This window comes from Methylobacterium mesophilicum (genome assembly GCF_022179445.1).
GTDB classification, from domain to species: domain Bacteria; phylum Pseudomonadota; class Alphaproteobacteria; order Rhizobiales; family Beijerinckiaceae; genus Methylobacterium; species Methylobacterium mesophilicum.
Map to the genome: position 1 here is coordinate 1 of NZ_BPQU01000024.1, position 88,397 is coordinate 88,397.

Below are 88,397 nucleotides of genomic sequence, written 5' to 3' on the forward strand. Positions count from 1 at the left end.
CCAGGAGCTCAAGGGCGAAGCGCAGAAGACCGTCGGCGACGCCAAGGACGGCGCCGAGACCCTCGCCGACAAGATCACCGGCAAGCACTGAGCCCGGGCGGCGGGGCCGGCCAGCCCGGTCCCGCCCCGATCAACCGCGAAACCAGGAGAGCAGCATGAACCGCGACCAGATCCGTGGCGCCTCCCGCCACGTCAAGGGCCGGGCCCAGTCCACCCTCGGCGGCATCACCGGCGATCCGGCCCGCCAGGTGCGCGGCGCCGTGAACCAGGTGGCCGGCGGGGCGCAATACGCCTACGGCCGCGCCCGCGACCGGGCCGAGGATCTCGCCGAGGACGGCCGCGACCTGGCGCATGCCGCCTACGAGCGGGCCGACGGCCTGATCGACGACGGCCGCCACCTCGCCCGCGAAGCCCGCCGCCGCGGGGAAGTCTACGGCCGCCAGGCGGTCCGCTACGCCGACGGCAACCGCACCAGCACGCTGCTCGGCCTCGCAGCCCTGGCCTTCGCGGCCGGCTGGCTCACCCGCCGCGGCCGCTGACGGCGCGCCCGATCCGGACACGTGGGACGCGTCCTTCCGCACCCGTTGGGCGTTCGGAGAGACTCGGCCCCTGACATCGCCCGGCCTCCCCGAGGGGCCGGGCGCCGTCCTGTTGAGGCCCCGGGAGGGCGCGGCCGATGAGGCGGTTCGGAAAGCTTCTCCTGCGCCCGGAGGTCGTCTTCCTGGCGCTCGCCATCGGGCTCGGGCTCGCCGCCGCGGTGGCCTACTGGGCCTCGCGCGCCACGGTGCTGACGGTCGCGGTCGCCCCGAGCGACGGCACCGAGCCGGCGGTGATCCAGGCCTATGCCGACGCCCTTGCGAAGCGGCACAAGGAGATCCGCCTCAAGATCCTGCCCTTCGACGACGTGCGCGACAGCGCCGAGGCGCTCCGCGACGGCCGCGCCGACCTGGCGGTGGTCCGCCCCGACGTCGCGCTGCCGGATAACGGCCTGACCCTCGCCATCCTGCGCGATCAGGCGATGATCATCGCCTCGCCCGAGGCGTCCGGCATCACCAAGTTCCCCGATCTCGACCGCAAGCGCCTCGCGATCCTCGCCCACCGGGATGCCGACGAGACGCTGATCCGGTCGATGCTGGCCCATTACGGCCTGACGCTGGCCGGCCGGGACATCACGGGACCGCCGCCGCCTCGGCAGGTCGCCCTCGTGGAAGTCGGCGAGGCCGACCTCACCAATGCCCTGACCGGCAAGCAGGTCGACGCCGTCGTCTCGGTGATCGCCCCCACGGCCCCGACGGCGCAGCGCATCGTGGAGCGCGTCCAGGCGGCGAGCCGCAGCCGCAAGGTCGCGTTCGTGGACGTGGAGAATGCCGACGCCATCGTGGCCCGGATGCCGCGCCTCCAGATGGTCAGCATGCCGGCCGAGACCTTCGGGGGCAGCCCCAAGGTGCCCGAGGCGGACGTCCACACGGTCGGGGCGTCCTACCGGCTGATGGCGCGCTCCAGCCTGCCCCGCTCCGTGGCGGCGGACGTGACCCAGCATCTGTTCGAGTTGCGCAGCGGCATGGCGAACGTCGCGCCCGCCGCCGACTACGTCCAGGCTCCCGCCTACGAGAGCACGGCCGGGGCCACCAGCGCGCGGCTGCCGATCCATCCGGGCGCGGTCGACTATTTCGAGCGCGAGCAGCAGAGTTTCATCGAGCGCTACGAGACCTGGATCTACCTCGTCGCCTTCCTGGGCGGCGGCATCGGATCGGCCTTCGCGTGGGTCGGGCAGCGCCTGTCCCGCCTGCGGCGCGAGCGGATCGAGGAGGCGACCGACCGGCTCCTGGCGATCCGGCAGGAGGTCCAGGACACGGAGGGGAGCGGCCGTACCGAGCCCGAGCGCCTCGCCGCTCTGGCCCGCGAGATCGACGACCTCGCCGGCGACATCGCCAAGCACGCCCTGGAGCGGCCGACCGAGGCCAGGACCCTGTCGGCGGCCGCCATCGCGATCGACGCGGCCCGCTCCACGGTCAAGCGCGCCCTCGCGGCCGGCCGCCAATCGGACGACGCCTCCGACCTCGCAGGCCAAACCCTCATTTGCCAGACCTTGGCCTCGGGCCCCGGGACGTCCTGATCCCCCGGGGGATTGCGGGCTTCAGGGCGCGGTCCGGCGGGCCCGCGCGGCGGCCCATTCCCGGTCGCGCTCGGCCTGCTCGGCGCGCTGAAGGTCGGCGTAGGCCTCCTGCTCGGCCCGTTCCCGTTTCCGCTTGAGTTCGGCCGAGGCGGCCGCCCGCTTCTTCCATGCTTCCGTCTCGGCCTTCTGGCGCCGCAACTCCTCGACCGTGATCGGCTTGACCGGCTCCTTCGGCTGCGCCCACGCGAAGGGCCGCCGCGGAGAGGGCGGCGGCCGGTGCGGCGCCTCCCGGGGCGCCGAGGGCTGGGACCCGCGCAGGGCCGCGGCCGCCTCGGCCAGCGTCAGGCCGGCGCCGGCCGCGATCCGCTCGGCGGCGGCCCGCGCCGCCTCCCGCTCGCCCGCGGTCGCGCCGCGGCCCGCCAGGGCGAGGCACTTCTCGAAGCGGTCGCGCTCGGCCGGCGTCATGATGGGTCCCGGATCGACAGATTCGTCGGTGTCTTAGAACCTGCCGGCGGCTCTGTCCCGTGCGCTCCCGTCACCGGTTGTTCAGGAGCGCGCGGGCCAGGAGGTGCAGGGTCGCCCCGAGGCCGAGCGCGCAGGTCGAGACCACGAGCACCTGAAGCCCGCTGATGCCGGGACGCGGGCCGAAGCTGTAGGCCAGCAGCGAGCCGCAGGAGCCGGCCGAGACGACGCCGGACGCGATGGTGTTGAGCCACGTCGCCGACAGGCGGCGCCGTTCATCGTTGATGTCGCCCATGGCCGGCTCCCGTACGGGCGAATCCGTGTTTATATTCATAACAAAGGAAATATTACCAGAAATTGCATTCGGCCGCAAGGCGTCGATGCCGTTGCGGCTTGGTCAGCCGTCTCCTCCGGGCCCGACCACCGCGCGCTCAGGCGGCCCCCGTCCGGCAGCGGGCATAGCCCCGGGAGATCAGCCGGCTCTGGAGAACCGCCCGTCGCTCGGCCTCGCCGAGATCGGTCAGGGCGTCCGTGATCGCGGCGACCAGGGCGGTCCAGGCGTCACCCCGCGCGGCACGATGATAGGCCAGCGCGATCGCCTCGGCCTCGCTGAGCCGAATCTCCACGGGCGGTTCGTGCGGGTTCGTGTGCATCGCCAATCCGTCCTGTTGAGAACATATAGCGAACAAAGCGTGGAAACCGCCGCGGTTCAACTCTTTCGCGGGCCCGGGCTGCGATTGCGGTGGAGGGCTGTTGATCGATGCCGGAAAGTCCAGCCGCGGCGCGGCCTTACGGCGTCCGCCCCGGGCGGCTCAGCCGGCCGCGACCGGCAGCAGCAGGGTGACGGTGGTGCCGCGCCCGGGCTCGGACTGGAGCTGAAGGTCGCCCGACCAGCCGAGCACCATGCTGCGGACGATCGCGAGCCCGAGGCCGGTGCCCTGGCCGCTCGCCTTGGTGGTGAAATACGGGTCCAGCGCGCGTGCCGCGACGTCGGCCGACATCCCGTGGCCGTCGTCTGTCACCCGGAGCCGCATCCGCGCTCCGGCGCCGGCCCAGTCGCCGCCGACCCGGTCGACCTCGATCCGCATGTCCTTCGCCCCGGCCTGCACGGCGTTCTGGAGCAGGTTCAGCAGGATCTGGGTCAGCTCGCCCTGGAGGGCCAGGACCTTGGTGTCTTGATCCCGGATCACCACCGCGAACGGCTCGCGCAGCATCGGCCGGATGAAGGTGCAGGACGTCGCCACGGCGGCCCCGAAGGCGAGGCTCTGGGGTGCGATCGTCTCCCGCCGGACATAGCCCAGGATGCCCTGGATGACGCCGACCGCCTGGATCGCGCAGGCCTCGACGGTCTCGAGGTCGGCGCGCTCGGGCGGCCGCCCCTCGGTCAGGTCGGCCAGCATGATCTCGGTCATCCCGCGCACGGGCTGGAGCAGGTTGTTGAGTTCGTGCGCCACCGAGCCGACGAACTGGCCGAGCGTCTCCAGCCGCTGCCGGTCCCGCTCGGTCCGGTCGCGCTCCTGCTGCCGATGCTGCTCGAGCAGGTCGATCTTGGTCCGGTAGGCCACCGCCGCCGAGACCATCAGGGCGCTCAGGCAGGCCGACATGCGCCGGATGATCTCCGGCCGGTTGATCGGCACGCCCCGGTCGGACAGCGCCAGCGCCGCGCCCTCATGCAGGCCGGCGATCTCGTCGAGGGAGATGTCGTCGGTGATCGCCAGGCGGCCGAGTTCCTCGATGTCGAGGAGTGGGGCCTCGTCGGCCGTGGCGACGTAGCGGGCCACGCCCTCGGTGTAGCGCGGCAGCAGGCTTTCCATGTGGCCTCACCCGCGGAAGGCGACGCACAGGACGGCGCAATCGTCGCTCGCGCGTCCGTGGCTGGCCATCAGGTCGGCGGCGAGCCGCTCGGGATCGCCGCGCAGGGACGGCGGATCGGCCTCCAGGTCCACCGGCCGGAGGCCGTCGGTCCACAGGACCAGGATGTCGGCGGGGACGAACGGCACGACGAGGGGCTTGAGCGGGCGCAGGCCAGCCCCGACGATCCCCGGCATGCCGTCGAACCGGAGCGTCCGCTCGGCGAACAGCGCGCCCTGGATGTTGCCGACCGCCGCCGTCGTGATGGTCCCGGCGGCGGGGTCGATCCGCACCAAGGCCGCCGCGGCGCCGCGGGTGTGGCGCATGGCCCGGTCGGCGGTGGCGAGCCGCTGCGTCGGCTCGACGCCCACCTGTCCCTCGACCAGGGCGAGCAGGCTCCGGGCGGCATGGTGGGCGTCCGGCCCGTGGCCGAGGCCGTCGACGATGCAGGCCAGCGTGGCGTCCCCCTCCTGCCACCAGGCGACCATGTCGCCGCACGCGGTCTCGCCGGGATAGGTCCGGGTCACCGCGGCGATCACGGGGGTCGGGAGCTGCGGACGCGCGCTCATGGCCGCCGCACCAGGCAGACGATCCGGGTCCCTTCCCCGACCTGCGACGTGATCGCGAAGGCGTCGACCAGGCGGCGCGTCCCCGGCAGGCCGCAGCCCAGGCCGCCGCGGGTCGAGTAGCCGTCCTCCATGGCCAGCGCCAGGTCGCGGATCCCCGGGCCGTCATCCTCGGCGACCAGCTCGATCACGGCCGCCCCGGTCGCATCCTGCGCGGTGAGGCGGATCAGGCCGCCGCGGTCCGTGTGGAGGACCAGGTTCATGGCGAGTTCGGAGACCGCCGTCGCCAGGCCGTGCGCCCGCACGGTGGTGAAGCCGTGCCGCAGCGCGAGCCGGCGGGCCTCCTGCCGGGCTTCGGCGGCGTCGATCTCGCTGGTCACCCTGACGGTCACCACGTCCGGCTCCGGACTCATCGGCGCCTCGTCATCCAGGTCCGGACCAGGGTGTGGCCCGGCCGGGTCTCGATCGTCATGTCGTCCATCAGCTTGTGCACGGCGGCGAGGCCGAGCCCGAGGCCGCCCCCGGTGGAATATCCGCGCGTCATCGCGCCGGTGACGTCGGCGATCCCGGGGCCCTGGTCCTCGACCTCGATCACGATGCTCCGCTCCTGGGCGGTGAGGCCGGTCAGGACGCGGCACGCGCCGCCGCCGGCATAGATCAGGGCGTTGCGGGTGAGTTCGGAGACGACCGTGGCCAGGCGGGTCTGGTCGACGGTGCCGAACCCGATCGCCGCCGCTGCGGCGCGGCTCGCCTGGCGGGCCCGCAGGATGTCGTCCTGGACCCGGATGTCGACGACCGCGCGCGTCGCGGTGCCGGACACCTCCGGCTCCTGTCAGTCGCGATCAGGCGGCCGGGACTTCGTAATGGCGACCTCCGCGGGACGCCATCAACCGACCGACCTTGGCCACGCCGCCCTCGAGATCGAAGGCGGTCTCCATGTCGATCATGCCCCGGCCCATCTCCACCAGGGTCAGGGCCACGGCGGGCTGCATCCCGGCCAGGACCGCGACCCCGCCCATGATCTTCACCATCTTGGCCGTCTCCGACAGGATCCGGGCCATGTAGGAATCCACGACGTCCGCGGCCGTGATGTCGATGACGAGACCGTCGGCCTTCCCGGCCTGGATCAGCGCGAGGGCGTCGATCTGGAGGTCCATCACCTGCTGGTCCGTCAGGTCGGCCGGCAGGGAGGTCAGGAGGACGCGGCCGAGCCGGAGGATGGGGACGCGCATCAGAGCATCGTCCCGGCCGGGCCCCTGGCGTTCTCGCCGAGGAGCCAGAAGGCTTCGGCCAGGCCGGCCCGCAGGGTCCCCCGGGTGATCATGCTCGACAGGTCCACGTCGAGCTTCACGAGGGTCTGCGCCGCGTCCGGACTGATGCCGGTGACGATCACCCGGGAGCCGAGCAGGCGCGCGGCCTCGACGGTCTTGGTCAGGTGCAGGGCGACGCGGCTGTCGATCAGCGGCACGCCGGTCACGTCGAGGATCGCGATATGCGCCTCCTCGCGGGCGAGCGCCTCCAGCAGCCACTCCATCACCTGCCGGGCCCGCTGCGTGTCGATGATGCCGACGAGCGGCATCAGGATGATGTGGCGCCAGATCGGCAGGGCCGGGGTCGCCAGGTCGAGGAGGGCCCGGCCCTGGCGCTTGATGATCTCCTCGCGGGTCTCGACGAAGGTCGCGAAGGTGATGAGCGCCAGCTTGTCCACCGCCGCGTCCAGGGCGGCGCGCGCCTGGTCCGGCTCGGTGATCCCGTTGCCGGCCTCGCGGTTGAGCAGCCCCCCCGCGATCGCCTTCAGCGCCAGGATCAGCGTGGCGGTCTCCATCGGCGTCAGGCCGTCCCGGGCGCAGGCCGCGCTGATCGTGGCGGCCTGTTCCTCGAGGGTTCTGAAGGCCGCTCCGGCGCCCTCGCCGTCGCTGGCGAGGAAGTAGGCCGTGAGCTTCTCGACCAGCGTGCCCAGTTCGAGCTTGAGCAGCTGCAGCGAGGCCGGCCGGGCCGCCGGGGCGGCGTCGCGCAGGTGCGCGAGCCAGGCGTCCAGCACGCCCGCCCGGTTCTGGAGAAGGATTTGTCCGACGCCGTGCATGAGTTCGGTCATTCCTTGGCGGCCGATGGGGCGAGGGCGGAGACGGCGGCCAGGAGCTCCTGCATGCCGACCGGCTTCATGAGCACGCGGTCGGCGCCGACGCGCGCGGCCTCCTCCATCGAGAAGAGCTGCGGCGCCCGCGGGGCGCCGCCGGTGATCGCGATGATCGGCAGGCCGGGCCTGTTCGCCTTGACCCAGCCGATCAGCGTCAGGCCGTCCCGGCCGGGCATCCACAGGTCGGTGACGAGGAGGTCGAACGGCCGGCCGCTCAGCAGCGTCTCCGCCTCGGCGGCGGAGCCGCATTCCTCGACCCGGTGCTGACCGCGCTCGAGAAACCGCCGGACCGTCATCCTGACGACCGGCACGTCATCCGTCAGGAGGATCGATGCCATCGATCAATCCTCCCGACGTGTCTGCTGGAGTTGCGCATCGGAAGACCTGATTAAAGGACGCATGCGCGTTAGTAATATTCGTATGTCACCAATTCCTAAAACAATTCGATATCGTTCGTGACATGCGCGTTGCTTTTCGGAGGTGAAGGACCTTCCGAGAGCGCGATATCTGCGAAAGACTTAACGTCGGGCCAAGATTTCGTCAAGGGATTCGATAGATCCAGCGCGTGGAGATGCGTGCGCGCCGCCGCGAAAATACCTTCGAGATGCTGAAGACGCTGCCGCGTGACGTCCTGAAACTGGATCGAGCCGATCAGCCGGACGATCGGCTGCGCGATGCGGGCGCTCTCGTCCTGGACCTTCACCAGCGTGTCGCGCTGATGGGCGACCAGGCGCTCCATGTTCTCGGTCAGGCTGGCGATCGCCGCGGCGATCTTCATCAATTCCCCGCGCTCATCTTCGACCCGGTTCGTCACCAGGGTGGAGAAGTTCTCCCGGATGGATTCGCGTAAGGCGGCGAGGTCCCGGGCGATCCGGGTCGCGGTGTCGGCCGAGGCGTTGGAGAGTTCCTTGACCTCCTTGGCGACCACGGCGAAGCCCGCGCCGGCCTTCTCGGCCCGGGCCGCCTCGATCGTGGCGTTCAGGGCGAGCAGGTTGGTCTGGCGGGCGATGGTCTGCACGCCGTCGGTGGCCCGGGTCAGCTGCGCGGTGGCGACGTCGAGCTCGTCGAGCCGCTGCCGGCACTCCACCACGTCCTGGTCGCGCCGGACCAGGAAGTCGCCGATCAGCTGGCGGTTCGCGGTGAGCTGCTGGTCGGTCTGGTCGACGATCTCGATCACCCGGGCGTTGGAGCCGGACAGGTCGAGGAAGGACAGCAGCTCGGTCATCGCGCCGTCGACCTCGCGCAGGCTGGTCATGATGTCGTAGGCGGCGGCCTCGGTCTCGACGGTGACCGAGGCGGTGTCGGTGGCGGCGCGTTCGAACAGCCGGTCGTAGACCGCGAGATGCTCGGCCAGGGCGGCCTGGATCTCCGCGGGTTCCGCCCCGGCCGGCCCGGCGGGCCCATCCCGCCGACCCTCCGGGGATGGCACCGCCTCCGCCGGCATGGTCTCCGGGGATCCGGGCGCCTCCGGGCCGGCCGGCGGGCGTGCCGCCGCTGCGGCGGCCCGACCGGCGGCCCAGCTGGTTCCCCAGGTCGCCGCGAAGCCGACCGCCGCGATGGCGGCGACGCCCGGCACGGGGCCGAACGCGGCCGTGCCGACGGCGGCGAGCGCCACGGCGGCCAGCACGGCGCAGAGCGGGCCGAGCCATCGGATCGCGTGCGGCGGCATCGCCCAGGCCATGGTCAGGCTCCGGGAACGAGTTGGCGGATCACCTTGAGCAGGGCTTCGGGATCCACCGGCTTGACGATCCAGCCCGTGGCGCCCGCCGACTTGGCCTCGTTGCGCTTGTCCTGCTGGGACTCGGTGGTCAGCATCAGGATCGGGATGAACTGCAGGCCCGGGAGCTTGCGGACCCGGCGGATGAGGTCGATGCCGTTCATCGCCCCCATGTTCAGGTCGGTGATCAGCAGGTTCGGCTTGGTGCCCGCCTGCAGGGTCGCCAGGGCCTGCTCGCCGCTGGCGGCCTTCACGACGCCGAGGCCGGCCTTGCTCAGGATGCCCTCGATGCTCATCAGCATCGTGGGTGAGTCGTCAACAATCATGATCGTCGTGGCCAACATGGTCTCCTAGGGTGCTGCGTGGGATGCGGGCGCCGCGCCGGGCCGCCAGAAGGCGGCCAGCTCGTCGGCCAGCAGGCCGTAATCGGCCGCGCCGCGGCTGGACGGGGCGTAGGCCTGGATCGGTTTGCGGACGGCGAACGCCTCCGCCAGTCGGATGTCGGTCCGGATCCCGGTGAGCACGCGCTCGATCCCGAATTCCCGGGCGATCTCCTGCATCGTCTCGCGGTGGTGGGTGGTGTGCACGTTCAGCATCACCGGCAGCAGGCCGACCACCGTCAGGTCGCTGTTCACCGTGGTGGCGATGCGGAAGAACAGCCGCGCCAGCTGCCGCACCCCCTCGGCCGACAGGGCGTGCGGGATCATCGGGACGAGCACGCCGTCGGCCGCCGCCAGGGCGTTGACCAGGATCATGTCCAGCGAGGGCGGCGTGTCGACGATCACGAGGTCGAAGCGCGCCGCGATCTCCGGCGCGCGCAGGCAGCGCTGCAGGGCCGAGACGCTGCGGTCCACGGCCGTGGTGCCGTCGAACAGCTGGTCGGCGGGGGCGACCGACACGCCCGCGAAGGCGGTGGGCCGGATGGCATCCTGCAGGTCGAAAGCCGGATCCGTGAAGATGTGGTGGGCGGTCGGCGCGTCGCGCTCCGGCACGATGCCGAAGCCCAGCCCGGCATGGCCCTGCGTATCGAGGTCGATCAGCAGCGTGCGCCGGCCGCGGGCGCCGCATTCCGCGGCCAGGTTGACCGAGGTCGTCGACTTGCCGCTGCCGCCCTTCCGGTTCGAGATGGCCAGGATCGTGGTCAAGCGGCCGCCCCGTGCGCCGGCGGGGCGGCCTCCGCGGCTCCTTGCAGGAACGGCATCACGAGCGCGGCCAGCGCCGGGTCGGCGGGCGGCGTGAGGGCGGCCGGCCGCGCGGCGGCCAGGACCTGCAAGATCGCGGCGTGGAGCCCGAGGCACTTGGTCAGCACGACCTTGTGGGGGCCCGGCTTGCGCAGGGCCTCCAGCAGCGGCAGCGCCTCCTCGACGGTGCAGTGCCCTTCGAGGTGGACGGTCTTGCGGGCGATCCGGATGGCCATCACAGCAGCTCCCTGAGATCGAGGACCAGGAGGACCCGGCCGTCCCCCAGCAGCGTGGTGCCGGCATAGCCGCCGATGCCGGCCAGGACGCCCTCCAGGGGCTTCAGGATCACGTCCATTCCCTCCCGGAAGTTGTCGATGATCAGCCCGACCCGCCGGCCGTTGACGTGGCAGACCAGGACGGCGGCGTCGGCCTCGTCCTGGGTCTGCTGCTGCTGTTGCTCGGGCAGGTGCAGCAGGCGCGACAGGCGCAGCAGCGGGATGATCGTCTCGCGCAGCACGAAGGTCTCGGCCTTCTTGATCCTGCGGATGTGTGCGCGCGGCACCCGCACGGTCTCGACGATCATGTCCATCGGCACGCCGTAGAGGCTGCCGGCGGCCTCCACGATCATGATCCGGGTGACCGCCATGCTGAGCGGCAGGGCCAGACGCGTCGTCGTCCCCTCGCCGAGGCGGGAGCTCACCGAGACCTGGCCGCCGAGCTTCTCCACGGTGGTCAGCACCACGTCCATGCCGACCCCGCGGCCGGACAGGTCCGAGATCTCCGCCGCCGTCGAGAAGCCCGGGCGGTAGATCAGGTTGATCGCCTCCTGGTCGGACAGGCGGTCCGCCTCCTCCTGGCCGATCACGCCCTTGGCGATGGCGGCGGCGCGGATCCGGGCCGGGTCGATGCCGCGGCCGTTGTCCTGGACCTCGATGACGACGCTGTCGGCCTCCTGGCGGGCCTTGAGCAGGATCCGGGCCGTCGCCGACTTGCCCGCCGCCCGGCGCTCGTCCGGCGATTCGATGCCGTGATCGAGGGAGTTGCGGACGATGTGCAGCAGGGGGTCGCCCAGCGCCTCGATGATGGTCTTGTCGGCCGCCGTGTCCTCGCCTTCGAGGGCGAGGTCGATCCGCTTGCCGAGCTTGCGCGCGAGGTCGCGCACCAGCCGGGGGAACCGGTCGAAGATCTCGGCCACCGGCAGCATGCGGACCTGCATGATCGCGCCCTGCATCTCCTGGGCGAGCCGGTCGATGACCGCGTATTGCTCCTTGATCTCGCGGGACATCTCCCGCGAGGCGTAGGTCTCCTCCGCCCGCTTGGCGAGGAACGGCAGGGCGTTCTTCGAGACGACGAGTTCGCCGATCAGGTTCATCAGCAGGTCGATCTTGGCCTGGTCGACCTTCAGGGATTTTGGGGCGATGCGGCCCTCGGGCTCCTTGCCGGCGGCAGCTGCGACCGGCGCGGCCTCCTCGGCGAAGGTCTGCGGCAGCGTCCCGGCAGGGTCCGGCGCGGCCTCGGTGCGCTGGAGCGGGGCGCCGGCCAGCACGGCCGTGAGGGCGTCCAGCACGGGCGCCACCGAGCGGGCCTCCCGGGCCGCCTCCAGGGCCGCCTGGATCGCGGCGCGGTCGGCGTCGCGGCCGAGGCTGAGGAGCACGTTCCCCACCACGGTGCCGACCGAGGCGAGGCGATCCGCGTCGTAGCCGGTGCGCTCCAGGGCCCGGTGCTGGCTCATCAGGACCGAGCGGGCGAGGTCTCGCCGGGGATCTGCGGCTTGCGCGGCCGGCGTCGGCTCGGGCGCCGGCGCGGCCGGCGAGGGAACGGCCGGAGCCGGATCGAGCCGGCCCGAGCCGGCGGCCGCCACCAGCGCCGCCACGAGATCCGCATCGGGCTCTCCCGCCGACAGGGCGACGTCGAGCCAGTCCAGCGCCTGCCGGCGCCACAGCGTCGGCCCGGCGACGCTGCGCAGCGCCCCCACGGCCTTGCGCAGGTCGTCGTGGCGCCCGGCGGCGAGGAACGCCGACGCCGCCTCGCGGAAATCGTCCCAGATCGGACCGTCGCTGGCCGCGCCGTCGATCCGCACCAGGTCCCGGGGCCGCACGGCCGCGATGGTGACCTGGTCCAGCTCGTAGCGCATCGCCTGCTCGATCTCGGGCCGGGGGGCCGTACTCAGCAGGGCGAAGTGCAGGTTGCACTGGTAGGGGTCGAGATCCTCCAGCGGACCCCAGGGCTCGGCCGCCGCGATGTCGAGGGCGAGCGCGTCGGGCACCTGCTGGATCGTCAGCAGGGGATCGGTGCCGTTGAAGAAGCAGCCCGGCTCCGGCGCGTAGCGGACCAGATGCACGGCCCGGCCGCCGCAGGCGCGGCGGAACGCCTCCAGGCAGGCGGCGGCCGGCAGGCGGGCGAGAAAAGCCGGCGGCACCGTCGCGACCTGCGCCGCGGGCGCCGGATCGGCCTCCTGCCACGCGTCCGCGACCGGCGCCCCCGCGTCGTCCTGTGATCCCAGGCGCTGGCGCAGCTGCGCGGCCATCCGGTGCGCGACCCCGTCGGCATCCGCCGGCAAGGCCGCGCGCCGCTCGAGCTCGTCGATCCACTGGCCGACCTGGTCCAGGCTGTCGAGCAGCATGTCCACCAGCGCGGAGTCGATCTGCAGCGCGTCGGACCGAACCTCCCCGAGGAGGTCCTCGGCGGCGTGGACCAGCCGGGTCAGGGCCATCGCGTCGAACAGGCCGGACGAGCCCTTGATCGTGTGGACCGCCCGGAACACCTCGTTGATCGCGGTCTCGTCCGTCGGGTTCCGCTCCAGCTTCAGCAGGCCGCTGGCCGAGACCTGCAGCAGCTCGCGCGCCTCCGGGATGAACCGGGCCAGCAGGGGGTTGGTCATGCCTGCGCGCCCGTCAGCAGGCGCGCGGTCTCGACCAGCAGCACGGGATCGGCCGGCTTGACGATGTAGAAGTTGGCGCCGACCGCGTAGGCCCGGTTCGCATCCGAGTCCGCGGCCTCGGTGCTGATCGTGACCACCGGGATCGCCTGGAGCGCGGGCTCGCGCCGGATCCGGGACATCAGCTCGTAGCCGTCCATCTTGGGCATGTTGATGTCGACGATCATCAGGTCGTAGCCGCCGAGCAGGGCCTTCTCCAGGCCCTCGACCCCGTTGGCGGCCTCCTCGACCACGAACCCGGCCCGGCCGAGCACGTCCTGGTAGAACATCCGCATGGTGATGCCGTCTTCGACGACAAGAATTCGTTTCCCGGACATGCCCGTCTCAATCCTGTTCGATCGGTCTTTGGTAGACGATCGTGTCGCCGAACTTGCGCGGCAGGAACATCGACGACATGCGGCTCATGCTCTCCGAATGACCCAGGCAGATGAACCCGCCCGGGATCAGGCATTCGTAGAGCGCCTCGACCGCGGCGCGTCGGGACGTGTCATCGAAGTAGATCAGCAGGTTCCGACAGAAGATCACGTCCATCGCGCGGTAGCGGTGCATGTGGATCGGGTCGGACAGGTTGGCGATCGAGAACTCGATGGAGCTGCGCAGCTCCTCGTGGATCTCGAACTGGTCGTCGCCGAGCCGGCGGAAATACTTCTTGCGCAGCTCCGGCGACAGCCGCTGCAGGGAGCGGTTGCCGTAGATCCCCTTGCGGGCATCGGCCAGCACACGGGAATCGATGTCCGACCCGGTGATCTCGATGGCGAAGTCGTCCGCCCGCGACCAGTTTTCGAGGATCTGGATCGCGATCGAGTAGGGCTCCTCCCCGGTCGAGCAGGGCATCGACCAGATCCGCAGCGTCGCGCCGGGCCGGCGCGTCCGGGTGATCTCGGGCAGGATGCCCCGAACCAGGGCATCGAACTGGTAGTCCTCGCGGAAGAAGTAGGTCTCGTTGACCGTCATCAGGTTGACGAGATGCTGCAGCTCCTCCCCCGACGCCTGGAAGCGCAGCAGGGTGAAGTAGGCCTTGAAGCTGTCGCTCCCGGTCTTGGCGATCCGCTCCAGGAGACGCTTCTCGACGAAATACTCCTTCTTGCCGCTGAACGAGATGCCCGTGCGGCGATAGAAATACTCGTAGAACTTCTCGTACTCGTCCTCGCTGATCTGGATCGCCGAGGCGGTCTGCCCGAGGGAACGGGAGGGCTGCTGCATCATGCGCCTCCGATCCGGCGGATCGCCGCGGCGGCCGCGAAGCGGATGAACGGCACCTCCGGGAAGCGCGCGGCCAGGGCCTGGAGCGGCGCGACGGCGCGCTCGTTGCCGATCTCCGCGAGGCCGTCCACCGCCGCCGCGCAGACGTTGATGTGGGGATCGTGCGCCACGACCTCGGCCAGCCAGTCCGGCGCCTTCGGGTGCGGCAGCAGGCTCAGCATGTTGACCGTCAGGATGCGGACGTCGCTGTCGGGATCGGCCAGCAGGTCGGCGACATGCGGCTCGACCTCGTCCGGCATCTCCTGAAGCGCCTCGATCGCGGCGTTGCGCAGCCCGCTATCCTCGCTGCGGAGCAGGGGCAGCAGGCCCTCGACCACCGCGGGGGACTTGAGGCGGATCAGCGTCGTCAGGATCACGGCGCGGACGCTGGCGGCGGGCTCGCGGCCGAGATGCGCGCACAGGAGCGGCCCGGCCTCCGGGAAGGCGCCGAGTTCGCGGGCGGCCCGGCGCCGCTCGCCGCCTTCGGGCGAGGCGAGGGCGGCCGTGAGCGCGGCGAGATCCGCGTGCGGCGGCGCCCCGGCGTCGGCCGTCGGGGGCAGGGTCGGTTTCTTAAGGGCCACGGCGGCGTTCCCCGGCTCGAGCGCCGGCTTCCGGGGCACGGAGCCACCCGACGAGCTGCTCTGCGATCGCGTCGCACGGCAGGACCAGGCTGGCCCCGCCGCGCTTGATGAGTTCGTGCGGCATGCCGAAGACGATGCTGGTGTCCTCGTCCTGCGCGATGGTCATGCCGCCGCCGGCCCGCACCCGGGCCATCGCCTCGGCGCCGTCGTCGCCCATCCCGGTAAGCTGCACGGCGATCAGCCGGTTGGCCGGGAGATGCGCCAGGGCGCTCTCGACCATGCGGGTGACGCTGGGATGCCAGATATGCTCGTTGCTCTGCGGCAGCGGCGTCGCGGAGTAGCCCGTGCCCCGGCGGGTGACGACGAGGTCGGCATCCCCCTTGGCGATGTAGACCGTGCCGGGCTCGATCGGCATCTGCCGGGCGACCTCCACCACCGAGACGGCGCAGAGGTCGTTCAGCCGGCGGGCGAAGACGCCGGTGAAGCTGCTCGGCATGTGCTGCGCGACCAGGACCGGCCAGGGGAAGTCCTTCGGCAGGCGGGGCAGGATCTCCTCCAGCACGCCGGGCCCCCCCGTGGACACGCCCACCAGCACCAGCCCGGGCGGCCCCCCGCGCGCGAAGAAGACCCGGGGCGGCGGCTCCGGCGTGGCGCGTTGGCGCTGGGCGGCCAGGCGCCCGCGCAGGCCGGTGCTGCGGCGGACCCGGGTGGTCGCGGCGCTGCGGATCTTCATCAGGAGTTCGCGGTGGATCCGGTCGATCGACAGGGAGATCGTGCCGCCGGGCTTCTGCACGAAGTCCACCGCCCCGAGGCTCAGCGCCTGCAGGGTCGTCTCGGCACCTTGCTCGGTCAGCGACGAGACCATCACCACCGGCCGCGGATCCTCGCTCATGATCCGCGACAGGCAGGTGATCCCGTCCATCTCGGGCATGTTGACGTCGAGGGTGATCACGTGCGGATCGAAGGTCCGCAGCGCCTCCAGGACCTCGACGCCGTTGCGGGCCGTCTGGACCGTGAAGCCGCCCGCCGACTCGAGGAGCTGCGTGAGGTGCCTGCGCATCAACGCGGAATCATCGGCCACGAGGGCTCGGATCATGCGGGGTCTCGCCAGGGTGACGGAATGAGGGGGCGTCGGGCCGGGCCGGGGCCCGGACCCGCGCTCAATGGGTGCTGAGCCGGACGGCGGCGGCTTCCTGGGTGTCCAGGAGCTGCATCGTGTCGAGCAGCAGCACCATGCGCTTCTGGCTCTCCAGGTTGGCGACCCGGCGGATCAGGCGCGTCTGCGCGTCCGACAGGTTGGGCGCCTCGCCGATCGCCTTGGCCGAGATCCGCATCACCTCCGAGACCGAATCGACGATGAAGCCGGTCTGGACGCCGCGGACGGTGAAGACCATGATCCGCTGGCGGTCGTTGCGCTCCGCCTCGGCGAGGTTGAAGCGGCGGCGCTGGTCCACCACCGGCAGCACGATGCCGCGCAGGTTGATCACCCCCTCCACGAAGGACGGCGCCTTCGGGATCCGGGTCAGCTCGTCCGGCACCCGGACGATCTCCTGCACGGCCTCGATCGGCACGCCGTATTCCTCGCCCATCAGGCGGAACACCACGAACTGCTCCTCGTCGGCGGCGTCCTGGCGCTCGTCCCCGTCCTGTCGTCCGTCGGCGCTCATGCCCTCGTTCTCCGTGGCGGCGAGCTTGCGCAGCTCGGTGGTGTCGAACATCTTCTCGACCGACAGGACGGAGACCAGCCGCCGTCCCTCCTGCAGCCGGCAGATCGCCTGGATCTCGTCCATGCCGCCGTCCTGGGACAGCAGGGCCGGCATCGCCTCGACGAGGTTGCGGCTGACCCGCAGCACCTCCTGGACGCTGTCCATCACGACGCCGACCGACAGGGTGCCGCCCTCGCCCAGCGACACCACCACGACCTTGTTGGTCTCGCTGAATTCCTTGGCCTGCAGGCCGAACATCTCGCGTAACGACACGAGCGGCAGCAGGCGGTTGCGCAGGGTGATCACCCCGAGCACGTGGGCGGGCGCGTTCGGGACGTGGGTGAGGCGCTCGGGCAGCTGCACGATCTCCTGCACCCGCTCGATCGGGAAGGCGTATTCCTGCCCCGCCACCTCGAAGCTCACGAGCTGGTCCTCGTCGGCCTCGACCTCGGCCCGGGCGGACGAAGCCGCGTCGGCGGCCTGCACCTGGCCGGCGGCCCGGCGGACCTTTGTGGCGATCTGGCTGAACTCGCGGCTCACCAGCTGGGCCGCGTCCAGGATCATCACCATGGACCGGCCGTCCTCGCCCTTGATCATCCCGGTCAGGAGGCTGGTGTCGACGCTGCCCTCGATCGCCGAGGTCGGCTCGATCCGGTCGGGATCGACGGTCACGACGTTGGCCATCCGGTCGACCACGAGGCCGATCGGATTGCCCTGGTCGAGCACCACCACCCGGGTGGCGTCGTCGTTCAGCACCGGCGGGAAGGCGAACACGTCCCGGAGGTTGAGGACCGGCAGGACCGTGCCGCGCAGGTTGGCCAGCCCCAGCAGCGAGGGGGGGCTGAATGGCACCCGCACCACCTCGGGGATCCGGATGATCTCCTGCACGTCGGCCAGCGCGACGGCGAACATCTCCGTCTCGACGTGGAAGATCACGAACTGACGGGCCTCGCTGCGGCCCTCCGCCAGTTCGGGCCGCGCGGCGGCGTCGGCCAGATCGGGCGTGAACCCAGAATCCAGCGCCTGCACCGCCTGAGCTGCTGCGTTTGCCATGGTCGGTCTCTCGCTCCCCGGGCGGTTCGGCTCAGGCGGCCTGAAGCTCGTCGGCGAGCGAGGCGATCTCCTCGATCGCGGCGGCGAGCTGCTCGGCGCCCTTGCCCTGCTCGCTGGCGGCGATCCCGGCCTCCGCGGAGGTCCGCGCCGCCTGCTGGGCCGCGGCGGCGACCTGCTCGATCGCGGTCTGGACCTCACGGACCATGCGGGTGATGCCGTCGGCGCCGGTCAGGATCTCCCGGTTGCCGCCCAGCACCTCGGCCATGTCCTTGATCACGGTGTCGAAGTTGCGGGAGATGGCGCCGCTCTTCTCGACCTCGCTGGCGGCTCCGTCGGCGATCTCCTGGATATCGCCGCGCACGAACACGATCGTGTCCTGGATGGCCTTGACCGTGTCCTTGATCCGCTCGGCGTTCTCGGCGGAATCCCGGGCGAGGTTGCGGATGTCCGTCGAGACGACGGCGAACCCCTTGCCGAACTCGCCGGCGCGGGCCGCCTCGACCGAGCCGTTGACCGCCAGCATGTTGGTCTGGATCGAGACCGTGGTGATCGCGTCCACGATCTTGTCGATGCGCCGGCTGACCTGCTCCAGGGCGGCGACCTGATCGCGGCTGACGCGGCCCGCCTCGACGGATTGCTGCAGGCCCTCCATCATCGCGTCGACCAGGGTCTTGTTCTCGGCCAGCGACTCCGAGATCACCTGCGCCTTCTCCACGGCGGCGGCCGCCAGGGTCTGGGTCACCTGGGCGCGCCGCTCGATCTGCGCGATCGCCGCCGAGGATTGCTGGGTCGCGGCCGATTGCTGCTGCGCCCCCTTGGTGATCTCGTCGAGGGCGATCGTGACCTGTCCGGCGGCGCGGTTGATCTCCTCGACGGCGCTGGACAGCTCTTCCGCCGCGGAGGCGACCTCCTCGGCGCTCTTGCCGATGTTGGTGCTGTTCTTCAGCTCCTCGGCCAGGCCGGACAGCTCCTGGGCGGCGTCCTCGCTCTGCGACAGGGCCGTGGTCTGCTGCTCGACCATCTTGCTGGCCTCCTGACAGGCCGCGCTCTGCTCCTCGGCCGCGGCCGCGATGATCTCCGCGCCCTTCTGCGCCTCCGTGGCCGCGGTGGCCGATTCCTCGGCGGCGCTGGCCAGCTCGTTGCAGCTCTCGATGATCTCGGCCATGTCGGTGCGGACCCGCGCGAGCTGGCCGCTGACCGCCCGGCCGGTCTCGACCTGGGAGCGGGCCGAGGTCGCCGACTGGCTGATCCCGTCGGCCGCGACCTTCACGTCGGCCTGGATCTGCGCCACGAGCGCCTGGATGTCGCGGGCGGATTTTTCGCTGGTCTCGGCCAGGGTGCGCACCTCGTCGGCGACCACCGCGAAGCCCTTGCCGTGCTGGCCGGCCCGGGCCGCCTCGATGGCGGCGTTCAGCGCCAGCAGGTTGGTCTGGTCGGCGATCCGGGCGACCGCCTTCACGATCTCGCCGATGGCGCTGGCCTGCCGGTCGAGCTCCTCGACCAGCTTCACCGAGGCCTCCTGGCGCTCGGAGGCCTTGACGATGGCCGCGACCGACGCGCCGATCTGCGCGGCGGTCTCGACCACGAGACCGGACAGGGCCTCGGTCTTGCGCAGCGAGTTGGTGGCGTTCTCCTTGGCGGCCTGGATCAGGACCCCGCCCTGGTTCACCGCCTTCATGGTCTCCTGGGCGGCGCCCGCGGCCTCCTCGGCGCCGACGCCGATCTGCTCGGAGGCCTTGCGCAGCTCCTCGGCCGCGGCCGCCGCCTCGGCGATCCCGCTGGACAGCTCGGCGGTGGCCGAGGCGATCCGCTCGGCGGCCTTCTGCTGGCGCGCGAAGGTCCGGGCCTTGCGCTTCTCCGCCTCGGCGACGAGGTGCGATCGACCCGGGGAGGCCGACACGCTCTCCCGGGGGGCGGTCGCGGCCGGGATGGAGTGGATGGCGGATTTCTTCGCGAGAGCCATGTGTCGACGCCTTGGTATCGGGGTCAAAGGGTTTCCCGGTCCTCGGGAGGAGCCGGTGTGTTGGTATTCAGATCGGCATGTGACGGGTGTGCTGGTTTTCGGGTCGAACCGAGATGTTGTTTGCTGGTATAAACTACAATTTGATTTAGTGCCTGATCATGTGAATAGAATGTGACATACATAAACTAATGAGATCATAATTCTTATCCAAAATGCGTCGAGCCACAAGGTTTTTTCTGAATGAAATCTGCTCAGCGAATTACTTAAATTTTCCTCGACGCACTGGTCTTGATCAGAATCGGTTCATTTAGCCAACGGGTCCCTGGGCCGCTCCGGATCACTCGCGGAGACTGCGATGGCCTGGACGCGATCAAGAACTTTAAGTAGACGGCCCGTCGGCCGCTGGCGCCCGAGCCGACCGCCCGGACCTCACGGGATGGGGCGCCCGGGGTCATGCCGGCACCGCAGCGAAGCAATGCTCAGCTTGAGCTAGCGGAGAAGGTCGCGGCTGCGTTACAAGATCCGGGAATGGAATACTGTTCGGCGGGCATCGCCGCGCACTAAATATAGATCTTTATAGGGCCTGATCTGATCGTTAGATGCTAATTTTGAGTCATTTTAGATGAAGCATGATCCTGTTTCGGCGTTCGATAATGATAATCTTGCAGAGGAAATTCCGCTCTCGTCTTACCAGATGCTGAAGCTGGTCGAGGAGCGCGGCGGGGTCGGCTTCTGGTCGATCGAGATCGCGACCCGCCGGCTTTGGGGCTCCCAGGGATTCCACCGGGTGACCGGGCTTCCGCCCGCGGACGACCTGCGCAGCCTGTGCCGCCGGCTGATCCATCCCGACGACCAGGCCGCCCAGGCTGACCTTTGGGACCTGATCCAGCTCGGCCATGCGGTCGAACGGGAATTCCGGATCATCCGGCCCGACCAGACGGTCCGGTGGGTCGCCCTGAAGACGGACGTGGTGCTCGGGCCCGATGCGCGGCCCGCGCGCACGGACGGCGTCCTGCTCGACACGACGGCGACGCACGAGGCCCGGCAGATCGCGGCCTGGATGCAGGGTCGCCAGACCGGCGTCCTGCGCGCGATCACCGCCGCGACCTGGTCGGCCCATCCCGCCGGGGAGATCGAGATGGCGGCCGGCTGGGACCGCCTGACCGGGCAGACGGCCACCGAGATGGCCGGGCTCGGCTGGCTCGACGCGCTGCACCCCGACGACCGCCGGGCCGCCCAGGCCGCCTGGGAGGCCGCCCGGACCACCGGCGCGCCCTACCGCGCGGAGTACCGCATCCGCGGTGCGGACGGGGCGTACCGCCGGTTCAGCAGCCGGGGCGCGGCGCAGGCCGAGCCCGACGGGGCGGTGCGCGAATGGTTCGGCCTCGTGCTCGCCGTGCCGGACGACGCGCGGGACGCGGTGCCGGATGCCGCGATCGGGCCGCTGATCCGGGGGGCCCGGGCGGTCATCGGCTGGTCGATCCAGGACCTCGCCGCGGCCTCGGGGGTCTCGGGCTCCAGCGTCCGGCGGATGGAGGAGTTCGGCGAGGGCCCGCGTCCCAAGATCCGCCAGGCCGTCCGCCAGGCCTTCGAGAGCGCCGGGATCCGGTTCTCCACGATCGGCGCCGACCGGGTCGCCATCGAGGTCGATCTCGCGCGCTTCCCGCCAGCTTAGAGCGCTCGCCGCCGCAGTGGATGCCGGCTCTCGCGGCATCCGGCCGCAAAGCCGCCCGCCGGGCCGACGCGCGATGCGGGGCCTCTCGGACCGGGCCGTCGCCCCGCCCCCGGGAGCCGGTGTAGGCCATTCGTTAACGCCGGGTCTGCATCCATATCGGCACCGAAACCGTTGCGCGTGTCCGATTCGGCCGCCGGGGCAGCTGTCATGACCATCCTGAGCGTCATCTGCCTGGTGACCGGTGCGACCCTCGCGGGCATCGCCCCGAAGCGCTCCGTCCAGCAGGCGGCCCTGGAGAGCGCGGGCGGCAGCCTGATCGTGCTCGGGCTCGTGATCATCGGCGCGGGCCTGCCCCTGTTCGGCTGAAGCGGCGCCGCCGCACGTCCCGGCAGCGTCCCGATACCTGCGACCGCGACGGCTCTGTCGAGCCGGCTCGCGCAGCGCCATGATGGTCCGCGAGCATCGGAAAAACCGCGGCGGTCCTCGACGTCGGCATCGCCGTATCGACCGACCACGGGACGCGCTTCACGGCGCGTGTTCCAGTCTTGCGCCGTTCCCGCCCGGACGTGCCGCGATGATCGCGGCGAAAACCGGACAGATGAGACTGATGTCCGCGCAAGCTTATCCTGGACCGGAGGGCTCTGGTATTTGCCGCTGATCGCCCCTATGGTTCGATCTCTTCCATGTGTCTTTGTATTTTGAAGTGTTACAAAGAACGAAGCTGAGGCTTTCCAAAGATGTCCGGTCTGGACGGGGATGACGATCCGGGCGCGCGGGTCGCGGGCCGCGGGGATCCGCGGACCGGGGTTCGGGCGTTGCCCACGGGTGCGTTGGCCAAGGGAGGGTTGGCCAACGGAGGGTTGGCCTTGGGAGCGTCGGGCTTGGGAGCGTCGGGCTTGGACCGGGACGGCGAGATCGTCTCGGCGAGCCTCCTGCAGGGGCGCCGCGAGATCGTCATCCGCCATGCCGGCCAGCGGTACCGGCTCCGCATCACCGCCAACGACAAGCTGATCCTGACCAAATGACGCCATCCCCCGCCTGGTCGCGCCGCTCCCTCCTGGCCGCCGCCGCCGCGGCTGCGCTCGCCCCGCACGGTGGCGTCGCCAAGGCCGACCCGGCGCCGGCCGGCCGCATCGCCGCCCTCGGGGGCGCCGTCACCGAGATCCTGTATCGCCTCGGTGCCGGCCCGCGGATCGTCGCGGTCGACACCACCAGCCTGTATCCGCCCGAGGCCCTGCGCGAGAAGCCGAATGTCGGCTACCTGCGGGCGCTCTCGGCCGAGGGACTGCTCGCCTGCGGACCCGATCTGGTGATCGCCGCCGACGGCGCCGGCCCGCCCGCGGTGCTGGCGCAGCTGCGCGAGGCCGGCCTGCGCGTCGAGACCGTGACCGAGCCGCCGAACCCCGAGGGCGTCCTCGACAAGATCGCCGTCATCGGACGCCTGGCCGGCCTGGACCAGGAGGCCGGATCCCTCGCCGCCGAGGTCCGCGCCCGCTTCGCGGAGGTCGCGGCACGACGCGCGCGGATCGAGACGCCCGCCCGGGCGATCGTCGTCCTCTCCCTCCAGGGCGGCCGCACGGTGGTGGGCGGCACGGGGTCCACGGCCGACGGCATGCTGGCGCTCGCCGGCATCACCAACGCGGCCGCGGGCGTCGCCGGGTTCAAGCCGATGACCGACGAGGCCATCGTGGCCGCCGCCCCCGACGCCGTGGTGATGATGCAGAACGGCCCGGAGCCGCCCAAGCCCGAGACCGTGTTCGCCCCCGATTCGGCCCTGGGCCGGACCCCGGCCGGCGCGCAGGGCCGGCTGATCGCCATGGACGGCCTCTATCTACTCGGCTTCGGCCCGCGCACCCCCCAGGCGGCCGCCGAGCTGATGCGCGCGATCTACCCGGGCCTGCCGGGTGAGTGAGGGGGGCACGCCTGTCTTTCCTGCGCGGAGGCTGCGGGAGCCGCATGCCGGTCTCCACTGGCCGCAACGCGCTCCCTCTCCCGTGCGGGAGAGGGTTGGGGTGAGGGATGCGACCTCTCCGGAAAGATTTGATCCCTCACCCTGTCCCTCTCCCGCACGGGAGAGGGGACCCGCGCCTCAGCCGGAGAGGTGGGTATCCGGTGGTCCGCAGAGGGCGGAGAGGATGTCGCGTAAGGCGTCCCAAGTCGTAAGCGGGCCGCCATGATGCTGAACCGCCGCGCCGCCCTGCCGTGGGTGCTGGCGGCGCTCGCCGGGCTGATGCTCGCGGTCGCGCTGCTGTCGGTGAGCCTCGGGGCGATCCGGATCCCGCCGGAGCGGGTCCTGGCGGTGCTGGCCGGGGGCGGGAGGGATCCGGCGCTGGCGCGCGATGCCCTGGTGGTGCTCAACATCCGGCTGCCCCGGACCCTGCTGGGGCTGATGATCGGCGCGGGGCTCGCGGTCTCGGGGGCGCTGATGCAGGGGCTGTTCCGCAACCCGCTGGCCGACCCAGCGCTGGTCGGGGTCTCGTCGGGGGCGGGCTTGGCCGCCGCCTGCATCATCGTGCTGGGCGACCGGCTGCTCGCCCATTTCGGCCTGCCGGGGCCGCTGCCCTATCTGGTCCTGCCGGCAGGCGCCTTCGTGGGGGGCCTGGGCGCGACCCTGATCCTGTACGGGCTGGCGACGCGCTCCGGGCGCACCGCGGTGGCGACGATGCTGCTCGCCGGCATCGCCCTGGGGGCGCTGAGCGGCGCGCTCACCGGCCTGCTGACCTATGCCAGCGACGACCGGCAGCTCCGCGACCTCACCTTCTGGTCGTTGGGAAGCCTCGGTGGCGCCACCTGGGGCAAGGTCGCGGCCTCGGCGCCGCTGATCCTGCCGGTGCTGCTCGCCGTGCCGTTCCTGGGCCGCGGCCTCAACGCGCTGGTGCTCGGGGAGGCGGAGGCGTTCCATCTCGGGATCCCGGTGGAGCGGTTGAAGCGCGCCTGCATCGTTCTGGTCGCCGTCGCGGTCGGCGCCAGCGTGGCGGGCGCCGGAGTGATCGGCTTCGTGGGCTTGGTGGTGCCGCACGCCCTGCGGTTGGCGATCGGCCCCGAGCACCGCCTGCTGCTCCCGGCCTCGGCGCTGCTCGGCGGCGCGTTCCTGGTGCTGGCCGACGTCGTCGCCCGGCTGGTGGCGGCCCCGGCCGAGCTCCCGATCGGGATCGTCACCGCCCTGGTCGGCGCACCGGTGTTCCTGTGGCTGCTGCTCGGCCGGGCGCGGGTCGCCGCCGATGCCTGAGCCGGCCCTGCTCTCCGCCCGCGACCTCACCGTCACGGTGGCCGGCCGCGACCTCGTGCGCGACGTGTCCCTGTCCGTGGCGGCCGGCTCCCTGCAGGTGATCGTCGGCCCGAACGGCGCCGGCAAGTCGACCCTGCTGCGCCTGCTCTGCGGCGAGCTGCGCCCGACACGCGGGCAGGTCGCCTACGGGGGCGAGGCGGTGGAGCGGATCCCGGCCTGGCGGCTCGCCGCGATGCGGGCGGTGCTGCCGCAGGCCGCGCGCCTCGCCTTCCCGTTCGCCGCCGCCGACGTGGCCCGGATCGGCCTCGACGGCATCGGGCGGGGCCTCAGGGCCCGCGACCGGGACGCGATCCTGGCCCGGGCCCTCGACCGGGCCGACGTCGCCCATCTCGCGACCCGGGCCTACCCGACCCTGTCGGGCGGCGAGCAGGCCCGGGTGCAGTTCGCCCGGGTGCTGTGCCAGATGGAGGCCGGCCGCACGGTCGCGGACGCCCAAGTGCTGTTCCTCGACGAGCCCACCGCGAGCCTCGACCTGAACCACCAGGGCGCGCTCCTCGACGCCGCCGCGGCGCTGGCGGCCTCGGGCGTCGCCGTGGTGGCGATCCTGCACGACCTCAACCTGGCGGCCGCCTACGCCGACACGCTGCTGGTGATCGAGGCCGGCCGGCTGGTCGCCACCGGGCGGCCCGCGAACGTGCTCCGCGACGACCTGATCGCCCGGGTGTTCGGGGTGCGCTGGCCGGTCGGAAAAATCCCCGGCCCGGACCAGCCGTTCATCCTGCCGCACCGGAATGTTGCCGGTCCGGATCAGCACGACGCTGGGCCTCCGGTTCCTCGGTAACCGCTTGGAACTCGGCACGCAGCTGAGCCTCGTCGCTGCGCGGACGAACCTGCCCGCGCACGAAGGACCCGGTCACAAGAAGCCTACGGGCTGGTGGATGTCTTCGCGTCCTACGATCTCGACGATCGCGTGAAGGCCGAGTTCATCGTCCAGAACGCCTTCGACAAGCGCTACCGGCAATATCTCGACGCCCTGGCGAGCCCGGGCCTGGTCGCCAAGGCGGCGCTCAGCCTCAAGTTCGCGACGCGATAACGCGGAGGGTGGCGGCCTCTGGTGCTTGGGGGCGTCCGCCCGGAGTGGATGTGAGTCGGTCAGCTCCCAAAAGCCTGTTTGACCGTCCTTCCCAATCCCCCCGTGCGCCGCTCGCCTCAGGCCCCGGCAGGCGCGCCGCATCCTGCCTCCGCTCACGGAAACGGCGGGGCTCTCACCCCGCCGCGGATCCGTTGCTTCGTGACCGGCCGCCCGTGCGGGCGTCGGCGCCCGTGCGGGCTTACAGGCCGAACAGGACTCCAGCCGAACCGGCCACCGTCATGGCGAGACCGCCCGCGAAGGCGCCGATCATCGCGTAAGAGAAACCCTTGAGGACCATAGCGTGCACCCCTTTCATCGTGCGGCGGGCCTCGGGTGAGGCCCTGAAAACCAACTGCAATGATGATGCCGGTTCGGCCGGGTGCGTGCGGTGCGATGAAACACGCTGCAATGCGGAACGATTTCGCGCGGGCACGATGCGAGCGGGCATGACGCGGGCCGGAATGGCCACGCCGGCGTTCGACCGCCCAGCCCGGCACCATCGGTGCGCCAGCCCGTGACCCCGCCGGAGGCTTGAGCCCCTTGGACGCCCGGGCTTACCGGTGCCGGGAGGGGTGATATTCCCGGTAGCTCAGGCCGAGCACCGCGGCGAGCAGCCCGGCGCCCCGGCACAGGGTGTAGAAGCCGCCGACCAGGGTGGCGGGCCGGAGCGACAGCCCGGCGATCCCGAGCCGGAGTGCGCCCCCGCCGAGGCGGGCCAGGCCCCGGGCCGCGTTGCTGAGCCGCCCGCTCACCGTCTCCGGCCGGAGGCGGCCGAGATAGGCCTCGACGCTGCCGCTGCGGTACCAGCGCGCCAGCAGCCAGCGCACCCGCATCCGGTGCGCCGGGATGCTGTCGTACACGATCGCGTCGGGCGCCCAGGCGATCCTGTGCCCGGCAAGCAGAAGCGACCGGAAGAAGATGGTGTCCTCGCCGCCCAGGGTGTTGAAGCGCATGTCGAAGGACAGGCCCAAAGCCGTCACCACCCGGAGGTCCAGCAGCGCGTTGGCCGTGTAGGCGTCCGCCACCATCCCGTCGCGGACCGGCAGGGTCTTGGCGAAGAATCCGCCGGTCGTCGCCCAGGCCGGGGGGACCCGGTCGAACAGCGGCACCACCGGGCCGACGCAGGCCGGGGCGCCGGTCCGCTGCGCCGTGTCGCGCAGGCTGCGCAGCCAGTCCCGGTCCGGCACCTCGTCGTCGTCGATCAGGGCGATCCAGTCGGCGCCGAGCGTGGCGGCCGCCGTGAGGCTGCGGTTGCGCACCGCCGCCAGGCCCCGGACCGCCTCCCGGGCGTAGGTGATCGGGAAGCGGCCCGCGGTGCGGTAGGCCTCCACCACCGGGATGGCGGCGTCGCTGCGGCCGTTGTCGACCACCAGGATCCGCAGGGCGGATTCGGCGAGGTCGCCGAGCCGCTGCCGGTCGATGGCCTTGAGCAGCAGCGCCAGGCCCGCCGGACGCTCGCAGGTGCAGATGCAGAGGCACAGGCGCATGGGGTTCACCGTGGTCCGGCCGGAAGGGCGTCCGGCATCGCGGGGCGCAGGCGCCTGCCGGCGCGCTTGCCGGCCGCCGCCATCAGCGAGCCGGTCAGGAACCGCCAGGCCCGGGGCCGGGCCAGCGCCAGGGCGGCGCCCCGGAGCCATCGGCCGCCCTGCGCGGCCTCGACCACCCGGGCGATGACCTGCGCGGTGGCGAGGCTGTCGCGATAGGCGCGGCTGGCCTGCCGGATCCCGGCGGAGCGCGCCCGGTGCCCGGCCAGGGCGCCGCCCTCGGCATAGGCCGCGAAGGCCGCGTCGAGGTGTTCGATGTCGGCGAGCCGCAGCCGATGGGACAGCGAGGCCGGCCCCCGCCGATACCCGTAGCCCGCGTAGGAACTCACCACGAAGCGGGCGCCTTCCGCGAGGGCCGCCACGCAGAACAGGAAGTCCTCGCCGACCCGGACCGTATCCACGTAGCGCAGGCCGTGCCGGCGCACGAAGTCGGCCCGCAGCATCGGCTTGAGATAGCCGAGCTTCACCCCCGGGGTGAGCATCCGGTTGCAGGTCAGGTACTGCGCGAGTTCGACCGTGAACAGGTAGGGCTCGCGGCCGCGATCCAGCATGCCGGCCCCGCCCGGATCGAAGGCCCCGGTGAAGGGGATCGGGTTGTCGGCGATGAGGTCGGCATCCGTGGCGGCGGCGAGATCCAGGAGCGTGCGGCTCCGGTCCGGGACGATCAGGTCGTCCGCGTCGAGGATCGCCACCCAGCGTCCCCGTGCGGCGGCCAGGGCGGCGTTCCGGGCGGCCGAGGGACCTCGCGGCGCGTGCGTTCCTGCGGCGTCGAGGGGGATCGGGCGGATGCGCGGGTCGGCCGCCGCCAGCCGCGCCAGCACGGAAGCGGTCCCGTCCGTCGACCCGTCGTCCACCACCAGGACCTCGACCGCGACGCCGGCCTGGTCGAGGGCCGAGCGGATCGCGGTCTCGATCCACGGGGCGGCATTGTGGGCGGCCATGAGGAACGAGATGTCCACGGGCGCGGTCCGCGCATCGGCCTCGATCTGCTTCGCCATCGCTCGTCCTGCCGCCGCCCCGGGGTTCGCGGTCTCCCGGGCCCTGGCCGACCATGGCGTGAAGCGCGCCCGGCGCACGACACTCAAAGGACGTAGGCGCGCGTCGCACCGTCCCTGGGCGGCGGATTTATTCGCGCCGGCCGGGATCCCCGACGGTGACCCGGGGGCCAGGGCAGGCGCAGCGCGGTACCGCCTTTCGCCACGCCGCCATGATCAAATGGGCAATGATCGATACCTATATTGTACGAGTGCGAGAAAATTCAGACATTATTGCAACGGACCAGGCGAAATCAGCTTTGATATTTATTAAACTTTATGTCTCCAGATGATTTCTGTCGGGCGCGTCGGGCCGCGCATCCAGGACGGGACGGCCCTCCGAGGGCATCAATCACGGGGGATCGTCTTTGCCCATCCGGTTCTACTTCGACGTCGAGAACGGCAGGGAGACGATCCGCGACCACGAGGGCGTGGACGCCACCGATCTGACCGAGGCCCTGGCCGAGGCGCGCAGCGTCATCCGGGAGATGGCGGACGACGTCTGCGCCCACAACCTCGGTGGCGGCTGGACGCTCGTGGTGCGGGACGCCGCCGGGATAGTGGTGGCGCGGTTGCCGATCAGCCGGAGCGCTGCCTCAGACGCCTGAGCGACTCGAGGCCGATCGCTCCGGCGGACGCTTCGGGCCAGATGACGAGAACGGCATCGTTGCCGAAAAAGACGGGCGCGATGTGCAAGGCGGGGTTCTCGGCTTTGAAGGCTTCGAGATAGGCGGGATCGCACTCGGTCCGCCTGACCGTTCCGATGTATTCGTTCTTGTCATTGTACATGTCGTAATACCCCGACACGATCTTGGCGCTCGGCGTGTCGATCGCATCCAGAATTTTGGCGGTCTTCTCCACGAACAGGGCATACGACATCGAATCGGGATTCTTGTATTCGCGCGGAATGGCCCTGGACAGGCCCTTGAAGAAGTCGATGCCCGTGAGGTGGCTTTCGGGGCGCCAGACCCAGCGCGTCGCCCCCAAGCCTTTCATGACCTCTGTGTAGTGCGCAGGTGTGTCCGCGATCGTCTGGGCGAAAACCTCGTCCGTGAGCATCGCGCTCTCGTCGATCCCGCCGACCAGGTGGACGTTGCCGGCGTGCCGCGGATGCTTGTGCAGCACCGACAGGATCGCATCGCTGGCCTGCGTCGACAGGGTCAGGGCGGAGCGCGGATCCAGCACCTGGAGCGCCGTCACGGCTGACAACGATACCGGATCGGTCTCAGCCTCCTCCTGTGCCGAGCGAGGCTTCACGGAGGTGTCGACCTGCAACAGCGTCAGCGCGGTGGATGGAGAGGACGTCACAGACCCGACCGCTGTCATTGCCCCGCCTCCGAACGGTTCCGCTCGGGCACGGAGACCGTGCCCTCCGCGTCGTGAAAGACATGCAGGCGGTTCTCGGACGCCATCATCGGTCCATCGACCCGCGACGCAGAGGCGGGGACGTTCCCGTCTCCGAGACCGCGCGATGGTGCGTTCTCGATCGACGACGCGTCAGATCGACGGATCTATCGATCCCTCCCGCATGCCCATACGCCCGCTTTGGCGGCCAAACCGCCGCGACTGGGCGCGACAGGTCAGGACCACGGTCGGGGAGGGGAGATCCCGCGTCAACGCCGCGCTCAGGATCATCATGATCCAGGACGAGCCGGCTCGCGGCTCCGTGCCTCGCTGACGTCCATAGGGAGCGCGAAGCTTTCACGAGTCAAGAAAAAGATGTCGCCCGGATCGAGATTTGGATTTTTCGGCTGTGCTTTCTGACAGATCTTGGGCGTTGCTGAGGCTTGTGCCGCCTCATGCCTGTGTCACGGCTGCGTATTTTCTATTCATATGCAGGGTCGATGCACGCCGCCATCGCGTGTGGCCCCCATTGGAACAGGGGCGCCTGCAAGCCGATTGCGCCACGCGGTCGCTTGTCCGGGCAAAATCCCGCCCGGCTACGCCCTTCGGAGGAGGCCCGCCCCGCCAAGGGTGGACGGCAGCCGCACCCCAGGCGGCGGATCCGGCGCGGGATCCCTCCTTTTGCGCGGCTGCGGCCGTCCCTCGCCCCGGGCGAACCGGTGGCATGGATCGGAGGCGCCGCGCCCCGGCGCGTGTCCGTGCGAGGCTCTCTCATGCGTCAACAGGTGACCCGTCGCGGGCGGACGATCGGAGGCGCGCTCGCGGCCGGCGGCGGCTACGGCGCCGGCTTCGATACCCTGCGCCTGGTGCTCGCGCTGCTGGTCATGCTGTTCCATGCCGGCGCCACGGTGGGCAGCACGCTCTGGACCGATACGCTGTCGCCGCTGACCGGCAGCCTCGTGCCGCTGTTCTTCGGCGTCAGCGGTTTCCTGGTCGCGGGAAGCGCGTCGCGGCTCCCGGCCGGACCGTTCCTGGTCAACCGCGCCGTGCGGATCCTGCCTGCCCTCACCGCCGTGACCCTGGTCACGGCCTTCGTCATCGGGCCGGTGTTTTCCACCGACGCCCCGGCGGCCTACTTCGCGCAGCCGGGGGTCTGGCAGTATTGCGCGAACAGCATCGGCCTGTTCCGCGCGCAGCTGCCCGGGGTGTTCACCCAGAACGGGCAGCCCGGCATCGTCAACGCCGCGCTCTGGACCCTCGCGTACGAACTCGCCTGCTACGGGCTGGCGGCGGCCCTGATCGTGGCGGGGCTGTTGCGGCGGCCCCGGGTGCTCCTGGCCGTACTCGTCGCCTTGGCGGTCACGCCCGCCCTGCTGGCCGCCTGCGGGGTGCTGCCCCTGTTCGAGCGGAACGGGCTGTTCCGCCTGTTCTTCCTCGGCCGCGGCGCGATCCTGTTCTCGACCTTCCTCAGCGGCTGCCTGCTGTATGTCTGGCGACACGCCGTGCCGCTCGATGGCCGGCTGTTCGCGGCGGCGGTGGCCGGGTGCGGCCTCGTCTACGGGCTCGGCCCGGACCGGTGGCACCTGGCCGATCCGGCCCTGTCGGGACTCGGCCTGGCCTACATCGCCGTCGCGATCGGCGTCAGCGATTTCGGAGGGCGGCTCGGGCCGTACAAGGTCGACTACTCGTACGGACTGTACCTGTCTCACTGCCCGATCCTGAACGCGGTGTATGTGTTGTTCCCCGGGCTCGATTCGACGGCCCCGCTGGTCCTGCTGGCCATCGGCCCGACGCTCCTCGCCGCCGCCGCGTCGTGGCACGGCATCGAAAGCCCGGCCCTGCGCGCGCGAAAGCGCCTCGGCCCGCTGGCTGCGGCCCTGGTCTCGGCCGTCTCGCGGAGAGGTACGGGATCCCAAAGGGCGAGCCCGTTGGCAGGGTTCGGGACGGCGTCCCGATGGAGTTGGGCGTCGCCCGTTCGCAGGGCTCCGCCCCGCACCCGCAAAAGGTCGAAGACCTTTTGAATCCCTGACGTCTACAATGGAGTGATCAGCGCGGAGCGCCGGGCCGCCCGGGGCGGGGCCCGCAGGATCCGGCGGGCCGGGGATTCGAGGAGCCGCCACGACGCCTCCGCCAGGAGCAGGGTCAGCGCCAGGTCGAGCGCCAGGGTGACCGAGCGCGGCCCGGCGAGGTGCAGGCCGACGGCCGCCAGCACCTGCTCCGCATGCAGGGGCACGTGGAACAGGTAGGCGGCGTAGCTGATGACGCCGATCCGGCGCAGCCAGGCGCCGTCCAGCAGTGCGACGATGCGGTGGCCCGGAGATTGAACGATCTGGAGCAGGGCGAGCGCCGCCAGGATCCCGCTGAGCCGCCCGAGGATCAGCCACCGGCCGGTCTCCCCGGCGAGCAGCGGCAGGGCCAGGAACAGGGCGAGCGCGCCGAGCAGGGCGGCGTCGCTCCGGAGCCAGCCCGGCAGGGGCTGCGTGCGCAGGCCGGCCAGACCCCCCAGGGCGATCAGCCCGAGATTGGCCACCGTGTCGACGTCGAAGCTGACCGGCCAGGCGCCGGCCGACCACAGGGCGACATGCATCAGCACGCTGGCGCCCACGAGCGCGCCGCACAGCGCCCCGAGACGGCGCCGGGGCAGGAACAGGGCCGCCGGCGCGAACAGGAGGTAGAATTGCTGCTCGACGGCCAGGCTCCAGAGATGGCCGAGCTCCGTCCCCCAGCCGTTCCGCTCGATATAGACGTTGGTCAGGTATAGCCAGGTCGAAAGCTTGAACGCGTCGTCGCCGAGGTTCAGCGGGCTGCCCAGCCGGGTGGTATAGAGCACGAACAGGAAGGCGTAATACACGGGCACGATGCGGGCGAACCGGTTCCGGTAGAACGCAAGCAGGCTGTCCATCGGCGTCGCCGCGCCGGCCTCGATGCGCCCGCGGGCGGCCGCCAGGATGCGGACGATCAGGAAGCCGCTCAGCACGAAGAACAGCCAGACCCCGGCGCTGCCCAGCGCCTCGGTGCGCGGGCTCGGCGCCTTGTGGCTGACGAAGACCATCAGGAAGGCCACGGCCCGCAGGCCGTCGAACCCGATGATGCGGCGCTCTGCCGGGACCATGCACGCCTCGTCCGATGCCGGAGCCCGTCCCGCCGCGCGGGCGCGGTCGGAGCGGATCGAGCGACCGGTCTAGGCCGGCCGGGCGTGGGGGCGGCCTACCTCGATCGGCGTAGGCCGGGTGGCCTGAACATCTGCCGCATTGCTGTATTCGGCCTTAGACCCTTCGTGTTTAGGGTTGTTTAACAATATCGAAGTGGGGTATGGTCGCGATGGCCCGTCCGATTCCGGGTGGAACACTGATGTGAACGGTCATCGCTCACACACACCGGTTTGCAGACGACGCGATGCCGTGCAGCGCGATGTCTTGCGGCACGCCATGCCACAGACCGTTCCGAGAGCCCGCCGCACGCGGCGCGGATTCGGGGCTCCGCCGGGCCGGGGTGCTCACCGCCGCATCCCGAGCAGGACCACGAGGCCCACGCCGATCGCGGCTCCGGCCTGGGCCGCCAGCAACGCGACCAGCCAGCCCTGCAGCAGGCCCACCGCGAAACCGATCGCGCCCCCGATCAGCGCAGCGAAGACCAGAAGGACCAGCAATTACTTATCTCCACTGGTGATTCGGTCGTGCTGCTCTGGCTTTATCCCGCAAGTTTTCGACTGTGCCAACGGCTCAAGACTTTCGCGTGTCAAATATTGTTCCCGTCCCGGCCGCACCGGCCCGCGGGTTCCGCTCGCATCTCGCACTGTCGCATCCACCTTTCGCACCGAGTGAGGAGCCGCCGCCATGCTGCGCCCGGTTGGGACCCCGACCTCCATCACACCGTCGTCGCCGCACCATATGGTCGAGACGATCAACGAAGCGTTGGTCAAGACGCTGCCGACGGCCTCTCCGGCGCGCTTCGGGCCCCGGCTCGGTTGGGCGACCAAGCGCATGCTCGATACCGGGGTGGCGGTGACGGCCCTGTGTCTGCTGCTGCCGCTGCTGCTGTTCATCGCCCTGCTGATCTGGGCGAGCGACGGCCACGCGCCGATCTTCCGGCACCGGCGGCTCGGCCGGCACGGGCGCCCGTTCGGGTGCCTGAAGTTCCGGTCCATGATCGCCAACGGCGACGCGGTCCTGGCCGCGCACCTGGCGGCGCATCCCGAGGCCCGGGCCGAGTGGGAGGCGACGCACAAGCTCACCCGGGATCCCCGCGTGACCACCCTGGGCCAGGTGCTGCGCAAGACCTCCCTCGACGAGCTGCCGCAACTCTGGAACGTGCTGCGCGGCGAGATGAGCCTGGTCGGGCCGCGCCCGATCGTGCAGGGGGAGGTCGTCCGCTACGGGACGGCGTTCACGCTCTGCTTCTCCGTGCCGCCCGGGGTCACCGGGCTGTGGCAGGTCTCGGGCCGCTCCGACACCAGCTACGCCGAGCGCGTCGCCCTCGACCTGGATTATGCCAGCCGCTGGAGCCTGCGCCGGGACATCGCGATCATGCTGCGCACCATTCCGGCGGTGCTGGCCCAGCGCGGCAGCAAGTAGCGCCGCGATCCGGCGGGACGCAGTTCAGGCGCCGGTGAGGGGGGATGTGCGCTGCGTCGGGGAGGCCCTCAGGCCGGGTCGTCCTGGTCCATGGGCGCCACGACGCAGAGGCGCCAGAACTCCACGAAGCCGACCGCATACACAGCGATGAGAAGGCTGAACCCGGACATCGAACTTGGCCCCGCAGTGACCGCAATCATGAGCCTGCGGGGGACAAGGTTAATGTTTCGTTCAGGTTCCGAAATATGCCGGCGGCGTGGTGCCGCCCTACCGGCAGACGATCGAGCCCTTGAAGCCGCACGGGTCGCCCAGCTTGGTGAAGGCGACGCGCTCGAAGGCGGCGGAGACCGGCTGTCCCGGATAGGTGGCCGGCCCGAGCCAGGATTCGAAGTCGCGGCCCTGGCCCGTCCAGATGCTGAGCATGATCTTGCCGGGGTGCGACGGGATCGGCCGGTCGGGCGCGGCCCGCACCTCGCGCAGCAGCCGGCCGTTGACCGACCAGCGGATCCGGTCGGGCAGCCATTCGAGCGCGTAGTCGGCCATGGTCGTCGCGGCGTCGAAGCCCAGCGCCTCGACGCTCTCGTGCTGCCCGGCGCCCCCGGTGAAATAGTTGAGCTGGACGCCCTTCGTGTCCTTGCCCAGGAATTCGAAATCGATCTCGTCGTTCGTCCGGCGGTCGCCGTCGTTCGGGCCGTTATAGGTGAAGAACGCCGAGACCAGGCCGGAGGCCGCGCCCGGCCGCATCCGGACCTCGTAGGTGCCGTAGCCGTAGCGCTCCTGGGTCTGGATCTCGGCGCAGCTGAAGGCGCGCTCCTTGTAGGGGCTGTCGGCCAGGGTGAGGGTCAGCGCCCCGGGGCTGGGGATCTGCACGCGCTGGCGCGACCACGTGCACTTCTGGAAGTCGCCGTTGACCCAGCCGTCGGCCACGTACCAGCGGCGATCGCCGAGGGACGCGAAGGTCTCCACGAAGGAGCCGCCGCCCCGGAAGGCCGGCGCGTCGCCGGTGGCCGGGGCGGGATCGTCCCCGGCCGCGACCGGCAGGACCGGCAGCAGCAGGGCCGCGGCCAGGCAGCCGGTGCGGATCGGGCGGCGCGGTCTCGTCATGCTCATCGTCTCGCCTTGGGCGGTTCACGGAATCCGGCGCAGTATCGGCGCGCCCGGCCGCGGCGGCGGTAATCTTTCGGACGAGCGGATCCGGCGCCCGCGCCCTCCTTTTGGACGATGTCGCGTCCCGCGCGCAGGCCGCCTAGCGTGCGGGATGGCCGCCCGGCCCCCGCCGGGCGGGGAGAGTCTTCGGAGTCGTCCGGTGCGAAGCGTCCAGGCCCAGAGCGACGGAGCGGATGTCTGCGTCGTCATCGCGGCGCACAACGCCGAGGCCACCATCGCCACCGCGGTCGCCTCGGCGTTGCGCCAGCCGGAGGTCGCCGAGGTCATCGTCGTCGACGACGCCTCGACGGACCGGACCAGCGCCGCCGCCGAGGCCGCCGGCGACGGGACCGGCCGGCTGAAGCTGCTCCGGCTGACCCGCAACGCCGGACCGGCCGCCGCCCGCAACGCGGCGCTGGCGGTCGCGACCGCGCGGCTGCTCTGCGTCCTCGATGCCGACGACACTTTCCTCGACGGGCGCCTGGGCCGCCTGCTGTCGGCCCCCCGCAGCTGGGACTTGATCGCCGACGACATCATCCTGGTCCGGGGGAGCGCGGCGGCCGCGGCCGGGAGCCTCGTGACCGGGCCCGGCCAGCCGAAAGCGCTGTCGCTCGCGGGGTTCGTCTCCGGCAACATCGGACGCGCGGGCGAGCACCGGCGGGAACTCGGGTTCCTCAAGCCGATCATGCGCCGGTCGTTCCTGCAGCGCCACGGCCTGCGCTACGACGCGCGACTGCGCCTCGGGGAGGATTACGCCCTCTACGTCGAGGCCCTGGCGGCGGGCGCCGTGTTCTCCGTCACCGCGCCGTGCGGCTACGTGGCGATCGAGCGCGCGGATTCGCTGAGTGCGCAGCACCGGACCGAGGATCTCGCGGCGATCATTGCGTTCGACGAGACGATGCTGGCCCGTCCGGACCTGATGCCGGACGCCCGCAAGGCCCTGCGGGCCCATCGCGACGCCACGATGCGGAAATGGCAGCACCGGCGCGTCCTCGACCGCCGGCGCTCGCACGGCTACGCGGCGGCCCTGCGCGAGCTGCTGCACGCCCCCCGGGCCTGGCGGCACATAGCGTCCCAGACCCTGGAGGCCAAGCTGGCTCGGCTGATCCCGAACCGGGCCGTGGCCGGGGATACGGCCCCGCGCCTGCTGTTCGGGCCGGGCGAGCGCCTGACGCCGGCGCCCTGAGATCGCGCCGCCGTCGCCGGCGTCGTCAGCGATCGCGCTCGCCGGTCCGGGACCGGACGGCCGAGACGTCGCACTGGACGTCGTCCAGCGCGCAGCGGACCCGCTCCAGCGCGGCGCTGAACAACGCGGCGGTGTGCGGATCGCCGGTCCGCGCCGCCTCGGCGTTCCGGAAACTGTCCAGCAGGTACGGCATCATCTTTCCATGCAGTGCCAGGTAGGCGCCGGGGCTCGAGAGTTCATAGACGACTGCCAGGGCATGATAGGCCCGCGCCAAAACCTCGAGTGCTACATCCGCACTACGTGAGCCCTGGTCACAATCATCGCTGATCTTCATCGCGTCGATAATCTTGTTTCCGTCCCTAGTCGGGGACTAACATGCTCTATTAACACTGTCGATGCTTCGGACTAGGGCCAATGTCGCCGCCCAAGCGCAGCGCGAGATTTATCACGGCCTCATGGCTCAACTGCAACAGTCCGGTATTCGTCGGCCGGACGCCCCGCGCGCGATCGGCGACAGGGGCTCGCGCGGCCGGCCGGAGGGCCTCTGGGCGACGTCCGCTCCGCTTGCGTTCCATGACGAGGGCTACCGGATGCCCGGATCGGGCCTGGCGGCACGGACGCGGATCACGCGCGGGCCCCCTCTCCCGCACCGGAGCGCGCGTGCATGGCCCCCTATCAAAGCCGCGGTGTGATCATCGTCGGGATCGGGGGGTAGGCCCTGATACGGGCCTCAGCCGGCACGGCCGGTCGTGTCGCGTGCGCTCCATGCGCGGCTCAGCCGCGCATGGAGCGGGTCGGCCGGATCATCGTCGCGATCTTGCTCTCGACCTCGACCAAGATGCCGTTCACCAAGTGGGCCGCGCCCTCGACCGTCCCGGCTGCCAGGGTCTCGCGGCCGCTGGTCTCCTGGATGATGCGGAAATTGTCTTCGACGAACGCGCGAATCTTCTGCTGGACGCCGTCGAACTCGCCCGGATGTGCGGTCTCGTAGAGGAGGGCCAGGGCGAGATAGGCGCGACCGACCATATCGAGCGCGAGGCCGGCGCTCATCTCGCTCATCTCGCTGTCTGTCGGGGGCACGGCGCGTGAGTTCCCTGTCAAGTTCTATCTTGCAAATCTACCAGGCTGTTCGGGTGTGAACAATCAACAAAAATACTTGTGCGGGCATTTTTATTGAATTTATGGCTGTTGATCGCATGTCCGCACGGCGGATACTGATTCGGTCGCTGCCGATGGAGGATGTCGCGCCCGGGGATGAGGAGATGGCATCGCATTGGGCATGCGTACCAAATTATTCGGGCCGTCATCACGACATTTCGCCCAGTATTTTGTTGTTTAGAAATGCCTGGTCATAAAATCCGTGCTCTTGATGGAAATTTATTCGTCGAAATTCCATTCTTGTGTTTTTCACTTAAATCGCAAGGCGACTTTTCATTTAGTTTCATAGTGATACGCAAAAAATTACCCTGTCAAGCCGCTTGATTGATCCTGGTTTCGGATTTTAAACTCGACACAACGAGAAATCCGAGAATCTTTCCATATGAAAATATTCGAGAAATTTAAGATTGCGTACAAAATGTGCGTGCCGATCTTTATCATGGCGTTCATGAGCGTCGGGACAACCTATTATACGCTCAGTATGTTGGGGGATATCACCGAGCGTAACCACGTGCTGGTGGATTATTACGTCGCGCGGTTGGAGGCGTTCTCGCGGGTTCGGCAGAACGTGCAGACCGCCGGCCTGATGAACCGCGCGATCATCATCGGTCAGCCGGACAACGAGATGTCCGACTTCGAGAAGGCGTATCGCGACGCGGTGAAGGGCACGGCGGACGACATCGCGACGCTCGCCGCGGGCGCGCTGAAGAAGGAGGTGCGGGACCTGCTGCTCGAGATCGGCACGATCGCGCGGGAGTATTACGACGTCCTCGACAGATCCAACGCGCTCGCGTTGAAGAACGATCGGGCTGCCGCCACGCAGCTGGCCATGGTGACGAGCCAGCCGGTCGCGAAGCGGTTCGACCAGACCGCGCGGGTCTACGAGGGGCGGGTCGATGCCCGGCTCGCCGACGGAAAGAACGCCACCGAGGCCGCGGCCAAGCAGGCGCGTCTCGTCCTGATCGGTTCGGTGGCTGCGGGCCTGCTCGCCGCCCTGGCCCTCTCGGGCGCCATCATCGTGTTCGGCGTGACGCGGCCCCTCGGCAGCCTCGTGGCCGTCCTGCAGCGTATGGCGAAGGGCGAGATCGACGCCACCATCGCGGAGGCGCGGCGCGGCGACGAGATCGGCGCGGTCGGTCGCGCGGTCGAGCGCATCAAGGAGAGCGTCGCCCGCAGGGCGGCCGAGGAGGCCGAGCACAAGCGGGCCGCCGATGCCGCCGCCTCCGCCGAGCGCAGGCGCGCCCGGCTGGACCTGGCCGAGGGCTTCGAGCAGGCGGTCGCCGGCATCGTCGAGCAGGTCGCGTCCTCGGCCACGGAGCTGCAGGCCACAGCCCGGGCGATGACGGACATCGCCCAGGAGGCCGGCACCCAATCCGGCGCGGTGGCGACGGCGGCCGAGGAGGCGGCAGCCAACGTCACCACGGTCGCGGCCGCCACCGAGGAACTCGGCAGCTCCATCCAGGAGATCGGCCGGCAGGTGCAGGGGTCCACCGATCTGGCCCAGAGGGCCGTCGGCGAGGCCGACCAGACCGCCGCCCTGGTCGCCGAGCTGAGCGCGGCGGCCACCCGGATCGGCGACGTGGTGCAGATGATCTCGGCGATCGCCAGCCAGACCAACCTGCTGGCGCTCAACGCCACGATCGAGGCGGCCCGCGCCGGCGAGGCGGGCCGGGGCTTCGCCGTCGTGGCCTCCGAGGTGAAGGAGCTGGCCGGCCAGACCGCCAAGGCGACCGAGGAGATCGCCAGCCAGATCGGCCGGATCCAGGGCGTCACCGGCGAGGCGGTCGGGGCGATCGGCACGATCACCGGCCGGATCCGCGAACTGAACGGGGTGGCGAACTCGATCGCCGCCGCGGTCGAGCAACAGGGGGCGGCGACGCGGGAGATCGTCCGCAACATCGCCCAGGCGACCGCCGGGACCAAGGAGGTGACCAGCAACATCGTCGGTGTCGCGGGCGCCTCCGAGCAGACCGGGGAAGCCGCCGGCCAGGTCCTCTCGGCCGCGACCGGCCTGTCCCGCCAATCGGAGCGGCTCGCCGCCGAGGTCGACCGCTTCCTGGCCACCATGCGGGCGGCGTGACGGCGCCGGGCGGTTCGGGCGCTCCAACCCGCCATGCTGTCCCTCATCCGCCCCCCTTCAGGGCCGCCCTGGCCCAGCGTGGGAGACGGTGGGCGTGCGTCCTTCGGCGGGTCGAGCCGCGACCGACCAGACGGCGCGCGGTCTGCCGGGGGATTCGCCGGGCGGGGTGAGCCGCCTGCTCGATCCGTCGTGCGGTAAGAGTGTGGTCCGGGCCGCAGGATCGCCCGGGTTCAGGCGGTACGCGCCAGGCCCATCCGGTCCTGCATGACGCCCGGCATCGTCCGGAGCTTGAGCGCCGCGACCCGGTTGTGCCGCGCCATCGCGCGCAGGGCCTCGGCGGTCTCGGGATCGCCGCTCTCCGCCAGGGCCTGCGCGGCTTGCGCCAAGCCGGCGGCGGTGGCGTCGGCCAGCGCGGCGACGCGCGGATCGGGCGAGGACGTCGGTCTGGCCATGGTTGTCCCTGATCGAAGGCGTCCCGATCCTCCGAACGAAGGGTTAACAACCGGTAAAGGCCGCGCGCCGGTTCATTTGCGGATCGGAAAGCGCCCGACCAGCCATCCGGCCTCGTCCCGCACCAGCAGGGTCCAGGGCGGCCCCGGATGCGCCTCGGCGATCTCGTCGGCCATCTCGGCGATGACGCTGCGCGCTTCGAACAGGGCTTCCTCGAGGTCGGCGGCCTCGACGCCCGTCGGGTCGTGGAGCGTGATCTCGGCGTTGGCAAGCTCGAAGTAGAAGCGTGCGGCCAAACGGGCTCTCCCCTACGAAAATCCTCGAGAGAGTTCGTCCCTGCGATCGTCTCCGTCTAAACCCCGTAAGATCCGGCCTAATAGAAGAGAAAAAGACTTAGCTTTTAGGCTGCCTGGTCTCTTGCCTGGCCGGAGAACACCGCGGAGGCGGCCGGACCTAAGCCTAGCGAGGTATCCGGCCGCCCTTGGGGCCCGGCAGCCCCGCGGACCGCGCCCGTACCCCGTCCCGCCGACCGGCCCTACGCCTAAGTCATGAGGTGCCGCCCCGCCGCCGCCGCCGTAGACCGGACTCACAGGACGCGCGGTGCGACGAGGCGAGCATGAACATCACGATGGTCGGGTCGGGCTATGTCGGGCTGGTCTCCGGGGCGTGCCTGGCCGATTTCGGCCACAGCGTCGTGTGCGTCGACACCAATCGCGACCGGATCGACGCGCTGAATGCCGGGCGGATCCCGATCTACGAGCCCGAGCTCGGTGCCCTCGTGGCGGAGAACGTCCGCCAGGGCCGGCTGTCCTTCGTCGCCGACCTGGAACTCGCCGTCGCGGAGGCAGACGCGGTGTTCATCGCGGTGGGGACACCCTCGCGGCGCGGCGACGGCTTCGCCGACCTGTCCTTCGTGTATCAGGCGGCCCGCAGCATCGCCCGGGCGCTGACCCGCTTCACCGTGGTGGTGACGAAGTCGACGGTCCCGGTGGGCACCGGCGACGAGGTCGAGCGGATCATCCGCGAGCTGCGGCCGGACGCCGACTTCGCCGTGGTGTCGAACCCGGAATTCCTGCGCGAGGGCGCGGCGATCTCCGACTTCAAGCGCCCGGACCGGATCGTGGTCGGCACCGAGGATCCCCGCGCCGAGGCGGTGATGCGCGAGGTCTACCGGCCGCTCTACCTCAACGAGGCGCCGATCCTGGTGACCTCGCGGCGCACCGCCGAGCTGACGAAATACGCCGCCAACGCGTTCCTGGCCGCCAAGATCACCTTCATCAACGAGATCGCCGACCTCTGCGAGCAGGTCGGCGCCGACGTCCAGCAGGTCGCCCGCGGCATGGGGCTGGACAACCGGATCGGCGGCAAGTTCCTGCACGCGGGGCCGGGCTACGGCGGCTCGTGCTTCCCGAAGGACACGCTGGCGCTGGTCAAGACCGCCCAGGATGCCGGCACGCCGCTGCGGCTGGTCGAGACCGTGGTGGCGGTCAACGACCAGAGGAAGCGCGGCATGGCCCGCAAGGTGATCAAGGCCTGCGGCGGGGTCCGCGGCAAGACGGTCGCGGTGCTGGGGCTGACCTTCAAGCCGAACACCGACGACATGCGCGATGCGCCCGCGCTCGCGATCGTGGCCGGCCTGCAGGATGCCGGCGCCCATGTCCGCGCCTACGACCCGGAGGGGATGGAGCAGGCCCGGCCGCTCCTCCCGGGGGTGGACTTCGCGCAGGATGCCTACGCGTGCGCGGAGGGGGCGGACGCCCTGGTGATCGTCACCGAGTGGAACGCGTTCCGGGCGCTGGACCTGCCGCGGCTGCACGCCACGATGCGCACCCCGGTCCTGGTCGATCTGCGCAACGTCTACCGGCCCGAGGAGGCCCGGCTCCACGGGTTCGCCTATACCAGCGTCGGCCGCGCCGATGAGCCTGCCGCGTCCCGGGCCGAGCCCGCGGCCCGGCCGCTGCTGGCCGTCGGCTGAGGCGGCCACCGTCTGGAACCGGCCGCCCCGCGGGGCGGCCGGCTCAAAACAGAGCGCCGTGCCCGATCGCGGATGGATCGGGCACGGCGCTCTGTCGGGGCCGTCGCGGCCGGGCGGCGGTCAGGCCGCGGGGGCCTTCATGGCGGCCAGGCTCGAATCCTCGCGCAGGAAGTACTTGTTGGTCAGGTACGCGACCTCGGTGCGGTTCTTCGCCTTCAACTTCTTCATGATGTTGCGGACGTGAACCTTCACCGTGCTCTCGCACATGTTCAACTCGTAGGCGATGATCTTGTTCGGCGTGCCCTTGCGCAGGGCCCGGGCGACGCAGAGCTGGCGCGGGGAGAAGATCTCGTCCTCGCCGGGCTCGACCGGCTCCTCGACCTTGATGCTGGCGAGAAGCGGGAACAGGCACTCCGCCGGGATGTAGACGCCGCCCGCCTGGACGAGCTGGAGCGCCTGCAGGGCGATGTCGACCGACGTCGTGGTCGGGATGTAGCCCTTCACCCCGAGCTTGATGGTCCGCACGATCTGGTCGAGGTTCTCCCCGTCCGAGATGACCGCGACCGGGGGCGCGTCGACCTCGCCCTGCAGCAGGGCCAGCTCGCGGGTGACCTCGGCCCACTCGGTCTCGGACAGGTTGCCGTCCGGCCGGCACAGCACGACCACGTTGGCGGCCGCGAACGGGGTCTGGCGCTTCCAGGACTCGATGTCCGGGAACACCTCGAACACGGTGTCCTTGTCGGCCTCCCGGAGGGACGCGGCCAGGCATCGACCGACGAGTTGCCGGCGATCGATGATCACGATGCGGTTCGTGCGGACCAGGGTGGGGTCCCGCTGCTCGATGACGGCGGAACCGTCACCGCCCTGCGCTCCCGGAAAGCCGCTGCGGCTCCTGGGACTATCCCGCTCAACGATGACGCGCTCGTCTCGAGTACCAAGACTGGCCATAGGAAGTTACCTCCTTTCGCAGGAAGCCCGTTGTCAGGCGAGGGCGCGGAAACCCACGAACTCGCCGTCGACATGACACTGGCGGATTGCGATCTGTTCGGCGCCTTATTGGATGGCTCTCGATGACCGTGGATATAATGCTAACTTTCGTAAAATCAGCTGTAAATACCCTATCTGCTCCGGTTTGATTAAATTTCTACGCATATCAAAACAGTCACAAACTACGTACGTAGCTACTGACGCAGTGGCGGCCGGTGCGGATCGTAGATCGCGTCCCGCATTCGTGCGGTCTTCTGGTGTCTGTTTCGGTTCATTGCGACCGATCGACCGTATCTGGGTGGTCGATCGGAAGTTTTTAGCAACCAAAAGACCGAAACGCCGCGGTGGCTATTTCCGCCGCGGCGGCCCGCCGGCTCGGGGATCGGATTCCGGCGCCGGATGCGGCCTTGGCCAAATTGTTTAGCCTATTCGACCGATGTCTAATTGCCCCGCCTATCTCGCGCTCCAGCGCGGTGGCGAATCCAGTTTTCGTCGCTGAAACTGTGTTGAGGGACTGATTTTGTAGACATGATGACGGTTTGGGGGCTCGAACCGCTCGTCCGGCGGCGAATCACCCCCGAATCAGGGCTTTCGGAGGCCGGCAAGCCGCATCCTGAGCCGATCGATTCGCGTGCCCGCGGGCGTGCCCGTCGGAACTACGTAACCCGGGCCGCCCGATCCGGGCGCACCGGGTCCGCTGAGGGCTCCGCAAGTTCGAGGCAGTCTCACGTCCATAGCGCGACAGGCCCCTTGTCCCGCAGCGGGAGGCAACCCGCACGACCTCCTGCGCCCGTGTCGGCCCGCCGGATGTGTGAGTCCGTCAGCATCCCGTCGCGGGGTGGACGATGCGCCCGAATTCGGGCTTGGCCCGCGTCAGGCGGCGCGGCCCGGCCCGTTGAGCCGCGCGCCCCGCGAAAAAGCCAGTCAGGCGACCCGGGCGAGCAGGTCGCGCATGCCGTGGACGTCGACGAAGTCCGAGATCGCCCGGGTGGCGAGCCGGCCGTGCATCGCCGCGTAGGTCGCGCCGTCGAGGCCGCGCAGGAACGCGATGACGGCGTCCTCGAGCGGTTCCGGGAAGGCCCAGCCGAGCTGCTCGGCCACCGCGTAGCGGCCCGTGGCGGTCTCGGCGCGCGCCAGCGTCAGCGCCCCGCACAGGCCGCCCTCATAGAGCCGGTTCGGCAGCAGCCAGTCCGAGTTCAGGCCGTCATCCAAGTAATCGACCGCCCAGCTGAAGTGCACGCCGCCGTAGATGTCGGGCAACTCGCCCGGATTGGCGTAGGGGCCGCGGAACGACATGTTCGGATGCCGGCGCAGCGTCTCCGCGAAGGTCTGCGGGTCGATATCCTCCTCCGAGAGCCGGCCGGCGATCACGATCCGCACCGCGTCGCCCAGCGCCCGCGCCACCGCCGCCAGGATGGTCAGGCTCCGGCGGCAGCGCAGGGTGCCGAACCAGCCGATGACCCAGGGCGGCCCGGCCCTGCGGTCGCGGTCGATCCGGTGCGCCACCTCGGCGAGGCGGTGCGCCATGACCTTGTTCTCGAGGAGGTGCCACGGGCCCGAAAAGCCCTGGACCGGCCCGAAGTAGCGCCCCACGAAGTCCGGCGCGCTGACCACCAGGAGCGCGCTGCGGCCCAGGATCCAGCGTTCCACCGCCCGGGCGACCCGCCCGACCCGGTCCGGCCGCACCATCAGGCGCTGGATGTCGAGCACCTCGTAGACCAGCGGCGCCCGGCCGCCCGCGAGCCGGGTCGAGGCCCAGGCCACCAGCGCCATGTCGAGGTTGCGCACGTAGACCACGTCCGCGGCGCGCAGGTCCCGCCACCGGGCGAGCGCCCGGACGATCCCGAGAGCGAGCATCGGGAGACGCCGTCCGTAATGCCGGTCCACGGTCTGCCCGAGCGGCACCACGTCGCCGGCGATCCCGGGATCGGCGAGGCCGACCCGCGCCCGCACGAACATGTACTCGACCACCGACCAGCCGGTCTCCCGGATGGCGCCGACCCGCTTCCGGATCGTCGGCTCGATCCGGTCGTGGCCGAAGAAGGCGACCCGGCCGAGCACTGCGGTTTCAGGCTGGGGCTGCATCATGGCGTGCCGCACCCGGCTTCATGGACACAGGACGGACGCTGGCCCCTTGGCCTCCCAGCGATCCCCCTGATCGGGCACGGGTGTGAGCCCGTCGGTCGCTTGCCCCACGCGTTGCGATGCGACGAACGCCGGAGCGGCCGCGGACGGGCTTGCGCGCCGCACCCGTTCAGCCTTCCCTGCGCCGGCGAACCCGACGCCGCGCGGAACACCGTCACGCGGAGGCTCCTGCATCCGTCGCCTCGGCGCCCGGGCGGCGGCGCCAGGACCGGGCGGCCCGGGGCTGGGCGGACGGCCGCATCGCGGCGGCGCGGCGGACCAGGGCGTCCACCAGGGTGCCGCGCCGGACCGCCGGCGTGGCGTTGGTCTTGTTGAGCACGACGCCCAGGACGGTGCAGCCGCTCGATTCCAGGTCCTGGACGGCCGCGATCACGTCGTCGATGTTGGTCTTGCCCGCCTCGGCCACGAGGATCACCCCGTCCAGCATGTCGAGGAGCGGCCGCAGGGTCGGCAGATCGTCGGCCGAGGGCAGGTCCACCACGATGCGGTCGAGGTTGGTGCGCTCGTCGCGGACCAGGCTGGCGATCGCCTCCGGGGTCATCAGGTCGCTGAAATGCGGGTCGCCCGGGTGGAGGCTGCCGCAGGCGAGCAGGCGGACGTCCCCGGGCTGGGGCCGGACGGCCTCCTCGGCGCAGCAGCGGCCGGCGAGGACGTCGAGGAGCCCGCGCTGGTCGGAGGCCTGGCTGAGCCGCGACAGGGTCGCCTGCCGCACGTCGGCGTCGATCAGCAGGATCCGGCTCGCGGAGGCCGCGCGCGACCGGGCGAGCAGCTGGCTGAAGTTGCTCGCGAAGGTGGTCTTGCCGGTGCCGGCCCCGACCGAGGTCACCCCGATGGCGAAGACCGGGCCGCGGCGGTCGTTGCCGATCAGGTGCGACTTCAGGCTGTGCAGCCGCTCGACGAAGATCGATTGCGGCATGTACCGCACCGCGCCGGCCTTGAACGCCTCGACGCTGGCCGGCCGCAGGGCCTCGTCGGCGTGGCTCTGCGCCAGCGCCAGGGCGGCCCGGTAGCCCGGCTCGCGCCGCAGCTCGGGGAGGGCGGCCAGGCAGGACAGGCCCTGGCCGGTGATCTGCCCGGGCGACCGCAGGGTCCGGTCGAACCAGTGCCGCGCGAAGGCGGCGCTGACGCCGAGGCCGGCCCCGACCAGCATGCCGAGCATCACGATCAGGCCGCCGCGCGGCGCGCTCGGGCGCTCCGGGACGGTGGCCGGGGTGATCACGTGCGCGGAGGGCTGCGGGTAGGATTGCTGGTTGACCGCGTCGATGTAGCGGCTGAGCAGGTTCGTGTAGATCTGGTCGTAGGTCTCGGCCGCCCGGTCGAGCTCCTTCGCCTTCACCCGCGCCTCGCTGGTCACCAGCGTCTTCGAGATCAGCGCGTCGAAGGACGCCGACATGCTGTCCTCGCGGGCCTTGGCGACCTCGTAGTCCCGGTCCAGGGAGGCGGCGAGGCGCTCCAGTTCGGCCCGCAGGGATTGCTTGGCCGCCAGCACGTCCTTCTGGATCGCCGTGACCGCGTCGTGGTCGGGGCCGAGGCGGCGCTTCAGGTCGTCGGCGCGCTGCACCAGGTCGACATACTGCTTGCGCAGCTGGATGATCACCGTGTCCTTGAAGGCCTCGGTGATGCCGGGATCGGCGATATCGGAGGCCAGCAGCGCGCGGATCTGGTCGCGGGTCGAGCGGGCGTCCACGGTCCTGGACCGGGCGGAGGCGACCGCGGTGTTGAGTTCCTCCAGCTGCTGCTCGCCCACGAGGCCGCGCTTGCCGAGATCGATGATGGCGTGCTCGGCCTTGTAGGTCTGGGCCTCGCGGGAGGCCGCGCTGGCGCGCTGCTGCATCTCCTTCAGCCGCGGCAGGATCCACTCGCCGGCGACCTTCCAGATCTGCGACCGGTTCTCCAACTGCGTGGCCACGTAGGCGTCCGCCACCGCGTTGGCGACGGCGGCCGCGGTCGTGGGGTTGTCGAGGCTGTAGCCGACCTCGATGACGTAGGCCGCGCCGATGCGGGCGGCTTCCAGGTTCTCCCGCACGGTCGCGGCCTGGCGCTCGTCCGGACCCACCGCGACGCCCGGCTTGGGAGCGGGGGAGAGGCCGATCAGGCCGGCGACGAACAGCTTGACCGCGCCGATGCCCTCCCGGACCCGCGCCACCAGCGGGTGCGGCGGCACCGACAGGTCCTGCGTCGGCGCCAGGCCGAGCCGGTGCACCGCGGCCAGGGCGATCTTCTCGGAGCGGATGTACTCGACCTGGCTCTCGACCTCGGGGATCTCCAGGGGGGTCGCGGCGCCGGGCGTGTCGCGGGCCGTGACCGGGCTCGACCGGCTCTCGATGTAGACCCGCGCCCTGGCGGTGTAGATCGACGGTGCGGTGGCGACGTAGATGATCGCGGCGATCAGCCCGACGCCGCTAAGCGCCAGGATCGACCGCCAGTTCCGCCGCATGATCGTCAGGATCGCGACCTGGGAATCGGGATCGGGCGTCCGCGGCGCGTCCCGCCACGGCCTGCCGGCGCCGGTGCCCACGGGGTCGGCCCGCAGGAAGGCCGCGCTGGTCGAGTGTCTGTTCATGGCGTGTCCCTCACCGGGGCGGGGTTTGCGCATCGTCTCGGATCCCGGATCCTGAACGACGGGCTAAGCGTTTGTTCTGGAATGATTTTTCCCGAAGGCCCGCGGTCGCCGTCCGGCGCGATGGGCATCCGGTGGCGTCAGTTCTGGCCGGCGCCGTCGCCGATCCCCCGCATGGCGGGGTCCGGCTTGAGCACCACCTCCACGACGTCGCCCGGCTGGAGCTCCATGTCCTCGGCGGCGTCGACCGCGCTCGGGGTGGTGCTGTTGGGGCGGAAGACGGCGATCGAAGCCCGGGCGCGGCTGCCGGACAGGAGCTGGCTGCGCAGGGCGCCGGTATAGACCAGCTTGTCGTTGATGCTGTTCAGGCGCGAGCGGAGCGCGGTCAGGTTGTCTTCCGAGACCTGCAGCTTCTCCATGGCGTCCAGGGCCTGCTGGTCGTCGACCCGTTCGAGCTTGCGGGTCAGCTCGCCCTTGTCGCGCTCCAGCTGCGCCACCTGGACGGTGGTCTGGAGCGCCCGGGTCGAGGACAGCAGCACCGCCCGGCGGGCATCCGTCAGCCGCGTCGTCACGACGGCGCCGCGCTGGAACAGCGCCCGCACCGCGTCGTAGTCGTCGGCGTCGGCGGTGACGCCCTCCTTCTCCTTGGCCTGCTGCTCGGTCAGGCTGACGAGCTGGTTCTGGGAGCGGGTCAGCGCGCGCTGCAGGTGCTCCTTCTCCTTGGCGACGTCGGACATCTGCACGCGCAGCTGCTGCTCGGCGAGCTTCTGCGCGACGCTCGCCCGGACCGGCGGGACGTTCGGGTCCGCCCCGGCCGGCGCCGCCTTGTCGGCCCGTGCCGCCGCGATGACCGCCTTGAGCCGCCAGACGTTGGCGCTCTCGCGGGCGATGCTCGCCCAGACGCTGTCGTACTCGGCGCGCAGGTTGGCGCTCTCGACGACCGGGTTCTCCATCCGGAAGCGCAGCAGGTTGTAGCCGCCCGCCAGCGCCACCGCCTGCCGGACGGTCATGCCCGGATGGAACGGGTGCTCGCCCTGCTTGGTCACGTCGCCGCTCAGGTAGACCGGCTGGTACTTCGCGATCCGCACCCCGATCTCGTCGGGCTCGATCACGGCGATCGATTCCTTGCCCTCCGCGTTGCGCTGCCGCACCGCCTTGGCCGGCAGCGCCTTCTGCAGGGTCTTGCGGAACTCCGAGACCGTCAGCCCGACCGCCGGCACCTCGCCGAGAAGCGGCACCATGACGGTGCCGTCGATCCCGACCGTGGCCTCCTGCTTGAACCCGGGAATGCTGAGCGCCGTCACCTCGAGGGAATCGCCCGCCGCGATCCGGTATTCGGCGAAGGCCGGCTGCGCGGCCAGCGTCAGCAGGATCGCGGCGCTCGCTGCGAAGACTCTTCGCAGCGACGCGCCGCTGCGGACGGGCTTACCTGCGAAGACCTCGGGACAGGCCGGATGGGACCAGGTGTTCAACGCGTCGTCCCTTCATGCTCGGGCACAGCTCAGCCTGCATGATGCGCAGCGGCGCAGTTCGCCGGGACTCGTCCAAAAGGAGGCCGGCGTTCCGCTTCGGCGCGGCGCCTTGCGCCTTTCGAGGTAGGCCCCCGGGGGCCGCGCCGCCCCGGGGAAGCGCGGTGCGCCTTTCGGGGGAGGACCGGTATCGAAAGCCTGGGTTCCCGATCGTCCGCAGGTCCGCGCAGTTTTGCCGCACAGAAGTTCGGCAAAAGGAGCTGCGGGGATGCCGATTACCGATGCGGATATTGAGCGAGACGTGGGTATCTTTTACCCAGATCTCGTTAATATTTATGGATGTGAAATAAAGACCGGGTCGCGCATCGGACCCTTCGTCGAGATCCAGCGCAACAGCACCATCGGCCCCCGCTGCAAGATCTCCTCGCACACCTTCATCTGCGAAGGCGTGTCGATCGGCGCGGAAGTCTTCGTCGGGCACGGGGTGGTCTTCACCAACGAGCGCTATCCGGAAGCCACGAACGACGACGGCAGCCTGAAGCGCGACGGCGACTGGGAACTCGTCGAGACCCTGGTCGGGGATCGCGCCTCGATCGGCTCCAACGCCACCATCGTGGCCGGCATCACCATCGGGGAGGGCGCCCTGGTCGGCGCAGGCGCGGTCGTGACCCGCGACGTCCCGCCCTACGCCATCGTCGCCGGATGCCCCGCCCGGGTCATCGGCGACACGCGCCAGAAGCGCGCCCGGTCCCAACGGCCGTCCCGGCCGGCGGCGGCCGAGCCTCTGCAGATCGCTTGAGGGGACACACGCACATGATCGCCATCGGAATCGTCGGCTACGGCTACTGGGGGCCGAACCTGGCCCGCTGCACCTCGGAGACCGAGCAGTGCCGGCTCGCCGCCATCGCCGACCAGTCGCCCGCTGCGCTCGCCCGGGCGGGCAAGCGCCATCCCGCGGCCGAACTCCACCAGGATTGGCGCGACCTCATCGCGGATCCCGAGATCGACGCCGTCATGGTGGCGACGCCGGTGAGCTCGCATTTCGAGATCGCCATCAACGCGCTCCGGGCCGGCAAGCATGTCTTCATCGAGAAGCCGATCACGTCCTCGGCCTTCGAGGCGCGGCTGCTGATCGAGGAGGCGGCCAAGCGCAACCTGACCCTGATGGTCGATCACACCTTCGTCTACACGGGCGCGGTCGAGAAGATCAACGATCTGATCAAGGACGGCGCGCTCGGCGAGGTCTTCTACTACGACTCGACCCGGGTGAACCTCGGCCTGTTCCAGCGCGACGTGAACGTGATCTGGGATCTCGCGGTCCATGATCTCGCGATCCTCGACCATGTCCTGGACCTCGCCCCGGTGGCGATCTCGGCGAGCGGCACCGGCCATTTCAGCGGCCGCCCCGAGAACATGGCCCACCTGACGATCTTCTACCCGCGCGGCGTCGTCGCGCAGATCAACGTCAACTGGCTGGCCCCCGTGAAGGTCCGGCAGACGCTGATCGGCGGCAGCAAGAAGATGATCGTCTACAACGACTTGGACCCGATCGAGAAGGTCAAGGTCTACGACCGCGGCGTCACCGTCGGCGACGGCTCCGGGGACATCACCGAACTGATGGTCTCCTACCGGACCGGGGACATGTGGTCGCCGCACCTCTCCTTCCGCGAGGCGCTCGTCGTCGAGATCGAGCACTTCGTCGACTGCATCGAGACCGGCAAGGCGCCGAAGACCGACGGCCACAGCGGCTTGCGCGTGGTCGAACTCCTCGAGGCCGCGATGCGCTCCCTGCGCCAGAACGGCCACCCCATCGACCTCATGCCACTTGCGAGGGCCTCGTGATCCCGTTTCTCGACCTCAAGGCGCAATACGCGGCCATCGGCGGCGACGTCGAGACCGCCGTCCTCAACGTCCTGCGCAGCGGCGACTTCGTCCTCGGACCGGCGGTCACCGCGTTCGAGGCGGCCTTCGCCGAGGCCTGCGGCGCCAAGCACGCGGTGGCCGTCAGCAGCGGCACCGCGGCGCTCCATCTCGCGCTGCTGGCCCTGGATATCGGCCCGGGCGACGAGGTGATCACGGTCTCGGCCACCTTCGTGGCCACCGTCGCGGCGGTGCTCTATGCCGGCGCGACGCCGGTCCTCGTCGACATCGACCCGGTGAACTGGACCATGGATCCGGCCCTGGTCGAGGCGGCGATCACGCCCCGCACCAAGGCGATCCTGCCGGTGCACCTCCACGGCCGCATGGCCGATCTGGACGCACTCGGGGCCATCGCCCGGCGCCACGGCCTCGCCCTGGTGGAGGACGCCGCGCAGGCGCATCTCGCGGAGCGCGGCGGCCGGAAGGCCGGCACGATCGGGGATATCGGCTGCTTCAGCTTCTATCCCGGCAAGAACCTGGGCGCGTACGGCGAGGGCGGTGCCATCGTCACCGACCGGGACGACCTCGCCGAGGCGGCGCGGTGCCTGCGCGACTGGGGCCAGCAGGGCAAGTACAACCACGTCCGGCACGGCTTCAACCTGCGCATGGACGGGGTCCAGGGCGCGGTCCTGGGTACCAAGCTTCCCTACCTGGAGGGCTGGACCCGGGCCCGTCAGGCGGTGGCGGCCGAGTACGGGGCGCGGCTCGCGGGTCTCGGGCTCGATCTGCCCGGCGCGGCCGGACGCGACCACGCCTTCCACGTCTACGCGGTCAGCACCCCCGACCGCGAAGGCCTGCGCCAGCACCTGACCGAGGCCGGGATCAGTACCGGCATCCACTACCCCGTCCCGGTCCACAGGCAGCCCGCCTACCGCCATCTGGACGACGGGACCGGCCGCCTGCCGGTCACCGAGCGCCTGGCCGCCCGGACCCTGTCCCTGCCGATGTTCCCGGAACTGACGTCTAGCCAGATCGACAGCGTCTGCCGGGCCGTCTCGAGCTACTGCGAGGTCGCCGATGCAAAAGCTGCGTGATGTCAGCAAGGGAAGCCGCTTCGCCGGCGACCTGCGCGGGACCCGGATCCTCGTCACCGGCGGATCCGGCTTCATCGGATCCCACATCATCGACCTGCTGGTCGAGGCCGGCTGCGACGAGATCGTGGCCGTCGACAACATGGTCCGCGGGCGGCCCGAGAACCTGAAGGACGCCCTCGGCTCGGGCCGTGTCCGGCTGGTGCAGGGCGACATCCGCGACCGGGCCCTGATGGACGGCCTGGTCAAGGGCACCGACGTGGTGTTCCACCAGGCGGCCCTGCGGATCACCCAATGCGCCGCCGAGCCGCGCCAGGCCTTCGAGGTGATGGCGACCGCGACCTTCGACCTGCTGGAGCGCTGCGTCGAGGCCGGCGTCGCCAAGGTGGTGATGGCCTCGTCCGCGTCGGTCTACGGCATGGCCGAGAGCTTCCCGACCACGGAGAAGCACCACCCTTACGACAACCGCACCCTCTACGGGGCGGCCAAGTCGTTCGGCGAGGGCCTGCTGCGCTCGTTCAACGACATGTACGGCCTGGATTACGTGGCGCTCCGCTACTTCAACGCGTACGGGCCGCGCATGGACCTGACCGGCCGCTACACCGAGGTGATGGTGCGCTGGATGCAGCGCCTGGCCGAGGGCCAGTCCCCGATCGTGTTCGGCGACGGCCTGCAGACCATGGACCTCGTCCATGTCCGCGACATCGCCCGGGCCAACATCCTGTCGGCGACCGCACCGGCCACCGACGTGGTGCTGAACGTCGGCACCGGCCTGGAGACCTCCCTGGTCGATCTCGCCGGCCATCTCACCCGGATCATGGGCCGTGACGGCACCCCGCTGATCCACGAGGCCGAGCGCGCCGTGAACCCGGTGCCCCGGCGCCTGTGCGACACCAGCCTCGCCCGGGATCTGATCGGCTTCGAGGCGAAGATCGGGCCGGCCGAGGGGCTGGCCGACCTGGTGTCCTGGTGGAGCGACGAGGCCGGTTCGGATCACCTGAGGCGGGCGCTGGCATGATCCCGATCGCGAAACCCGATGTCGGCGAGCCGGAAGCGGAGGCCGCCGCCGCCGTCGTCCGCTCCGGCTGGCTGACCCAGGGGCCGCAGGTCGCGGCCTTCGAGGCGGAGTTCGCCGCGATCGTCGGCGCGCCCCATGCCTGCGCGGTCTCGAACTGCACCACCGCGCTGCATCTCGCGCTTCTCGCCGCCGGGGTCGGACCCGGCGACGAGGTGGTGACGGTGAGCCACAGCTTCATCGCCACCGCCAACGCCATCGCCCAGTGCGGGGCGACGCCGATCTTCGTGGACGTCGACCCGGCGACCTTCAACATGGCCCCGGAGGCCGCCGCCGCGGCGGTGACCGAGCGGACCAGGGCGATCGTCTGCGTCCACCAGATGGGCATGCCCTGCGACCTCGAGGCCATCGTGGCGCTCGGGCGCCGGTCCGGCATCCCGGTGATCGAGGACGCGGCCTGCGCGATCGGCTCCGAGCGGCTCCAGGGCGACGTCTGGCGGCCGATCGGCGGACCCGCAGGCGACGTCGCCTGCTTCTCGTTCCATCCGCGCAAGGTCCTGACCACCGGCGACGGCGGCATGATCACGACGGCCAATCCCGACTGGGACCGCAAGTTCAGGCTGTGGCGCCAGCACGGGATGAGCGTGTCCGACGTGGCGCGTCACGGCAGCGCCCGGGTGGTGGCCGAGGCGTACACGGTCGCGGGCTTCAATTACCGGATGACGGACGTGCAGGCGGCCATCGGCCGTGCGCAGCTCACCCGGCTGCCCGGCCTGATCGCCCGCCGGCGCGCCCTCGCGGACGGCTACCGGGCGCGGCTCGCGGACCTGCCGGAGGTGACGCCGCCCCCCGAGCCGATGGGCTCGCGCAGCAACTGGCAGAGCTTCTGCATCCGCCTGCCGGAGACGGCCGACCAGGGCGCCGTGATGCAGGCGATGCTCGATCAGGGCATCGCCACCCGCCGGGGCATCATGTGCGCCCACCTGGAGCCGCCCTACGCCGAGGCGCCCCGGCGCTTCGCCTTGCCGGAATCGGAGCGGGCGCGCGACCACGCGATCCTCCTGCCGCTCTACGCCGGCATGGACGACGCGATGCAGGACCAGGTCGTCGCCGGCCTGCGCGCCGCCCTGCGATGATCCCCGGGCCGGTCAAGAGCCTCGCCCGCACCGTGGGGCTCACCCGTCCGCGGTTCGCGGCCGCCCGGATGGCCTACGAACGCACCACCCTGGCGGTCGCCGGGACGCGCCGTGAGCGGCCGGGCGGGCGCATCCTCTGCTATCATTCGATCGGGCAGCCCGAATGCGGCGTCAACGACGTCACACCCGAGCGCTTCCGGCACCAGATCGAGCTGGCCCTGCGCCTCGGCTACCGCTTCGTGCCGGCCGCCGCCATCGCCGAGGGAAGCGGCGAACCCTGTGACCTCGCGATCACCTTCGACGACGGCTGGCGCAGCGTGCTCGACGCCGCGGAGCCGATCCTGCGGGATCACGGGATTCCGTGGACGCTGTTCGTCGTCTCCGGCTGGCTCGACCGGCCGGGGACCGGCCCGCGCGGAATCCTGGGCTGGCGCGAGGTCGAGGCCCTGGCCTCGGCCGGCGTCGAGATCGGCAGCCATTCCGTCACCCATCCGAATTTCGGGGGCCTCGGCGCCGAGCGGGCGGCCGAGGAGCTCGACGGCTCGCGCCGGGCGATCGCGGCCCGGCTCGGCATCCGGCCCGACAGCTTCGCGATCCCGCTGGGGCAGTCGGCGAACTGGACGCCGGCGGCCGCCCGCGCCGCCGAGCAGGCCGGCTACCGGATCGTCTACGCGCAGGCCGTGGAGACGCGGCCGCTCGGGACCATCGGGCGCAGCTTCGTCACGCATTTCGACAACGACCTGGTCTTCGGGGCCCTCCTGAACGGCGTCTACGACGCCTGGGAAGAATGGACATGATGCAGCCCGCGCCCCGCGCCACGGTTTCCGTGGTGGTCCCCACCTGCAACCGGCCCGCCCTGCTGCGCGAGGCCCTGGCGAGCATCCGCGCCCTGGAGGCGCCCGATCTCGCCTTCGAGATCATCGTGGGCGACAACGGTCAGCCGGGTCCGGCCGCCGAGGTCGCCGCCGCGTTCGGCGCCCTCCACGTGCCGGTCGCGCGCGCCGGCGCGGGGGCCGCCCGCAACGCGGCCCTGCTGCGGGCGAGCGCACCCTACGTGGCGTTCCTCGACGACGACGATGTCTGGCTGCCGGGCCACATCCGCCCCCATCTCCGACGGCTCGAAGCGGAGCCCGGTCTCGGCATCGTCTTCGGCCAGGTGATCACCACCTCCCCGGAACTGGAGCCGGTCTACGGCCCCTGGCCGGCGGAGCTCCCGGCCGACGGGGCCGCGCTGCTGCGCCGGATGTTGAGCGGCTACTTCCCGCAGGTCGGCGCGACCGTGGTGCGCCGGAGCCTCGTCGACAGCGTCGGCCTGTTCGACGAGGCGCTGCTCGGCGACCAGGATTGGGATTGGCAGATCCGGGCGGTGCGCCGGCACGGGGCCGCCTTCGTGGCCGTGCCCGGCGTCCATTTCCGGCAGCGGCCGGCCGGGACCTTCGACAGCCTGATCGCCCGCCGGATCCGCTTCACGCGGCTGGTCTTCCGGCGGCACGCGCCGGCCCTCGGCGTTTCGCGCCTCCAGGCCCTGCGCCTCTATTTCGCGACCGTGCAGGGGTATTACGACGCCTTCCTGGACGGCGCCCAGGCCCATGCGGCCCGGGGCGACCGGCGCGCCGCCGCCGGCGCGCTGCTCTCCGCCTTCAGGTTGATGCCGCACCGGGCGGTCAAGGACGCGATCCGGCCGACCCATCTGCGCGCGGCCCTGGTGGCCGTCGCCCAGGCAAGCCGCCCCCTCGCGGCGGCCGGGCCGGGGACGCGCTGACCGGTCGGGCCTTTCCCGTCGCAGGGACGTCCAGGCATCCAACCCGTGATTCCGGGCGCCGCTGCGGCTTCCTGACCTGACGAGGGCGTTGGAACGGACAAGAAGACAGGCCCGGGAACCACAAGGTTTCCCGGGCCTGTCTTTGGGTGATGCGACGGATACGCCGTCTCAACCGGCCCGCAGAAGCCCCGGCCGGTCCTTCACGTTGCGCACCAGCCATTCCGGCAGCAGCAGGCGCACCCGCTCCCAGGGGCCGGACAAGTCGCCGGCGCGGCGCAGGGCCGCCCAGGAGGCGACGCGCTGCCGGAGCGGCAGCATGCCGATGTAGTTCTTGGTCATCCCGGAGATCGGGAAATCCGAGCCGAACATGTCCTGGTGGCGCAGGTCCGGCTCGCCCAGATGGGGCGCCTCGGCCGTCACCGGCCCGGCATCCGGCGCGAGCCGGGGCAGCGCCCGGGCCTGCGCGTAGACCGCGTCGAGCCCGGCGGCCCAGCTCGCCGGCGCGTAGAGGCGCGCGATGGCGGCGCTGATCGCGGCCCCCGTGGTCCGGCGGTCCTCCGCGTCGGTGATCAGCGCGGTGAGGTGGGCCTCGTATTCCGCTTGGTCGCGGGCGACCCGGGCCGTGGCGTCGAGCCCGGGATGGTTGATCGCGACGATCTCGGCCGCCGCGGGCGCCTCGAACCGCGTCACCAGCGGCAGCCCGTAGGCGGCGGCTTCGAGCATCGAGGTCGACGAGACGAACGGGTAGGAATCGACGTAGATGTCCGCCGCCTCGAAGAAGACCCGCGGATCCGACTGCTCGGCATGGGCCACGATCCGCCCGCCCGTGGCGGCCTGCGCCCGGGCCCAGTCCGCGCGCTCGCCCGCGCCGACCACGATCAGGCGGGCCTTCGGATGCGCGGCCAGGAGATCGACGTGGCGGTCGGCGTAGGTGACGTCGCCGACGTTGCGGTACTTGGCGCCGCGCGCCACGGAGACCAGCAGGACCTCGTCGTCCGGGATCCCGAGGGCACGCTTGGCGGCCGCACGGCTGCGCTGGCGCTCGGGCAGCGTGATCAGGGTCGGGAGCAGGAAGCTCCGGGCCGGATCGACGCCGCGCCGCGTGATCGCGAGCCGGCGGGCGGCCTCGCGCAGGTTGATCACCGCGTGGCTGATCCGGGTCCCGATCCAGAACAGGTGATCCGCGTGGTTGAGGAGGAGGACCGGCGGGTGCTTGCCCGGATCCGCGAAGGCGATCAGCGGGACCACGTCCTCGCAATGGATGTGGAGGACGACGACGTCGTAATCCCGCGCGACCCGGCGCAGCTCCCGCGCCCAGGCGAGCTTGCCGCCCTGGCGGTGGTTCAGGTGGTGGATCGCGCCGCCGCTGGCGCGGACCGCCTCGGCGATCCGCCCATCGACCGGGCCGCGATGTTGGGTCAGGGCGAGCCCGTTGGTCCGGTGGGCGTCGGCGCCGATCCACAACGCCAGCATCTTGGTGAGGCCGCCCACCGGGGCGAGCTGCGTGCAGACGTGGAGGACGCGCCGGAACGGGGCCGGCTCCGGGGCCGTGCGATGGCCGGCCTCCGGCTCGAGCCGCCGGCCGATCTCGGCGGTCAGGCGCTCCAGGCGCGGGCTCGCGAAGACCCCGCAATGGCGATGGGCCGCCATCGTCGCCGCGATGGCGGCTTCGACGGCGGCGCCTTCGAGGTCGCCCGCAGCCCCCCGGCGCTCGGCCTCCCGCACCCGGGCATCGAAGGCCGAGAAATTCGCCCGGATCCGCCCGGCGCGCCGGGCGGTCTCGTCGTCGATGTCTCGGCGTCCGTCATGGCGGAACTCTGACGCAACAATGGCCATCGTGCCCTCCGGGCTTCAGCGATGCGGTGCGGAATCCGCCGTCCAGGTGCCGGGAGTGTGGAAGACACCGAACACGTCGGGGGCGAAGACCGGGTGCTCCACGTGGAAGCGGGCGCCGATCCGCGCGGCGAGCAGGCGCTCGAAGCCCCGCTGCCGGACCACCACCGAGACCTTGTAGGTGTCCGCGGTAAGGGTCAGCGGCGGCGTCAGCAGCTCGATCGTGCCGTCGCCCGACAGGGTCTGCAGCTTGGCGCGGTCCGTCATCGTGCTGAAGTTGCAGCAGAGCAGCTCGTCCGATCGCGTGATCGAGAATAGGACATGTGGGTCGGTGATCGGCTCCGAGGCGGTGTAGCGCGCCGTGATCCGCATCCGCTCGCCGTGCCGGAACAGCGTCTTCGGAGCGCCGGATTCGTCGGCGACCGTGACGTCCTGGATCTCCACCGGGTGGTGGCCGCCCTCCGGCCGGAACCAGGGCGCGTCGGCCAGGTAGCTGTCCCGCTCGTAGTGGTGCAGCCCCTCGTCGGTGGGGCCGTCGAAGGCGACGCGGCCGTTCTTGATGTAGATCACCCGCTCGCACATGGTCTTCACGCTGAACATGTTGTGCGAGACGAGCAGGATCGTCGAGCCCTTGCTCTGGAGGCGGCGGGCGAAGTCGATGCACTTCTTCTGGAAGGTGTAGTCGCCGACCGCCAGGACCTCGTCGAGGAGCAGGATGTCGGGCTCGAGATGGGCGGCGACCGAGAAGGCCAGCCGGACATACATGCCGCTGGAATAGCGCTTCACCGGCATGTCGATGAAGTCGCCGATCTCCGAGAACTCGACGATCGCGTCGAACTTTTCAGCGATCTCGTGGCGGTGCATGCCCAGGATCGAGCCGTAGAGGAAGATGTTCTCGCGGCCGGTGAGCTCCCGGTGGAAGCCGGTGCCGACTTCGAGCAGGGCGCCGACCCGGCCGACCAGCCGGATGCTGCCGGTGGTCGGGGCGGCGATCCGCGAGATCAGCTTGAGCAGGGTGCTCTTGCCGGCCCCGTTCATCCCGATGATGCCGACGTTCTCGCCGTGCTTGATGCCGAAGCTGACATCCTTGAGCGCCCAGAACCCCTCCTTGGTCGGGCGCGCCTCGGACCGGCGCGTCATCAGGCCCCGCGCGCCGTCGATGAGCGCCTCGCGCAGGGAATTGTCGTGCGTGGCCCGCGGGGCACGCCAGTATTGCTTGCCGATATCCTGTACGCTGATCGCCATCGACATCAGATTATATCCGCGAAAGAGCGCTCCATGCGCTGGAAGAAGATCAGTCCGGTGAACAGCAGCAGCGACGACACCGTGACCGAGACCGCGAGGGCGAACAGGTCGGGCGTGGTTCCGCCGAGGATCGCGAACCGGAACGCCTCGATCAGCCCGACCATCGGGTTGAGCGCGTAGAGCCAGCGCACCGAGTCGGGGACGATGCTCGCCGCGTAGACGATCGGCGAGGCGTACATCCAGATCTGGATGAGGAACGGCAGCGTGTGCTTCACGTCCCGGAAGCGGACGTTGACCGGCCCGAGCCACAGGCTCACCCCGAGCGCCAGCATCGCGGTGACCGCGAGCGTCGGCACCGCGAGGACGATGTGCCAGCTCGGCATCACCCCGTAGCAGAGCATCAGCACCAGCATCACCGCGAGGGCGATGGCGAAGTCCACCATCGGCGACACCACGGTGGCGAGCGGGATCACCAGGCGCGGGAAGTAGATCTTGCGGATGAGTTCCGCCTCGGTGACGAGGCCGGTGGCGCTCCGGCGCACCGACTCGGCGAAGTAGGTCCACAGGATGATGGCGCTGCCGGCGAACAGTGCATAGGGCGCCCCGTCGGTGGGGATCTTGGCGAAATGGCCGAAGATGACCGTGAAGATCGCCACCGTGAAAAGCGGCTGCGCGATGGCCCAGCAGGCGCCCAGGGCGGTCTGGCGATAGAGCACCTTCAGGTCGCGCAGGATCAGGACCCACAGCAACCCGCGATACTGCCAGACCCCGGCGGCATCGAAGGCGACGAGTTGATTGTCGGGCCCGATTTCGGTGACCGGCATCGCGGCCGGTTCCGATCTGGGCCCGGCCAGGCCATGTTTCGGCGCATCGAGCGCAAGCGCGTCCAAAGAGTCCATCATTCGAAGCGATCCCGCACGACGATCGGTGCTTGCTGGATCCGTTCGCGGCATCAGCTGCCGGATCGGCGATCCCACTGAGCCGGGCTATCACCGCGGTCATCCGGCACGAATTACATCTTTCGTCGTACCGAGCCTCCCGACTGAAGAGGTGGTTGTCGTTGACCACCGTATTGATTGCTTATGAGGACAGAAGAGACCCCGGGCGCGGGACGTCGTCTCTGTCGATGCCGGCTCGGCCGGCCCGGACACGCGTGCCGGGCGAACGAGCCGTCCTCACCGAGGCGCTGGGCTTCCTCCGGAACGGGGCCACCGCGGGTCCGGCGCAAGATCGGGCTCGGGTCTCAGGAGAACCGCCATGAAGGACGCTTCGGTCGATGGCTCGGACGGCGCGAGCATCCCGTTGGTGACGATCGCCATGCCGGCCCTGAACGAGGCCCAGCACATCGCCGAGGCGATCCGCTCGGTGATGCCGGCCTCAGGGTCGCTCGCGTGTGAATTACTGGTGATGGATGGCGGCAGCAGCGACGCGACCTGCGCCATCGTCCAGGCGCTCAGCGATAAGGATCCACGGATCCAGCTGATCCACAACGCCCGCCGCATCCAGGCCTCGGCGCTCAACCTCGCGGCCCGCCTCGCGCATCCGGGCTCGACCTATCTCGTGCGCGCCGATTGCCACGCGGCCTACCCCGAGAACTGGGTGCAGGACCTGGTGCGGACGATTCGCCAGTGGGACGCCGTCTCGGTGGTCGTGCCCCTTCGGACCATCGGGGTGACGCCGCTGCAGCGTGCCATCGCGGCCGCCCAGAACAGCCGCCTCGGCAACGGCGGCTCGGCGCACCGCCTGGGCGGGATCTCGGGCTACGTCGCCCACGGCCACCACGCCATCTTCGACCGGCGCGAGTTCCTGCGGGTCGGCGGTTACGACGAGAGTTTTTCGCACAACGAGGACGCCGAGCTCGACCGTCGGCTCTGCGCGGCCGGCGGCAAGATCTATCTCGCGGCCGACCTCGTCGTGACCTACTACCCCCGCGCGACCCTGTTCAGCCTGACCCGCCAATATTTCCTGTACGGCCGCGGCTGCGCCCGGACCCTGGAGAAGCACGCCAGCCTGCCGCGGCTGCGCCAGATGCTGCCCCCCCTGGTCCTGCTCTACGGCGTCGCCGCCCTGGCCCTCGTCACGGTCGCCCCGATGCTGCTGATCCTGCTGGCGGTCTATGCGGGGGGCTGCGGCCTCAGCGGTCTCGCGCTGGCACTGAAGGCGCGGGAGCCGGGCCTGGTCATGAGCGGCCCGGCGGCGATCGCGATGCACCTGGCCTGGGCCGCCGGCTTCCTGTCGCATCGGGGCTATCGCCGGACCCTGCTGCGGACCGCCTTGCGCCGGAAGCCGCCCCTGCTCGGCGTCGCACCCGGATCGGACCCGGCGAGCGTCAACTGACCGGGATTCCGCGAACGGGCCATGCGAATCCGGTGTCAGAAGCCGGACGCCGTTCCCCTTCCGTCGCCAATTCCTACCCTGGGCTGTAGTCTCGCGCGGCCAAGCCGATTATCGACACGCGCATCTTTCCGGACCTCAGGGGTCCGGAGTACCCGCGCCGTGCCGTGCAGGCCTTGGAGTGTTGTGACCGTGCCCGACAGGACCCCGCGCCCCGTGATGCTCGTGATCCTCGACGGCTGGGGACTCCGGGACGCGGTCGCCGACAATGCCGTCCACCAGGCCCGCACGCCCGTCTTCGACGGCCTGATGCGAGAGGGGCCCCGGGCGCGGCTGCAGACCTTCGGGGCCGATGTCGGCCTGCCCGAGGGGCAGATGGGCAATTCCGAGGTCGGGCACCTGAACATCGGCGCGGGCCGGGTGGTCATGCAGGACCTGCCGCGCATCGATACCGCCGTCGCGGACGGCTCGCTCGCCACCAACCCGGCCCTGACCCGGTTCATCGACGCGCTGCGGGCGAGCGGCGGGACCTGCCACCTCGTCGGCCTGCTGTCGCCCGGGGGCGTCCACGCGCACCAGGACCACGCGGTGGCGCTGGCGCGGGTGCTGGTCGAGGCCGGCGTGCCGGTCCGCCTCCACGCCTTCACGGACGGGCGGGACATGCCGCCGCGCTCCGCGGCCGGCTGCCTGGAGGCCGTCGAGGCCGCGCTCCCCGAGGGCGCCCGCATCGCCACCTTGTGCGGCCGCTACTACGCGATGGATCGCGACCGGCGCTGGGAGCGGGTCTCGATCGCCTACGACGCGATGAGTGCGGCGCGCGGCGCCCGGTTCGCGAGTGCCCTGGAGGCGATCGCCGCCTCCTATGTGCTCGACCTGTCGGACGAGTTCCTGCGGCCGGCCATCATCGGCGACTATGCCGGCATGCAGGACGGCGACGGCGTGCTGAGCTTCAATTTCCGCGCCGACCGGACCCGGCAGATCCTCGAGGCCCTGCTCGATCCGGACTTCGCGGGCTTCCCCCGGGCCCGGACGGTCCGGTTCGCCGCAGCCCTCGGCATCGTTCAGTACAGCATCGAGATCGATGCCTTCGCCGACACGCTGTTCGGCCCCCTCGACCTGCCGAACGGCCTCGGCGAGACGGTGGCCCGGGCCGGGCGCACACAGCTGCGCATGGCCGAGACCGAAAAGTATCCGCACGTCACCTACTTCATGAACGGCGGCCGCGAGGCACCGTTCGAGGGCCAGGACGCGATCCTGGTGCCGTCCCCGAAGGTGGCGACCTACGACCTGCAGCCGGAGATGTCGGCCGCGGAGTTGACCGACCGCGCCGTGGAGGCGATCGGCTCCGGCCGCTACGACATGATCCTGCTGAACTTCGCCAATCCCGACATGGTCGGCCATACCGGCAGCCTCGCCGCCGCCGTGAAGGCGGTGGAGACGGTGGATGCCTGCCTCGGCCGGGTGGTCGACGCGATCCGGGCCGGCGGGGGGGCGCTGCTCGTCACCGCCGACCACGGCAATTGCGAGATGATGCGCGATCCGGAGACCGGCGAGCCGCACACCGCCCACACCCTCAACCCGGTGCCGGCGATGCTGGTCGGCGTCGATGGCGTGACGCTCGCCGACGGCCGCCTGGCCGACGTCGCGCCGACCCTCCTCGACCTGATGGGCCTCGAGCAGCCCGCCGAGATGACCGGGCGGTCGCTGATCCGGCGCTGAGCGGGCCGGGCGCAGGGCGCTCGGCGGGCGGGATCGTGGCGACGGCGTCTTAAAATGCCGAACAGAACCGTCTGACCTGGTCGAAGACGGCTTTCAGTGGGTTGGGGCCGCCGCGCGACCGATGAGGCGCTCTAACGCGAGCCCAACGACACGCGCATCGAAGATCCGAGCCTTGCGCGCGGCTGAGCCGGGACCACCAGGCCATTGCTTGATGCCCCGCATCATAGCTTCGACGGTGGGCTCGACGCCCGCTCGATGCAGGAGCCAGTGGATGGTGGCAAGAAGCTCCATCCCGAACGGAGATTCGAAGCCGTCGATCAGATCGGTCGTCCGCTCCAGGGCAACGAGGTAATCCTTGCCGTCCGCCTTCAGGTAGGCGGCGATCCGGTCCCGCTGATTGTCCTCGAACCTGATAAGGTCCAGCGGAAGAGCATCGGCGAGTCGCTTATCGCAGTGCAGATAAGTTCCATCCATGCCGTTAAGCAGATGCCTGAGCCGATCAGCATAGGGGCCGTACCGATTGGCCTTGTATGCGAGCGTCAGAGGATTTTGAGGAGCTGTGGCCTCGACTGCACACTCTAGAAGATAAGCTAGCTTCTGCACTTCAAGCAATGAGCACTCGAAGCCAAGCACGGCGTACCGACGTACGAGCTCCGCAACGAGCGCGCTCGCTGGTGTGAGTGACTTTCGACCCTCTCGTTTCAGGACATTCTGGTACGTGGCTGTCGGCTCGTACACGATCACCTCGACCCCGGGGATGTCCCCGAGAGCGGCCTCGATACGTGGGCGAACATCGGCCCAGTTGAGGCCGCCATTGCCGCTGCCGAGGGGTGGTACCGCGATCGAACGTATACCGTTCTGCTCGATCACGCGGCGGAGATCGGCCAAGCCCTCCTCGATCCAAATCATCTTGGACGGGAAGCGCCAGTTGGCCTTGGTCGGAAAGTTGATGATCCAGCGAGGCCCCGTGAGATGGCCGCGCTCGGTTACGAACATGCGACCCGTCTTTACCTCACCCGCTTTGCAGGCAGCTGCGTACGCCCGGAAGTTGTCCGGAAAATTCTCCTTGAACATCAGCGCGATGCCTTTGCCCATCACGCCTACCGTGTTCACGGTGTTGACCAGCGCCTCCGCAGGCGCGTCAAGAAGGTCGCCCTGTGTGAAGGTGATCATCAGAAATACCAACTCTGCTTAGTGCGCACTAGCAACGGTGTTCCTGCTTTGTCCACAAATTTTTGAACGTCTGCGCGGACGCTCTCGCTGTGAACCGCAACCCCCTTCAAGCCGTCCAGAGGCACATGCCTGTGGACTAATGCCTCGGCTTGATATCGCTCCACACGCTCAGGGTTCGTAGGATCCTTTTTGAAGTCCTTGGACCTTAGCGCTACCCAATCTATCTGGTCGAGGCGCTCCACATCACGATAGAAGTTGGCCGTCATCAGATAAGCGTGTCTATCTGTAAATATTAATTCCAAACTTTGATCAATGGCATGGTATATACTTGATACAAATATAAGTATGTCGTCGTTCGCCCGTCGAGTTATGCCGTTCCAGCCCGATTTGATGTTGAACGCCATCGGGGAGAGGGGCGTGAAATAGAAAGGCACGTAGTCGTTCAGGACGCCCCCCGGCCGAACTGGAACAGACCGGCTGCCACGGCGGCCGATAAGATCGAGATTGCCGATGTTGACGTAGCCAGGGTCAGAGCCGTCGGCGTTCCTCGCGTAGAGCCCACGCGCCAGCACAAGCGGCAGATTCTCCCGATGCACGATGCGGAATATGTAACCGTTCTCCTGCTTCAGAAACGCCGTCATGGGTGAAGCTCGCCAGCCCCCTACGGTTGTCGCCTTGGCTCGGACATCGCCGGAAATCCCTCGGGAAAACCCAAGCTTCGTCCATGACCGTAAGGCCAAGCGGTTAGCGATTTACCATCATCCTGTTTCGGCGTGCGACCGTCCCGTCGACTCAGGCCCTTAAAGCATCGTCCCGAAAGGTAGTTTCCGGCTTTCGGACAGGACGATGCGAGAACGGTGACGTCGAGCATCGCTGTGGATCCGGTATCCGGAACGATGCCCTAACGCTTGCGCCCGCATAAGGGGCATCGCCGAAGCGGCAACCGTTATGGCGCATGATGCGTAGGACATGATTGCCCGGCACAGCCTGATCTATGTCGGCTCGCGCGGCTTCGCCGCCGCCCTGAACATGGCCTCCGTGGCGGTGTTCACCCGGCTCGCCCCGGTGGAGAGCTACGGCATCTACCTGTACGTCCTGTCCTGGGCGCTGGTGCTCTACGGGGCGACCTGCCAGTGGCCGAAATTCGCGTTCTTCGCCCTCTACGACGAGGCGCGCGAGCCGGCGCAGGTTGGCACCGTGGTGCGGATCCTCGCCGGCACGCTGCTGCTCGCCGGCCTCGGCAGCGCGCTCGCGGCCGGGCTCGGGCTGGTCCCGGCCGATATGGCGGCCGCGATCCTGGCGCTCGCCTTCGGCACCACCCTGTTCGAGGGGTCCACCGAGATCGCCCGCACGCGCCTGAAGGCCGGTGCGGTGGCGGCCTCGGTGATGAGCCGCGCCGTGCTGATGCTCGGGCTCGGCAGCCTGGCGCTGCACCTGTCGAGCGATCCGCTGCACCTCGCTTTTGCGGTGGCCGCCGCGAACGCCCTGGCGGCGCTGCCGGCCGCGATCACCATCGCCCCGATGATGCCCGGCCGCGGCAGCCGCGCCGAGGCGCTGCGGCTGTTCGCCTATGGCTGGCCGCTGGTGCTGTCCTTCGGCACGGCGGCCCTGGCCCAGAGCCTCGACCGGCTGATCATCGCCAAGACCGTGGGGCCCGCGGGGCTGGGCGCCTACGGGGCTCTGGCCGACTTCCTGAAGCAGAGCTTCATCGTGTTCGGCGAGGCGATCGCCCTGTCGCTGATCTCCATCGCCAAGCGCGAGGCGCGGGTCGGCGGCATCGCGGCGGCCTCCGGGGTGCTGAGCGACGCCGCCCGGGCGATGACCCTGATCGCCGCCTTCGGGGCGGTGTTCTTCCTCTGCTTCGACGACCTCGTGGTCGCGGTGCTGCTCGGGCCGGCCTACCGGGCGGAGGCGCGCGCGCTCGCCCCGGTGCTGATCCTGGCCAGCATCCTGATGATGTTCCGCGCCTATTATTTCGGGCAGGTGATCTACTTCACCCGCACCAGCCGGCTGGAGGCGGGGGCGGCCTTCGCAACCCTGGCGGCGGTGGCGGCACTCTCGCTGCTGCTGATCCCGACGCTCGGCGCCGCCGGGGCGGCCTTGGCCTTCGCGGGCGGGCAGGCGGCGGCCTGCCTCGTGCTGGTGCTCGGCGCCTACCGGGCCGGCACCACGATGCCGCTGCCGCTCGCCGACATGACGGGGATCGCCGGCGCGGCCCTGGTCTGCGGCGCGGTGATGGCCGGGATCGGCCTGATCCCGGGCGGCCTGATGCCGCCCGGCCAGGCCCTGCGGCTGGTCCTGCTCCTCACCGTGGCCGGGGCGACCGCGTGGCGCTACGACGTGCTCGGGTTCGCCGGGGCGATCCGCCACCGGCTCGCGGCCTGACGGGCGCGCCATGCCGGACACCGCGACCCTTGCCGGCGGCCTTGTGGCAGCGGTCCGTCCCCTCGATCCGGCCGCCGCCTGGATCCCGGCCTGGCGGGCGCTCGGTGCGGGCGCCGTGGTCCGCAACCCGTTCTACGAGGCCGGCTACGCGCTGGCGGCCCGAGACCCCTTCGGCGACGGCGTGCGGCTCCTGATCGTGGCCGACCGCCCCCCCGAAGCGCCGGGCGTGCGGATCCTGGCGGCCTGGCCGTTCCGCCGGCTGTGGCGCCGCTGGGGCGTGCCGCTGCCCGTGCTGATGGGCTGGACCCACGGCTACGGCCCGTTCGGCGCGCCGCTGCTCGACGCCGCCGACCCGGAGGCCGCGCTCGCCGGACTGCTCGCCGCGCCGCGGGCGCTCGGCCTGCCGCCGCGGCTGCTGCTGCCGAACGCGCCCGCAACCGGTCCCCTGGCGGACCTGCTGTCCGCGTGCGGGGTGCGGCGGGCCGCCTACTGGCCGCACGAACGCGGGTTGCTCGACGTGACCGGCCGGTCGATGCAGGCACGGGCGACGTATCTCGACCACCTGTCCGGCAAGCGGCGGCGCAAGCTGCGCCTCGCCCGCCAGCGCCTGGAGGCCGTGGGACCGGTCGCGCTCGAGATCCTGGACGCCCCCGCGGCGCTCGACCGCGCCCTGGACGACCACGTCGCCCTGGAGGCCGCGGGCTGGAAGGGCCGGGCCGGCACCGGCCTGGGGGAGCGGCCCGACGAGGTCGCGTTCCTGCGCGCCGTGCTGGCCGATCTCGGATCCGAGGGGCGGTTACGCGTGGCGCGGTTGCGCCGGGACGGCCGGGTCCTGGCCTCCGCGATCCTGCCGATCACCGGCACCGAGGCCTGGGTGCTCAAGATCGCCCACGACGAGGCGGATTCGGAGGCCGCCCCCGGGGTGCAACTCGTCCACCGCCTGACCGAGACGGTGCTGGCCCGCGAGGGCATCGACCGGATCGATCGGATCGACTCCTGCGCCCCGCCGGATTTCGCCCTCGGCTCGACCTTCTGGACGGAACGGCGCCCGATCGCCCACCTGCTGGTTGAGGCCGGCCGCGACCCGCTGTTCCCCCTGGCCCGCACTCTGGAGCGCGCCCGCGAGCGCGTGGCGCGGGCGCGCCTCACCAGCCGAAGCGGGCGATCTGCGTGAGCCGGGCCTGCACCGCCGCGTCGTCGTGGCCGATGCGTGCGATCCGCTCGGACAGACCGTAGCAGGTCGCGCAGAACGGCAGCTGGATCACCGGGATGCCTTCGTTCCGCGCCCGGCCGACCGAGGCGATGAGGCAGGGGACGACCGGCTCCTCCGCGGGCGTCCCGAGGCAGTCGGCCCGCGGGCTTCCGAACACCGGACGGGTGGGCCAGGTCAACTGCACCGTCGTGCCGCCGCGCCGGTCGGGGGCGGGCGCCAGGGTGTAGCTGCGCAGGAACAGGCCGCAGCTCAGCAGCACAAGCCCGGGCAGGATCAGGGCAGCGCGCATCGGCCCCTCAATCCGCCGCGTCGAAGCGGCTGCGGAAGAAGACCTCGCGGCCGGCGCCGTCGATCACCCGCACGGCCTCCGCCGGCTCGCCGGATCGCTGCGGCACCCGGGCGCGGGCGAACAGGCGCAGCGCCCGCTCCTGGGCGGTCTCCAGGCTGCCGACGCGCACCGAGATCCGCGTCTGGACCTCGCCCGACTCCGGACCGAGGACTTCGATATGGAAGGTCTCGCGCAACGGCACCTGCCTGATCGTGAGCGCCTGCCGCCGGAGCGGGCCCGGTTCGGCGCGGGGTGAAACCCGTCCCGGGAGACGGCCTCGGAGCCAAGTCCGATTGCAACGCGATCGGCGGCGGCTCTAAGAGGGGCCCGCCCCGACATAGGGGAGATTGTTCGAGGAGTCCCGTGGACCCGCTCAAGGCTGCCGCCGCGACTGCCGTCTGCCTCGTCCTGTTCTGGCTGGCCTTCCGGCTGACCCGGCGCCTCGTCGACATGGCGATCGCGGGCGGCTACGCCGAGGAGCAACGGCGGCTGGCCGAAGAGGAGGCTCAGGCGGCCGAGGGCGCGGTGCCGCAGGCCTCGGCCATCTGCGCCACCGCGGCGAGCTTGGCCGCGAACGGCGACCAGTCGTCGGCCGCGGCGATCGGGGCCCAGAGCGCCTCGACCTCCTCGATCAGCATCGTACAGGGCTCCCCCGCGAAATAGGGATGGTCGAGCCGCGCGCCCGGGGCCGGGGTGAGCGCGTCGAGCGCCGCCCGCACCGGCGCGAAGGCCTCCGACCGGTAATGCCCGGCGCTCGGGCCGGCCTCAGCCCGGCCGGCGCTCGCAGGGCCGCCGTACCAGTCGAAGAAGAAGCGCTCGAACGGCGCGCGGGTCTCGGCCAGGAACCGCCAGACCGCCGAGACCAGCCGGTCGGTCTCGGGCCGCGGCGCCTCAGCCAACCCGAGCCGGCCGAACAGCGCCTGCGCAAACCCGTCCTGCAGGGCGGGGCCGAAGCCGGACAGGGCCGCTTCCAGGCGGGCTTGCGGGGCGAGCGTCAGGAGGCAATCGGCCAGCCGGGCGAGGTTCCAGAACAACGCCTCGGGCTGGCGACCGAAGCTGTAGAGGCCGGTCTCGTCGAAATAGGCGGCGGTGAAGTCCGGGTCGTAATGCGGCAGGAAGCGCCAGGGGCCGTAATCGAAGCTCTCGCCGGTGACGTTGATGTTGTCGGAGTTGAGCACCCCGTGGACGAAGCCCGCCGCCGCCCATTGCGCGCCGAGACGGGCGACCCGGCCGACCACGTCCTCCAGGAAGGCGACGCCCCGGTCCTCCAGGCTCTCGCGCCAGAGTTCCGGCCGGTGGGTCTCGATGGTGTGGTCGAGCAGCCGGGCGATGTTGTCCGGCTCGCCCAGCGCCAGGAAGCGCTGGAAGCTGCCGATGCGGATATGCCCGTGCGAGAGCCGCACCAGCACGCCGGAGCGGGCCGGGGAGGGCTCGTCGCCGCGCACCAGATCCTCGCCGGTCTCGATCAGGCTGAAGCTCTTCGACGTGTAGACGCCCTGCGCCTCCAGCAGGGCCGTGGCCAGCACCTCGCGCACGCCGCCCTTGAGGGTGAGCCGCCCGTCGGCCCCGCGGGACCACGGCGTCGTGCCGCTGCCCTTGGTGCCGAGATCGAGCAGCCGCCCGTCCTTCAGGTCGTGCAGTTGCGCGAACAGGAAGCCGCGGCCGTCGCCGAGCTCCGGGTTGTACGAGCGGAACTGGTGGCCGTGGTAGCGCAGCGCCAGGGGCGTCTCGAAGCTTCCGGGCAGCGGCGCGAACCGGCCGAAATGGGCGATCCAGTCATCATCGGACAAGCCGGAGAGGCCGACGCGCGCCGCCCAGGCCTGGTTGCGGTAGCGCAGGATCGCGGCCGGGAAGCGCGCGGCCGCCACGGGATCGTAGAAGGCGGATCCGAGATCGGCGTGGCGCCGGGACGGGCGGTAGGGTCTGGGTTCGGTCACGCGGCGCGTCTCCCGGGCTGGCGGCGCGGGTGCTGCCGAGGACCCGCCCCCATGATGCCCCGCCCTATCAAGCCGGCGTGCCGCGATCCGGTTCGAACCCGCCGGTCCGGCGCAGGGCCTCGCCGGCGATCATCGCGGCCGCGACCGCGACGTTGAGCGAGCGCAGGCCCGGCCGGATCGGCACCACGACCCGGGCGTCGGCGGCCGCATGGACGGAATCGGGTACGCCGGCCGATTCGCGCCCGACCATGATGCAATCGTCCGGGCCGAACGCGAAATCCGTATGGGGCCGGGCGCCCGCCGTCGTGGCGAGGACGAGCCGCAGGCCGGCCTCGGCCCGCCACGCCTCGAAGGCCGAGAACGAGCGGTGCCGGGTGATCGCCACGTGGTCGAGGTAATCGAGGCCCGAGCGGCGCAGGTGCCGGTCCGAGACGTCGAAGCCCGCAGGCTCCACGATCTCGACCGCGAGCCCGAGGCAGGCGGCCATCCGCAGCATCGTGCCGGTGTTCTGGGGGATGTCGGGTTGGTAGAGGACGAGGCGCAGCATGGGGCCAGGCTTGTGATGGGCCGGCGCCGTGCCGTCAAAGCGCCGGGCGTCGGACCCACAGCCGGCAAAGGGGCGCGCAATCCGGGGCGCCCGACGAAAATCGGCGGAACTTACGCTGCGCCAAAGGCTTAAGGCGGCGCCACCTTCGTTTGCGAACCCTGTCCGAAAGTCCTGACCCGATGCGCACTCCGCTCCTTGCCTCGGCCCTTCTGCTGGCCGGTCTCGCAACCGCTGCGGCGCAGAATGCCAGCCCGACCCCGAATGCCGCCGCTCCGGCCGCGCCGGTGCCCGGTCAGCCGGCCACCATGGCCGACAACCTGCGTCCGACCTTCGTGGCCCAGTCCCCGGACGACATGGTCGCCAGCAAGCTGATCGGGGCCAACGTCACCAACGCGGCCAACGACACGATCGGGCAGATCGCCGACTTCGTCCTCGACCAGAAGGGCAGCGTGAAGTCCTGGGTCATCGGCGTCGGCGGCTTCCTGGGGATCGGCTCCAAGTACGTGGCCGTCGACCCGTCGGTGATGAAGCTCGACCGGACCGACGACAAGACGCTCCAGGCCCGCATCGACACGACCAAGGATCAGCTGAAGGCCGCGCCGGAATACATCTACCTCGGCAAGGAGCCGCCGAAGGGCGCGGCCGCCGCCCCGCCCGCCGGAGAGCCCGCCGCCAAGCCCTGACATCGGATCCGAGCCGAGCCGGCGGCATAACGCTGGCTTGCCTTCGCGCGCCGTTCCGTGCTGTGCCAGCCGCAGCACGGAGGTCGGAGTCCGATGAAGATGCGCCGCGCCCTGATCCCCCTTCTGGCCTTCTGCCTGGGTCTCGTCGGCCTGACCGGGGCGGCGGTGTTCGCCTTCATGCCGGACCGGGCGCCTGTGGGCGTACCCGGGGTCGGCGGCCCGTTCACGCTGATCGACCAGAACGGGCGCACGGTCACCGAGCGCGACTTCTCCGGCGCGCCGCACCTCGTGTTCTTCGGCTTCACCCATTGCCCGGACGTGTGCCCGACGACGCTGCAGCAGGTCTCGGACGTGCTCGCCGCCCTCGGGCCGAAAGCCGAGCGGATGCGCGTCGCCTTCGTCACCGTCGATCCCGAGCGCGACGACCCGGCGAGCCTGAAGACCTACCTGTCGAGCTTCGATCCGCGCATCACCGGCCTCACCGGCAGCCCCGAGCAGATCGTGGCCACCGAGAAGGCGTACCGGGCCTATGCCCGCAAGGTGCCCGGCAAGGACGGGGACTACACGATGGAGCACACGGCGATCGTCTACGTGATGGACGCGCAGAACCGCTTCCTCGGCGCCCTCGACCTCTCCCGCCCGGCCGAGGAGACCGCGGCGCAGCTGTCCAAGAAGATCTGACGAGAAGATCTGACGAGACGATCCCAACGCGGTCGCGACGGCTCTAAAGCGTCATCCCGGCGTGGAAGCGGTCGGGGGAGAGCGGCAGCAGGAACTGCACGCCGAAGCCCCCCTCGAAGTAGCGCACCAGCCGCCCGGGCGTGCTGCCCACCGTGACGGCCGCCCCGAGGGGCAGCGTGGCCGTGCTGGAGATCGCCACGCCGGAAATCGAGATGTCGATCAGCCGGGCCTTGATCTCCCGGCCACTCTCGACGCGCAGGGTCACCGCCGTGTGGGTCGGCACGAGCCGCTCGTGGGAGCGCCCCTCGGGCAGGCCCAGGATCTCCCGGTTGGCGAGCCAGGTCAGCTGAGATGCGATCTTGTCCCGCTTGCGTGGCGTGGCGTTGAGCTGGACCGCGAAGCCGCCCTCGCTGTGGCGGGCGATGACGCCCTCGATCCGGCCGATATGCTCGAGGTAGAGCACCACGCGCTCGCCGACCTCGCCCACCACCGCGCAGGTCAGCCGGACGCCGCCCGGCGACATGTCCACGGTCTGGCAGGGATATTCCCGGCGGTCGGCCAGCATGTAGCGGCCCAGCACGGCGACCCGGACGCGCTGGTGGCGTCGCTGGTCGGCCGCGTCGCGCCCCCGGCTGGCCGCGCGGCTCACGTCCGTCCCGGCGGTGGCGTCGACCGCGATCATACCGAGATGGGCTCCACGCCGCGACAATCGTCATCGCAAGCTAGACCGGGACTGTTACGAAAGCCTTTTTTCCGATTCGACAATATCCGCCGTGCCGTAGATTTTTCTGTCCTGACCGGGCGTCAGGGCCGGTCTGGCCTGTACAGTTGCCAGTTCGTCCCGATCGGACGCGATCTTCGGTCGAAAAATCGATGTCTAATATTCCAAATGCAGTTCTCGGCGCGCGGTTTTACGCCCGTCCGCCGGCATGAACGAGGAGATGCCCCCGGCGCACCGGGCCGGGAAAGCCGGCAGGACCGCGCAAGGCCGGTCGCGTCGGCGGCGCGGCCTCCATCCTGCGGCCGGGGAGGATGCGCAGGGAGGTGGTCTCGGCCTGGACCAGCGGGCGCAGGCCGATCCAGTGGGGCGTGCTCTCGACGCTGAGGGTGCCGAGCGCCCGGACCTGCATCCGGCCGCGATGGCGCAGCGGCAGGAGCAGGAGTTCCAGATCCACCGCCTCGCCGGCCGTGTTCAGGCCGCGCAGGCCCGCGACCACGCCCAGGGTATCGCTGGCGACGATCTCCACGATGCGCCAGGGGTCGGGCGCCTCCGCGCCCCACAGGCCCGCGAAGGTCTCGCCCTTCAACTCGCGGCCGTAGAGGGCGCAGACCCGCGTGCCGGCGAGCCGAATTGTGGCCGCCCGCGTCGCCATGTCGAGTTCCAGGATCAGGCTGTCGGCCAGCAGATGCCGGATCTCGCCCGGCTCGATCTCGGCGCGCTCGGGCGCGGCGCGCTCACCGCGCAGGCGCTCCCAATAGGCATGGAGCATGCGGCTCGTGGGATGTTTCATCGGAGTCCCGGATCGATACGCCTGGTGTCCGTCCCTGGATCAACTTGGCACATCCGCGCGGGACGAGCCGGTGATCCGGGGCGATCTCGGGCTCCGGGCGCATGCGCCGTGCCGCCCGGCGCGGGATTTTTTTGGGATTGAGACGGGCTCAGATTCAGCCTGCCGGCTTGAGGTTGATCACGGTCTGGATCTCGTCATAGGCGGTGCGCACGCCGCCGCCATCGGTTCGATCGAGCAAGCCGGCGTCCGCCAGGATATCCACCTCCTGACGGACCCGCTTGTAATCCCGGCCCAGCGCCTGCCCGAATTCGGCGACGGACGCCGCAGGGTGCTGGTAGACATGGCGCAGCAGTTCCAGGCGCTTGCCGCTCAGAACCTTGGCCAACCCGTCCCACGTCTCGAACGTGATGTGATGCTCGCCGGTGGAAGCGCCGGCCTCGGCACGGCGGATCGCTTCCAGAAAGCGGGCCTTCGTGGCGACGGGGTCGTATCCGACATGCAGGAAGACATCCGTCATCTTCGTCTCCTCATCGATCAGCAGTCGATAGAGATACGCCCTGTCCCACGGCTGGGAACTGACACGAACATTTCGGCATCCACCCTGTCATTCCGGGCTCGCCTGCGGCGCCCCGGAATGACAAGGCGTTTCATATGGCTGCCCTGGCCGCGCCGATCGAGAAAAGGCTTTTACGGGCTCCAAGATCGGTTTTGGGGCCGCGTTCATGAGTGCGGCGCCCGCAATTCCATATCCGCTCTCGACAGCGCCACTGCACCGGAACATCACCCGAAAAGGCTTCAATACGTCGCCGGGACTTGCCCGATCCCCCTGAGCCCCGACATGGTGCCAGGATGGATGCCTCCCCCGAATTCCCGCGCCAGAGCCGCGTGCCCGTGTTCAACATGCCGGGAGTGGTGACGCTCTCGATCGGATTGCTGATGGCGATCCAGGGCCTGCGCGAGTTCGTGCTGCCGGACACGCTCGACATCCGAGTCGTCCTCGACCTCGCCCTGGTCCCCGCGCGCTGGACGGTGTGGTTCGATCCCGGGAAGGCCGCCGACGTGATCCAGGCGGCCGCCGGCCTCGGCGACCCCGACATGGAGGCCGCCCGCGAGGCGTTCGCCCGCTACATCACCTCCGAGCACGCGCTGCTGCCCTGGACGCTGGCGACCTACGCGCTTCTGCACGGCTCCTGGATGCACGTGATCTTCAACAGCGTCTGGCTGGCCGCCTTCGGGTCGCCGGTGGCCCGGCGGTGCGGCGCCGGGCGCTACTTTCTGATCGCGCTGGCCGGAACCGTGGCCGGCGGCCTGCTGCATGTGCTGATCGACCCCCTGAGCGCGGGACCGCTGGTCGGCGCCTCGGCGGGGATCTCGGCCCTGATGGCGGCGGCCGCCCGCTTCGTGTTCCAGCCGCCCGCCTCCGGGTATGCGGGGCCGCCCTGGCAATTGCCGCCGCACCGGCCGGCCGAGACGATTCCCGAACTCCTGCGCAACCGGACCGCGGTGGCCTTCCTGGCGATCTGGCTCGTCACCAACCTGCTGTTCGGGCTCGTCAGCGTGCCGCTCGTGGGCGAGAACGCCGCGATCGCGTGGGACGCGCATCTCGGCGGCTTCATCGCGGGCTTCCTGCTGTTCCCGCTGCTCGATCGACGCGAGGCGGCCCGGCCCTGAAACGAAGTCCCGGCATCTTGCCAACGCGGCGGATCGGTCACACACTCGCCATAATGTGAACGAGCCGGGGCCAACCCGGACGACAGCGTAACGGAGGCGCCGCGGCTGACGGCGCACGCACCGCGTCACAGGGAGAGAGCCATGACCGTCGCACGCATCCTCGCCGAGAAGGGCAGCTCCGTCGTCACCGTGAGCCCCGACAAGACCCTCGAGGACGTGATCCAGATCCTCGCCGACAAGCGGATCGGCGCGCTGGTGGTCGCCCACGCCGACGGGGCGGTGGCCGGGATCATCTCGGAGCGGGACATCATGCGGGCGCTCGCCCGCCACGGCGGCGCGACCTTCGATGCGCCTGTCTCGGACCACATGACCGCCGACGTCACCACCTGCGGCCGGAGCACCACCCTCGAGGAGGTGATGGGCCTGATGACGCAAGGGCGGTTCCGCCACGTCCCCGTCTGCGAGGACGGCCGCCTCGTCGGCCTGATCTCGATCGGCGACGTGGTGGCGCGCCGCATCGCCACGGTCGAGGCCGAGCACCAGGCCCTGCGCGACTACATCACCATGGCGTGAGATCGCGCGCCGGCCGGACGCGGAGTCCGGCCGGGGTCGCCTATGCCTTCGCGGGGTCGAGGGTGACGTGCCAGAGGTCGGCGTCGGCCGCGTCCTTGAGGGTCACGGTCATCTGCTCGGTGTCGCCGTCCACCGCGACGTGGCCGAAGAACTGGTAGCCGGCGGCCGGTGACAGATTCACCTGGCCCTTGTCGGGCGCCTTCACGTAGCGCAGCTGCGGGCCGAACGTGTTGTCCAGTGCGTTGGGGCCGAACGTGCCGGCGTGGAGCGGGCCGGAGACGAACTCCCAGAACGGGTCGAAATCCTGGAACTGCGCTTTGTTGGGGTCGTAATAGTGGGCGGCCGTGTAGTGCACGTCCGCGGTCAGCCAGACGGTGTTGCGGATCTTGGCCTGCTTGATGAAGCGCAGCAGGTCGGCGATCTCCAGCTCGCGCCCGAGCGGCGGCCCGTCGCCCTGCGCCACCGCCTCCGAGCCGAAATTGCGGTCGACATCGTAGGTCACCACGAGGCCGAGCGGCATGTCGGCGGCGATCACCTTCCAGGTCGCGCGGGACTCCGTGAGAGCGCGCTTCAGCCACGCGATCTGCTGCGGCCCGAGGAAGTGCGCGTCCGGGCCGTATTCTGTCTGCCGGTTCTCGCCGTTCGGGCCCCGGTAGGAGCGCATGTCGAGCATGAACACGTCCACCAGCGGGCCGTAGGCGATCTTGCGGTAGACCCGGCCGGGCTCGGCCGGCTCGAAGCGCATCGGCATGTATTCGTGGAAGGCGCGCGCCGCGCGCAGCTGCATCGCGAGCACGTTCGGGTCGGTGTACTTCTTCTTGAGGTGCTCGGCCCGGGTGAGCGGCTCGCCCGGCCACCAGTTGTTGGTGACCTCGTGGTCGTCCCACTGCGCCAGGATCGGCACGGCGGCGTTCATCGCGAGCACGTTCCGGTCGGTGAGGTTGTACTTGTGGCGGCCGCGGAACTCGGTGAGCGTCTCGGCGGGCTTCGAGACCTCCTCGGTGACGCGGTTGCGCCAGAGGCTGCCGTCCGGGAGCTTCACCTCGGCCTGGATCGGCCCGTCGGCATAGATCGTGTCGCCGGAATGGATGAAGAAGTCCGGGCGGTTCTTGAGGATCGCGGAGTAGATCGTCATGCCGCCGCGGGCCTCGTCGATGCCCCAGCCCTGGCCTACCGTGTCGCCCGACCAGCAGAACGAGACCGAGCGCTTGTCCGCCGGCGCGGTGCGGAACCGCCCGACCTGCGCGGGTCCGACGATGGTCGGCGCGGCGACATCCTGCAGCCGGACCCGGTAGAACACGTCCTGCCCCGGCGGCAGCCCGGTCAGCGCCACCTTCACGGTGCCGTCGCTCTCGGGCAGCGCGTCCGCGAAGACCCCGCCGCGGATCTCGGAGAGGCTCTCGGTGGTGGCCCACTCGATCATCGCCCGGGCCGGACGGTCGGAGCGGGCCCAGACCACCGCCGAATCGGTGCCGACATCGCCGGACTGGAGGCCGTGGCTGAGGAGCGGCCGGTCGGCGGCCCGGCTCAGGCCGGGGCGGGCCAGGCCGGTGGCGATCCCGACGAGGCTCGCGCCTCCGGACAGAAGGATCTGGCGGCGGCTCGTATACATTGGAAGCCCTCTAGGTCGATGAGGGCCCATCGCAACCGCTCGTTACAACCGCGTGACGATCCTCGGGCGCGACGCCGCCTGCGGCGAGCGCTCTAGGCCCGCGCGGCGGCGCCGTTCACGACGGCGCGGATCCGGGGCAGGGCCGCCCGGGCCGCCCGGTAGCCGATATCGATCCCCTCGGCGGCCTTGTGAAAGTCGAACAGGCCGAAGCCGGCGACATCCGGGCCGATCGCCACGTCCGGCGGGTCGCGTTCCAGCCGCGCCCGGGAGATCCGGTCCTGGGTGATGTTGAAGGCGCCCAGCACCACCCGGGCGATGCCCGGGACCGGGATCTCGGGTTCCTGGGGCTCGAAGCCCGGCAGGCACGCGCGGATCACCTGGAGGAAGCTGCGGCGCGCGGCCGGCGTCGGCACCTCGTGCACCACCGGGCCGCCGGTATCGCCGTTGAGGTTCACGCAGATGACGAGGTCGGCCCCGAGCGTGCGGGCGAGCGCCACCGGCACAGGGTTGACCAGGGTCCCGTCCATCAGCACGCGCCCCTCGTGGGTCACGGGCGGGAACAGGCCGGGGATCGCGTAGGAGGCGCGCACCGCCTCCACGGTCGGGCCCTCGGTCAGGCTCACCTCCAGGCCGCTGCCGAACTCGGTGGCGACGCAGCCGAAGCGGATCGGCAGGCTCTCGATCCGGCGCGTGCCGAGATCGGCGAACAGGCGCCGACGCAGGCGGTTGCCGGCGATCAGCCCGGAACCGGGAAAGCGCGGGTCGATCAGCCGGACCACCCGGTGCCGGGTCAGTTCCCGCGCGAAGGTCTCCAGCCGGTCGAGGCGCCCCGCGGCGTAGCAGGCGCCGACCACCGCCCCGATCGAGCAGCCGGCCACCACGGTGGGATGGATGCCGCCTTCCTCGAGGGCGCGGATCACCCCGATATGGGCCCAGCCCCGGGCCGAGCCGCCGCCCAGCGCCAGGCCGATGCGGGGGCCGGCGCTCGGCAGGGGCCGGATCGGCTCGACGGTGCCGGGAAGGAAATAGGGGACGGCCGGACATTCTTGCCACTGCAAGGCAAGGGACGCGCTCATGTCCCGGCGGCCTCCAGGGTGACGGCGCCGTCCGGCCCGCGCACGACGCGGCGGTAGAAGCAGGCCCGGCGGCCGGTGTGGCAGCAGCCGCCGTCGCCGCCGACCTCCACGCGGATCAGCAGCGCGTCCTGGTCGCAATCGACCCGCATCTCGACGACGCGCTGGATCTGCCCGCTGGTCGCGCCCTTGTGCCAGAGTTCCTGCCGGGACCGCGACCAGTACCAGGCTTCCCCGGTGGCGATGGTCCGGGCCAGGGATTCGGCGTTCATGTGGGCGAGCATCAGCACGCGCCCGTCATGGGCGTCGACCGCGATGCAGGCGACCAGGCCGTCCCGGTCGAAGCGCGGGGTCAGGCCCGTGCCTTCCTCGACCTCGGCCCGGGTGCCGGGGGGATCGAAAGCGCTATCGCTTGCGGTCATGGCGGCAGAAGCGAGTCCGGTGGAGCTTGAATCGACGCTATGGGGTGTAGCCCGATCGATGAAGGCCGCGTGACGATGGCCGCCCGATCGGGGCATCCGGCCTGCGGTTACTTGGTGCCGCCGCGCACCAGGGTGAGGAAGCGCACCTGCTCGCTGGCGTCGTCCTTGAAGACGCCGCGGAACTGGCTGGTGATCGTCGAGACGCCGGCCTTCTGCACGCCGCGCATCGCCATGCAGAGGTGCTCGGCCTCCACCATCACGGCGACGCCCCGGGGCTTGAGGATGCTCTCGATCACGTCGGCGACCTGCGCGGTCATGGTCTCCTGCGTCTGCAGGCGGCGCGCGAAGGTGTCGACCACGCGGGCGAGCTTCGAGAGCCCGACGACCCCGCGGGTCGGGTAATAGGCGATGTGGGCGAGCCCCATGAACGGCACCATGTGGTGCTCGCAATGGGAGTAGAACGGGATGTCGCGCACCAGCACGATGTCCGAATAGCCCTCGACCTCCTCGAAGACGCGGGCCAGCAGGGCCTCGGCATCCATCTCGTAGCCGCCGAACAGCTGCCCGAAGGCCTTGGTGACCCGGGCCGGCGTGTCGCGCAGACCCTCGCGGGTCGGATCGTCGCCGGCCCATCGCAGGAGCGTGCGCACCGCGGCCTCGGCCTCGGCACGGCTCGGGCGGCCGGTCTCGATCCCCTCGGGCACGCGGGTGGCGGAGGCGGGCTCCGGCGCGACCTCGACCGCTGCGGGGCGGCCGTCATCGACCGGTCGGTTGTCGTTGCGCATGCCGGTCAGACTCTGTCCCAGATCCCGCCCATCGATGCCGCCCCGGTCCGGACCCTGTCCTTCGCCTCGATAGGACAATGATTTAAGCGCGGCATCCATGGCATCTCCGGCCCGCGCCACACGGGACTTCATCGTGGTGCTGTCAGGCTTGGCATACATCGTCGGATCGCGTCGGGCCTGTGAGGGAGATCCCGGGCTCGAAACAAGTTCGAGCCGGCGCCCCGGTTGGACTAGAGCCGTGGGAACTACCTTGGCCGTGGGCGCGACCCTGGTCGACGAACCGCCTCCTCGCGAAGCGACCGTCGGGGGCCTATATCATTGTTCGCGCGGCAACACGCAATGCACGGGTCGCGCGGCAGAATCCCGATGGGCAATAGCCCGATCGGATGACGCACCCGCCCGAGGCCCCGATGCTCGACGACATCTACAACCGCCGTATCCTCGAACTGGCCGCCGACATCCCGCATCTGGGACGCCTGGAGCGGCCCGATGCCAGCGCCACCGCGCATTCCCGTTTGTGCGGCTCGACGGTGACGATCGACCTCGTACTCGGCGCGGACGGCCGCGTGGCCGACTTCGCTCAGGAGGTCCGGGCCTGCGCCCTCGGGCAGGCCTCCTCGTCGCTGATGGGCCGCCACGTGGTCGGCGCCACCGAGGACGAGCTGCGCGGCGTCCGCGAGGCCATGCGGGCGATGCTCAAGGCCAACGGTCCCGCGCCCGACGGGGCCTGGGCGGACCTCGCGGTCCTGGAGCCGGTGCGGGAGTTCAAGGCGCGCCATGCCTCGACCCTGCTGACCTTCGACGCGGTGGTCGACGCCCTCGACCAGATCGCCGCCAAGCGCCAATCCGGCGGAGAACAAGCCACCGGAAAGCCGGCTACAGCGGCGACGGCCGCCGCGTAGGCCCCGATGGTCCGCCGCGCCGCGCATTGGGCGATTCGCACCTACCAGCTGACCCTGTCGGGCTTGATCGGCCGCCAGTGCCGCCACTGGCCGAGCTGCTCCGAATACGCCGACCAGGCCATCGCCCGGCACGGCCTCTGGCCGGGCGCCTGGATGGGATTCGCACGGATCTGCCGCTGTGGCCCGTTCGGTACCCACGGCATCGATCTCGTGCCGGAGCGGCTGCCGGGCGGGGGCGTCTGGTACCGCCCCTGGGCCTATGCCCGCTGGCGCGGCGTCGAGGCGCCGCCGTCGCCCTTCGCCTGCGAGGCGGTGGCGGTCGGGCCCGACCGCCCGGCCGAGGCCGGCCGGGATGGAGCGCGGCGTTCCAGCGGCCTCTGACGACCGCGCGTTCCGCCATCCACAGGCCGCCGCCGATCGGACGAGGCCTGGCAACCGATCCCGCGGAGTCCGGTTGTCTCTCCAGATGGCTCGGCCCTGCGCGGCTGGGCGGCAATCCAGAGCGTGCGAACCATGTCCACCGAATTCAGAGGCAAGACGCATATCGACATCTTCGACCGGGTCATGCGCGAAGAATGGGCGCAGCGCTTCGGTGTCAGCGAGGAGCGGCTGCGCAAAGCCGTGACCATGGTGGGGAGCCGGATCACCAGCGTCGCCGCCTATCTCGACAAGCCGGCCTCGTGATGAAGGGCGACTCGTCCGAATCCGGTCGCGACGCACGGTCTATTCCGGAACCCGCTGCCCCGGAGCCGGCGATCCCGGAGAGCGGGCCGCGGCCACCCCCCTCACGGATCGAGGACAAATCTGCGCCGGACGCGATCCCGTTCGAGCAGATCCGGGAGCGCGCCTACGAGTTGTGGGAGCGCAACCACCGGCCGGAAGGCTTCGAGATCGAGTTCTGGCTGCTGGCGGAGCGGGAACTGCGCAAGGAACGCAGTCGCAAGTAGGCCGAGGCGGCACCGGTGCCTCCGCGGACCGATCCGCCGTCGTCCTGAGCCCTTCGACGGCTGGCGTGGCTTTGCCAGATGGCGCAGGCTTTGCGACAGGTCGCCGCGACGGCCCTCAGCGGCGACCGGCGATGTCGAGGGGACGGAAATGGACCCGGGTAATCTGCCAGACCGGCCTTGCCGTGCTTCGCGGACGAAGTGTCTCGCTGTTCCAGGGCGTCGGACCCAGAGCGATGCCCGGAGCTGCGCGTGAGCGCCGTAACCCGCCGGGCCTTCGCCGAACTCGGCCTCGGCGGCGCGGCCATGGCCGCCGCCGCGGGCGGATCCCAGGCTGGGCCGGCCCCCGCGAGCGGCGGGGGGCGGCCCGGGGCGCTGACCGTGGCCCCGACCTCGCAGGCCGGGCTCGGACCGCGGCTGACCCTGCACGCGCTCGACAACGCCCACGGGACCCCGGCGGCCGGCCTGGTCTGCGACCTGTCGATCCGCGAGGGCGACGTCTACCGGCCGATCAAGACGGTCACCACCGCGGCCAACGGCAGGCCGGCCGAACCCCTCCTCGTCGACGACGCGCTGAAGGCCGGCCGCTACGAACTGGTGCTGCATGTCGGGGCGTATTTCGCGGCCCTCGGGGCGACCCTGCCGAGCCCGAACTTCCTGAGCCTCGTGCCGATCCGCTTCCAGGTCCGCGACGCGCGCCAGCGCTACCACCTGCCGGTGCTGTTCACGCCCTGGGGCTATTCCTACTATCGGGGCAGCTGAGCCCAATCTCACGGGACCCGCATCCATGGCCGGCATCTCGACGCATGTCCTCGATACCGACCGCGGCCGCCCCGCCGCGGGCGTCCGGATCGACTTCTCGGTCCTGGAGGACGGGACGTGGCGGCTGGTGAAGAGCGTCGTCACCAACGCGGATGGGCGCACCGACGCGCCGATCCTGCCGGCCGGCGAAGCCCGGACCGGGCAGTACGAGCTGGCGTTCCACGTCGCGGATTACTTCCGGGACCGTCCGGGCACTGACCCGGGCGACGTCTTCATCGACGACCCGGTGGTGCGCTTCGCGATCTTCGATGCCGGGCAGCACTACCATGTGCCGATGCTGTGCGCGCCGGCGAGCTTCACCACCTACCGCGGCAGCTGAAGCGTCATGCCCGATCTGTCGGCGATCAACCGGTTGGACGAAAAGGCCTTCGTGACGCTGCTCGGCGGCGTGTTCGAGCACGCGCCCTGGGTGGCGCAGGCCGCCTGGCCGCACCGGCCCTTCGCGAGCCTCGCCGCCCTGCACGACGCGATGATGCAGGCGGTGCGCACCGCGCCACCGGAGCGCCGCCGCGCCTTCCTCAACAACCATCCGGAGCTGGCCGGCCCGGAGGCCCGGGCCCGCAGCCTGACGGCGGATTCGACGCGCGAGCAGGGCAGCGCCGGCCTCGACCGCATCGACGCGGAGGAAGGCGCGGCCTTCGATCGCCTGAACGCGGCCTATCGCGCCCGGTTCGGCTTCCCGTTCATCATCGCGGTGCGCGGGCGCGGGCGGGCCGAAATCCTCGCCGCGTTCGAGGCGCGCCTGTCCCGGGAACCGGCCGCCGAGGAGGCGACCGCCCTCGAGGAGGTCGCCCTGATCACCCGCATGCGCCTCGACGGGCTGGTCTCGGCCTGACCCGGCTCAAGCCTCGGCCGCCGTCTTCGCTTCGACCAGGGCCGCCTCGAACCCGGTGAAGGCCGTGGTGGCCTGGTCCCAGGCCTGGGACCGCACGTGGCGGCCCAAGGCCGCGGCGAGTTCCCGCGCCCGGGTGAGGGCCGATTCCACGGCGGCCGGTCGGGCCGGATCGGCCGGGATGCCGACCGGCGGCGTGTCGGCCGGGCGCATCCCCACCAGGGTCGCCGCCATGGCCCGGCGCCAGGCCGCGCAATCGGCCGGGATGCGGGCGAGCCGCATCGCCGCGTCGCTCCCGGCCTGCCGGTCGAGCAGGGTGCGGCCGAGATCCTCGATCCGGTCGAGCTGGCCCAGCGCGTCGCCGATCTCCCGGCGGCCCTTGTCGGTGCCCTCCGCGATCCGGCCGACGCTCCGGGCGATCTCGCCGGTGGCCTGGATCTGCTGGCCCATGATCTCGGAGGCCTCGCGCATCTGGGCCGCCACCGTGGCGACGGCGCCGCTCTCCGCCTCGACCCGGACGTTGGCCCGCACCATGGCGGCGGCGCCGGTCTCGACGGCGCTGCGGCTGCGCGTGACCGCCGCCTGCATCGCCGCCATCTCCTCGCGGAGACCGCCGAGCCGGGCGCGGATCTCGTCCGTCGCCTTCGCGGTCTGCGCGGAGAGCATCTTCACTTCCGCCGCGACGACCGCGAAGCCCCGGCCGGCCTCACCGGCCCGGGCGGCCTCGATGGTGGCGTTGAGGGCCAGCAGGTTGGTCTGGGCCGAGATCGCCGCGATGGTGCCGGCCATCTCCTCGATCCGCAGGGCGGCGGCCGAGAAGCTGTCGAGCCGGCTGCCGATCTCGTCGGTGCCCTGCTCGATCCCGCGCATGCCGTCGCTGGCGCGCTGAAGGTCGTCGACGCAGGTGGCGATGCCGGCGCGGGCGGTCTCGGCGGTCTCGGCCGCCGAGGAGGAGCGGGCCGCGATCTCGCTGGTGCTGGCGGCCAGTTCCTCGCTGGCGGCGGCGATCAGCCGGGCCTGCTCGGCGGTGCCGGAGGCGTCGTGCGTCATCCAGCCGATCGAGGTGCCGGCATCCGAGGCCGCAGCCGACAGGCGCGCCAGGAGCGCCATCAATTCGCGGTCGGGCGCTGCAGCCTGCGGGACGATGTCCAGGACGGTCGTTGCAACGGGCGCGGACGTCTGGGCGTCGGCCGTCACCGCGGTCCCGGCCAGCTCCGGGGCCGGGCGCTTGCGGCGCAAACTCAACATGCGGGGGCTCCTGCGAACGTCGATTCGGGAGCCATATTCGCATGGAACCTTCAACCGAAGGTGAAGGATAACCGTCCCTTATTGGAATTGGACGAAGCCGCGATCCCCTGTCGGCACCCCCGGACGACAACCGTCCGGGGGTGCCGTCGCATCTCACTCGCCGGTCAGGGCGGCCTTGGTGCGGGACCACCAGCCTGCGCGCTTGGGCCGGTCCGGATCGCTGGGCTGGGTCAGCACCACAGCAACCGGCTCGGGCGGCGGGGCGGCCTCCGTCGGCGCCGCCTCGGGCGGGGCCTCCGCGGCCTGCGTCTCGAACCGCTCCGCAGCCTGCCTCTCGAACCGTTCCGCGGACTCCGGAGCGGCCGCGACCGGCAACTCGACGGCGACCTCGTCGTGGACGGGGGACGGCGCGGCCTCGACCGCCTCGGCCACCGCCTCGGCGCTCACCGGCTCCTCGGCCGACAGGGCGACCGCATCGGCATCCCCCTCCGCGGAACCTTCCGCGTCGCCGCCCTCGCGGGTGCGACCCTCGGCGCGGCCACGACCGCCCCGGCGTCCGCGGCGACGGCGGCGCGTGCCGTCCTCCTCGGACCGGGCGGACTCCTCCGCGACGGCGACGGTCTCGTCGGCTTCGGCCCCCTCGGCGGCCACCGCCGCGATCGGCGTCTCGGTGGGCTCGTCGGACTCGGGGGCGTCCTCGGTGCCGCGCTCCTCGTCCGGGTCGTCGGAGTCCTGACGCTCGCCGTCGGCCTGGCCCTCCTCGGACCGGCCGTCCTGGCGACCGCCGCGCCGACGGCGCCGACGGCGGCGGCGGCGGCCGTCGCCCTCGTCGCGAGTCTCATCCTCACGGGCGCCGTCCTCGCGCGCCTCGGTCCGCACCTCTTCCGCGTCACCTTCGGACTCCGCCTCGGCCAGGTCGGCCTCCTCGACGTCGTCCTCGTCCTCAAACTCCATGGCGGGCGAGATCGCCTGCGCGCGCACGCCCGTCACCGGACCCTCCGCCCGCTGGGCCGGCTCGCCGCGGTCGAGCTGGAACGCGGTGGTCACCGGCAGCCGCTCGTCGGCCGCGATCGTGAGCGTGACGCCGAAGCGGATTTCCAGCTCGCGCAGGTGCCCGCGCTTCTGGTTGAGGATGTACAGCGCCACCTCGGTCTTGGTGCGCAGGATCAGGTTGTGGGAGGCCGACTTGAGCAGCGCCTCCTCGATGGAGCGCAGGATGTGCAGCGCCACGGAAGCGGTGGCCCGCACGTAGCCCGAGCCGCCGCAATGCACGCAGGGGATCGAGGACGATTCGAGCACGCCGGTGCGGATGCGCTGCCGGCTCATCTCCATCAGGCCGAAGGGCGAGATCCGGCCGACCTGGATGCGGGCGCGGTCGTTTTTCAGGCAATCGTTGAGCTTCTTCTCGACCGCGCGGTTGTTGCGCTTCTCCTCCATGTCGATGAAGTCGATGACGATCAGGCCCGCGAGGTCGCGCAGGCGCAGCTGGCGGGCGACCTCCTCGGCCGCCTCCAGGTTCGTCCGCAGCGCGGTGTCCTCGATGTCGTGCTCGCGGGTCGAGCGGCCCGAGTTCACGTCGATCGAGACCAGCGCCTCGGTCGGGTTGATGACCAGGTAGCCGCCGGATTTCAGCGAGACGTGGGTCGAGAACATCGCGTCGAGCTGCTGCTCGACGCCGTAGCGGGCGAAGATCGGCGTCGGGTCGCGGTAGGGCTTCACGACCTTGGACTGGCCGGGCATCAGCATCCGCATGAAGTCCTTGGCCTCGGCGTAGGCTTCCTCGCCGGAGACCAGAACCTCGTCCAGGTCCTTGTTGTAGAGGTCGCGGATGGCCCGCTTGATCAGCGATCCCTCCTCGTAGACGAGTGCCGGCGCCATCGAGGTCAGGGTCAATTCGCGGACCGACTCCCACAACCGCATCAGGTACTCGAAGTCGCGGGCGATCTCGGGCTTGGAGCGCGAGGCGCCGGCGGTGCGCAGGATCACGCCCATGCCGTCCGGCACTTCCAGGTCGGCCACGACCTCCTTAAGGCGCTTGCGGTCGGCGGCCGAGGTGATCTTCCGGGAGATGCCGCCACCGCGGCCGGTGTTGGGCATCAGCACCGAGTAGCGGCCCGCGAGCGACAGGTAGGTGGTGAGCGCCGCACCCTTCGTGCCGCGCTCCTCCTTGACCACCTGCACCAGGATGATCTGGCGGCGCTTGATCACCTCCTGGATCTTGTAGTGGCGCCGGTAATGGCGCGGCCGCTCGGGGATCTCCGCGAGCGCGTCGCCGTTGCCGCCGACCTGCGCGATCCGGGGCTCGGCATCGGGGTCGTCGGAATCCTCATCCGACTCCTCGTCGGACTCGTCCTCGTCCTCGTCGTCCGAGTCGTCCTCGTCCGAATCGTCTTCGTCGTCCTCGGACTCCTCGTCCTCCAGGTCGGCGTCAAGCTCGGCCTCGTCGTCGGCCTCGCCCGTCGCGGACGCGCCGCGGCCGGACGCCTCGACGGCATCCTCGGCGATCGTCTCGGCCGGCGCGTCGGCGACGGTCAGGGCCTCGGCCACGGCGACCACGGCCTCGGGCTCGACCGTGTCGTCATGGTCGGCCGTCTGCCGCTCGCCGGCTTCGGCGTGAGCCTCGACGGTCGGCGCGGCTTCGGCGGAAGGCTCGGGAATGTCCCCGGCGGCGGTCTCGGAGGTGATCGCCTCCTGCACGGCTTCCGGGTTCTCGGCGAGGGTGTCGGGCGTCCCGTCCGGGGCGGGCCCGGCCTCGTGCGCCTCGGCGTGATCCCCGCCCTGCGGTGCGTCCGCGTGCGGTACATCGGCGGCCGGCTGGAACTCCGAATCCTGCTGGGACTCCAGGCCCAGCGGGGCCTCGGACGCGTCCTCGGCGCTCACCGTCTCGTCGGTGCGCGAGCGGGCCTCGGCGCGGCGTCCGCGGGAGCGGCGGGGCGAACGGCGACGGCGCTCCTCGCGCTCGCGATGCTCCTCGGCGTCGCGCGCCTCGTCCTCCAGCAGCGCCTGCCGGTCGGCCAGCGGGATCTGGTAGTAGTCGGGGTGGATCTCGTTGAAGGCGAGGAAGCCGTGGCGGTTGCCGCCGTACTCGACGAAGGCCGCCTGGAGCGACGGCTCCACCCGGGTGACCTTGGCGAGGTAGATGTTGCCGCGCAGCTGGCGCCGGTTGGCGGCTTCGAAGTCGAACTCCTCGACCCTAGACCCGTGGACCGTGACGACCCGGGTCTCCTCCGGGTGCATCGCGTCGATCAGCATTTTGTTGGCCATGTCGGACTCTCGGCATGGCGGCCGACGTCGTTCTCCGTGCCCGTGGTCCCGGCGGCGCCTCGCACGACCTCAGAACGGTCGCGCATGGAGCCGGCCTCGTCGCCGAGGCGGCTGGGTTCGAGGGGAAATTGCCGTCAACCGCCGTTCGGCGCCCTGGGCGCCTGGGGTTGAACTTGGCCGGTAGGCTGAACGGGCCGGTGCGACGCAGATCCTGCGCCTCCGGGGCACGCGCAGCGCCATGCTGAGCCGTGCGTCCGTTCATCCTGGTTCCGACCTCGCGAAACAATCTCGGCCGGATGGGACCGGCCGTGAAATCTGGATGCGGCGGAAAAGCTCCACCGCGTCGTGCGACACCTGCCCGATCGGGAAAACACCCGTCGCCGCCAGGCGGGCAAACAGGCCCGCCGCGACGTCGCGTCCGTTTTCTCGAAGGAATTCGGCCGCGTCCGCAAGCCGTTACGACGGCCGGCGGGACCGGAGAAGGGTCAGTATCATTACAGACGGCCACGGGGATTTGGCAAGGGTCAAGCGCGGGACGATCAGGGCGATCGCTTGAAAGGAATGGATTTCGGTGTTGCCTTTTGCGTGATTCACA

92 protein-coding genes and 1 pseudogene are annotated in these 88,397 nt (G+C 70.7%); 39 read left to right on the forward strand and 54 right to left on the reverse strand.

The genetic code is table 11. The annotated features are described in order from the left end of the window. The 3 genes and pseudogenes from MFF40_RS20490 to MFF40_RS20500 form a co-directional block, all read left to right on the forward strand. Nucleotides 1-91 (forward strand): annotated as a pseudogene (locus MFF40_RS20490) (CsbD family protein); the annotation flags it as partial. A 64-nt stretch (nucleotides 92-155) separates the two neighbouring features. Then, on the forward strand, nucleotides 156-539 hold the full coding sequence (locus MFF40_RS20495; RefSeq protein ID WP_147897575.1) for a CsbD family protein: 384 nt from the start codon (nucleotides 156-158) through the stop codon (nucleotides 537-539). 137 nt (nucleotides 540-676) lie between these two features. Beyond that, nucleotides 677-2,116: a TAXI family TRAP transporter solute-binding subunit gene (locus MFF40_RS20500; protein ID WP_147897574.1), complete on the forward strand. Its 1,440-nt coding sequence runs from the start codon at nucleotides 677-679 to the stop codon at nucleotides 2,114-2,116. A 21-nt stretch (nucleotides 2,117-2,137) separates the two neighbouring features. Here MFF40_RS20500 and MFF40_RS20505 read toward each other — a convergent pair whose 3' ends face one another. From MFF40_RS20505 to MFF40_RS20605, 21 genes are all read right to left on the reverse strand, one after another. Next, nucleotides 2,138-2,581 (reverse strand): hypothetical protein, encoded by a 444-nt coding sequence (locus MFF40_RS20505; RefSeq protein ID WP_238261999.1) that lies wholly within the window; start codon nucleotides 2,579-2,581, stop codon nucleotides 2,138-2,140. A 70-nt stretch (nucleotides 2,582-2,651) separates the two neighbouring features. Beyond that, entirely contained in the window at nucleotides 2,652-2,873 is a 222-nt protein-coding gene (locus MFF40_RS20510; RefSeq protein WP_092038138.1) for a hypothetical protein, read from the reverse strand. Between the two features lie 136 nt (nucleotides 2,874-3,009). Continuing rightward, nucleotides 3,010-3,231 carry a hypothetical protein gene (locus tag MFF40_RS20515; RefSeq protein WP_147856402.1) on the reverse strand — a complete coding sequence of 74 codons (222 nt, stop codon included), beginning with the start codon at nucleotides 3,229-3,231 and terminating at the stop codon, nucleotides 3,010-3,012. Nucleotides 3,232-3,390: 159 nt separating this feature from the next. Beyond that, complete coding sequence (locus tag MFF40_RS20520; protein ID WP_147897923.1) at nucleotides 3,391-4,392, reverse strand: sensor histidine kinase; 1,002 nt, start codon at nucleotides 4,390-4,392, stop codon at nucleotides 3,391-3,393. 6 nt (nucleotides 4,393-4,398) lie between these two features. Beyond that, nucleotides 4,399-4,998: a SpoIIE family protein phosphatase gene (locus MFF40_RS20525; RefSeq protein ID WP_147856400.1), complete on the reverse strand. Its 600-nt coding sequence runs from the start codon at nucleotides 4,996-4,998 to the stop codon at nucleotides 4,399-4,401. Next, the gene (locus MFF40_RS20530) at nucleotides 4,995-5,408 is read right to left on the reverse strand and encodes an ATP-binding protein (RefSeq protein WP_147897924.1); all 414 of its coding nucleotides are present in this window, start codon (nucleotides 5,406-5,408) and stop codon (nucleotides 4,995-4,997) included. The genes MFF40_RS20525 and MFF40_RS20530 overlap by 4 nt, the downstream gene beginning before the upstream one ends. After that, the gene (locus MFF40_RS20535) at nucleotides 5,405-5,815 is read right to left on the reverse strand and encodes an ATP-binding protein (protein WP_238262001.1); all 411 of its coding nucleotides are present in this window, start codon (nucleotides 5,813-5,815) and stop codon (nucleotides 5,405-5,407) included. Before MFF40_RS20535 ends, MFF40_RS20530 begins: the two co-directional genes overlap by 4 nt. Nucleotides 5,816-5,837: 22 nt before the next feature. Next, nucleotides 5,838-6,227, reverse strand: coding sequence for an STAS domain-containing protein (locus MFF40_RS20540; RefSeq protein WP_238262004.1), 390 nt, complete (start codon nucleotides 6,225-6,227; stop codon nucleotides 5,838-5,840). Further along, complete coding sequence (locus MFF40_RS20545) at nucleotides 6,227-7,090, reverse strand: STAS domain-containing protein (protein WP_238262006.1); 864 nt, start codon at nucleotides 7,088-7,090, stop codon at nucleotides 6,227-6,229. The genes MFF40_RS20540 and MFF40_RS20545 overlap by 1 nt, the downstream gene beginning before the upstream one ends. Next, nucleotides 7,087-7,470 (reverse strand): response regulator, encoded by a 384-nt coding sequence (locus MFF40_RS20550; RefSeq protein WP_147857644.1) that lies wholly within the window; start codon nucleotides 7,468-7,470, stop codon nucleotides 7,087-7,089. The genes MFF40_RS20545 and MFF40_RS20550 overlap by 4 nt, the downstream gene beginning before the upstream one ends. A 95-nt stretch (nucleotides 7,471-7,565) precedes the next feature. Then, nucleotides 7,566-8,813, reverse strand: coding sequence for a methyl-accepting chemotaxis protein (locus tag MFF40_RS20555; protein WP_147897926.1), 1,248 nt, complete (start codon nucleotides 8,811-8,813; stop codon nucleotides 7,566-7,568). Nucleotides 8,814-8,815: 2 nt separating this feature from the next. Next, nucleotides 8,816-9,193 carry a response regulator gene (locus tag MFF40_RS20560; protein WP_210247835.1) on the reverse strand — a complete coding sequence of 126 codons (378 nt, stop codon included), beginning with the start codon at nucleotides 9,191-9,193 and terminating at the stop codon, nucleotides 8,816-8,818. Nucleotides 9,194-9,199: 6 nt separating this feature from the next. Beyond that, a complete protein-coding gene (locus MFF40_RS20565; protein WP_238262010.1) occupies nucleotides 9,200-9,994 on the reverse strand; it encodes a ParA family protein in 795 nt (264 codons plus the stop codon). Then, nucleotides 9,991-10,266, reverse strand: coding sequence for a hypothetical protein (locus MFF40_RS20570; protein ID WP_238262012.1), 276 nt, complete (start codon nucleotides 10,264-10,266; stop codon nucleotides 9,991-9,993). The genes MFF40_RS20565 and MFF40_RS20570 overlap by 4 nt, the downstream gene beginning before the upstream one ends. Further along, nucleotides 10,266-12,911, reverse strand: a complete 2,646-nt coding sequence (locus tag MFF40_RS20575) for a chemotaxis protein CheA (RefSeq protein WP_238262014.1) — start codon at nucleotides 12,909-12,911, stop codon at nucleotides 10,266-10,268. Before MFF40_RS20575 ends, MFF40_RS20570 begins: the two co-directional genes overlap by 1 nt. Beyond that, nucleotides 12,908-13,285: a response regulator gene (locus tag MFF40_RS20580; RefSeq protein WP_238262016.1), complete on the reverse strand. Its 378-nt coding sequence runs from the start codon at nucleotides 13,283-13,285 to the stop codon at nucleotides 12,908-12,910. Before MFF40_RS20580 ends, MFF40_RS20575 begins: the two co-directional genes overlap by 4 nt. A 7-nt stretch (nucleotides 13,286-13,292) precedes the next feature. Next, nucleotides 13,293-14,171: a CheR family methyltransferase gene (locus MFF40_RS20585; protein WP_210247825.1), complete on the reverse strand. Its 879-nt coding sequence runs from the start codon at nucleotides 14,169-14,171 to the stop codon at nucleotides 13,293-13,295. Next, nucleotides 14,171-14,791, reverse strand: a complete 621-nt coding sequence (locus tag MFF40_RS20590; RefSeq protein ID WP_147897930.1) for a HEAT repeat domain-containing protein — start codon at nucleotides 14,789-14,791, stop codon at nucleotides 14,171-14,173. Before MFF40_RS20590 ends, MFF40_RS20585 begins: the two co-directional genes overlap by 1 nt. Then, complete coding sequence (gene cheB / locus MFF40_RS20595) at nucleotides 14,781-15,887, reverse strand: chemotaxis-specific protein-glutamate methyltransferase CheB (protein WP_147897931.1); 1,107 nt, start codon at nucleotides 15,885-15,887, stop codon at nucleotides 14,781-14,783. The genes MFF40_RS20590 and cheB overlap by 11 nt, the downstream gene beginning before the upstream one ends. A 64-nt stretch (nucleotides 15,888-15,951) precedes the next feature. Then, nucleotides 15,952-17,550: a chemotaxis protein CheW gene (locus MFF40_RS20600; RefSeq protein ID WP_238262018.1), complete on the reverse strand. Its 1,599-nt coding sequence runs from the start codon at nucleotides 17,548-17,550 to the stop codon at nucleotides 15,952-15,954. A 31-nt stretch (nucleotides 17,551-17,581) separates the two neighbouring features. Then, nucleotides 17,582-19,513, reverse strand: coding sequence for a methyl-accepting chemotaxis protein (locus tag MFF40_RS20605; protein WP_147856079.1), 1,932 nt, complete (start codon nucleotides 19,511-19,513; stop codon nucleotides 17,582-17,584). A gap of 694 nt (nucleotides 19,514-20,207) precedes the next feature. On the opposite strand from MFF40_RS20605, the gene MFF40_RS20610 reads away from it, so the two are divergent. From MFF40_RS20610 to MFF40_RS20640, 7 genes are all read left to right on the forward strand, one after another. Then, on the forward strand, nucleotides 20,208-21,188 hold the full coding sequence (locus tag MFF40_RS20610) for a PAS domain-containing protein (RefSeq protein ID WP_187278116.1): 981 nt from the start codon (nucleotides 20,208-20,210) through the stop codon (nucleotides 21,186-21,188). Nucleotides 21,189-21,395: 207 nt separating this feature from the next. After that, nucleotides 21,396-21,554 carry a hypothetical protein gene (locus MFF40_RS20615; protein WP_187277971.1) on the forward strand — a complete coding sequence of 53 codons (159 nt, stop codon included), beginning with the start codon at nucleotides 21,396-21,398 and terminating at the stop codon, nucleotides 21,552-21,554. Between the two features lie 530 nt (nucleotides 21,555-22,084). Next, nucleotides 22,085-22,213, forward strand: coding sequence for a hemin uptake protein HemP (gene hemP / locus MFF40_RS20620; RefSeq protein ID WP_238262020.1), 129 nt, complete (start codon nucleotides 22,085-22,087; stop codon nucleotides 22,211-22,213). After that, nucleotides 22,210-23,100 (forward strand): heme/hemin ABC transporter substrate-binding protein, encoded by an 891-nt coding sequence (locus tag MFF40_RS20625; protein WP_147897934.1) that lies wholly within the window; start codon nucleotides 22,210-22,212, stop codon nucleotides 23,098-23,100. Before hemP ends, MFF40_RS20625 begins: the two co-directional genes overlap by 4 nt. A 261-nt stretch (nucleotides 23,101-23,361) precedes the next feature. After that, nucleotides 23,362-24,417 carry a FecCD family ABC transporter permease gene (locus MFF40_RS20630; protein ID WP_238262022.1) on the forward strand — a complete coding sequence of 352 codons (1,056 nt, stop codon included), beginning with the start codon at nucleotides 23,362-23,364 and terminating at the stop codon, nucleotides 24,415-24,417. Then, complete coding sequence (locus MFF40_RS20635; protein ID WP_147897936.1) at nucleotides 24,410-25,258, forward strand: heme ABC transporter ATP-binding protein; 849 nt, start codon at nucleotides 24,410-24,412, stop codon at nucleotides 25,256-25,258. Before MFF40_RS20630 ends, MFF40_RS20635 begins: the two co-directional genes overlap by 8 nt. A 93-nt stretch (nucleotides 25,259-25,351) precedes the next feature. Continuing rightward, complete coding sequence (locus tag MFF40_RS20640; RefSeq protein WP_187277930.1) at nucleotides 25,352-25,510, forward strand: hypothetical protein; 159 nt, start codon at nucleotides 25,352-25,354, stop codon at nucleotides 25,508-25,510. Between the two features lie 238 nt (nucleotides 25,511-25,748). On the opposite strand, the gene MFF40_RS20645 is transcribed toward MFF40_RS20640, so the two are convergent. The 3 genes from MFF40_RS20645 to MFF40_RS20655 form a co-directional block, all read right to left on the reverse strand. Beyond that, on the reverse strand, nucleotides 25,749-26,018 hold the full coding sequence (locus tag MFF40_RS20645) for a hypothetical protein (RefSeq protein ID WP_147857313.1): 270 nt from the start codon (nucleotides 26,016-26,018) through the stop codon (nucleotides 25,749-25,751). 85 nt (nucleotides 26,019-26,103) lie between these two features. Beyond that, nucleotides 26,104-27,036 (reverse strand): glycosyltransferase family 2 protein, encoded by a 933-nt coding sequence (locus tag MFF40_RS20650; RefSeq protein WP_147857314.1) that lies wholly within the window; start codon nucleotides 27,034-27,036, stop codon nucleotides 26,104-26,106. A 5-nt stretch (nucleotides 27,037-27,041) separates the two neighbouring features. Then, nucleotides 27,042-28,091, reverse strand: coding sequence for a glycosyltransferase family 2 protein (locus MFF40_RS20655; RefSeq protein ID WP_147897937.1), 1,050 nt, complete (start codon nucleotides 28,089-28,091; stop codon nucleotides 27,042-27,044). Nucleotides 28,092-28,495: 404 nt separating this feature from the next. Here MFF40_RS20655 and MFF40_RS20660 point away from each other — a divergent pair, with 404 nt between their 5' ends. Beyond that, complete coding sequence (locus MFF40_RS20660; RefSeq protein ID WP_147856604.1) at nucleotides 28,496-28,735, forward strand: DUF6894 family protein; 240 nt, start codon at nucleotides 28,496-28,498, stop codon at nucleotides 28,733-28,735. On the opposite strand, the gene MFF40_RS20665 is transcribed toward MFF40_RS20660, so the two are convergent. Beyond that, nucleotides 28,707-29,453 (reverse strand): hypothetical protein, encoded by a 747-nt coding sequence (locus tag MFF40_RS20665; protein WP_147856605.1) that lies wholly within the window; start codon nucleotides 29,451-29,453, stop codon nucleotides 28,707-28,709. The genes MFF40_RS20660 and MFF40_RS20665 overlap by 29 nt on opposite strands. A gap of 791 nt (nucleotides 29,454-30,244) precedes the next feature. On the opposite strand from MFF40_RS20665, the gene MFF40_RS20670 reads away from it, so the two are divergent. Then, the gene (locus MFF40_RS20670; RefSeq protein ID WP_187278117.1) at nucleotides 30,245-31,492 is read left to right on the forward strand and encodes an acyltransferase family protein; all 1,248 of its coding nucleotides are present in this window, start codon (nucleotides 30,245-30,247) and stop codon (nucleotides 31,490-31,492) included. An 11-nt stretch (nucleotides 31,493-31,503) separates the two neighbouring features. Here the strand turns inward: MFF40_RS20670 and MFF40_RS20675 are convergent, their stop codons facing one another. Continuing rightward, nucleotides 31,504-32,583 (reverse strand): acyltransferase family protein, encoded by a 1,080-nt coding sequence (locus MFF40_RS20675; protein ID WP_238262024.1) that lies wholly within the window; start codon nucleotides 32,581-32,583, stop codon nucleotides 31,504-31,506. A gap of 384 nt (nucleotides 32,584-32,967) precedes the next feature. Continuing rightward, entirely contained in the window at nucleotides 32,968-33,120 is a 153-nt protein-coding gene (locus tag MFF40_RS20680) for a hypothetical protein (protein WP_187193450.1), read from the reverse strand. A gap of 187 nt (nucleotides 33,121-33,307) precedes the next feature. Here MFF40_RS20680 and MFF40_RS20685 point away from each other — a divergent pair, with 187 nt between their 5' ends. Continuing rightward, nucleotides 33,308-34,045, forward strand: a complete 738-nt coding sequence (locus tag MFF40_RS20685) for a sugar transferase (protein WP_147856799.1) — start codon at nucleotides 33,308-33,310, stop codon at nucleotides 34,043-34,045. A 267-nt stretch (nucleotides 34,046-34,312) separates the two neighbouring features. On the opposite strand, the gene MFF40_RS20690 is transcribed toward MFF40_RS20685, so the two are convergent. After that, entirely contained in the window at nucleotides 34,313-35,155 is an 843-nt protein-coding gene (locus MFF40_RS20690; RefSeq protein ID WP_238262026.1) for a family 16 glycosylhydrolase, read from the reverse strand. Nucleotides 35,156-35,351: 196 nt separating this feature from the next. Here MFF40_RS20690 and MFF40_RS20695 point away from each other — a divergent pair, with 196 nt between their 5' ends. Continuing rightward, nucleotides 35,352-36,377, forward strand: a complete 1,026-nt coding sequence (locus MFF40_RS20695; RefSeq protein WP_147897941.1) for a glycosyltransferase family 2 protein — start codon at nucleotides 35,352-35,354, stop codon at nucleotides 36,375-36,377. Between the two features lie 25 nt (nucleotides 36,378-36,402). On the opposite strand, the gene MFF40_RS20700 is transcribed toward MFF40_RS20695, so the two are convergent. After that, nucleotides 36,403-36,711, reverse strand: coding sequence for a hypothetical protein (locus MFF40_RS20700; RefSeq protein ID WP_147857332.1), 309 nt, complete (start codon nucleotides 36,709-36,711; stop codon nucleotides 36,403-36,405). 440 nt (nucleotides 36,712-37,151) lie between these two features. Then, complete coding sequence (locus MFF40_RS20705) at nucleotides 37,152-37,436, reverse strand: hypothetical protein (protein ID WP_238262028.1); 285 nt, start codon at nucleotides 37,434-37,436, stop codon at nucleotides 37,152-37,154. 481 nt (nucleotides 37,437-37,917) lie between these two features. Here MFF40_RS20705 and MFF40_RS20710 point away from each other — a divergent pair, with 481 nt between their 5' ends. Further along, on the forward strand, nucleotides 37,918-39,615 hold the full coding sequence (locus MFF40_RS20710; RefSeq protein ID WP_238262030.1) for a methyl-accepting chemotaxis protein: 1,698 nt from the start codon (nucleotides 37,918-37,920) through the stop codon (nucleotides 39,613-39,615). Nucleotides 39,616-39,845: 230 nt separating this feature from the next. On the opposite strand, the gene MFF40_RS20715 is transcribed toward MFF40_RS20710, so the two are convergent. Both MFF40_RS20715 and MFF40_RS20720 read right to left on the reverse strand, forming a co-directional pair. Next, nucleotides 39,846-40,067 (reverse strand): hypothetical protein, encoded by a 222-nt coding sequence (locus tag MFF40_RS20715; RefSeq protein WP_147856924.1) that lies wholly within the window; start codon nucleotides 40,065-40,067, stop codon nucleotides 39,846-39,848. 72 nt (nucleotides 40,068-40,139) lie between these two features. Then, a complete protein-coding gene (locus tag MFF40_RS20720; protein WP_147856925.1) occupies nucleotides 40,140-40,361 on the reverse strand; it encodes a DUF6894 family protein in 222 nt (73 codons plus the stop codon). Nucleotides 40,362-40,681: 320 nt separating this feature from the next. Here MFF40_RS20720 and MFF40_RS20725 point away from each other — a divergent pair, with 320 nt between their 5' ends. Beyond that, nucleotides 40,682-42,040, forward strand: a complete 1,359-nt coding sequence (locus MFF40_RS20725; protein ID WP_238262032.1) for a UDP-glucose dehydrogenase family protein — start codon at nucleotides 40,682-40,684, stop codon at nucleotides 42,038-42,040. Nucleotides 42,041-42,160: 120 nt separating this feature from the next. On the opposite strand, the gene MFF40_RS20730 is transcribed toward MFF40_RS20725, so the two are convergent. From MFF40_RS20730 to MFF40_RS20745, 4 genes are all read right to left on the reverse strand, one after another. Next, on the reverse strand, nucleotides 42,161-42,988 hold the full coding sequence (locus MFF40_RS20730; RefSeq protein WP_238262034.1) for a LuxR C-terminal-related transcriptional regulator: 828 nt from the start codon (nucleotides 42,986-42,988) through the stop codon (nucleotides 42,161-42,163). A gap of 963 nt (nucleotides 42,989-43,951) precedes the next feature. After that, nucleotides 43,952-45,115 (reverse strand): glycosyltransferase family protein, encoded by a 1,164-nt coding sequence (locus MFF40_RS20735; RefSeq protein ID WP_238262035.1) that lies wholly within the window; start codon nucleotides 45,113-45,115, stop codon nucleotides 43,952-43,954. Between the two features lie 211 nt (nucleotides 45,116-45,326). Beyond that, complete coding sequence (locus MFF40_RS20740) at nucleotides 45,327-47,735, reverse strand: GumC family protein (RefSeq protein WP_238262037.1); 2,409 nt, start codon at nucleotides 47,733-47,735, stop codon at nucleotides 45,327-45,329. A 137-nt stretch (nucleotides 47,736-47,872) separates the two neighbouring features. Then, a complete protein-coding gene (locus tag MFF40_RS20745) occupies nucleotides 47,873-49,204 on the reverse strand; it encodes a polysaccharide biosynthesis/export family protein (protein WP_147855405.1) in 1,332 nt (443 codons plus the stop codon). A gap of 265 nt (nucleotides 49,205-49,469) precedes the next feature. On the opposite strand from MFF40_RS20745, the gene MFF40_RS20750 reads away from it, so the two are divergent. Genes MFF40_RS20750 through MFF40_RS20780 form a run of 7 tightly spaced genes read left to right on the forward strand, consistent with a single transcriptional unit; the run spans nucleotide 49,470 to nucleotide 56,065 of the window. Then, nucleotides 49,470-50,000 (forward strand): acyltransferase, encoded by a 531-nt coding sequence (locus MFF40_RS20750; protein ID WP_147855404.1) that lies wholly within the window; start codon nucleotides 49,470-49,472, stop codon nucleotides 49,998-50,000. A 14-nt stretch (nucleotides 50,001-50,014) separates the two neighbouring features. Further along, the gene (locus MFF40_RS20755) at nucleotides 50,015-51,043 is read left to right on the forward strand and encodes a Gfo/Idh/MocA family protein (protein WP_147855403.1); all 1,029 of its coding nucleotides are present in this window, start codon (nucleotides 50,015-50,017) and stop codon (nucleotides 51,041-51,043) included. Next, the gene (locus tag MFF40_RS20760) at nucleotides 51,040-52,155 is read left to right on the forward strand and encodes a DegT/DnrJ/EryC1/StrS family aminotransferase (RefSeq protein ID WP_147855402.1); all 1,116 of its coding nucleotides are present in this window, start codon (nucleotides 51,040-51,042) and stop codon (nucleotides 52,153-52,155) included. Before MFF40_RS20755 ends, MFF40_RS20760 begins: the two co-directional genes overlap by 4 nt. Beyond that, nucleotides 52,139-53,170, forward strand: coding sequence for an SDR family NAD(P)-dependent oxidoreductase (locus tag MFF40_RS20765; RefSeq protein ID WP_238262039.1), 1,032 nt, complete (start codon nucleotides 52,139-52,141; stop codon nucleotides 53,168-53,170). The genes MFF40_RS20760 and MFF40_RS20765 overlap by 17 nt, the downstream gene beginning before the upstream one ends. Beyond that, nucleotides 53,167-54,303, forward strand: a complete 1,137-nt coding sequence (locus MFF40_RS20770) for a DegT/DnrJ/EryC1/StrS family aminotransferase (RefSeq protein WP_238262041.1) — start codon at nucleotides 53,167-53,169, stop codon at nucleotides 54,301-54,303. The genes MFF40_RS20765 and MFF40_RS20770 overlap by 4 nt, the downstream gene beginning before the upstream one ends. Continuing rightward, a complete protein-coding gene (locus MFF40_RS20775) occupies nucleotides 54,300-55,100 on the forward strand; it encodes a polysaccharide deacetylase family protein (protein WP_238262043.1) in 801 nt (266 codons plus the stop codon). Before MFF40_RS20770 ends, MFF40_RS20775 begins: the two co-directional genes overlap by 4 nt. Beyond that, nucleotides 55,097-56,065 carry a glycosyltransferase family 2 protein gene (locus tag MFF40_RS20780; protein WP_238262045.1) on the forward strand — a complete coding sequence of 323 codons (969 nt, stop codon included), beginning with the start codon at nucleotides 55,097-55,099 and terminating at the stop codon, nucleotides 56,063-56,065. The genes MFF40_RS20775 and MFF40_RS20780 overlap by 4 nt, the downstream gene beginning before the upstream one ends. Nucleotides 56,066-56,233: 168 nt before the next feature. On the opposite strand, the gene MFF40_RS20785 is transcribed toward MFF40_RS20780, so the two are convergent. Genes MFF40_RS20785 through MFF40_RS20795 form a run of 3 tightly spaced genes read right to left on the reverse strand, consistent with a single transcriptional unit; the run spans nucleotide 56,234 to nucleotide 59,967 of the window. Beyond that, entirely contained in the window at nucleotides 56,234-57,901 is a 1,668-nt protein-coding gene (locus tag MFF40_RS20785; RefSeq protein WP_147897267.1) for a glycosyltransferase, read from the reverse strand. Nucleotides 57,902-57,916: 15 nt separating this feature from the next. Further along, complete coding sequence (locus tag MFF40_RS20790) at nucleotides 57,917-59,149, reverse strand: ABC transporter ATP-binding protein (RefSeq protein ID WP_147897266.1); 1,233 nt, start codon at nucleotides 59,147-59,149, stop codon at nucleotides 57,917-57,919. Beyond that, nucleotides 59,149-59,967 (reverse strand): ABC transporter permease, encoded by an 819-nt coding sequence (locus MFF40_RS20795; RefSeq protein WP_238262047.1) that lies wholly within the window; start codon nucleotides 59,965-59,967, stop codon nucleotides 59,149-59,151. Before MFF40_RS20795 ends, MFF40_RS20790 begins: the two co-directional genes overlap by 1 nt. Before the next feature lie 433 nt (nucleotides 59,968-60,400). Here MFF40_RS20795 and MFF40_RS20800 point away from each other — a divergent pair, with 433 nt between their 5' ends. Then, on the forward strand, nucleotides 60,401-61,480 hold the full coding sequence (locus MFF40_RS20800; protein ID WP_147854910.1) for a glycosyltransferase family 2 protein: 1,080 nt from the start codon (nucleotides 60,401-60,403) through the stop codon (nucleotides 61,478-61,480). Between the two features lie 216 nt (nucleotides 61,481-61,696). Further along, nucleotides 61,697-63,196, forward strand: a complete 1,500-nt coding sequence (gene gpmI / locus MFF40_RS20805; protein ID WP_147854914.1) for a 2,3-bisphosphoglycerate-independent phosphoglycerate mutase — start codon at nucleotides 61,697-61,699, stop codon at nucleotides 63,194-63,196. A 93-nt stretch (nucleotides 63,197-63,289) separates the two neighbouring features. On the opposite strand, the gene darG is transcribed toward gpmI, so the two are convergent. Both darG and darT read right to left on the reverse strand, forming a co-directional pair. Further along, the gene (darG, locus tag MFF40_RS20810) at nucleotides 63,290-64,369 is read right to left on the reverse strand and encodes a type II toxin-antitoxin system antitoxin DNA ADP-ribosyl glycohydrolase DarG (protein ID WP_147854911.1); all 1,080 of its coding nucleotides are present in this window, start codon (nucleotides 64,367-64,369) and stop codon (nucleotides 63,290-63,292) included. After that, on the reverse strand, nucleotides 64,369-65,010 hold the full coding sequence (gene darT, locus MFF40_RS20815) for a type II toxin-antitoxin system toxin DNA ADP-ribosyl transferase DarT (protein WP_147854912.1): 642 nt from the start codon (nucleotides 65,008-65,010) through the stop codon (nucleotides 64,369-64,371). The genes darG and darT overlap by 1 nt, the downstream gene beginning before the upstream one ends. A gap of 328 nt (nucleotides 65,011-65,338) precedes the next feature. On the opposite strand from darT, the gene MFF40_RS20820 reads away from it, so the two are divergent. Together MFF40_RS20820 and MFF40_RS20825 are read left to right on the forward strand one after the other, a co-directional pair. Further along, nucleotides 65,339-66,754, forward strand: a complete 1,416-nt coding sequence (locus MFF40_RS20820; protein WP_147854913.1) for a lipopolysaccharide biosynthesis protein — start codon at nucleotides 65,339-65,341, stop codon at nucleotides 66,752-66,754. Between the two features lie 10 nt (nucleotides 66,755-66,764). After that, a complete protein-coding gene (locus MFF40_RS20825; protein WP_147897265.1) occupies nucleotides 66,765-67,928 on the forward strand; it encodes a GNAT family N-acetyltransferase in 1,164 nt (387 codons plus the stop codon). Here MFF40_RS20825 and MFF40_RS20830 read toward each other — a convergent pair. The 4 genes from MFF40_RS20830 to MFF40_RS20845 all read right to left on the reverse strand — a co-directional run bounded on the left by MFF40_RS20830 (nucleotide 67,900) and on the right by MFF40_RS20845 (nucleotide 70,779). After that, nucleotides 67,900-68,256, reverse strand: coding sequence for a hypothetical protein (locus MFF40_RS20830; RefSeq protein WP_147857805.1), 357 nt, complete (start codon nucleotides 68,254-68,256; stop codon nucleotides 67,900-67,902). The genes MFF40_RS20825 and MFF40_RS20830 overlap by 29 nt on opposite strands. Before the next feature lie 7 nt (nucleotides 68,257-68,263). After that, nucleotides 68,264-68,491, reverse strand: coding sequence for a hypothetical protein (locus MFF40_RS20835; protein ID WP_147897275.1), 228 nt, complete (start codon nucleotides 68,489-68,491; stop codon nucleotides 68,264-68,266). Between the two features lie 310 nt (nucleotides 68,492-68,801). Beyond that, nucleotides 68,802-70,232 (reverse strand): protein adenylyltransferase SelO, encoded by a 1,431-nt coding sequence (locus tag MFF40_RS20840; protein WP_147897264.1) that lies wholly within the window; start codon nucleotides 70,230-70,232, stop codon nucleotides 68,802-68,804. A gap of 67 nt (nucleotides 70,233-70,299) precedes the next feature. After that, on the reverse strand, nucleotides 70,300-70,779 hold the full coding sequence (locus MFF40_RS20845) for a tRNA (cytidine(34)-2'-O)-methyltransferase (protein ID WP_147897263.1): 480 nt from the start codon (nucleotides 70,777-70,779) through the stop codon (nucleotides 70,300-70,302). A gap of 179 nt (nucleotides 70,780-70,958) precedes the next feature. Here MFF40_RS20845 and MFF40_RS20850 point away from each other — a divergent pair, with 179 nt between their 5' ends. Both MFF40_RS20850 and MFF40_RS20855 read left to right on the forward strand, forming a co-directional pair. Continuing rightward, a complete protein-coding gene (locus MFF40_RS20850) occupies nucleotides 70,959-71,462 on the forward strand; it encodes a PRC-barrel domain-containing protein (protein ID WP_147852859.1) in 504 nt (167 codons plus the stop codon). Nucleotides 71,463-71,561: 99 nt separating this feature from the next. Further along, nucleotides 71,562-72,143 (forward strand): SCO family protein, encoded by a 582-nt coding sequence (locus MFF40_RS20855; RefSeq protein WP_147852867.1) that lies wholly within the window; start codon nucleotides 71,562-71,564, stop codon nucleotides 72,141-72,143. Between the two features lie 43 nt (nucleotides 72,144-72,186). Here the strand turns inward: MFF40_RS20855 and MFF40_RS20860 are convergent, their stop codons facing one another. From MFF40_RS20860 to MFF40_RS20870, 3 genes are all read right to left on the reverse strand, one after another. Further along, the gene (locus MFF40_RS20860) at nucleotides 72,187-72,825 is read right to left on the reverse strand and encodes a PilZ domain-containing protein (RefSeq protein ID WP_147852858.1); all 639 of its coding nucleotides are present in this window, start codon (nucleotides 72,823-72,825) and stop codon (nucleotides 72,187-72,189) included. A 229-nt stretch (nucleotides 72,826-73,054) separates the two neighbouring features. Then, nucleotides 73,055-73,654 carry a PAS domain-containing protein gene (locus MFF40_RS20865; RefSeq protein WP_147897262.1) on the reverse strand — a complete coding sequence of 200 codons (600 nt, stop codon included), beginning with the start codon at nucleotides 73,652-73,654 and terminating at the stop codon, nucleotides 73,055-73,057. A gap of 154 nt (nucleotides 73,655-73,808) precedes the next feature. Beyond that, nucleotides 73,809-74,171, reverse strand: a complete 363-nt coding sequence (locus MFF40_RS20870; protein ID WP_147852856.1) for an HVO_A0114 family putative DNA-binding protein — start codon at nucleotides 74,169-74,171, stop codon at nucleotides 73,809-73,811. Nucleotides 74,172-74,503: 332 nt separating this feature from the next. Between MFF40_RS20870 and MFF40_RS20875 the strand changes: the two genes are divergently transcribed. Then, on the forward strand, nucleotides 74,504-75,325 hold the full coding sequence (locus MFF40_RS20875) for a rhomboid family intramembrane serine protease (protein WP_238262049.1): 822 nt from the start codon (nucleotides 74,504-74,506) through the stop codon (nucleotides 75,323-75,325). A gap of 141 nt (nucleotides 75,326-75,466) precedes the next feature. After that, on the forward strand, nucleotides 75,467-75,898 hold the full coding sequence (locus MFF40_RS20880) for a CBS domain-containing protein (protein ID WP_147852854.1): 432 nt from the start codon (nucleotides 75,467-75,469) through the stop codon (nucleotides 75,896-75,898). Nucleotides 75,899-75,938: 40 nt separating this feature from the next. On the opposite strand, the gene MFF40_RS20885 is transcribed toward MFF40_RS20880, so the two are convergent. From MFF40_RS20885 to folE, 4 genes are all read right to left on the reverse strand, one after another. Next, a complete protein-coding gene (locus MFF40_RS20885; protein WP_238262051.1) occupies nucleotides 75,939-77,510 on the reverse strand; it encodes an alkaline phosphatase D family protein in 1,572 nt (523 codons plus the stop codon). A gap of 92 nt (nucleotides 77,511-77,602) precedes the next feature. Then, entirely contained in the window at nucleotides 77,603-78,586 is a 984-nt protein-coding gene (locus MFF40_RS20890; RefSeq protein WP_238262053.1) for a patatin-like phospholipase family protein, read from the reverse strand. Next, nucleotides 78,583-79,005 (reverse strand): phosphoribosyl-AMP cyclohydrolase, encoded by a 423-nt coding sequence (gene hisI / locus MFF40_RS20895; protein WP_147897259.1) that lies wholly within the window; start codon nucleotides 79,003-79,005, stop codon nucleotides 78,583-78,585. Before hisI ends, MFF40_RS20890 begins: the two co-directional genes overlap by 4 nt. 107 nt (nucleotides 79,006-79,112) lie before the next feature. Then, on the reverse strand, nucleotides 79,113-79,889 hold the full coding sequence (gene folE / locus MFF40_RS20900) for a GTP cyclohydrolase I FolE (protein ID WP_498043400.1): 777 nt from the start codon (nucleotides 79,887-79,889) through the stop codon (nucleotides 79,113-79,115). A 311-nt stretch (nucleotides 79,890-80,200) separates the two neighbouring features. Between folE and MFF40_RS20905 the strand changes: the two genes are divergently transcribed. The 7 genes from MFF40_RS20905 to uraD all read left to right on the forward strand — a co-directional run bounded on the left by MFF40_RS20905 (nucleotide 80,201) and on the right by uraD (nucleotide 83,293). Continuing rightward, a complete protein-coding gene (locus MFF40_RS20905; protein WP_147856872.1) occupies nucleotides 80,201-80,692 on the forward strand; it encodes an iron-sulfur cluster assembly scaffold protein in 492 nt (163 codons plus the stop codon). A gap of 6 nt (nucleotides 80,693-80,698) precedes the next feature. Beyond that, on the forward strand, nucleotides 80,699-81,073 hold the full coding sequence (gene yidD / locus MFF40_RS20910) for a membrane protein insertion efficiency factor YidD (RefSeq protein WP_147897258.1): 375 nt from the start codon (nucleotides 80,699-80,701) through the stop codon (nucleotides 81,071-81,073). Between the two features lie 132 nt (nucleotides 81,074-81,205). Continuing rightward, entirely contained in the window at nucleotides 81,206-81,376 is a 171-nt protein-coding gene (locus tag MFF40_RS20915; RefSeq protein ID WP_147857855.1) for a DUF3606 domain-containing protein, read from the forward strand. Between the two features lie 107 nt (nucleotides 81,377-81,483). Next, the gene (locus MFF40_RS20920; protein ID WP_147857856.1) at nucleotides 81,484-81,639 is read left to right on the forward strand and encodes a DUF2934 domain-containing protein; all 156 of its coding nucleotides are present in this window, start codon (nucleotides 81,484-81,486) and stop codon (nucleotides 81,637-81,639) included. 249 nt (nucleotides 81,640-81,888) lie between these two features. After that, the gene (gene uraH / locus MFF40_RS20925; RefSeq protein ID WP_238262055.1) at nucleotides 81,889-82,398 is read left to right on the forward strand and encodes a hydroxyisourate hydrolase; all 510 of its coding nucleotides are present in this window, start codon (nucleotides 81,889-81,891) and stop codon (nucleotides 82,396-82,398) included. A gap of 25 nt (nucleotides 82,399-82,423) precedes the next feature. After that, nucleotides 82,424-82,777 carry a hydroxyisourate hydrolase gene (gene uraH, locus MFF40_RS20930; protein WP_147857696.1) on the forward strand — a complete coding sequence of 118 codons (354 nt, stop codon included), beginning with the start codon at nucleotides 82,424-82,426 and terminating at the stop codon, nucleotides 82,775-82,777. A gap of 6 nt (nucleotides 82,778-82,783) precedes the next feature. After that, nucleotides 82,784-83,293: a 2-oxo-4-hydroxy-4-carboxy-5-ureidoimidazoline decarboxylase gene (gene uraD, locus MFF40_RS20935; protein ID WP_147857695.1), complete on the forward strand. Its 510-nt coding sequence runs from the start codon at nucleotides 82,784-82,786 to the stop codon at nucleotides 83,291-83,293. Between the two features lie 6 nt (nucleotides 83,294-83,299). Here the strand turns inward: uraD and MFF40_RS20940 are convergent, their stop codons facing one another. Continuing rightward, complete coding sequence (locus MFF40_RS20940) at nucleotides 83,300-84,538, reverse strand: methyl-accepting chemotaxis protein (RefSeq protein WP_238262058.1); 1,239 nt, start codon at nucleotides 84,536-84,538, stop codon at nucleotides 83,300-83,302. A 153-nt stretch (nucleotides 84,539-84,691) separates the two neighbouring features. Further along, nucleotides 84,692-87,802, reverse strand: a complete 3,111-nt coding sequence (locus MFF40_RS20945; protein WP_238262060.1) for an Rne/Rng family ribonuclease — start codon at nucleotides 87,800-87,802, stop codon at nucleotides 84,692-84,694. 345 nt (nucleotides 87,803-88,147) lie between these two features. Between MFF40_RS20945 and MFF40_RS20950 the strand changes: the two genes are divergently transcribed. Beyond that, nucleotides 88,148-88,397, forward strand: a 250-nt coding sequence (locus MFF40_RS20950) for a hypothetical protein (protein ID WP_238262062.1), incomplete at its 3' end; no start/stop codon positions are given.

What these genes read in the sequence shown, in the direction of transcription:
- MFF40_RS20685 (WP_147856799.1), top strand. Translation starts at nt 33,308, where the DNA reads ATGCTGCGCCCGGTTGGGACCCCGACCTCCATCACACCGTCGTCGCCG.
- MFF40_RS20770 (WP_238262041.1), top strand. Translation starts at nt 53,167, where the DNA reads ATGATCCCGATCGCGAAACCCGATGTCGGCGAGCCGGAAGCGGAGGCC.
- folE (WP_498043400.1), bottom strand. Translation starts at nt 79,889, where the DNA reads ATGGATGCCGCGCTTAAATCATTGTCCTATCGAGGCGAAGGACAGGGT.
- MFF40_RS20825 (WP_147897265.1), top strand. Translation starts at nt 66,765, where the DNA reads ATGCCGGACACCGCGACCCTTGCCGGCGGCCTTGTGGCAGCGGTCCGT.
- MFF40_RS20775 (WP_238262043.1), top strand. Translation starts at nt 54,300, where the DNA reads ATGATCCCCGGGCCGGTCAAGAGCCTCGCCCGCACCGTGGGGCTCACC.
- MFF40_RS20785 (WP_147897267.1), bottom strand. Translation starts at nt 57,901, where the DNA reads ATGGCCATTGTTGCGTCAGAGTTCCGCCATGACGGACGCCGAGACATC.
- MFF40_RS20755 (WP_147855403.1), top strand. Translation starts at nt 50,015, where the DNA reads ATGATCGCCATCGGAATCGTCGGCTACGGCTACTGGGGGCCGAACCTG.
- cheB (WP_147897931.1), bottom strand. Translation starts at nt 15,887, where the DNA reads ATGATCCGAGCCCTCGTGGCCGATGATTCCGCGTTGATGCGCAGGCAC.
- MFF40_RS20940 (WP_238262058.1), bottom strand. Translation starts at nt 84,538, where the DNA reads ATGTTGAGTTTGCGCCGCAAGCGCCCGGCCCCGGAGCTGGCCGGGACC.
- MFF40_RS20715 (WP_147856924.1), bottom strand. Translation starts at nt 40,067, where the DNA reads ATGGCCAGACCGACGTCCTCGCCCGATCCGCGCGTCGCCGCGCTGGCC.
- MFF40_RS20730 (WP_238262034.1), bottom strand. Translation starts at nt 42,988, where the DNA reads ATGGCCAGTCTTGGTACTCGAGACGAGCGCGTCATCGTTGAGCGGGAT.
- MFF40_RS20520 (WP_147897923.1), bottom strand. Translation starts at nt 4,392, where the DNA reads ATGGAAAGCCTGCTGCCGCGCTACACCGAGGGCGTGGCCCGCTACGTC.
- darG (WP_147854911.1), bottom strand. Translation starts at nt 64,369, where the DNA reads ATGATCACCTTCACACAGGGCGACCTTCTTGACGCGCCTGCGGAGGCG.
- MFF40_RS20690 (WP_238262026.1), bottom strand. Translation starts at nt 35,155, where the DNA reads ATGAGCATGACGAGACCGCGCCGCCCGATCCGCACCGGCTGCCTGGCC.
- MFF40_RS20725 (WP_238262032.1), top strand. Translation starts at nt 40,682, where the DNA reads ATGAACATCACGATGGTCGGGTCGGGCTATGTCGGGCTGGTCTCCGGG.
- MFF40_RS20545 (WP_238262006.1), bottom strand. Translation starts at nt 7,090, where the DNA reads ATGACCGAACTCATGCACGGCGTCGGACAAATCCTTCTCCAGAACCGG.
- MFF40_RS20845 (WP_147897263.1), bottom strand. Translation starts at nt 70,779, where the DNA reads ATGCTGCGCCTCGTCCTCTACCAACCCGACATCCCCCAGAACACCGGC.
- MFF40_RS20585 (WP_210247825.1), bottom strand. Translation starts at nt 14,171, where the DNA reads ATGCAGCAGCCCTCCCGTTCCCTCGGGCAGACCGCCTCGGCGATCCAG.
- MFF40_RS20650 (WP_147857314.1), bottom strand. Translation starts at nt 27,036, where the DNA reads ATGCGCCTGTGCCTCTGCATCTGCACCTGCGAGCGTCCGGCGGGCCTG.
- MFF40_RS20530 (WP_147897924.1), bottom strand. Translation starts at nt 5,408, where the DNA reads ATGAGTCCGGAGCCGGACGTGGTGACCGTCAGGGTGACCAGCGAGATC.
- MFF40_RS20780 (WP_238262045.1), top strand. Translation starts at nt 55,097, where the DNA reads ATGATGCAGCCCGCGCCCCGCGCCACGGTTTCCGTGGTGGTCCCCACC.
- MFF40_RS20555 (WP_147897926.1), bottom strand. Translation starts at nt 8,813, where the DNA reads ATGGCCTGGGCGATGCCGCCGCACGCGATCCGATGGCTCGGCCCGCTC.
- hisI (WP_147897259.1), bottom strand. Translation starts at nt 79,005, where the DNA reads ATGACCGCAAGCGATAGCGCTTTCGATCCCCCCGGCACCCGGGCCGAG.
- MFF40_RS20510 (WP_092038138.1), bottom strand. Translation starts at nt 2,873, where the DNA reads ATGGGCGACATCAACGATGAACGGCGCCGCCTGTCGGCGACGTGGCTC.
- MFF40_RS20710 (WP_238262030.1), top strand. Translation starts at nt 37,918, where the DNA reads ATGAAAATATTCGAGAAATTTAAGATTGCGTACAAAATGTGCGTGCCG.
- MFF40_RS20705 (WP_238262028.1), bottom strand. Translation starts at nt 37,436, where the DNA reads ATGAGCGAGATGAGCGCCGGCCTCGCGCTCGATATGGTCGGTCGCGCC.
- MFF40_RS20575 (WP_238262014.1), bottom strand. Translation starts at nt 12,911, where the DNA reads ATGACCAACCCCCTGCTGGCCCGGTTCATCCCGGAGGCGCGCGAGCTG.
- uraH (WP_147857696.1), top strand. Translation starts at nt 82,424, where the DNA reads ATGGCCGGCATCTCGACGCATGTCCTCGATACCGACCGCGGCCGCCCC.
- MFF40_RS20605 (WP_147856079.1), bottom strand. Translation starts at nt 19,513, where the DNA reads ATGGCTCTCGCGAAGAAATCCGCCATCCACTCCATCCCGGCCGCGACC.
- darT (WP_147854912.1), bottom strand. Translation starts at nt 65,010, where the DNA reads ATGACGGCGTTTCTGAAGCAGGAGAACGGTTACATATTCCGCATCGTG.
- MFF40_RS20665 (WP_147856605.1), bottom strand. Translation starts at nt 29,453, where the DNA reads ATGACAGCGGTCGGGTCTGTGACGTCCTCTCCATCCACCGCGCTGACG.
- MFF40_RS20865 (WP_147897262.1), bottom strand. Translation starts at nt 73,654, where the DNA reads ATGAAACATCCCACGAGCCGCATGCTCCATGCCTATTGGGAGCGCCTG.
- MFF40_RS20550 (WP_147857644.1), bottom strand. Translation starts at nt 7,470, where the DNA reads ATGGCATCGATCCTCCTGACGGATGACGTGCCGGTCGTCAGGATGACG.
- MFF40_RS20495 (WP_147897575.1), top strand. Translation starts at nt 156, where the DNA reads ATGAACCGCGACCAGATCCGTGGCGCCTCCCGCCACGTCAAGGGCCGG.
- MFF40_RS20890 (WP_238262053.1), bottom strand. Translation starts at nt 78,586, where the DNA reads ATGAGCGCGTCCCTTGCCTTGCAGTGGCAAGAATGTCCGGCCGTCCCC.
- MFF40_RS20635 (WP_147897936.1), top strand. Translation starts at nt 24,410, where the DNA reads ATGCCTGAGCCGGCCCTGCTCTCCGCCCGCGACCTCACCGTCACGGTG.
- MFF40_RS20675 (WP_238262024.1), bottom strand. Translation starts at nt 32,583, where the DNA reads ATGGTCCCGGCAGAGCGCCGCATCATCGGGTTCGACGGCCTGCGGGCC.
- MFF40_RS20630 (WP_238262022.1), top strand. Translation starts at nt 23,362, where the DNA reads ATGATGCTGAACCGCCGCGCCGCCCTGCCGTGGGTGCTGGCGGCGCTC.
- MFF40_RS20560 (WP_210247835.1), bottom strand. Translation starts at nt 9,193, where the DNA reads ATGTTGGCCACGACGATCATGATTGTTGACGACTCACCCACGATGCTG.
- MFF40_RS20505 (WP_238261999.1), bottom strand. Translation starts at nt 2,581, where the DNA reads ATGACGCCGGCCGAGCGCGACCGCTTCGAGAAGTGCCTCGCCCTGGCG.
- MFF40_RS20580 (WP_238262016.1), bottom strand. Translation starts at nt 13,285, where the DNA reads ATGTCCGGGAAACGAATTCTTGTCGTCGAAGACGGCATCACCATGCGG.
- MFF40_RS20885 (WP_238262051.1), bottom strand. Translation starts at nt 77,510, where the DNA reads ATGTATACGAGCCGCCGCCAGATCCTTCTGTCCGGAGGCGCGAGCCTC.
- MFF40_RS20540 (WP_238262004.1), bottom strand. Translation starts at nt 6,227, where the DNA reads ATGCGCGTCCCCATCCTCCGGCTCGGCCGCGTCCTCCTGACCTCCCTG.
- MFF40_RS20735 (WP_238262035.1), bottom strand. Translation starts at nt 45,115, where the DNA reads ATGATGCAGCCCCAGCCTGAAACCGCAGTGCTCGGCCGGGTCGCCTTC.
- MFF40_RS20615 (WP_187277971.1), top strand. Translation starts at nt 21,396, where the DNA reads ATGACCATCCTGAGCGTCATCTGCCTGGTGACCGGTGCGACCCTCGCG.
- MFF40_RS20915 (WP_147857855.1), top strand. Translation starts at nt 81,206, where the DNA reads ATGTCCACCGAATTCAGAGGCAAGACGCATATCGACATCTTCGACCGG.
- MFF40_RS20765 (WP_238262039.1), top strand. Translation starts at nt 52,139, where the DNA reads ATGCAAAAGCTGCGTGATGTCAGCAAGGGAAGCCGCTTCGCCGGCGAC.
- MFF40_RS20905 (WP_147856872.1), top strand. Translation starts at nt 80,201, where the DNA reads ATGCTCGACGACATCTACAACCGCCGTATCCTCGAACTGGCCGCCGAC.
- MFF40_RS20500 (WP_147897574.1), top strand. Translation starts at nt 677, where the DNA reads ATGAGGCGGTTCGGAAAGCTTCTCCTGCGCCCGGAGGTCGTCTTCCTG.
- MFF40_RS20870 (WP_147852856.1), bottom strand. Translation starts at nt 74,171, where the DNA reads ATGACGGATGTCTTCCTGCATGTCGGATACGACCCCGTCGCCACGAAG.
- MFF40_RS20800 (WP_147854910.1), top strand. Translation starts at nt 60,401, where the DNA reads ATGAAGGACGCTTCGGTCGATGGCTCGGACGGCGCGAGCATCCCGTTG.
- MFF40_RS20875 (WP_238262049.1), top strand. Translation starts at nt 74,504, where the DNA reads ATGGATGCCTCCCCCGAATTCCCGCGCCAGAGCCGCGTGCCCGTGTTC.
- MFF40_RS20830 (WP_147857805.1), bottom strand. Translation starts at nt 68,256, where the DNA reads ATGCGCGCTGCCCTGATCCTGCCCGGGCTTGTGCTGCTGAGCTGCGGC.
- MFF40_RS20850 (WP_147852859.1), top strand. Translation starts at nt 70,959, where the DNA reads ATGCGCACTCCGCTCCTTGCCTCGGCCCTTCTGCTGGCCGGTCTCGCA.
- MFF40_RS20880 (WP_147852854.1), top strand. Translation starts at nt 75,467, where the DNA reads ATGACCGTCGCACGCATCCTCGCCGAGAAGGGCAGCTCCGTCGTCACC.
- MFF40_RS20610 (WP_187278116.1), top strand. Translation starts at nt 20,208, where the DNA reads ATGCTGAAGCTGGTCGAGGAGCGCGGCGGGGTCGGCTTCTGGTCGATC.
- gpmI (WP_147854914.1), top strand. Translation starts at nt 61,697, where the DNA reads ATGCTCGTGATCCTCGACGGCTGGGGACTCCGGGACGCGGTCGCCGAC.
- MFF40_RS20860 (WP_147852858.1), bottom strand. Translation starts at nt 72,825, where the DNA reads ATGATCGCGGTCGACGCCACCGCCGGGACGGACGTGAGCCGCGCGGCC.
- MFF40_RS20670 (WP_187278117.1), top strand. Translation starts at nt 30,245, where the DNA reads ATGCGTCAACAGGTGACCCGTCGCGGGCGGACGATCGGAGGCGCGCTC.
- MFF40_RS20700 (WP_147857332.1), bottom strand. Translation starts at nt 36,711, where the DNA reads ATGAAGATCAGCGATGATTGTGACCAGGGCTCACGTAGTGCGGATGTA.
- MFF40_RS20655 (WP_147897937.1), bottom strand. Translation starts at nt 28,091, where the DNA reads ATGGCGAAGCAGATCGAGGCCGATGCGCGGACCGCGCCCGTGGACATC.
- uraD (WP_147857695.1), top strand. Translation starts at nt 82,784, where the DNA reads ATGCCCGATCTGTCGGCGATCAACCGGTTGGACGAAAAGGCCTTCGTG.
- MFF40_RS20515 (WP_147856402.1), bottom strand. Translation starts at nt 3,231, where the DNA reads ATGCACACGAACCCGCACGAACCGCCCGTGGAGATTCGGCTCAGCGAG.
- MFF40_RS20525 (WP_147856400.1), bottom strand. Translation starts at nt 4,998, where the DNA reads ATGAGCGCGCGTCCGCAGCTCCCGACCCCCGTGATCGCCGCGGTGACC.
- MFF40_RS20855 (WP_147852867.1), top strand. Translation starts at nt 71,562, where the DNA reads ATGCGCCGCGCCCTGATCCCCCTTCTGGCCTTCTGCCTGGGTCTCGTC.
- MFF40_RS20750 (WP_147855404.1), top strand. Translation starts at nt 49,470, where the DNA reads ATGCCGATTACCGATGCGGATATTGAGCGAGACGTGGGTATCTTTTAC.
- MFF40_RS20570 (WP_238262012.1), bottom strand. Translation starts at nt 10,266, where the DNA reads ATGGCCATCCGGATCGCCCGCAAGACCGTCCACCTCGAAGGGCACTGC.
- MFF40_RS20625 (WP_147897934.1), top strand. Translation starts at nt 22,210, where the DNA reads ATGACGCCATCCCCCGCCTGGTCGCGCCGCTCCCTCCTGGCCGCCGCC.
- yidD (WP_147897258.1), top strand. Translation starts at nt 80,699, where the DNA reads ATGGTCCGCCGCGCCGCGCATTGGGCGATTCGCACCTACCAGCTGACC.
- MFF40_RS20600 (WP_238262018.1), bottom strand. Translation starts at nt 17,550, where the DNA reads ATGGCAAACGCAGCAGCTCAGGCGGTGCAGGCGCTGGATTCTGGGTTC.
- MFF40_RS20795 (WP_238262047.1), bottom strand. Translation starts at nt 59,967, where the DNA reads ATGCCGGTCACCGAAATCGGGCCCGACAATCAACTCGTCGCCTTCGAT.
- MFF40_RS20740 (WP_238262037.1), bottom strand. Translation starts at nt 47,735, where the DNA reads ATGAACAGACACTCGACCAGCGCGGCCTTCCTGCGGGCCGACCCCGTG.
- MFF40_RS20945 (WP_238262060.1), bottom strand. Translation starts at nt 87,802, where the DNA reads ATGGCCAACAAAATGCTGATCGACGCGATGCACCCGGAGGAGACCCGG.
- MFF40_RS20820 (WP_147854913.1), top strand. Translation starts at nt 65,339, where the DNA reads ATGATTGCCCGGCACAGCCTGATCTATGTCGGCTCGCGCGGCTTCGCC.
- MFF40_RS20790 (WP_147897266.1), bottom strand. Translation starts at nt 59,149, where the DNA reads ATGTCGATGGCGATCAGCGTACAGGATATCGGCAAGCAATACTGGCGT.